The organism is Rhodococcus sp. IEGM 1354 (assembly GCF_030056855.1).
Classification (GTDB): domain Bacteria; phylum Actinomycetota; class Actinomycetes; order Mycobacteriales; family Mycobacteriaceae; genus Rhodococcoides.
In genome coordinates, this window is the sequence record NZ_JASHKT010000002.1 from 1 (window position 1) to 115,343 (window position 115,343).

Here is a 115,343-nt window from a genome sequence, read left to right on the forward strand (position 1 = left end):
TCTGGGTGAGGTAGCCGCCGGAGGTGTGGATGATGCCCTTGGGCTTACCCGTCGTACCGGAGGTGTAGAGGATGAACAGGGGGTGCTCGGCCGGGAAAGGCTGTGCCTCATGCTCTTTCGACGCCGTGGCGACGGTCTCGTGCCACCACAGGTCGCGTCCCTCGGTCCAGGCGACGTCGGAGTCGGTGCGCTTGACGACCAGCACGTGTTCGATCGAGGCTGCCCCGTCGACTGCTTCGTCGACGGTGTCCTTGATGGGAGCGGGCTTGCCGCGTCGCCACTGTCCGTCGGTGGTGATGACGAGTTTGGCTTCGGCGTCGTCGATGCGCGAGCGCAGTGCGGTGGCGGAGAAGCCGGCGAAGACGACCGAGTGGGTCAGGCCGAGGCGAGCGCACGCGAGGATCGAGACGATGGCCTCGGGGATCATGGGCATGTAGATCGCGACGCGGTCACCGGACACGAGACCGAGGTCGGTGAGGGTGTTGGCGGCCTGGCTGACGTCGGCGAGCAGATCGGAGTAGGTGATGTCGCGGCTGTCGCCGGGTTCGCCTTCCCAGTGGATGGCTACCTGGTCGCCGTGGCCGTCGAGGACGTGGCGGTCGACGCAGTTGTAGGCGACGTTGAGTTCGCCGTCGGCGAACCATTTGGCGACGGGGGCGTCGGACCAGTCGAGTACTTCGGTGAACGGGGTGTGCCAGTGCAGCCGGCGGGCCTGCTCGGCCCAGAAGCCGAGTCGGTCCTTCTCCGCGGCGGCGTAGAGATCCGCCTGAGCGTTCGCCTGAGCCGTGAACTCGGACGTCGGTGCGTAGGCAGCGACGGGTTCCACAGCAGCGTTCGTATTGCTACTCAACTTGACCTCGATCATATCGATATGGGAATTCAGGTTCGTCGATAAAGGGCTCGAAATGCCTGGACGACGTGCATGTTGTCGAAGCGGTTCGGGCGCAGGAGAATTCGGCTCAAGAATCGGTGTCGACGTCGGTCCAAACAACAGGGTGCCGACGATATCGGTACCAGTGAGACTGGCACGGTAATCGATTCACCTTTCTAAGATGGCAGTCAATGTGCAGCGGAACCAATTTCGATCAACAGCACGCCACCTACTATTACGGTAATGCCCAGCGCCATGATCCATGTCAATGGTTCCTTGAACAACAGACGCCCGGCGATCGCTGTCAGCGCTACGCCGCAGGCGGCCCATATTCCGTACGCGACACCGATCGTCAAGCCTGCGGACAGCGTCGCTGACAACAGTATGAACGCTACCAAGTAGCCAGTTATTACAGGAATGAGCCAGAGCTTCTTCCGTCCGCCTTCCGATGCGCGTAGCGCGAGCGTCGCGGCGACTTCGACGATGATCGCGCCGGACAGCAACCACCACATCAGTTGTCAGCCATCGTTTTCGCGCGTCCGGAGCCGAACTCGACAAGCAGTACGCCACCGATCACCAGGGCAATACCTGCGACCATCAGAACTGTCATAGGTTCGCCGAATATGACAGTTCCGAGCACCGCGGTCAGGGCGATTCCCGACGCAGCCCAGATACCGTAGATCTTGCCGATAGGAGCGCCCGCCCGGAGAATCATCGAGAGCAACACGAACGACGCGCTGTAGCCGATCACAACAACCGAGTACCAGAGCGGTGTGTCGAGCGCAGCCTTGAGCGATAGGGCCGCTGCCGCTTCCGACAGGACTGCCGCCAGCAGCAGCATCCATACCTTATTGAGCACTTGTTCTCCCCTGTGCACACGCGGCCAGCAACGAAGCGGCCGGTGAGAACCGGCCGCCTCGTTACTGTGTTGGCTTCACCCTTCAGGAGGTCAGTGCTCCGGGACGAGTGCGCTCGAGCCGCAGCTCGACGACGCGCTCACGGTGATATGGCAACGCAATCGCCGGGTTGGGCGAATCTATTTCACGGGCCAAGCGGTGGCCGTCGAAGACCGCCTCCGCAATGATTCTCGGAGCGACGCAATCGCCGATCTTGTAGACCGAATCGACCCCTTCTTCGAGCAATTGAACCGATCCGATTTCGTCTTGCATAGTGCGGTAGATGCCGGTGTTCGAGACTCGCTGCGTTACCAGTACGACTGCATCGGACGGATAGAACTGAAGGTCATCGGAATCGGCATATGCCGAGTGCGCATGTACACCGTCCTCGTTCAGACTGACCGGGATGGTCGACGTCACGATCTTCACGCCCTGCTTGTGCAACTTGCGGCGGATGAAACCGGCTTCCAACGTGTAGTTGGTGTACGGAGCCAACTCGGCCATGTGCGTCAGAAGCGTGACCTTCTTGCCGCGCGACGACAGCATGTCGGCGAGTCCAGCACCGACATGATATCCGTCGTTGTCGATGATGGTGACGTGTGTACCGGGAAGCTCGCGCCCGTCCCTGAGAATGTCCTCAGGTGTGAAAACATTTGCGCCCTTGGACGTGACAAGACCATTCCTGGTGACAGGTCCCAGCCCAACTTCTGACCAGTGCGATCCGGTCGCCACAATGACGATGCCAGCGCCGTAGTCTGCGGCCTCGGCGGCTGAAAGTCTTGTGTTGGCAATGAACTCGACGTTCTTCAGCTTCTCGAGCTGCACCATCCGGTAGTCGGTGACGCGATTCCACTCGTTCAGTCCCGGTAGCTGGGTCAACCATCGAAGGTGGCCGCCCATCTCGGGTTCGGAGTCGACGAGATGCACATTGCGCATACCCCGTTCGCCGAGAACTCGTGCACACTCCATACCTGCTGGGCCTGCACCGAGGATCAGCACATCGGATTCAGCGTTGGTAGCCCGATCGAATTTCTCGGGATGCCACCCACGTCGGTACTCCTCGCCAGCGGTCGCATTTTGAGTACAGATGATGGGAGGTCCGCCGTGCTCGAAACGAGAGATACAGATATTGCAGCCGATGCACTCCCGGATGTCCTCCGGTCGACCTTCTTTGATCTTGTTAGGCAGGTAGGGGTCGGCAATTGTGGGCCTGGCGGCACCTACAATGTCGACGACACCGTCCTTGATGATCTGCGCCATAGCGCCCGGGTCAGTGAACCTGCCTACGGCAACTACCGGTTTGCGCGTTGTTTCCTTGATGCGTTTGACGTAATCCAGCGCGCGGCCGGACCTGAAGAAGCGCGACGGTGTTGCGTCGTCACCCCAGTCGACACCGCCCAGGTAGACGTCCCACAGATCGACGATGTCGTCGCAGGCACGAATGAACGGAAGGACATCGCGCTCCAACAGAATTCCATCGTCTCCACGGAGTGAATCCGCGGAGATTCGAACAGAAATAGCCATGTCGGAGCCAACCGCCGCGCGGACCTTCTCGATCACCTCACGCCACATGCGAGCTCGGTTCTCTGGTGATCCACCGTAGTTATCCGTGCGCTTGTTGTAGTACGGCGAGAGGAACTGCTCGAGCAAGCCCTCATGGCCTCCGTACAGACAGATCACGTCGAAACCTGCGTCACGCGAACGCAACGCCGCGTCGACGTAGAAACCCTGCACGATCTCGATGTCGGAGATGTCCATCTCGAGACACGGTGCCATCGAAAAAGCGTCGCTGACGATCTGCGACGGCGCTCGGGATACACCGCGCGACTCCATGTTCAGGGGAAGCACTCCGCCGTACCACAACTCGATGCCGGCCAGCGCACCCTCCTCGTGGACCATGTCGCACATGAGGGCGAGGTTCGCCACATCGTCATCGTCCCAGAGCCTGGCGAGCACGAAAGGAAATTGGTCTGCTTCTGGGTGGATGGAGCACTCTTCTGTGAAGATGAGCCCCCATCCACCTTCAGCCTTCACCTTGCGATGGTGTGCCTGGGAGCGTGGTTTGGTGGTGCCGAAGCTCGTGCAGTGGGGAGTCTGCAGGAAGCGGTTCGGTATCGTCTTCGGACCGATTTCGATTGGCTCGAACAAAATCGAGTGGCGCGGATCCATATCAGTTCTCAACCTTTCTCGCGTAAGCGAGGCGTTCCGCCGCTAGGGGGCTGGGCGGATAGTGGTGCTGTGGTGAGTCTGCGCCCTCTGTTGGACGCGTCACCATTAAAAACTGCGATTAAGTCGTATTTCGGCGGACGGCGTGGGAGCAGTGTTCACGCTTAGATCCTCCGTTTTGGTGAGAACCCCTCCGGGCCTTCCGTCGGCGCGTGCGCACTCGGGCAAATCTCGGTCGGGCTCCAGAGGCACCTCTGCACGGTGGCCAACGGCCACCGTGCAGAGGTGTGGTGCAGTCGAACTAGCTGCGCGGTTGACCGACTCAGGCCAGGTTGATGTACGTGGCCTTGAGCTGAGTCCAATTGTCGAAAGCGTAGTGCGAGTAGTCACGCCCGATGCCGGACTCCTTGAACCCGCCGTGGGGGAGTGTCACGTCGAACAGCTCGTCACCATTGACCAAGACTGCACCCGCGCGCAGCTCTCGGGCCATGCGGTGTGCTTTACGAATGTCGTTGGTCCACACCGTTGCTGCGAGACCGTAATTGGTGTCGTTGGCGATCCGGAGACCCTCTTCGTCGTCACTGAAGGTGATGACGGAGAGCACCGGTCCGAAAATTTCTTCGCGCGCGACTCGCATGTCGTTGGTGACGTTTCGGAGAACGGTGGGCTCGATGTAGAAGCCTCCTGTCTCGACCATTGTGGCGTTGCCGCCAACGGTGACCTGCGCACCTTCCTGCCGACCGATGTCGAGGTATCCGAGCACTCGGTCGTACTGGCTCTTGTCGACGACCGGTCCCATGACCGCGCTCGGATCGAACGGGTCGAGCGGCTGCCAACGCCCTGCGACAATGTTGAGTTGTTCGATCACGGAATCCGCGATCGATTCGTGAACGACCATCCGCGAGCTCGAGTCGCACATCTGTCCGGTGTTTCCGAAGATCGCCTCGGCGGTCTTGCTGGCGACCATTTCGTGGTCGGCGGCGTCCGCCAGCACGAGAGCGGGGGACTTACCGCCCAGCTCGAGTGACACCTTCTTCAGGTTGGACTCGGCTGCGTACTTCATGATCAGGCGACCGACGGCCGTCGAACCGGTGAATCCGAGCGCGTCGACGTCCATGTGCAAAGCGAGAGCCTTGCCGGCCGTCTCACCGAGTCCTGTCACGACGTTGAGTACTCCGTCGGGCAGTCCGGCTTCCGTGGCGAGCTCGGCCAAGCGCAGCGCAGCCAGCGGCGACTGTTCTGCTGGCTTGAGAACCACCGTGTTACCGCTGGCGAGGGCCGGCGCCAACTTGACCGACGGCATCAGCAGCGGGAAGTTCCACGGGGTAACCGCTGCGGCGACGCCGATTGGCTCCCTGGTGATGGTTGCGTGGGCGTCGTAACCGAGGGGTGCCACGTCGCCGAAGAGATGATCGACGGATTCCCCGAACCATTCGAAAACTTCGGCGCTGAACTCGACTTCCCATGTAGCAGTCGCGATCGGCTTGCCCATGTCAGCGGTGATCAGTGCGCCGAGTTCGTCTTTGTGCTCGAGCATGAGAGCTGACAGTCGCTGAAGTACTCGCTTGCGTTCGCGCGGACTGCGGCGACGCCAGTCCGACGTCTCGAACGCGCGCCGTGCAGAAGCCACTGCGCGGTCGACATCGGCATCTCCACACGATGCGATGGATGGCAGAGCCTGCCCGTTGACCGGTGTGACACGTGCAAACGTGTCGTCGGTCTGCGGATCCACGAACGCGCCGTCGATGTACGGCCTGTTCAGTCGTGCGATCACTGGATAGCGCTGGACAACCGAATTTTCGACTGATTGGACTGACATTGAATCCCTCTCAATATGCATTTGGGCGATATCTGGAGATAACGGCCGAACTGATTTTCTAGACACCCAACGCGGCACGTGTGGCGACGATCGAATCCCCGACTCTTTCCACGATCGCGTCGATGTCTTCGGTCTGAATTGTCAGAGCCGGTAGGAAACCGATGGTCCTGTTGTTACGGTACGAGCGCACCAGGACACGGCGGCGAGCAAACTCCTCGTGGACGCGTACACCGAATTCGTCACCGTACTCATCCAGCTTGAGGTTGATGGCGACCATCATGCCGGTTGCCCGCGCGGAACTCTTATCGAGGATGTCCTGGCTGTCGGCAAGTTTCGCGAGCTGCTGTGCGAAGTAGTTACCACCTCGTACTGCCTGGCCGACGACATCCTCGTTCTCCATGATATCGATGGTCGCAAGGGCAACTGCACACGCAGCCGGGTGTCCACCGTAGGTGACGCCGTGCACAAACTTCTCGCCACTCGCTGCGAGGGCCTCACGCACATGACCAGCCACTCCGACGACCGACAACGGAAGGTAACCGGCCGTTATCGCCTTCGACATGGTGAGGATGTCCGGAGTGACATTCCAGCGATCGATCGCGAACTGGGCTCCCGCTCGGCCGAACCCGACCAAAACTTCGTCGGCGATCATCAAAATATTGTACTTGTCGCAGATCGCGCGGATCTGCGGCCAGTAGTCGTCTGGAGGGCAGTAGAGCCCGTTCGGGGTGGAGATCGGTTCCGCGAGGAATGCCGCAACCTTCTCCGGTCCGACGCGCAGGATCTCGTCCTCCAGCGCTTTGGCCGCACCGACGCTGCCGTTTTCGGGCTGAGCGATGTGCGAGAAACCTGATAGCAGTGGGCCGATGTTGTTCCACATGGCGTGGTCACCGGTCATGCTGGCACCGCCGTAGCTCACGCCGTGGTAGCTGTTCATTCGGCCGATGATGTGAATCTTTTCGGGCCGGCCATTCGTGATGTTGGTGAACCGGGCGATCTTGATGGCGGTCTCTACGGCGTCAGACCCTCCGACGCCGTAGAAGAACTGGTCGATACCAGCGGGTGTGATGTGTGCGAGCCGGTCGGCAAGTTGGGATGCCCACACATGGCTACGGTTGTGGTAAAAGTGCGTTCCGAAGGCCAGGGACTTGAGGGTAGCCGCTGCGACGTCGGCGAGCTCATCGCGCCCGTAGCCGAGGCTGACGTTGGCCTGGCCGGCACATCCGTCGAGCCATTCGTTGCCTTCGACGTCGATCAGACGGACGCCTTTACCCGACTGGAAGATTGGGCCAGGTGCGGCGTCGCGATCGAAGTTGGTAAAACCGTGCATCACGTGTTGACGGTCGAAGCCGATCAGCTGCGTCGGTGCTGCGGTAATACCAGTGGCAGCACCAACACCATTTGCGTGGTCTACGCCGGCGAGGCTAGGAGAGGTTGCTTGCATGCTGAAAAGCATGCTGCGTGGCCGTAGCCTGCAACCAGGGGCAAGGTGTAGGAACTCGGCAATACCGGCATGACAGATTGTCCACGTGCGGTTCGGTCGGGCTTTGTGTGGCACTGTCGTCCGTGGCGGCCGTACGACCGCGTAAATCGATCACAACACATGCAACGCAGAGTGAGCCTCGTCTGGTCGGCTGATCCACTCGTATTTTCAGGCGTTTACCGACCCACTAGGGCAGCGAAGCAAACGGATCCGCCCTCTGGTGGTTCGTGCCGATCGACCTCAGATCCAGGCTGAATGTTGTTTGTCGTTCGATGAACCGCGACGTTAGGGATTCGCCTGTCCGAATTCGAGAAACCACTGGAGTAAAGCCATGGAAATTGTTGGATACAGTGATCGGCTGAGCGTGCAAGGGGGCGAGTCGATCACGTTTCAGGTCAGTTCCAAAGGGGGCGTGCCATACGAAGCCGAGATCGTACGGCTGATCCACGGCGACACGCGGCCGGGCACGCCCGGGTTCAAGTCACAACCGGTGGAGAGCTCGATCGAGGGGCGCTATGCAGGTACCGAACAGCACATTCGACCGGGTTCGTACATAGAAATTCCCAAGCAGTTGGATCTCAGTGATGTCGATGACGTGACCGTGGACCTATGGTTCTGGCCGACTACTCCCAAACGCGGTCGACAGACGCTCCTGTCATGGTGCCCGAAATCCGACGATGGGCTGTGGATCGGACTCGAGAACGGTGCGGCTGTTGTACATGCCGCCGGTGCGACCGTCTCCATCGGTTCGATCGAAGAAAGGACTTGGCAGCGACTGACTTTGAGCTGTGCGCACGCTGGGATACTGAAACTACGCATCGAGTCCGTCCAGACCACCAACTCGTCGACAGTACGGACGGCGAGCACCGCCATCTCTTTCGCCAGCGACGCAACGGGCGAGATCTCGATCGGCGCGGACAGAAATGGAGAATTTCCATCGTGCTTTTACAACGGCAAAATCGAGGCTCCACGGCTTTATTCGGCAGCTTTTGCAGACAATCACACATTCGAGCACGAGACACCTGCCGGCTCTCCGAATGATTTGTTGGCGGCTTGGGATTTCGAGATCGGAATCGACGGTTGGTCCATTGCGGACACGTCCGGCCACGGGTACGACGGGCGCGCGGTCAACATGCCGATGCGGGCAGCCACGGGCCGCAAATTCGACGGATCCGAGACTGCGTGGCGGCACGCCAATTCGCATTACGGAGCCATCCACTTTCACGACGACGACCTGTTCGATGCTGGCTGGGATGCAGCCTTCTCATGGGTCGTACCTACCGACCTGAAAAGTGGGGTATACGCGGCGCACGTGTCCACTGGTTCCAGCGACGATTACATACCGTTCACAGTCCGACCTACGGCGGGACAGTCATCTGCCAAAGTCGTGCTCCTACTTCCCACGTTCACATACCTTGCATACGCGAACGAGCAACTCCTCAATCAGAGCGATGCCATGAGTCACATCGATTACCCAGTCCAGAAACAGGACAAGTACATCGTGGACAACAGGCTTCTCAGTCTCTACGACAAGCATAGTGACGGATCGGGGGTTTGCTACAGCTCGCGACTTCGCCCGATTGTGAACATGCGACCGCAATGCGTCATGGCCTGGCTCGATGAGGGTCGCGGTTCTCCGCATAACTTGAATGCTGATTTGTACATCGTGGATTGGCTGCACGAGCACGATATCGATTTCGACGTCATTACGGACGAGGACCTGCATCTCGAGGGTAGGGCAGTTGTGGACCCCTACAACGTGGTGTTGACCGGCACGCATCCCGAGTACTGGTCGGTTTCCATGATTCGCTCGATGCAGAATTATCTGAAAAGTGGCGGCCGGATGATGTACCTCGGTGGCAACGGCATGTACTGGGTCACACAGCTCGATCCTTCTACGGGGGCAAGTGTGGAAATTCGACGCCGTGGACCATCGACTCGAGCTTGGGAGACCGAACCGGGAGAGGCTCACTTGAGCTCTACCGGTGAACTTGGAGGGTTGTGGCGGCACCGAGGACTAGCACCGCAGTCATGGGTTGGCGTCGGGTTCACCGCAGAAACGCCGGGAGCAGGCCGACCCTACGAACGCCGGCCTGAATCGTTCGGTGAGGCAGGCGGGTTCGTGTTCCGTAACATCGACGATGAGGTGATCGGAGATATGCCCAATTTGATTCAAACGTATGGTGCGGCAGGCTACGAGTTCGATCGCGCCGACTCCATGCTTGGTACGCCGGGCAACACCACGATCCTCGCCACCGCCACAGGCTTTTCGGACCACGCACAAGCATGTTCCGAAGAGATATTGACGTCGGATTCGATGCAGAGCGGGTCGGTAAGCCCATTGGTCAAAACCGACATGGCCCTGGTCGAGTACCCGAACGGCGGTGCCGTGTTCAGTACCGGATCGATTACGTGGAGCGGTTGCCTTTCGCAGAATAATTATCGAAACAATGTTTCGGCTGTTACTCGAAATGTTCTCAGTGCCTTCGCGCGAGATGGGGAAGACTACCGGTCCTGAGAAGGAGATCGACCTACCGGTAATCAGGAGGAGCCTAAACTACCGGCGCGGCGGTGCTCATCTCACGATGAACACCGCCGCGCTGCTCGGTGTGGGGCTCGCGGCACGCATAGATGTAGCCGAACCGCGATCGGAGGGACAGCAATAGACGGTCGCTGTCACCGATCCATACAGCGATCGTGAAACGGCTACCAGGTGATCAATACGTCTTGGCCATCAAGCCATCGTCGACGATCATCGAAGTTCCTGTCATTCCACGAGCGTCGTCCGATGCAAGGAATACGATTGCGGCCGCGACATCTGCTGGTGCGAGAATTCGGTGGGTGGGGTACAGGTTCTCCATCGCATCGCGCGCAGCTGCTGGATTCGTGGCCGTCTCGAAGAAGTGCTCCAACATCGGTGATTCGAAATCGCCTGGACAGACTGCGTTACAACGAATTCCTTCGCTGGCATAGGCGATAGCCGTGTCTCGCGTCAGTCCAATCACCCCTGACTTGGTCGCCACGTAACTGGCCGTGTCCCCTGTTGCGGTGAAACCCGCCACCGATGCGGTGTTGATTACGGATCCCCCGTGTCCCTGCTCGCGCATCGCCAGAACCGCATACTTCGTACCCCAAAAAACTGATGTGAGATTAGCGGCAATCGACGACGACCATTGCTCGTTTGTCGTCTCATGAATTGCGGCGCTGACCAAATAGGCGGCATTGTTGTGCATGATGTCAATTTTTCCGTACTCTGAACGGCACCGATCGATCATGCTTTTCACATCGTCTTCGACGGTCACATCGCCTTGATGGAACACTGCATGTCCGCCGCGATCCTGGATCGCTTGTACTGCGCGATTCCCTCGCTCGGAATCACGGCCGACCGCGACAATTGATGCGCCCTCTCGTGTCATTGCTTCCAGGGTGGCGAGCCCCAGGCCACTCGTAGCACCGGTGATCACTCCGGCTTTGCCTGACAATCGCATTCCAGGCCTACCTTTCAGAGTGCCATCTGTCGATGACCACTCGTTTCGAAGTTTCTTGTACGGCGTGCTCAACCAGTTCGCGATCGATTATTTGACCCACACTGTTTTTGCATTGCAGAATTCGCGCAGGCCATGGTACGAGAGTTCGCGACCGTATCCGGACCGCTTCGTGCCTCCGAACGCAAGCTCCGGGTACGAGGTTGTCATCCCGTTGATGAATACTTGGCCAGCGGCGATCTCGGATATGAACCGCTCTTGTTCCTCTGGCGAGCTGGTCCACGCCGACGAACCGAGGCCAAACGGAGTCGCGTTCGCGAGGGCGATGGCATCGTCGATATCCGTGACGCGGTGGACCATGGCGACCGGACCGAACACCTCTTCGTCGTTGACGCGCATCTCGGGTGAAATGTCCGCGATCACGGTTGGCAAGAAGTACCATCCATCGCCATCCACGGTGCGGCCACCACACAGAATCGACGCGCCCTTTCCAATTGCGTCGTCGACGAGCTCTGCGACCTCAGCCCTTCCGTCAGCAGTGGCAAGTGGACCGACATCGGTTGTCTCCTCCACTGGATTACCGACGGTCAAAGCTGACATCGCTTCTACGAATCTCTTGGTGAACTGATCGTAAACGGCGTCGTGAATCAGAAAACGTTTCGCAGCGATGCACGACTGTCCGTTGTTCTGTGTCCGTGCCGTAACAGCAGTTGCCACAGCCGAGTCCAAGTCGGCCGAGGGCATCACAATAAAAGGGTCGTTGCCACCGAGCTCGAGTACCGATGGCTTGATCTCGTCGCCACATATCGATGCGACAGATCGGCCTGCCCACTCGCTGCCAGTGATGGTCGCCGCAGCCACTCGAGGATCCCTCAGTACGCCTTCGACCTGGGATGACGAGATCAGCAGCGTTTGAAAGCAGCCCTTCGGGAAGCCGCTGCGTTCGAACAGGTCTTGGATGTACATCGCGCACTGCGGGACATTCGATGCGTGCTTCAGCAATCCAACATTGCCGGTCATCAAAGCCGGTGCGGCGAAACGTAGAACCTGCCAGAACGGATAGTTCCACGGCATGACGGCCAACACCACACCCAAAGGCTCATATCTGGTGAAAGCACGTGAGGCACCCACTGCACCTGCTCCACCCGGCAAACCCTCGTCGGCCAGCATGGCCTCGGTATTCTGGGCATAGAAACGAAGCCCTTTCACACACTTCGCGGCCTCGCCTCGCGCGGACGCGAGCGTTTTGCCCATCTCCAAGGTCATCAACTGCGCAACGTCCTCGATATCGGCTTCCAGGAGATCGGCGGCCGCACGCATCCAGATTGCCTTTTGCTCGAAGCTGACCGTGCGGTACTGCTTCCAACGGTCGTGAGCCAGTCCAATGAGTCCTTGCACTTCTTCTTCGGACATCGGCTCGAACGACTTCACCGTCTCGCCCGTCGCTGGGTTGATAGTTGCGATCGCCACAGTTCATCTGCCCTCTCTCGGTGGCCGGTGCCTCGCACTCGCAGAAGTGCGAGTGACACCCGGCGTTATCACCGTGCAACATTTCCTGGTGTCAACCGTGAGGACAATGGACACAACGTCAATAAGTGCCTGCTGTCCCGGACAGCTTGAACCGAAACAGCAGGCCGTATGCCGGTCCTGGTCTCAAGCCCACAAGTCGTCGGCCACCTCGGGGAGTTGCCGCATGATGCGTAGAGCAAGATGAAGACCCAGCCTCGTGTCCGGGTCGTCCAGATCAACTCCTAGCAGCGCTTCGATACGCTCCACTCGGCTGTACAGAGACTGACGCTCCAGGTGCAGGGCACGTGCTGTTTCGGCTTTCCGACCGTTCAGGCGGAGAAGCTCTTGAAGCGTCTTGAACAGCTCACTGCGACGTTGCCGGTCGTGATCGAGCAGGGTATCGAGTCGGAGATGAGCAAATCGGGCAAGGTCCGGATTCTGTCGTAGGCTCCACAACAACCGGTCGAGGTCCAGGTCGATCGCATCGTGCCACGGTCTTGGCCGGCTCTGCATCGCACCGTCCATGGCCTCGACGCTCAAAATCAGCCCCTCACCAGCTGCCTGCCACGTGTGAACAGCCGAACCAGCGCAAATGATTGCGCCGTTCGGTACTCCGATGTGGCGGTCAGCGGCCTCTTGGACCACATTCGCGAAGCGATCGATCGCCGATTTCCTCTGAGTTACATCTTCCAAACCCAGCATGACCAAACTGATGTCGTTCGATGGTGCCTGATCGATCATCGCGGTCATTCGTCGACCCGTCATCTCCGAGTTGACGTCGTCCCAGATCTGCTTCCATAGGCGGTCCTCCAAGCTCAAAGGCCGCGAACGATGGTGGGCTGCGGCCCGAATGGCCAGAGGCAGCAGCACCGGGGCCACAAAACCCAGTGTCGCAGATCTGGCTTCGGCCCGATACGGCGGCATTTCGCCGTGCATCAACGCAGTGAGGAATCCCCGCTGATTGCGCGCAGCGACGCTGTCCTGGTGTTCGTCTCTCATAAGAACCAGGCTGACGATACCGGCGGTTCGCTCGAGTGCCAGCTCATCAGCCTCGGTGAACGGACTACTCATGGCCAGTGCGACGAGCCGCCCTGCCGAGCGTTCACCTACAGTAAGCGTGGTCTCCAAAGCTGTTGGGGCAGAGCTTATTCTGCGTGTGTGGGCCTCCCACGCGGCGGACACGTCTCTTTCCGTCATCGTGTGTAGTGCTTGATATACGAAACCCCCGTGCTGTCTCTCGTAGATCACCGGGTTGTTCACTGCGTCCGCGAGAATATCCAATACTTCGGGTATTTGGCCGTTGGATAGTGCGAGATGCGTGAGGCGGTCTTGCAGCTGATGAGCGCTATCGAGGAGGGTCATCTTGTAGGACACGATTTGACTGTGAATGGCTTCGGTGATGTCGATGAAGGCCACAGGTAAATGTAAAGCGATCAGTGTCAGGCCATGTTCCTGACAGGCGACAACAATGTTCTTCGGCAGAGTACGGTGTCGAGGCCCAAGCTCTATTACCAGTGCGGCCACCCCTCGCTCGGAGAGCTCGGCGATCAGCCGTCGATCCTCTACTGCGCTGCCGAACATCCGTCCCTCGGACAGTAACAATTCTCCACCTCGAAGCACCGATGCGATGTCTCTTACTTCGACGACGTGCACCCACCTGATCGGACGATCCAACGCGTCTGCGCCCACGACGACCTCGGGCGCGCCCCCACGCAGAATCGGCAAATCGAGCGCAGCACGAACGGTGAGTGCGGCACCTGCTGGCTTTGTCTGGCTGACACCGTTACTAGCTGAAGTCATGGATCAATCATCCTCTCTTCCGGCGTGGCGATCTACCCACCCCAGCGTCAGGTGGTGGCCGGGTCAGCCGCCTGCAGCTGTGATCGGAAGCCGACGGGAGCGGACAGGGATCCTCGCCCAAGTTCGATTTGGAGCGGTGCCTCTGCCGACATAAGTACGTGAGTCGGTTCTGAAGTGTGTCGGCGCGCCGACAGTCCCGACCGACGTCGGTTCGAGACAATGGCCGCTCGACCGCGTAACGCCACCCTCGAATCCCTTGCGGAGGGTGGCGTTACACGGTCGGCAGTCGAGTTTCCTGCGAAACGCAGGGTTTCAGGTGAGTAACACGTGATCGTCGAGGAACACGTCTTGCAACGGCTCCTGAGGTGGCTGGCTGCTACACAGCCTCACTCAACGAGGCGTTCGCCTCCTTCGGCTGATCGGAGATGGGCTTCAAGAAGAGCACCGAAATCACGCACAGAGCCGTGATCACGCCTATGGCGATGGCAAAACCCGCCGTGTAGTTGCCAGTCAAATCTCGAATCCATCCCAGCGTGTACGGGAACAATGTTCCTGCTGTGAGCCACGGGACACCCACTACGAGACCGGTCACAAGACCGATCGCGTTCTCACCGTCGACGGAATCTATCGCCATCGACAGTGCAAGGGGTTCGCCGAAATACAGACCTAGCCCGACAATCGGGGCAGCAACCACGACGACGATGTAGTTACCTAGTGCGAGCCCAGCGGTGAGCACGCACAGCGCGCCGACTATAACGATCCCAGATCGTAGGATCATCGCCTTGTGGTTGAGTGCTCGTCCCGTCAAGAACGCGGCGGAGAACGCAGCCGCCATTCCAATGACCGAGAACATCGATGAAAAGAACCCAGCCGTGCTTTCCGACCAACCGGCCTCGCCGACCAAGATCGCAGGCAGCCAACCTGTGATGAGAGTGAGAAGACCAACCCCGCCGCACCAGTAAATGGTTGCAACGAGCACGTTGCGGTGCTTGACGTCAGACCACGAACCGAACATCGACTTACCGGCTCGCCCGACGCTTCGTCGCCGCTCGGTTGCCTCCGTCCGGCTCTCTACGTTCCGGGCGAAAAGAAACACAATCGGAATCATGATCAACACGATGATTCCCTCGATGGCGAGGCCATTTCGCCATCCGAAAGCGCTCAAGACGAAAGCCAGCACGAAGATGGACAACAGGACACCGACTCCGTCACCGGACATCATGATTCCTGTTGCCCGCTTCGTCTGCTTGTCGTTTTGGAACCACTCCGCCGCGAGCGTGTAGGTGCTGACAAACAATAGGCCGACAGCAAATCCACTGATAACCCGACCGGTTACGGCGAGTAGATAACCGCCGGCAACCGAGAACAACATGATTCCTACGACCCCGCACGCCAATCCCGCAAGCACTACGTTCTTGGTTCCCCATCGTGAGGAGGCAACACCACCCAGCAGAATCATGATTCCGGCCGACAGGCCCGTCACCGCGGATAAACTGCCGACCTCCGAGAAGGTCAAGGACAAGTCGTCTTTGATGTCGTTGAGACTCGGAGCCCAACCGTTGTAGGCGAAGAATCCACCTACCAGTGCCATGTACGACACCGCCAGGTTGGTCCACTTGTTGGTCGAAAACTTCAACAAAATTATTCCCATCTCGCACAATGCCAGTTCTGAGAGCTGATCGACAAATACAACCCGGCGTCAACAGCTGAAACGCACACTGCGTGGCGTCGCCGCTCGGATTAGCCCCTCCGACACCAGTAATTCCCTGTGTGGAATCGGTCCACAGGGAATTACTGGTGTGCCTGGTCGGATCTACCTCTCGGACTCGTCCAGTTCACCCAGCATGTCCAAGTAGAGGCGAAGAGACGCACGAATGCCAGGCTCTTGGTCGAAACTGTTGGGACCTGGTGTGTACTTGCTTGAACTGAGGCCTTGCTGCTGACGCTCCTGGATGGCCAAGTCCTGGATGTTCGTGACGTCCCAGAGCTTGATCAGTTCGTCGACGTCATAATCGACGCCTTCGACTGCGTCTTCGTGAACGAACCACTGGCACAGCATTTTGGTTCGTGTAGCGGAGATTGGAATCGTGGTCGCGACCATTCCGTAGTCCGGATGGAAACCGCCCCATGCGTACCCGGGCTGAGTCATGAACCCAGCCCCGAACTCTCGGGGTATTTCCACGCCGTTGTCGAACTCACCGAGCAGTTTCTTGGACACAAAGCTGCCGTCCATCGACAAGGAGTCCAGCTCGGCTTTCACTGGAATGACGAGGCCTTGAACGACCTCGGGCACCATGTCGCGGTCGTAGTAGTCCGACATTTCTTCGGCGTTCAAAACCACGCAGAACTCAGGGTGCACGCTGGGGCAGTGGTAGCACTCGACACCATTCTCCAGAAGAAGCTTCCAGTTCGCCTGGGCGTCGTAGACGATTTCGTGGGCGACCTTCAGTCGTGTGGGCCCGATCAAGTCCATGTCTGCCGAGCTCTTCTCGTCGATCATCGACGCCACAGGCTTGGGTGCCTCGTCGGCGAGACAGATGAAGATGAAGCCCTTCCACACGTCCACGTGAATCTTGTACAAACCGAAGTCGGAGTAATTGAAGTTCTCGCCGTCGGTCTGACGTGTAGCCGTCTTCAACTCACCGTCCAGTGCGTAGCTCCACGAGTGGTACGGGCATACCAGGCGCTTCCGAACCGAGCCGGTCGGCTGGTCGCAGAGCCTAAGGGCACGGTGCCTGCAAACGTTGTGCACCGCGTTCACGGTGTCGCCTTCGTCCCGAATTAGAAGGATGCTTTCGTTCGCGAGCTCGAAGGTGAAGTAGTCGCCTCGCTTCGGGATCTGCGAGATGTGGCCTACGTACACCCACTGACGAGCCCAGACTTCGTCGAGCTCGGTGGCGAAGTGCTCAGGGGACACGTAGTACTCGCGCGGAAGGCTGGTGAAGTACGTCCCGTGGTCGAGAGTGGTCATTGGGCCTCCTAGGGCGATGTTGCGGCTGTGAGATAAGCCATTGTTCACCCCGGAAAGCGCACACTTGACCCGCACGGTGTCAGATCTTGGTTGCCGTAACAAGTCACCCTGTCGGCTAATTCGCGAAATATTCCAAACATGCAAACTTCTTGTTGCATCGAGGTTTCGGGACTTGTGCGATAGTCTCCCTCCTCTTCTGGTGTGGACGGTTTCGCAAGTGCACTGTCCGGAGCTCAGCTGGATGGCGGCGTCCAGTCGGGTCGTGCCCATCGAGTGACACTGTGTCTACATCCGCGGGATCAATGCCTGACAGCAGGAGTGTCGGCGACACCGCGCAGGTCTGGAACGCTGGTCTAAACCGAGGGGACGCTTCAGATGGGTCTCTGCGCCCGATGTCAACGACGTAGTGAACACCACGGTGTCGATCTGTTTGCACGAACCAATCGATGGTGAACACCTACGAGGATGGGATCTAATGTGACCGAGCCGGTCCAATTGCGGGTCGTGGATGTCATCGAAGAAACGAGCGACGCCAAATCGTTCGTATTCGAGGCGTCGTCGTTGCTTTCTTACAAGCCTGGGCAATTTTTGACCATCGAGGTGCCGTCCAACTCGGATTCAGGAAATACTGCACGATGCTACTCACTCTCGAGCGCACCGCATGAGTCGGACTTGCTGAAGATTACTGTCAAACGAGTTCGCGACGGCCACGGCTCCAATTGGTTGTGTGACAACCTGAAGGTCGGCCACACGGTCAAGGCCCTACCGCCCTCAGGTCTGTTCACCACTCGTCAAGCCTCCTCTGATCTGTTGCTATTCGCCGGGGGAAGCGGCATCACGCCGGTAATGTCGATTGCGAAATCAGCACTTGCTTCCGGGTCCGGTGACGTAGTGCTCTTCTACGCTAATCGGAACGAAGCTTCAGTCATTTTCGCCAGCGAATTGAACGATCTTTCGGCCAAGTATCCCGATAGGTTTGTGACTATCCATTGGCTCGAATCAGTTCAGGGAATTCCGACTGTCACACAGCTGAAGAACGTGGTACGCCACTTCTGTTCGTACGACGCCTACGTGTGCGGTCCTGCTCCTTTCATGGCTGCGGCCCTGACTGTATTGGATGAGCTGAAATTTCCTCGAGAGCGGAAGCATCACGAGCGCTTCATCTCACTCGAAGGAAACCCATTCGATGTCGATGTGACTACGGCAGAGCAAGACTCGCCGGTAGTTGGCGTCGACGGCGTCGCCTCTGTGGCTGCCAGTAAAGCAGCTCGATCCTTCCGTGTATCCGGCAAATTAGGTGACGTGTCGTTCGATCATGACGATTGGCCACCCGACCAGGTCCTGCTGGATTTCCTTCTGAAAAAGAAGCTGCCTGCGCCATTTTCTTGCAGGGCGGGTGAGTGCAGTTCGTGCATGTTCAAGGTCGTCGAGGGATCCGTGAAGATGACCAAGAACGATGTCCTGGACGAAGAAGACCTGGGTGACGGTTTTCGTCTGGCGTGTCAAGCCCTCCCGGAAACGGAAGAGATCTCCATTTCCTACGATTTTTGAACCAATCATGAAATACCCATTTGTTCTACATCAACATTTTTGGAGGCAGCAGTGAGAATCGGTATACCCCGTGAAATCAAGAACCACGAGTATCGTGTCGCGATCACACCCGCAGGTGTTCACGAGCTAGTCGGTCGTGGCCACGAAGTGAGCATCGAGACGCAGGCCGGCGTCGGGTCGACATTTTCTGACGCCGACTTCAAAGCCGCGGGTGCACAGATCTTGAACAGTGCGGATGAGGTGTGGGCGTCGGCCGACCTTCTGCTGAAGGTGAAGGAGCCCATAGCCGAGGAGTACTCACGGTTGCGTAGAGATCAGGTTCTGTTCACCTACCTCCACCTCGCCGCGTCCAAACCGTGCACCGATGCACTGCTCGAGTCGGGAACTACGTCTATCGCGTACGAGACCGTCACCGCCGCTGATGGTTCGCTTCCACTGCTAGCCCCGATGAGCGAGGTCGCGGGCCGTCTCGCGCCGCAGGTCGGTGCCTACCACATGATGGCCAGTGGTGGCGGCCGCGGCGTGCTCATGGGAGGGGTGCCGGGCGTACGGCCCGCGAACGTTGTGGTGATCGGCGCTGGCGTCTCGGGTAGAAACGCAATCGCTATCGCCCACGGTATGCACGCTGACGTCACAGTCCTCGATCTGAACATCCGGGCACTCCGTGCGATCGACGACCAGTATCAGGGCGCGGTGAAAACAGTGGTGTCCAATGCACTGGAGCTCGAGCAAGCGGTTCTCTCTGCAGACATGGTGATCGGCGCAGTTCTGGTTCCAGGCGCACGGGCACCAAAGCTGATCTCGAACGCCCTCGTTCAGCGGATGAAGCCGGGTTCGGTGTTGGTTGATATTGCGATCGACCAGGGTGGATGCTTCGAGGACTCAGTGCCCACGACGCACGCCGAGCCTACGTACAGTGTTCACGATTCGGTCTTCTACTGTGTCGCCAACATGCCAGGAGCCGTGCCTCGGACCTCGACCTACGCGCTGACGAATGCCACGCTTCCGTACGTCATCGCTCTCGCTGACAAAGGCTACGAGGCGGCATGTGAGGCAGATCCCGGCCTGAAGAATGGGCTCAGCACACACAACGGTGCTTTGCTGTCGGAAGCAGTCGCGTCGGCTTTCGTTGACCAAGAGTAATCAATAGCGCACCGTCCAGGGTTTACCTCACTGAGCATTAGCTCAGTGAGGTAAACCACGTGGGAGGCCGGGCCACGACCGGACGGGTTCGAGAATGGGCGAGAAGAATGCGTCGTTTATTCGACTGCGACAAAGATGCAACAACCTACCCTGACGCGGCGGTAGGTCTCTCGGGTTGGCAGGCCCACGCGAGGTGTCGCGACTACGACCCTGCGGCGTTCTTCGAGCCGGATGAGGAATGCGACTCGTTCAGCGAAACATCCATGTCTGCGAAGCGAATCTGTGAAGGATGTGTCGTCCGTGACGACTGCTTGAACTATGCGTTGGACGCAGGCGAGCAGTTCGGAGTGTGGGGCGGGCTTACCTTGAGAGAACGAAAGCAGTACAAATGGTTCCACTACCGACGGGATGCGAGTCGATTGCTCGGCAATGCGTCTACACCTTTTTGACGTCAGTAGTCGTCGCGAAGGAAGCCCAATCGAAGTCTGGTGCGGCGCTGAGTGATCTGCGCCCGAAAGCCGATCGAACCGACAGCTGCCTATCAGGGAAAGTGTTCCTTCCTAGCCTGCATAGCGCCTCGCAACCGTACGCGGTCGTAGTCTCGCTGTCGGTGCAGTCACGATAGTCGGTGCCAAATGGGCAAATCTCTCCAAGTGGTATCAGTGAAGGGACGACCAGCGCACACGCTGGGGCGTCAGGACTGCAGCGGCGAGGCCATCCCGGACAGTCATTTCGTGCTGTATGTTTCGCTCACGGGACCCTCTGCACGTCGCAGCAACGGAACCGGTAAGGGTGTTGGCTCGACTCTCGCTGCCGACAACCGACTTGATGGATCGCCCGCAGCCTTCGATGAACAACGTACCGGCCGTGACGACACCGTCAGCAGAGAAGTGCCGGCGGCCACCCGTCGGCAGTGCACGTTAAGCAAGGTCTAGCAGTCTCATCTGGGTCAATGGCAAGCGTTCTCGTCGCGGCCTCGGCCCGGTTTGCGACGGGCCCACCGAAATGCACGCCGCCGAACGTTGCTGATGCCCCCAGTATTGGGTTGGACGGCGGTGCAACTGACTCGAGGTAATCGCACTTTCTCCGGGTAGCCATGATCGGCACCGCGTGATGTCTCGGTGCCGACCATGATCTCTACTGAACTTCATGTCGTTGCCGTGCCCCCGGGGCCTGCATGATCTCCGATAGCGCCTTTGTACCGGACGCGTAGCGCTCTCGGCGTTTACTGCCGCTTGAAGTCATATGTGGCGGAGTTCGATTCGACCACCAAATCATCTTCGGGAAGGTTGACAGCGGCGAACGTGGGCGACGGTGTCAGGTTGACGTAAGGCACATCTTGAATGAACAGCGCGTCGATCTTGCCCAGCGTGCTCTCGAGTTGCTCACCGGACTGCTGGCCAGCCTGCCCGATCAGCTGTTCCATCTGTTGTGAGCTGTAAAAGGAGAAATTCGCCTGACTTCCGCCCTGTTGCAGCGCGTAGTTAAGCAGACCTGAGGGTTGATTCAGGTAATCCCAGGTCAGCGTGATGGCCATCGGTAGGTTGCCCTCTGCGAGACGGCTGTACAGCGTTGTGGCGTCGAGATCATGGATTTCAACCGCAATTCCGATGTCGGCCAAATTCTGCTTGAGTATTCTGGCCATCTCCGCTTCGCCCGAATACGCAGAGGTGAAGTACAAGTCGGAGCTGCATCCGGTTGCGCAGGGTGTGCCCCGAAGTGCCGCCTTCGCACCCGCAAGGTCTCGGCCGGTAGGAACGGTGTTGTCGTACCCGTCCATCGATGGAGGCCAAAACCCAGCCAACGGTTCGGATTTCCCGAAGAAGACCTCGGAATTGATCTGATCACGGTCTACCGCCAACGACATGGCTTTGCGAACCTCGTAGTTGTCGAACGGAGCCAGCGTGTTGTTCGGTACCAGCGAGTACATTCCGTTCAATTGACTGGTGTCCAGCTTCGCTGGTGCGGTCACCTGGTCGATCAAGGACGGTGCGATGTCCGGGGCAAAGTTGATCCGGCCAGACTTGACATCACTGAGCCGCGCACTGGAGTCCGGGTTGCCAGTCATTGTTACGCGCTCTACTACTGGCTTTGCGTCCCAATAGTTTTCGTTGCGTACGAATTTTGCCTCCGTGCCACCGCCCCATGATTCCAACGAGAACATTCCGGCAGAGATTGGCGAGCTGTAGTAGTCGCTGTCAGCAACGCGCGCGGCCGGTACTATCGTCGTGAACGGATACGACAACACGGAGTCCAGCTTAGGAGTCGGCACATTCAGGTCCATGCGGACCGTCTCCGGATCGAGTGCTGAAACAGACTTCCACGGACTGGTCAGTGCCGCATAGATATTGGTCTCGTCGGTACGCGCCCGTTCCAGACTGGCCGCAACGTCCGTCGCCGTCAGCGGTGAACCGTCGGAGAATTTCAGATCTGGACGCAGCTCGAAGGTCCAACTCAGCTCATCCGGCGATACGATGCTCGATTGCGCGAGCCCAGGACCAACGTTCCCAGCTTGGTCATACGAGAACAGTCTTCCTCCGAGCAGAGCTACGGCGCGGATGTCGGTAGCCTGATAAGCCAAAAGCGGATCCAAAGTGGTCACCGCCATGGGCTCTCCCAGTACCATCGCGTCGGCGCTTTCATCGGTCCCGCCACCGCCACCGCCGTTGCCCCCGCCGCAGCCCGAGGCAGCCAGGACAACCGCCAGCGCAAATGATGCTGAGACAGTGAACAACCTATTTCGTCGATGATCCATATGGTGGGTCTCCTCGTGCGTCGCCGTTCAGTGGGGTTCAGGCCCAGGGATTCTCTTCTGGTCCCCGACGGGGAACGGCGGTCACTGAAAGACCGCGCTCTGTCCGGGATGGATATACCGTTCCAACGCCGTGCATACGGAGCAACGCTCACTTCGTAATTCGAGCACTCGGGCACCATGACACACCGTCAGTAATCATGGCTTTCTTGGCCATTCGGTCTCATCAACTCGAGTCATCGGCAAGTATTGACCCTTTTGTTCATTCGAGCTGCCCTATAAAGCCCACGTCCGAATGCTCTGACCCCGAACGTCGGTACTAGCACGGTGACCGAAGGTGACAATTCATCTCGACGGTGACGGGTACACCAATCCGCCTTCGGCACCACCAGCCTCGTCGGCGCTGCTGTTCTGGGTCACGGCAGCCACGCTGTACTGCTGCACGACGTGCGCGGCTGCGTCAAGAATTGAGGAACTCCTACTCGGCTGCGTCTACCACTGCGATTCGCTCGGTGCCAGTAACTTCGCTGCCCGGTCCATGCCGTCGCAACAGCACACCAGTGGCAGCCGCAGCGAGCGCAAGAGTTGCCGCGACCACGACCATGACCGCGGTGTAACCGGAGTCGTAGGCCTGACCGGCTGCACGAGAGAGTTGGTCTGCGATGGCAGGATCTTGCGCGGCAATCGAGAGTGCGCTGTCTATGCTGTCGCGCGCGCCCTGATCAGTGCCGCTCGGTAGCTCGATGCGGGAGGTGAACACAAAAGAGACTAGTGATCCCAGCAACGCAACTGCCGCAAGGCTGCCGAATTCGTACGACACTTCCTCGATCGAGGACGCCATGCCCGCGCGGCTGACGGGAACGTTGCCGATGATGGCCGACGACGCGACCGCGATGGCCGCACCGACACCCATGCCGGTCACTACCAACGCAACCACGAACGCCGAGATGCGACCATCGAAAGTCAGTGTCGCTCCCACCACACCGAACACACTCAATGCCAGACCGCCGCTGATCAGGGGAAGGAGACCCGTCCTGTGCACGACAGCTCCTCCGAGTACGGCTGTTGGCAAGGAACCCAGCGCAATCGCCGAGACGAGAATGCCTGCTTCGAGTGGCGAGTATTGAGCGACCAGCTGGAATCGCTGCGTGGTTACCAGCTGTGTGCCTCCGATAGTGAACATGGCGAAGCCGGCAGCCATGACGCCCGAGAGGAAGGCGGGGTTCCGAAAGACGCCGAAGACCAGGAGCGGATACGGAAGACGTGCCTGTCGTCGCACGAACAAGGTCGCACTCAGCCCGACCACCGCGGCGGACAACAAGACTGTCCAGCCCGAGCCTCCGACTTTCACCAACTCCTTGATCCCGAAGACGAGGCCCGCCAGTGCTACCAAAGCCAGGATCGACGACAGTAGATCCCATCGTTTCGTTGGATCGGCGTCGTTGTGCGGTGCCAACACAAGTGTCGCAACGATCGCCGTCACCACGACCGGCACGTTGATCAAAAAGACTGAGCCCCACCAGAATTGCGTCAGCAGTAGTCCGCTGACGATGGGGCCGAGCGCGCCGCCGACGACGGCCAAGCTGCCCCACACTCCGATGGCGATGTTGCGTTCGCGTTCGTCCTCGAAGGTGACTCGGATCAACGCGAGCGTCGCAGGCATCATTGCTGCCGCACCGATCGCGAGTACTCCCCGTAACACGATGAGCATTTCCGGGTTGAGCGAAAATGCAGCCGCCGCCGACGCCACACCGAAAATCGACAGTCCGATCACGAACATTCGGCGATGTCCGATGCGGTCGCCGAGCGTGCCGGCCCCCAGAAGAAGTCCAGCCATCACTACCGGATAGGCATTGATGATCCAGAGGCTTTCAGATCCGCTGGCACCGAGTTCCTCCACGAGCGTCGGTAGTGCCGTGTAAAGAATCGAGTTGTCCAGCGTGATCAGCAGAAGTCCCGCCCCAACCGTCGCCAGAACTCCCCAGCGTTGTATCGCACTCATATGTCACTCCTGATTCCGCGGGCGTTCAACCTCGCGCATTACTGTACAAAAAGTATAGTAATCGAGTATGAACTTGTAATCGCACTCAAGGGCCGCGAGGAGATAGGCCGCCAAGAGCAACTGCTTCATGCTGCGTGACAGCTCAAAACCGTTATGTGCGTCGGGTACTGCGGTACCGCCAGCGATCGCAGAGTGTCACCGCCGGAAGGTGCGGCCGTCGTGCTCTCCCCGGCTTCGGTGAGTTTCCCGATGTGTCCAATGTCACCTTGTGGTCTTGTTCGAGTGTCGATCGTCGTCGAGGGGGGGATTCTCGGCCCCGAAATACTTTAAAACTGTACAGACGGTATAGTTTGAAGATTGAATGACGCCAGCAGTGTGTGCGGGTGTCTCGTTCCTGGGTGCCGAATCGGACGAGATGCAGGTCGGGCGGGGCCGACTGAGTGCGGAAGCACCGGGGTCTGCGGACCGATATGGCCTCTGCCTATGGAGGGATGCACCTCGTTCGTGATCGTTCTTACATGCATCTTCAGCGCGGCTTGCTCACGATTGGGAGACCTTGTCAATTCGTGAAATATGTTGCTGCACAAGCTTCCTCTGCATTTGACGAGAGTCGTTCATGCTGGTTCCATTAGTGGCGTTCCGCTTCTTTCACATCCAACTCACCATCTTTGGGGGTGGCGCGTGTCCGACGCGCTGGACGGTCGAACGTCCGCAATCAAAATTCAGAATTCCGTCCACGACAATCCGAATCATGCGCGACGCTGGCTCGTGCTGGTCATCATCGCGGCCACGCAGCTGATGATCGTGCTCGATGCCACGATCGTGAATATCGCTCTCCCGCAGGCTCAGACTGAACTGGGAATCTCCGACGGCAATCGAACTTGGGTGGTCACCGCTTATGCGCTCTCGTTCGGAGCACTGCTGCTGTTGGGTGGACGTATCTCCGACTATTGGGGAAGGCGTAGGTCGTTCCTCGTAGGAATGGCCGGGTTCGCAGTTGCGTCAGCCGTCGGGGGCATCGCTCAAGAGTCGTGGCAGCTGTTCGCTGCTCGCGCTGGGCAGGGGGTTTTTGCAGCACTCCTGGCTCCCGCCGCGTTGGCCATCTTGACCGTGACGTTCACCGAACCGAAGGAACGCGCACGAGCATTCGGTGTGTTCGGTGCCATCGCAGGTGGCGGTGCCGCAGTAGGTCTGCTTCTCGGTGGTGTCCTCACAGAGTATCTGAGCTGGCGGTGGTGCTTGCTGGTCAACGTTCCCGTTGCCGTCATAGCGGTAGTCGCCGCATATGCCGTGATCGAAGAGTCGAAGGCGGAAGGCGACACCAGGTACGACATTCCTGGTGCCATCGTCATCGCTCTGGGACTCGGATCGCTGGTCTACGGTTTCACGCGAGCAGAGAGCGGATGGGGTTCATTGTCGACGGTGGTGTTCATCGGTGCCGGTGTCCTGTTGATTGTCGTGTTCGGCTTTATGGAGAGCCGTTCTGGCAACCCCTTGCTGCCGCTACGGGTGCTGTTCCATCGTGACCGCGGGCCGGCGTTCTTCGCATCGATGATGGTAGGCACCGTGCTGGTGGGTGCCACTCTGTTCCTGACTTTCTACTTCCAGATCGTTCTTCAGTACAGTCCCGTGATTGCTGGACTTGCCTCGATGCCGATCACCGGAGGTATCTTCGTCACAGCAGGTGTCGCATCGTCGCTGATGCCGAAATTCGGTCCCAAGCCACTGATGTCGCTGGGGCCGCTGATGTCGGCGGTAGGCTTACTCATGCTTCTGAGGATCGACATCGACACCTCGTACTGGACCCACGTGTTCCCTGCGCTGGTCCTTGTCGGCCTCGGACTCGGTTTGCTCATCATTCCATTGCAGAATGTCGCGTTGATCGGTGTTCCCGATCACGATGCCGGTGCCGCGAGTGCGTTGGTCAACGCAACTCTTCAGGTCGGCGGCGCGCTCGGCGCAGCTATCTTCACCTCGGTGTATACATCGACAAAGCAGAACTACTTACTCGACAATCCTCTGGCGTCGAGCATGGAGCGCCTGTTCCATGAAGAGGTGGCCGGCTACCACAGCGTCTTCGCCATCGCCGCGGTGTTCGTGGCAGTGATCTCGCCGGTGGTGTTCTTCGTCGTCCGCGCCAAGAAGGATGACCTCCCTGACGGAGAGGTCCTCGTGCACGCTGGCTGACCGAAGCCGGCCGACACGCGAACGAACTGCGCCCCTCCACCTGCGAAGGCGGAGGGGCGCAGTCTATTTCACGCCCACTGGCTAGGCGAATCGTGGACCAGTTCTAAGCCAGGCCGGCGATAATGTGGTCCGCGATTGAGCGTCGAGCAGAAGGGCTCAACGGGGATTCGCTGAGAGCTTCGTACATCCACAAGCCATCGGCAGCGAGACGCGCCATGACCATGGCCGGCTCCGCCAATGCGTCGTCAGCGTTGATAGGAGGTGCCCACCGAGTCAGTACGTCGTTCCATGCTGTCGCCAGTTGCGGGTCGGTGGAACCTTCGAGCATCAACAACAGTTCCGTGCGCGTCGTACCGTGAGTGGTGACGTCGATGTATGCGATGAGCCGTTCGGTCGGCGTCAGAGTGTCCCAAGCCCCCCCGGCCACGGCAATCAAGTCCGCCTCCCAGGTGTCCGCGAGGTGCTGGTGAATTCCGCGGAGCATCTCTTCTCTGCTGTGAAAGTGATAGAGAATCCCGCCTTTGGTCAGGCCGGATTCCTCGGCGACGGACTCGAAGGTCATATCTCCGACGCCGCCGCGTTCCACTACCCGTGCAGCCGCATCCAAGATCTGGGTACGTTTACTGTCACGCACCATACTGCCGGACCAATGCGTAGAGAATCATTCCAGAACTTTACCTGACGGTCTTCTGCGGATACGGATAGTAAGTGGAGCGGACGTACCGGTCCTCGCCGACCGAGCCGGGCTGCGTCGGCGACGGCCGAGAACGTAGAGAACGCAGAATTCTGCTGTGCACTTGCAATTACAACTCCGACCGTTGGGCAGTCGAAAACTCTCTCGTACTCGAAGGTCACATCGCAACGTCGAGCTTCTCGTTGCGGAAATCGCCCTTGTAGTAAGGGAACTGAGCGACGATGGCACGGATTTCGATCTGCGGGTGGCCCACGTCGCCCCACAGAACCGTGACCTCGGTGCCCTCGACGGCGAGATCGCGGTCGAGATATGCGAGTGAGATCATCGTGTTCTCGATGAACGCGGGAGTGCGACCAGTCGCCAGACCCACCTTCCGGCCTTCTTTCAGAACGTAATCGATGCGCATCCTGCCTTGGTGATAGTCATCGACTGAGATGACCGGGTCGTTGCTCATGGGGTCGTAGACGACGGCGTCTCCGCCCCGGAACTGCGACGCGTACACCTTTCCGATGTCGTCGGCGTTCCATTCGAGGGTGACTGTGGTCCGCTTCGAGCCTTCCGTCTTGATCTTCTGCAGTGCGGCTTTGCCCGGGAACTCGTGGTCGAAGTTGACCAGGTAGCCCCAGCGAACGTCGAACGGAGTGACCCACGCATTCCTCGGGTCGTCCGACGCGCTGCCGTGCAGGCCGATGTCGAAAGGAATGATGTGCTGGATGTACTCGGTGAGTGCTGGCCAACTGTCCTTCACCGGGTCGAGAAAGTGGATGACCTGGTTCGGGTAACCAGCCACGGTGTGGTTTACGAGGGAGTAGTTCCAGAACCCCTGGGGCTTACCGCCGACGGCCTCGACCTCGGCGCGAAGCTGCCGATAGGCCTCGCGCGCGTGGGTGGAGGGTCCGTGAATCTCGTAGGCTAGGGCACCGGACATACCGAGCCGGTGCACAGTGGCATCGGCACCTGCAAGGGTGATCACCTTGTTCTGCGCAAACTTGAGGTCGCTCAGATCGCTTCCCGTCACCTTCTCGATGATCGACTTCGACTTCGGCCCGTCGACCTGGAAGAAGTACTCGTCCTGAACCCATGTGCCCGACACGTCGAGCTGGGAGCTGTCCAGGAAGAACGCCAATACCGGTGCCAGCCAATAGGTGCGGAAGTGATTGTCGGCAACCTTGAGCAAAACGCCGTCGGCGATCATGTAACCGTCGTCGTTGCAGATCACGACGTGCTTGGACGAGCCCATCTCCAAGAGGCCGAAGTCCTTGTTGACACACACGGAGTTGAGGAAAGTTGCAGCGTCCGGGCCGGAAACGTCATAGACGGGACTGTTGCTCAGTACGAAGCCTATGGACGCCGCTTCCCGCGAGGCAAGAAATTCCTCGCGCGTAGTGGAATATTCGGCAGGAACCAGGCCGAATCCGATGTCGGTGAAGACGTTCGCACCCTCGAAGATCGGGCTGTCCGGCGTGAACAGGACTTGGTGAATCGGAGTGCCGGGAGAAATTCCGTCGGGTGAATCCGACTGTGCAGTAGCAGGTTCCGTGATTGTCATTGGGTTCTCCATCTGTGGTTCGTGAGGTATGGGGGAGCCGGTCACTTAAGCACTCGTTCGTCGAGGTCGTCGTTGCGGGTTTCTGCACCGCCGATGGTCACACCGCCGTCGACGCTGAGGCTGTGCCCGACGACGTAGCTCGAGGCGTCCGATCCCAACCACAACACGGCCTGCGAGATCTCATCGGTACGCCCGAGCCGTCTGATCGGCACGCCACCCAGCAGGCGGTCCGTCCAACTGGTGGGGAACGAGGAGATGAACGGTGTCTCGATCGGTCCGGGACACAGCGCATTGATGCGGATTCCCCTCTCGGAGTACTCGTTCGCTGCTGCTTTTGTAAGCCCGATGACGCCGTGCTTGGCCGCGACGTAAGGCGTGAGTCCATACGCTCCGATCAAGCCGGCTGCCGAGGCCGTGTTGATGATGGAGCCGCCGCCCGAGGCGAGCATGTGTGGGATCTCGGCCTGCATGCAGTAGAAGACCGACGACAGGTTCACGTCGAGGGTCCGTCGCCACGAGGCCGGGTCCTGCTCGAGCATGAACCCGTGCTGACCTTCGGCACCCGCATTGTTGTGCGCGACATCGAGTCGACCGAACCGGTCGACGACGGTGTCGATGGCGCGGTGCACCGCACCATCTTCGGCCACGTCGACCTCGACGAAGATCGCCTCGCCGCCGGCTGTCTCGATTTGCTCGACGGTCTCGCGACCGGCAGCAGCGTTGATGTCCAGAACCGCGACGCGAGCGCCGGCGCCCGCGAATGCTGTTGCGCTGTCTCGGCCCATGCCGCTCCCGGCACCGGTCACGAGAACTGCTTTGCCCGTGTAGTCGAATGTGACGCTCACTCAATTCCTGCTTTCTCTGGTCTTAGCGAGAAGGTTCGTCGTCGGCACCCTGCGGTCGCATCCATGAGTCCACCGGTTGCTGTGATCCAGGTCATCTATTGTGGGTCGGTGAGCAACGACGTTCCTGCCTCGACCGGCCGCGAGACCGAAATCAGGCTGCTGAGCGAATTCGTCGGGGGAGTCCTCGACGGTACCGGGGGAGCGATCATCATCGTCGGCGAATTCGGCAGTGGGAAAACTACTGTCGGTCGGACTGCCGCTTCGCTGGACGGCCTGCGTACACGAAATGTGCGTGCACGAGCCGGGGAACATGCAGTACATCTCTTGGCGCGACTGATAGGAACGGCGTCGCATCCCGCCGAGGCCGATATCGTCACCGTGGTCGACATGGTCCTCGATGCACTGACAGAGCTCACGCGTACCGGACCGCTCTTGGCGGTCGTCGATGACGTGGACCTTGCCGACGCCTCCGCACGCAAGGTTCTCGGCACTCTTTCCCGGCGAATCAGGCATCTCCCCGTCGGATTGGTGTTGATCGGTTGGCGGCGTGGCGATCGGCTGCCCGCCGGCGCGTCGGTGCTCCGGCTACACCCCTTGTCCACACATGACACCGCTTCGATCGTGCGAGGACAGCTGGGCAAGTCGGCACCCGACTGGGTCGTCGACAGCATCGTCGTCGCCGCCCGTGGAAACCCGCAGGCGGCGAAAGAGATGTCGGCTGCACTGACAGCGGAGGAGACGGCCGGACGAGGGGCGCTCGCGGATCCGCCACGGCCAGGGCCCGGTTGGATCGAGAGATGGAGAGACTTGGCCGGCGTGCTCTCCGTCTCCCACCGCACCGCGATGCTCGTCGCCGCGGTGGGAGACGGGTTGCCTTCCAGTGTCCTCGACGATGCATGCGGGCGGCTCGGGGTCGGCGCAGATGCGCTCGAGTCGCTGGAGGCCATGAGGCTGGTGCGGGTCGACAATGCGAGTCGCGCGTGGTCGAGGCGTCCACACCGGAGCGCGGTATTCCACGCCGCGGACTCGGCTTCGATCAACGCCGTGCATGCAGCTTTGACCGGCGCGCTTAGCGATGCCGCAGACCCGGAGCAGCGACTCGCTCGAGTGATGCATCTGTCAGCTCCCGCCGACGTCTCCGCCGAAGCTGTCGGCAACACTCTCGAACGCATTCTGCGGACGGCGCACGCCTCCGCCGACACCCTGACCGGATGGTTGCGGGCGGCCGAATCAACCGACGACGATGCAATCCGTGCCCGTCGGCTCGTATCGGCAGGGCTGGTCAGCTGGTTGCTTGGCCGACCCGAGCAGGCAGAGTGGTTGATCGGTCGGGCCGGGCTCGCCGGATGGGACGATTTTGTCGCCGGAACCACGGCTCAAATTCGTGGAGCCCTCGCCCTGAGCCAGGGACTCCCTGCCGACGCGCTCCGCATCCTCACTGCCGGTGCGAACGCGGCAGCGTTGCGCGACCCGAAGTTGGCTGTCGACCTCGCGGCCCGCGTCACCGGACTGGCGTGGTGGGGTGGTCGCGCCGACTGGGCTGCACAGGCCGTCGATCTCGCCGCTTCGATCACAGACACCGGTGTCTACGCGACCCTTGTGCGCAATGCAGCACCCGCCGGCCTTGCCGTGATGTGCGACAAGTTCTCGCCCGCCGTCGATGATCTGGCCCGCTCGCTGCGCGCCGCGGAGCAGCTGACGCAGCCGCGGGAGCTGCTTTTCGCCGCCGAAATCGCGACGATGGTCGGTGACGACATCGGCACTCGACGCTTCTGCGAACGTGCGATAGGGGTGATGCGTGTGCAAGGCCATGCCACCGAACTGCCGTTCGCGCTGCAACTCGACGCACTCGTCCTGGCCGGCCAAGGACGATCGGAAGCTGCGCGCGACAGAGCTGAGGAGGGCATACGTCTGGCCGAGTACGCAGGCGAGGAAACGGACGGGGCGTTCCAGCACACCGTCCTCGCGCACCTCTCAGCTCTCGACGGTGACTCAGCGGCGTGCGGGAGACACCGTCGGGAGGTCGCCGGCCGCGGCGACGACCACCCGACGGCATCCATCGAGTGGGCAGAGGGTCGACTGGCAGTATCTCAGAGCCGGTTCGTCGAGGCCGTCGACCTTCTCGTGCCGACGGTGCTGCACGACGGACGTCACCCGGAGATCAGCTTGATGGCTACGCCCGATCTGGTGGAAGCAGCCGTCGCGGTCGGCAATATCGAACTGGCGCGGGAGGCGAGCGTCAGGTTCGAGCGTTGGTGCGCGGCGGGGTCGTCATGGGCTGGTGCGGTGGCTCCACGCCTCCGTGCACTCATGGCGGGAGCCTCGGCCGAAGCTTTGTTCGAGGAGGCGTGCCAGGCACCGGGCCTTGCTCATCGACCGCTCGAAGCAGCACGCACACGTCTCGCTTTCGGTACGTACTTGCGCGGAGAACGTCGACGGGCTGAGGCGCGCCAACAATTCCACCCGGCTCTGGCACTCTTCGAGAGCCTGCAGTTGCCCGCGTGGATCGACAGGACTAGATCGGCGTTGCGCGCCAGCGGGGAAGGACGCAGCCATGACATCGTCGTCGCGGATGTCCTCACCGACCAAGAATTGGCCATTGCCCGGATGGTGAGCATTGGGCGCTCGAACCGAGACGTGGCCGGCACCCTGCATCTGAGCTCGCGGACCGTGGAGTACCACCTGTCGAAGGTTTACGTGAAGCTCGGTCTCGACTCACGTGAGCAGCTGGCGGGCATTCTTTCGGACTGATGTTGCCGGTCGTCAGTTCACGGATGCCACAGTCATGTCGGACAAAGTCTGGAATCGGTGGAGGTTCTCCGCCTCGCCGAGTACACCTGCTGTCAGGCAAACGAATGTCAGATCACGCTCGGGGTCGACGAAGAACTGCGATGATCCGGCTCCGTATCCGCCGAAAGTGCCTGCGGAGGCCATGGTGCCGAAAAACGTCTGCCGCAGGCCGCTGCCACGCATCATGAAGCCCAAGCCGATGCTGGCGAGCCACGGCTGCCAAAGCTTCTCGGCAACGATGCGGTTGTAGCGTTCGTTCACCAGATCGGCGGTCTGGACAGTTGTCGCCATCGCGATCGACGCTGGGGACAGGATCCGCTCCCCGTCGATCTCACCGCCACGGCGCAGCATCTCAGCGAAGCGATACATGTCGGAGGCCGTCGAGACGCATCCGACCCAGGGCAACTCGGCACCCTCGTGCGCGGCGTCGGCCGTGTCGGTGATGTCCTCCGGTGAGAAGAACTGACCGGGCGGAAACTTTGCGACGACCGGAACCATCCTGTCCTTCCACGATGCCGGAGCGCCCATGCGGGTATCTGCCATCCCGAGTGGGTCAAGGAGCTCATCGTGCAGAGTCTGTGTGAATGTTCGCCCGCGGCCAAGTGTGCGGACGACGATCTCGCCCAGCAGCGCGTGTGCCAGACATGGCGAGTAGCTCACGCGATCACCGGGCGGGGCTACCAGATCCATCTCGCAGATCGCCGCAATGGTTCTGGATAGGTCGGCGCACTCCATCGGGGGCAGTGGCCATGGCGTCGGACTGGTCCCCGCGCGGTGTGTCAGTAGGTCGGCGACGCTCACACGGTCCTTCGCTCCGACCCGGAACCGGTCGCCGCCCCGAAACTCGGGGACGATGTCCACGACTTTTGTGATGGGGCTGAGCAAACCTTGCTCGAAGGCCTTCAGGATCAGAACGTTGGTGAACTGCTTGGTCGTGGAGAAGATCCAGAACACGTCGTCCAGAGCCGCACGGCGGCCGGTGGATCGATCGCTGTAGCCGACGGCCTGGTGCAGTCCGATCTCGCCGTGCCGGGCGACCAGGATGACGCCACCGTCATACAGGTTGTTGGCGACGTCGGCCTCCATTCGCTCGCAGATCCGGTTGAGCGCGTGGGTATCAAGGGAATCGCATCGTGTCGTGGATCGTGTCATGAGATCAAGGGTGCGTCCGGTGCCCGCCGGTCGCATCGGTGCATCCACCAGTCAGTTCTCTGGGGCCAGTGCCTCCGGGAGTTGCTTGCGTGAGCCGATTTGCAGCTTCGTGTAGACCTTGTGCAGGTGCGACTCGACGGTTTTCCGGCTGAGATACAGCTGTTCGGCTACCTGTTGATTGGTGGCTCCACCGGCTACGAGTCGCGCTACGGTCAGTTCCTGCGGGGTCAGTTCGGTCGCCGCTTCAGGCCCCCGCCGCGCGCGCTCGGCGGTGGCACCCAGTTCGGTCGCTGCACGCTGCTCCCACGCGGTGACATGTAGTTCTGCGAACGTGGCGAGCGCCTCTTGAAGAAGCACGCGGGCCCGGACGCGCTGGCGTCCGCGGCGAAGGTGTTCGCCATGAAGAAGCTGCGTTCGAGCTCGCTCGAATGGCCGATCTCGGTCCGTGCTGCCCGCGAGGAACCATCGTTCTGCGTCGTTCTCATCGCCCGCGGTGAGCGCGCGCAGTCGCGGCAGCACTGCCGCAGCCCATGGCGATCCGGCCGACGCCCACGCGGCGAAACGGGGGACCGCGGCTCGCGCTATGTCGGGATGCCCGGTTCGCACTGCCGCCTCCACCAGATCGGGCAGCGCGAACAATGCCGTCGGCGCGTGCGTCGCCGCCGAATCGGGGTCAGTGATCTCCTGGAGCAACTCCAGTGCGCTGGCCAGTTTTCCGGTCGCGAGGTCGGTGCGTCCCAGCGCCCAGAATGCTGCGGCCGCGAGATATCCGATGTCGCGCCCGGTCACAATACGCAGGGCTGCGTCTGCGGACTCACGCGTGGACTGCGTCGATCCTCGTAGTCCGTCGCCGTGGGCCGACATGGTCAGGCCGAAGGCCAGGCTTCGATCGTCCCCGACGCGGCTCGCCAACAGTCGCCCCTCGGCGATCAAGTCTTCCGCGTGATCGGGCCGGCCCCGCCACGTCTGCACCGATGCGAGGATCTGCAGGGTGAAGGACAGCTGGAACACGTTGCCCTCTTCGCGGAAAAGCCTCGCAGAATCGGCGAGGTGGCGGTAAGCCGCGAGGTCGTCTCCGAGCAGCATCGCTGCTTGTCCCGCGACGCGGTGGTCGTGGGCAGTCTTGGCGGCACTGGCGGCTGTGAGTGACGCGCGAAGTGCCTCGCCTGCGGTCTCCAGATCGCCGCAGAACAGTGCTGCGCAGCCGCGGATGGCGTCGAGCGTGATGCGGTGCCGTGGATCGTCGGTACCCAGCACCGCCGCGAGGGCAGCCGCGCGGCCGATCCAGTCGGTGCGACCCGACCACCACGACACCTCAGCGGCTGCTGCCAGCGCGTAGATCTCGAGATCGATGTCCAGCTCGTGGAGTAGCTCGGCAGCACGTACCGGTCGCTCGAAAGCTTCCTGCGGAGTGCGGGCGGCCGCGGCGACGAGACCCTCCACCAGGAGCATCCGAGCGCGCGCCTCGGTGGGAGCGCGGCCGGCATCGATGCTGTGCAGGGCACGCTCCGCTCCGTCGCGGTCACCGGCAGCGAGCCGGGCTTCGGCCACCCGTGCCCACCGCACGAACCGTCGGTCGGAGTCGACCGTGAGTGCTGCCGCGACGTCGAGACAGCGCGCGCGTTCCACCGGCGACAGTGAGGCACCGGCAGCTGTCACGGCGTCGTCGAGTCCGGTCGCAACCACATCGTCGGTCGACATCGCCGCGCGTGCACGATGCCAGGCACCGCGTAGACCGAATGGATCCGAGTCGTGGTGCTCGAGCGCGTTGGCGATCGACATCTGCGCCCGCCGTTGCTCTCCGGACGGCGCGAGCTCGAGCACGGCGGCGTGGAGAAGTGGGTGAACAGGCTCTATCCCTTGGGGCGTGTACACAAGCAGCCCGAGCTCGAGCAGCTCGTCGAGCCCGACAGGATCGATCAGCTGTTCGGGAACCGCCGGTGTGGGCACGGGACCCGGGCAGTCGCATGCGACGGCCCACATCAGGCCCAACCTGCGGGCATTCGCGGACAGATCCCGTCGAGGGAGCCACATCGTCGCCACCGCTGAGTGCGCCCGGCGATCTAGGTCGACGGTGCTGTCCGCGCGCAGCACCTCCGACGTCATGAGCGCACGGGTCGACAGCACGAGAACGCCAGGATTTCCTGCCGCCCGTTCCACGATGCTATCGACCACGCGAAACCGTTTCCGCTGCTCATCGTCAGTGCTGGTGACTGTGGCAGCGGGTGTGCACGATTCCACGAGCAGTCGGCTGTCCTTTTCGTTCAATGGTCCGAGAAGGATGTCGTCGGACGGGTCCGTCGATCCGGCGAGGCGACGACGTCCCGCTATCAGAACACCCCATGTTCCGGCGGCGCGAGTAAGTCGAACGAGGACATCGGCCGACAAAGAATCGACCCGATCGATGTCGTCGACGACGACGACGGTAGGCACATCGACTGCGAGGTGGTCGAGCACGCCCGCGACCGCGTCGGCGATGACCCTTGGAGCGACGGCGGAATCGGCGAGAGCGTCCCGGACCCTTCGGATAGGTGCGGGCTCACCGGCACCGGGGAATCCGCCCGGGCGGAGGAATCGTCCCAGCAGTTGGTGCAGGGTCGCTGCGCGGATGTCGGACTCGTCAGAGTCTCCCGACGCGGTGAGTACGAGAATGCCGGCGCGGAACGCGGATCCGGCCTCCACCTGTGAGAGCAGTGCAGATTTTCCCGAACCTGGTGGCCCCCACACACCGACAGAACGACCCCGCCGTGCCACTGCATCGTTCACGAACGTGACGAGCCTCGACGTCTCGATCGATCTGCCAACCAACAACGTCGTCGTTCCTCCTGGCGTTCCTGGCCGACTGGTGGCCACCCCGATGCGATACGTCGTCTACTTCGTGAGCATTGTGACGGTGAGCACGAATGATATCGCCGTCGTCGGCGCGGGCCCCGTAGGTGCCCTGACTGCATTGGGTTTGGCTCAACGAGGCCACCGGGTTGTACTGCTCGAGTCCGAGCAGGAACTCGCGACATCCCCGCGAGCAATTGTCTACTACTGGCATGTCCTCCATGGGCTCGATGCCCTCGGTGTGCTGGACGACATCGACGCCGAAGGCATCCGGAACACCGCGTTCTGTACCCGAGTCCTCGCGTCGGGTGACGAGGCGGTCGTGTCGCTGGCACCTCTGGCATCGATTACTTCCCGTCCGTGGAACATCCACCTCGGCCAGCACGAGGTGGTGCGCATCGTGCTCGACCACCTTTCGCGCCATCCCAACGCAGAACTTCGTCTCGGTGCCGCGGTGACCTCAGTGCGGCAAGACAGCGACGGTGTTGTGCTCGACGTGACCGGAGCCGATGCCGGAGAGGTCCGGGCGTCGTGGGTAGTCGCGGCCGACGGTGCCCGAAGCGCTGTGCGCAGCTCGCTCGGAATCTCTTTCGAGGGAACCACGTGGGACGACCGGTTCGTCGCCACCGATCTGAGCTACCCGTTCGACCGTGCCGGCCTAGGCAACGCCAACATGATCCTCGATGCCGAGAACGGTTGCGTCATTGCGCGGATCGACGACACGACCTGGCGTTGGACTTGGGGCGAATCTGCCGAGCTGCCTGCCGACACCGTCCTCGATCGTCTTCCCGGTCGCCTGGCAGCGCTCGGGTTTCCCGACGTGCCGTACGACATCGTCTCCGCGACGCCGTACCGGATGCATCAGAGGTCGGCCGATCGCATGCGAGAGGGTCGGGTACTGCTCGTCGGCGACGCCGCCCACGCAACCAATCCGACCGGCGGTCTCGGTCTTACCAGCGGAATGTACGACCTCTTCGCGCTTCTCGACCCGCTCGACGAGGCCGTGCGCGGCGGTGACGAGTCTCTGCTCGACGTGTGGGCAGCCGAGCGGCTGCGCATCTTCGACGAGTATGCGTCCCCCATGGCGACGGCGTCCAAGCACCGCGTTTACGACGAGACGGACAGCGCATCGCTGACCCGTTTCGTGAGGGGGGCCGCCGCGGCGGTAGACGAGGACGAAGCAATTCGCCGACTGTCCGCGATGACGCGTCTGCGCAGCGGTTTCCCACGGCACCACGCCTCGTTCGTCTGAGCGAGGCAACCCACCAGAGCAGGAGAGTTTCATGTCAGGAGTCACAATTGTCGCGGGTGGACGCCAGGGCGCACCGAGCGAACGGCGGACCAGTACGTTCGTCGGAGAGGTGTGGGGCGACCCGGTCCTCCCTGCCACCGAGGGGTGGCTGGTGAACAACGTGCACTTCGCCCCCGGCGGCCGCACGAACTGGCACACACACGGCGTCGGGCAGATCCTGATCGTCACCGCTGGTGAGGGATTCGTGTTCGACGAACACGGCAACGGCGGCCGCATCCGGATCGGCGACGTGGTGCACATACCTGGCGACAAGCAGCATTGGCACGGTGCCACCTCTACCGCCTTCATGACGCACACCGCGATCTCGGTGGGCGGCCACGATTGGGGCCGCGAGGTCACCGCTGACGAGTACGAACAGGCACATCGGTCATGACGGCGTCCGTAGGGGTAGTCGGACTCGGCCGCATGGGGTTGCCCATGGTCGCGGCGCTGAAACGAGCGGGTTTTACTGTCAGCTCCTACGACCGGTCTCCTGAGGCCCGTGCGGCGACGGCAGGCAGCGTCGATACGCTCGCCGACGTCACCGGCGACATCGTGATCCTGATGCTCCCCAACTCAGCGATCGTCGAAGCAGTGCTGACCGACCCTGAATTCACGGCTCTGCGCCGCGGCGTCGTCGTCGTCGACATGAGCTCCTCGGAACCCAGCAGCACCCGTGCGCTCGGGGAGCGGCTGGCCGAAGCCGGAATCGATTATCTCGATGCACCGGTCTCCGGTGGCGTCGCCCGCGCCGAGAGCGCGAGCCTGACCATCATGGCCGGCGGGTCGTCATCCACGCTCGAGCGCGCTCGACCGGTACTGGAGGCGATGGGAACCATCACCCACGTCGGTGACCTGGGTGCCGGGCACGCTGTCAAAGCGTGTAACAACGTGCTCGTTGGCGTGACGCTCCTGGCCGCCGTCGAAGTGCTCGAGATCGTGCGCTCGTTCGGCGTCGACCCGGCGGTCGCGTTCGACGTCATCAACAGCTCCACCGGCCGCAGTTGGTCGAGTGAACACAAGGTGCCGACGTTCGTTCTATCGGAAGAGTACCGCTCGGGTTTCGGCTTCGGTTTGCTCACCAAGGACATGGGCATCGCCGTCGGACTGGCGGACGAATTGGGCGTGGAGCATGCGTTGCTCGACTCCGCGACGACGATGTGGCGTCGCGCGGGGGAAGAGCTGCCTACAGACGCCGACCACACGTCGATCGCAGAATGGGTTGCTGGCCAGTCCCGTTCGCTCGCGGGCGGCGCGGCGTGAGCCCCGTGCGACAACACTGGGTACTCGATGCCGAGCCAACCGGTGCCGCAATGTTCGTCGAGACGCGCACACCCGCGTCGCCGCGCATGTTGCCTATCGTCCTCGTGCATGGCGGCGGTGGACAGGGAACCGACTGGGGTACCACCCCGGACGGCCGACCTGGCTGGGCCGATCTGCTCATCGAGCAAGGCTACGAGGTCCACGTCGTCGACCGACCCGGTCACGGACGTTCCCCGGGTCGTACTTCCACCCCGGCCGCTCTGGCGATGACGGCCCGGTTGTTCGCACCGGGCGACCGGCCGGAGCACAGTCAGTGGCCGGGCCCCGGAGGCATCGATGACCCCTTTGTCCGCACGCTCGCCGCGTCCGCCACTGGCTTGCCGTCCGACCTCGCTGCTGCGCAGGTGATCGAACGTCGGTTGCTCGAGGCCCTGCTCGAGGATGTAGGCCCGGCAGTGGTGGTAGCGCACTCGCTCGGAGCGTGCGCCGCGTGGCTAGTCGCCGAGTCTCGTCCCGATCTGGTGGCCGGAATAGTCGCGCTCGAACCCGCCGGTCCGCCCTACCTGGACGTGCCGGGCACACCACTCGGACTACCGGCCGGCATCACCGCCGCACCGTTGTGGCCCACGACCGGGGCGGTGGGTCTGACATCGGTACCCGTTGCGATCGTCGAGAGCGAGACATCGCAGATGCAGGCCGCATGCGCGCCGGTCGCCGACTTCCTTCGGCTGGCGGGCGTCGGTGTCGACCACCTCGTACTTGCCGACCGTGGGTTGCGGGGAAACGGCCACGGGCTAGCGATCGAACTCAACAACCGTGAGGTTCTCGGCATCGTTCTGGATTGGATCCAGGCGGCCGCGTACCCCCACGATCACTCAGCTTCATTTCTTGGAACAGGAGAACCCGCGTGACCAGCTCCCCACTCACCACCGCTCGAACCGAACCTGCGACCGCCGGCGGCGCGCGGCGCAACGACGCCGACCTCGCCAGGCTCGTCGTACGCTGCGCGGACCAGCCGGGCGTCGTCGCGACGGTAGGCGGGTTTCTTACCAGAGCCGGTGCCAACATCGAATCCCTTCAGCAACACACGACCGAGCCCGATGGCGGAATGTTCATCCAGCGCACAGAGTTTCGTCTTCCAGGACTTTCCGCGGCTCGGCACGACCTCGAAACCGCCTTCGCCTCCGAAGTCGCGGCCGATCTTGGAATGGAATTCACCATCACCGAGGCAGTCAAGCCCAAGCGCGTGGCGATCATGGTCTCCAAGACCGATCACTGTGTGCTCGATCTGCTGTGGCGGAACCGCCGCGGAGAACTCGACATGACAGTCGTGATGGTCATCTCGAACCACGCCGACCTGGCAGACGAAGTTCGGCCCTTCGGAGTGCCGTTCTTCCACATACCGGCGACGCGCGAGACGCGCAGCGCGGCAGAAGAACGTCAGCTCGAATTGCTGAGGGACAACGTCGATCTGGTAATTCTCGCGCGGTACATGCAGATCATCACGCCCCACTTCCTGAGGTCGGTCGGGGTGCCACTGATCAACATCCACCACTCGTTTCTGCCGGCCTTCATCGGGGCCGGGCCGTACCAGAAGGCCAAGGAGCGTGGCGTGAAGTTGGTGGGCGCGACTGCTCACTATGTGACCGAGGATCTCGATGAGGGCCCGATCATCGAGCAAGACGTAGTGCGCGTCGACCATCGCCACCACACGCTGGACCTCGTCCGGTTGGGCGCTGACGTAGAACGCGCAGTCCTCTCTCGCGCCGTGCGTTGGCACTGCGAAGACCGAGTTGTTCGGCTCGGCAATTCCACGATCGTGTTCTAGAAGGAGACCTGGCATGACTGCTCGTCTGATGGACGGTAAGGCCGTCGCTCATACGGTACGAAGCGAGGTGGCCGCCGAGGTGGCCGCGCTTGTTTCGTCCGGTCGACCGGCACCAGGTCTCGCGACTGTGCTGGTCGGCGACGACCCCGCGTCCGAGGTGTATGTGCGGAACAAGCGGCGGCAGTCCGTCGAGGCCGGAATGGTCGATCTGCACCGCCACCTGCCCGCTGACATCTCGCAACGCGAGCTCGAGTCGGTACTCGACGACCTCGCCGCCGACCCGGCGGTGTCGGGAATACTGCTCCAACTCCCGGTCCCGGGCCACCTCGACACCAGCGCGCTGCTGGCCCGAATCCCGGCGGGTAAGGACGTCGACGGCCTGACCGTCGACAACGCAGGTTTGCTGTCCCAGGGACATCCCGGCCTCGTGCCCTGTACGCCGAGCGGTGTGATGCGTCTTCTCGACGAATACCAGGTATCACTGTCCGGAGCCGACGTGGTGGTCGTCGGACGATCGGAACTAGTCGGTCGGCCTATGGCGCAACTACTGCTGCAGCGCGACGCAACAGTGACACAATGTCATTCGCGAACCAAGGATCTGGTGGGGGCATGCCGACGATCCGACGTGGTCGTGGTGGCCGCCGGCGTGCCGGGCATCCTGGGAGCCGACGCCGTGAAGCCCGGTGCGACCGTGATAGACGTCGGCATTCACCGCACCCCTCACGGCCTGACCGGTGACGTTCGATTTGCGGAGGTCGAGTCCGTGGCCGGGCTGCTCACTCCAGTGCCGGGAGGTGTCGGACCGATGACCATCGCAATGCTGCTCGCGAACACAGTCGCGGCAGCACGCGCTCTGAGCGAACGGTCAGTCGGTGTCTGACCCGATTCTGCGGTTCTCCGAGGAACGATCGGTCGAGATCGTCGCGGAATCGTTCCGTGCGTGCGGCAACGACCGACTGCGCACAGTGCTCGAGTCGCTGGTGTCGCATCTGCACGCCTTCGCCGAAGACGTCGAGCTCTCCCAGGCCGATCTCGATGTCGGTATCGACTTCTTGACGCGAACTGGTCAGGCGTGCACGGACACTCGGCAGGAGTTCGTACTTCTGTCCGACGTTCTTGGCCTGTCCATGCTCGTCGACTCGATCACGAACCGCGCGGTAGGAACGGGTGGAACAGAATCCACGGTGCTCGGCCCATTTCACATGGTCGATTCGCCCCCTCGCGAGCTGGGTGCCACCATCGCCATCGTAAGGGGAGGCGAACCGACTCTCGTGACCGGCCAGGTTCTCTCGGCCGACGGCTCGCCGGTTGCCGGTGCAGTCGTCGACGTTTGGCAGGCCGACGACGACGGCTTCTACGACGTTCAGCGTGACGATGTTCCGGTGGGGCATTTGCGCGGTCTCTTCGTTACGGACGGCAACGGACGTTTCGCGTTCCGCACGGTGCAGCCCTCTCCTTATCCGATTCCGGACGACGGCCCGGTGGGAGCTTTGCTGGAGGCGACCGGGCGTCACCCGTACCGTCCGGCGCACATCCATTTCATCGTCGGTGCCGCCGGTCATGCGCCGCTGACGACGCACATCTTCGTCGAAGGGTCGCCCTACCTCGACTCTGATGCGGTGTTCGGGGTCAAGGACAGTCTCGTTGTCGACTTCGTCCACGTGGAGGTCGAGACGGAGGTGCAGACAGCGATCGAGTTGGAGCACCAGTTGGTACCGCCGTACCGACACGCGCACGTCGAGATCACGCTGCGAGTCGCATCGTGATCGGCCCAGTGTCGTTCGTCCACGATCAGAGGCCGGTCCGCGTTGTCTTCGGGGCGGGTCGCATCGGGGCTCTCGCCGACGAATGCGATCACCTGAAGCTGACCCGCGTCCTACTGATCGCAACGCGCTATTCGACTGCAGCACACACCCTTTTGGGTGACCGCGTCGTCGCAACCGTCACCGATCCTCGTGCCCATGTACCTGTCGATCAAGTGCACGAGGCTCTGGACCTCGTGGAGAGATCCGGCGTCGACGGCGTCGTCGCCGTCGGCGGGGGTTCCAGCGTCGGGCTCGCTAAGGCAGTGGCTCTCGGGACGGGGGTGCCCATACTTGCGGTGCCCACGACGTATTCGGGATCGGAGATGACCCGGGTGTGGGGGCGCACCGAGGGCGGCCGGAAGCAGACCGGACGTGATCTCCGGGTGGCCCCGCGCACGGTGATCTACGACCCGGACCTGGTGGCCGGACTTCCCACCTGCATTGCGGCGGCGAGTGCGATCAATGCAGTCGCGCACGCCGCTGAAGCTCTGTATGCGCCGGACCGCACTGCTTTGTCGGATCTTGCTGCCGCAGAAGCGATTCGTGTCGTGACGGGGACTCTAGCCGGTACGCCGGACTCGACGGCGTTGCTACGCGGTGCGTATCTGGCCGGGGTAGTGCTCGACCAGACCACTATGGGGCTGCACCACAAGTTGTGCCACGTGCTCGGCGGGGCCTTCGACCTCCCTCACGCCTCGACTCACAGTGTCGTGCTTCCGCACGTTCTGGCGTTCAACCTTGGGGATCCTGTGGTCGCGGAGCGTTTCGCCGCGGCCGGGGTCCACGACCTGCCTGCCGTCGTACGGCAGCTGTGTTTCAAACACGGGGTGCCGACGTCGCTGCGCGAGCTTGGACTGTCGGCCTCGTCGCTCGACGACGTGACGAATACGGTTCTCGCAGGATCATTCGTCAATCCGCGACCTGTCGGTGCCGACGCGGTCCGCGGTGTTCTACAGGGCGCATTCTCGGGTGGTCACGGATGAGGGCGTGGACGGACCTGTCGCATCCGCTCGACCCCCGGGTGCCTCGCATCGCGATCTTCCCGGCACCGTCGTTTGCGACTGTCGCGGAAATGCCGGCCGACCCTATGACGGTCAGCCATATGGGCATGGTCGTGCACACGGGCACTCACGTGGACGCCCCGTGTCACTTCGTGGTCGGTGCCGAGAGCATCGATGAGATCGCTCTGTCGAGACTGACCGGTGAGGGTGTCGTGTGCCGGGTCGAGGCGGGGGAGGACGAGGTGTACGGCGTCGACGCGCTCGTGGACCGCGAGCTCGTACGAGAGGGAGACATAGTCGTACTCGAGACCGGTTGGTGGTGCCACGTCGGTACCCCGCTCTACGCGCGGCATCCATCGTTGTCGGTGGATCTCGCGCGGTGGCTGGTCGACCGAAGGGTGTCAATGATCGCGGTCGACACCGGTACCCCCGACGTGCCGGTGCAATTACGACCTGAGGGGTTCAACTGGCCCGTTCACCAGATTCTGCTCGGCGCAGGAGTGTTGATAGCCGAGCACGTCACAAACCTCACTGCCCTCTCCGGCCAGCGGGTGGAGCTGATGTTCGCACCGCTGAACATTCGGGGCTCCGACGGCGCACCGGTTCGCGCCGTCGGACGTCCCGTCTCTTGATCTGTCAGTTTTCCCGGAAACGCTGAGCCCAGACCCCGGACTTGCCGGGCTGAAGGATGCCGTTCGGGTCCAGTGCATCCTTGATCGTCTCGTTCAGCCGCATAAGTGCGTTGTCGTTGAAGTCCAAGGTCGACGCGACCTGATCCATATGGTGAAGGCTCGTGCGGTAGATCGGGTATCCGCGCTCGCTCATCACCGACACCATCCGCGTGTAGTTGTCGTACACCCGCTCAGTCTGCTCGGCGTTCGTCGAGTCGAAGAACATCGTGCTGATGTGGATCACCGAACGCGGAGACAGCATCAGCCCGGAGAAAAACTGCTCACCCGTTTCCTGGTAGAGCGAGCGCATCAGTTGCGAAGTCTGGACCACGTCTTTTCCGCGTAGTGGACCGACGGGTGAGAAATCCAGGTGCGCGGTCGTCTTGCCGTACATGGTCTCGAAGAGGGCGAGGATGTCCATGTCGGGTATGCCCGCCATCACGCGGTCTTCGTGCCCGGAGTGGGTGGTGCGGTCGGTTCCTGCGTAGTCACGGCGTCTGAGCGTCGCCGTGGGAATCGTGCCGAGGGTGCGCTCGACGCTGATCCAGTGGGCGTCGACGGCTTCGGACGTGCCGTACAGGGCGAACCGCGCCAACCAGCGGGAGGCGTCGGGATCGAAGGACGGGTTGCCGTCCTCGTCCAGTCGGACCCCGCGCATGATCGTCGGATAGTTGGTGATCGTGTTGCCGAGCATGAGCTCGCGCATCCCGTCGGCGACCGCTTCGAGCGCGTCGTCGCCGCTGAACTCGACCCAGCACGAGGCATAGGTCTCGGGACGTCGCTGCAGCCAGAAGCCCATCTTCGTGATGATGCCGAGGCCGGACGAGTGAAACAAACCCTGCAGCTGAGGACCGAAGGGGTGGCGATAGACGTGCGCGGCCTCGCTGTTCGGCATGGCCCACATGCCGGTGCGGACCAACTCCCCGTTCGGGAGGACGATCTCCATGCCGCAGACGTTCTCGGCGTGATCGCCGTACTGGGTGTAGCCGCGGCCGTACTCGGTGCAGTTGCCGATCACACTGCCCCAACCGAGGTCGGGAATGGATGTCCACAGCCGCCCGCCTGCTTCCTCGAGAGCGTCGTACAGGTCGAACCACCGCACGCCGGGCTCGACGACGACGAACGCAAGGTCCTCATCGATCTCGAGGACCTTGTTCATTTCACGGAGGTTGACGACGACAGAACCCTTCACTCGCGGCGCCGGGCCGCCATAGGTGTTGTTGCGGCCCTGGCTGAAAGTCCACAGCGGGACTCGAAACTCGTTTGCGATGCGGACGATCGCCTGGACATCCTCGGTCGATGCCGGGGAGACGACTGCGGACGCATCCCAGTCGGAGGATCCGCGGGCGATGTACGGATCCCGGAACTCCTCGATCGTGGCCTTGTCGGTGCGGACGCGGTCGGTGCCGATCACCGCCGCGATGTGGGTCAATGCCTGTTCGATATCGCCGAGGTCGACGGGTGGTGTGGACAAAGTAGTCATGCGATCAGCGTCGGTGACGCGCACCACAAGTCGCATCCATGAGATGACCAGTGGTGCAGCCAGTGATCACCGTCACCGGTGATCTCACCGATGCGACGGTGTCGTCACACGGACGAGTGTTGCCGAGCATGAAGTCATTGACAGGCAAAGTGGCGGTCGTCAGCGGTGCGGCCAGCGGAATAGGACGTGCGATCGTCGATCGCTTGGCGAGTGAGGGTATGAAGGTCGTTTTGGCAGACGTCGAATCCGAAGCATTGGACGCGGCCGTCGCCGAGGTCCGGGCCACCGGGGCCGACGCGATCGGGGTACGCACCGACGTCAGTAAGGTCGAGGACATCGAAGCGCTGGCGCATCGAACAGTCGAGGAATTCGGTGGTGTACACCTCCTCTGTAATATCGCCGGCGTCGAAGGCGGAGCGCCGTTCGGCGAGATCTCCCGCCGTACCTGGGAGTGGGTCATGGGCGTCAACTTCTGGGGCACACTCGACGCCTGCCGTATCTTCTTGCCGCTCCTTGCGGACCAGGACGAGGCGCACATCGTCAACTGCGCATCGATGGCGGGATTCGCCACCGGACTGCCCACGTTCCACCCGTACGTTTCGTCGAAGTTCGCCGTCGTCGGGATGACCGAGAATCTCGAGGTCGAGCTGCGAACTTCCACCGCCCCACACGTGGGCGTCTCACTCCTGTCTCCCGGTCTGGTCAAGACGAACATGAACAGGTCGGAGCGGAACCGGCCGACCGACGTACCGGCGACCGATACCCAGGATCTCCGGAGGCAGGTGCATGCGAACATAGAAGAGCAGACTGAGAAGTTCGGAGTGACCCCGGACCATGTCGCCGACCTCGTCGTAGAGGGCGTGAAAGAACGTCGGTTCCATATCCTTACCCACCCCGGTCCGACCATCGATGCGTTCCGTAGCCGATTGAATTGGATGGAGAACGGCGTGCCGCCTATCTCTCCTGCAGAATCTCAGCAGGCGGCGTCCTCAACGCAGCAGTGATCGACCAAGACGTCCCTCGACCGTCGCTCCTACCCGAACGACGAACGTCGGGACCGTGTCGGTTCATGGGAATCGTGAACGTGACACCGGACTCCTTCTCCGACGGCGGTATTCACGCAGATCCGGACAATGCCGTGGCGCGAGCGCTCCGATTGGTTGCTGACGGAGCGCATGTCGTCGACATAGGCGGTGAATCGACCCGGCCAGGCGCATGCAGGATCGATGCAGCCGAGGAGGTGCGCAGGGTCCTTCCAGTAGTGGAGACGCTCGCACGTGCTGGTGTCACGGTCAGCATCGACACGATGCGGGCTCGAACGGCGGCGGCGGCACTCGAGGCGGGTGCCCAGATGGTCAACGACGTCAGCGGGGGATTGGCGGATCCTGACATGGGTCGCGTAATCGCCGACTCGGGAACCCAATACGTCGTAATGCACTGGCGGGCGTTCAGCACTGATATGGCGTACCACTCTTCGTACGATGACGTGACCGCCGACGTCCGCCGTGAGCTGGCCGTACGTGTCGACAGCCTTCTGTCTCGAGGTGTCGATGCAGGGCAGCTAATCCTCGATCCAGGCCTGGGGTTCGCGAAACGACCTGAGCACAATTGGCAGCTTCTCGCCAGGCTCGACCGGATCGTCTCTCTGGGATTCCCGGTTCTCGTCGGTGCCTCCAGAAAGTCTTTCCTCGGCGAGTTGACACGAACTGCGGAGGGCGTGACACCGCCGGAAGAGCGGGACTCGCTCACGGCGACAGTCACGGCCTTCTCGGTCGCCGCGGGAGCCTCGTGGGTTCGGGTGCACGACGTGTCGGCCAGCCGGAATGCTGCTTTGGTAGCGCACGCTTTGTCGGATGCATATCGCGTTACCGGCGGTGGGTGACGACTGTTGCGCACGACGTCGAAGGCGTCGATGCGGCTGTTACGATCCCCCGGGATCTCGGTCTGCAGGAACACGCGTACACAACCCGCTATCGGCAGGGGATCTCAGGCTACTTCTGCCACAGTCGACAATCGAGATCAAGTGAAGCTGTAGCTCTCCGGCGCGGCTGGGTCACCGCCGATGTAGTTGCCGCTGAGGGGATACGGAGCAATCGGGCGGGTCATTACGACTTCGTCCGTACGAGGGTGGGCGCGAACAGCCGACAGAATGTCAGGTGCATCACCGCCTTCGACCCACGCGACGAGCGCCTGCATGCCGGCAGCGAGACTGAGTCCAGGTCCGTCGCCGTACAGGGTGGCATGGACGTCACCTGGGCAAAGATAGAGTCGAAAGTGCTCATCGGTCACCCCACCTCCGAGGTTTTCGCGGATGGCGTCGTAAAAGTTGACTGTCCCTTGGGCCGGAATCATCTCGTCGGCAGTTCCGTGACTGATGATCAACTTTCTACCGAGGGCGACAAATTCGCTGTAGTCGGGATCACTGGCGTCATAGGCAGCGAACTCGCGCACACTTCGCGCGAAGAGTTCCTCGTACTGCTCGAAGGTAAGGGTCGTCCAGTCCCAACTAGGATCACGCAGAATCCAGCTGCCAATCCAGTCGGTTGCAATGAGGAATGGAATTGGAGTGAGGACACCGTTGATCGACGCGGTATTTGCCAAACCGAGCGACAACGGCCCGCCGCCGGCACATTCCGAGTCGATGGGCGGTCCGTACCATAGCCAATCGCCCTGCAGTGTCCGCGGGCCCTCCCAGATGCGGTTCATCACTTCCGCATCGCGCTCCGTGATCGGGCCCGCGACGGTAGAGGAGCCGACTAACAGCCGGGCATCCCAGGACGGAAAATCGCTTCTTGCGATGGTTCCGTCAACAAGACCGTTCTGGGCATCGTGAGCGTTGATCGCCGCATGTCGGAAGGCTTCCATCTTGGCCAAAGGCACGGGGTTGGACAATTCTTTCATGACTAGAGGTGGCCACATCTGTGCCATGTGCAGTCTGGTCCAGTTGATCGCGGGGCAATCAGCCCAGTATCCATCGAAGTCTTCTGGGTGTTCTCGTGCCTGCACGAGCGTCTGTCGCCCGCCACCCGAAGCGCCCATCATGTACGCATACTGCGGCGGTGAGCCGTAGATTCGCTCCACAAGACGTTTGCCGACGACTGCCATTTCATGGGTACTCCGCACGTGCCAGTTGTCGGCGAGGTCGACATCGATCTCGCCGGTGTCGATGTTCAAGCCCCAAGCCGCAAATCTCTCGTCCCGATTGGCGCCATCAGTGCAAGCCACGGCGTACCCGTTGCGGATGCCGTCGCGGAGCGTCGGACTCGTCATAGCCTCTGATGCCAACCACTGTGGCAGCGTCCGGTTGCCTCCACCTCCTATCCCGAGAAACCGCTGGTTCCATTCCATCGGGCACCACAAAAAGACGTGTGCTTCGTGGCCCTGCTCGCTTGTAATCGAAACACGCACGTCTACGAAGTCGGGGAGTTCGGTGACAAACCCCTGCGGCGACTCGAACACCCCGCTGGTGTTCACATTCACCGACGTGACGACGACATTGCCGAGATCGGTAATAGATGCATTGAGGGCTTCGATCTCGAGATAACGCAGGTCGCTCAGCCTGTAGTAGGGGGTGTCGTGGTTGACCCAACGGCGAAGGTCTATGCGCACATTGTCGGCGGGTAAAGGCATGTGAACTCCTATGGTTCGGCACTGGGTTGCGACCGCGCCCGACCCGGAATCAGCTGGAAGCGTTGATGGTCGAGTGCAACTACATCAGATCGAACGCGGAAACGGCACCCTACAAAGCACGCCGAGCGGCTGATTCCGCCCGCCAATCGGCGGACCGGACCAATGCCGAGCGAGGAGGTCTGTTATCGATTCCGTGTAGAAGCATCCGGCGCGCAACCAGCGCGAGGTGAAGGCGAAGCTTTCCCTCGCCCGTGTTGAGTTCCCATCCGAGTCGGCCCTCCAGAATTGCAAGGCGTGACTGGATTGTCGAGTGGTGTGTGAATAGAATCGAGGCCACCGAACGGAGACTCGAATTTCGAGCAATCGCGTCGAGGGTTTTTGCCGCATAAGGAATTTCTTGACATAGGCTCACCACGGCACTGACATCGTGACTGTCGTGCAGCCCCTCTATCTGAGAAATTTGGGCGAGAAGAGCGACGTCACTATACCTCACTACCGTTGCTCCCGGGTCGAAATCGCTTCCTTCCGATGCCAGGGAAAGTGCTTCCAAAGCGGTTTTCCATGACTCTGCGAAATGTAAGGCCTGGAGGCGAATCCCAATTCCAGTTCGCAATTTTCCGAACCGATTGATACTTTGCGAAGAATCAGGATGGTAATTACCCGTGCCTTGTTCGGTGCTCAATTGAAGACCGACCGTAGGGCCGGGTTGGGCTATTGCGAAGCATTCGGCCGCTGGGTCTATACCCAATCGCTTCAGTAAGCGTTCAGCGAGTCCAAGATCTCGAGTGGTAGCCAATGTCGCGAGAGGATCGCCGTACGTATCTGGATCTTCAGCAGCTTTCCGTGCGCTGAGTTCGTGGAGGAGTTGTGCTGACGAATGGAGAATAACTGCCTCGGCCAGGGTTATCGGACCCATTCGCTCCAACCAGATACTGTCGTCGCCGCCCGCAGTGATTCGCTCAGCCGGCCACTGCTTATGGGGCGGTACCGTAACGTGCGACAACGCTCCGGTCTGGTCGGATCGGAGATAGACACCTTTCTCGAGGGCAATACGAGCTGGATGTCCTGAGTGCTGCGCCATCGCAATCACAATGTCCGTCTCATCCCATAGGTTCCGCTCGCTGATATGTTGAAGAGAGGCAACGATTGTCAGGGCGCTCTCGCCAGAATTGTCGAATCGAGCTAGTTCCCGGAGCACTCTTTCCATTTGCCCATGCTATGCGAAGTCTCGAGAAAGAACCCTAGGTCTGCGGTTTCCACCAGAAAATCGATGGCCTCGAGTTCCGCTGGTAACTCGAGATCACGCACTGGGTCGGTGTGCCGGTCAGACGAGGGGCGACACAATCGGTGCCCAGCTCAAAGGGCTGTATCGGTGTCGGGTTGGGCGATCGGGGTCGTCAGTCTGCGAGTGGCTTCCAGCAGGTTTTGCCGGAAGATGTTGCGAGAGAGGGTTGCCGTTTCGGATGCGGTCGTAGTGTCTGTATGGATTGACAGTGGTCGCACGCTATCCCATGCAGATGCCAGTCCGTACAACAAGATCGAGAGAGAGGCCGGGTCGAATGTGGCGTCGACCCGGCCGTCCCTCTGTGCTTGGAGCAGTGGTGTGGTCCAGCCCAGGTAATCGTCGTCCTCGGTGCCGTTGCGGACTGGCCTTTCCAGCCGCTTCCATGCCGCGAGACGCATGACTGTCGGGTTCTCGGTGATGTAGTCGAATAGTCGCCCGACGAACCCGACAACGTCGTCTGCGTCGAACGACACGGTCGCCAACACATCGGTGTGTCTTTTCGCGAGTACGGCATCGAACAGCCCGGTTTTGTCGCCGAAGTAGGCGTAGATTGCTTGTTTGTTGGCAGCCCCGGCGTCGGCGATCCGAGCTACTCGCGCGCCCGCTAGTCCGTACCGTGCGAACTCTTCTTCGGCGGCGTCCAACAATCGACGCTTCGTCGCTGCTGAATCACGTTCCATGGCGAAACTGTAGATTATGCCTTCTGCCCTCCGGCTATTGGCTGGCGGGAGCTCATGGGCAGCTCACAGGTTTTTGCCGAAGAACTCCGCAAGTCGGTCGGCGACTGGGGTGACGTACCGGTCCACGTCGTAGAGGTCGATGTGGCTCGCACCGTCGATCAGTGCAAGCTCCCTGGGTTCGCCGGCGGCTGCGTAGGCACGCTCGTTCTGATCGCGACTCGCTGATTCCGTTCCGACAACCAGGAGCAGCGGGCGGGGAGCGATCAGGTGGATTACATCGAGTGCATTGAAGGTCATCTGGCGTTCGAGCGACCACGCTAGAACCTTGTTCTCCCAACGAGGATGGCCACCGCGGGTGTCGTCGAAGTAGTAGTTGGGTGATTCCCTGAACACCTCTGGTGTGTATGGAGAGTCAGCGGGCAGGATGACGGGTCCGTACTGAGCTGGCTCGCCGCGTGAGAACGATTGCCGCGCTGCAGAACTGGCGTCGAGCATTGCCTGGGTGATGGACCGGTCGCCTCCGGCCATTTCCTCGAAGGATGCCCTGTTGTTCGTCATTCCACTGACGGTGGCCACTGCTTTGATTCGGCGATCGGTGGCGGCAGCGTACGGCGCGTACCCCCCGCCGCCGCAGATTCCCATCGCACCGATTCTGTCTGTACTCACCTCTGACTGGTTGCCCAGGAAACTGACCGCGTTCTTGATGTCTTCGGTCTTTGCATACGGGTTCTCGTCGAAGCGGGGAGAGCCTTCGCTCTCCCCGTACGTACGGTGGTCGAACGCCAGGGCGACGAGGCCGCGGCGGTGCAGTTCGTCGGCGTAGCGACCCGACGTTTGTTCCTTGATTCCGCTACCTGGAGACACGACTACGACCGCAGGTCGCTGTTCGCCTGCCTGCAGGTCCTCGGGGATGTAGAGGTGGCCCGCCAGAACCGCTCCGTCGCTGCGGAATTCCACGTTTTTCTTCATATTCTCTCCTCGTGTGTGAACGCGTCCCGTGTCGAGGACCTGCGTCTGCGGCGGGACGGGTCGTTGTCCGGCGTTCCGCTGAGGCCGACTGTACCCAGATTTCGAGGCTTTGCAACCAAACGGTTGGATGGATGAAGTAGTCGTTCGTCTTCAGAAAGCACATTGGGCCGGAAGCTCGACCGCGTACGGCAACCGAGTACTGTGGTTCCTCGTCGCATCCGACCGTGTCCGGCCCTCTTTCAGCAGTTTGCGACTGGTGCGTGAAGGCCAAGGTCGCGTTCAGCGAATGATGGACGTGGCTCTTCGAACGTGTGGATCACCGTGCAGAAGGCCAAGACTTCGTCAACGAATAGGAACTGACTCTTCTGCGTTCAGCGGCGTTGCTGGATCTGTGCGAACCGACTCAGCGAGGTGCGCTGTCCGTATCAGCGGCTGTGGTGCGCATCGGCGCGGTTCTGATCAATGGGTTGCCAGATTTGACCTCGACCAAGATTTGGTCCGAGCGCTCAGGGAGTGTCAGTGCAGCCCATCCGCTACCTGCCGCGACGATTACCCCAAAAAAGTGCGACGGGCCATGTGTTGGTGGCTCCGCCGGCTGCGGCGAGCAAAGAGGTGGCAATCAGCGGCGAAAATCCGGAGCCGACGGTCTGAGCGAGCTGGTAGCTGGTCGACACACCGTTGTAACGCGATTCGGTGGAGAACAGCTCTATGAGCATTACCGGCGCGACGCCTGTCACCGCGGGCATCACGAAACCGAGGTAGATCGCCAACGTGATCACCATTGTCGCTGTGTTTCCCGAGTTGACGAAGTAGAAAATGGGAAAGGCCAAGATCGCGGTTGCGGCTATGCCAGGGATGACGACCGGTCGACGTCCGATCCGATCTGAGATTGCGGCGTATACAGTGGGCATGAAGATGCTCGAGAGGGTGCCCAGCAACGTTGCCGACAGAGCCGCGGCGCGTGAGTATCCAACCGACGGGGCGTACGAAATGATGAAGATCCCGAAGGTTCCCAGGCCGCAGTAGGGACCAATTTGAAACAGAGCGGACTCGAACAGCATGACAGGCTCGGAGCGAACGAGCATCAGAATCGGCGTTCCCACGGCGGAAGTGCCCGCCGTTGCCTGGTTGTTCAAGAGCACAGGGTTTTCCGATATGCGTGCCCTGAACTCCCGGGGTAGGGGTGCCTGTGGTCAAGGCGTCCTACCTCGTCGAATGGCAACGGAAGGCCCGTACCCCAGCGTGCTGCTCAGCTCTTGGGGTGAGCGACTAGCGCACAATGTTTGCAGGTCATACGAGTTCGGGCGTGGGCGCAGTCGACGCTCCGTCATTCTTCCTGATGACCCGTCCCCGCTACTGTGGCCGCTAGTTTCATACCGGGGGCTGTGGGTCGTACTGAATGCCACGTCGTACCTGCCTAGCGCGTTCGGTGCCGGCAAGCTTCCCAACCAAATGCAATGCCATGTCGATACCTGCGGACACGCCGGCGGAGGTGATCGCGTCGCCGCAGTCGACGAACCGATCGTCGCGCCGGAGTTCGATGGTGGGATCGAGCTCGGAGAGTTGGTTCAGTGCGGCCCAGTGAGTTGTTGCCGGGCAGTCTCGCAAGATGCCTGCCGCAGCGAAGACCAGAGATCCCGTGCATACGCTCGTCATCAGCGTTCCGTCCTCCCTGCGGCGACGCACCCAGTCCAGTCGCGGCTGGTCGGCGAGATGGGCTCGCGTGCCCTGTCCGCCGGGATAAACGAGAACGTCAAGGTTCGGTCGGTCGGCTTCACTGTGCTCAGCGCGCACGGTCAAGCCTTTCGCGCACCTGACCTCGCCGCCGGCTTGGGAGAAGGTGAAAACCTTCCACCCGTCCTCCGGCCACTTGCTGGTCCAAAACGACAGGACCTCCCACGGGCCTACGGCATCGAGCTCCTCGACGTCGGCAAACAGGAAGATTCCGAGATGCTTGGTTTCGACGGTCATGCTTTCCATGATTACACGAGGGCAGGAACGGGTGCTGTCGGTATCACCTCTCAACACCCCTGCGTAACAGACAAATTCGACAACGAGATGTTCGCTGGAGTGCGACCGCTGGACGCTCCGGCCATCTCGGCCAGGGCGGGGACGAGATCCACGTAGAACACGCCGGAGAACCAGTCGACCGGCCTGTCTGAACCAGCCGGTTGGGGGATAGTCGCTGTTCCTGCTGGATGACAATCATGGAAGACGCTCATCCGGATCCCATCATCGACCGCCCCTGGCACACAGACTGTCTGCCGTTGGTACAGCCTCGGGCGACACGACCTCGACGGGAGAAAAACATGATCCATCATCGCAGTACCGATCTCTACCTGCGCGTGAGGTAGGAACATGATCGCGGTAACGGCACCAGCTGTACTTCACTTTGCCAGCGCTCTTCTGGGAACCGGAGTTCCCTCTGGTGCGGTCGATTCGACGAACTCTGTCGTATCGGGCGCGGAGACGCCATCGACGTCGTGTCGGCATACACGTTTGTCGACTCGGCCGCGCGGCCGGAATCCGCCGAATCGCGAATGGTTCGACAACGGACGGGTGATCCCGCAAAATGTTGAACTATGTACCCGAAGCAAGTGGAACACATTGTACAACAATGCAATTCGCTTCACTCTGTTCATCGGAACGGCAGTCGCCGCCCTGTCCGATTGCGCTGGCACCACCGCCAGCGTGGAACCCGACGCGAACCCGCAGCCCGTTCCGTTCGGCACCGATGCAGTTCCAGCGTCGCTGTTACCCGAAGCCGCCGCACCGGGTGGGAACATGTCCTTCTGCAAGCCCTCTGGTGCGGGCCTCAACACGGTGGTGCTGGTCAACCCGGCGATGACATCGCAGGGACCGGCGTGGCAAACCGAAGCATCGTTTCTCTTTAACGATGGATATTGCTTGTATACCTTCGACTTCGAGCAGATATCCGGGACACCGGAGGCATTGGCCTTGACCGCGGAGTACGTCGAATCGTTCGCACGTACTCTCGCTGAGACCGTAAATCGTTTCCTGGCCGACACTGGGGCGAGCAAGGTGGACCTTGTCGGTCACGCCGAGGTCGATGGGATCATTCCCGGCTACTACATCAACCGTCCCGACGGGGCGATTGAGATGGTAAAGGTGGTCGTTATTTCGCTGATCGACTACACCGCCGCCGTCGACAGTGGAGCACATCCCACACCGCCGACCGGATCAGACGACTACGAGTCCCTCGCCCCCGGTATCGGCTGCACCACGATCGTGACGACGTGCGACGCGATGATCATCCCGTTCAGCCTGCAATTCCTCGAGGGTCCGAGCGCCACCAACGTTGTGCTACCGAGTGATTGCGAGGTGGACAGGTCCGAACACTTTCAGACGCTGCACAACCGGAGGGTCCGGAACTTCGTTCTGAACGCACTCGATCCCGCTCACGCAACACCGGCACCGTGCGATGCTGTCGGACCCGCATCGACACAGTAGCCGGCACCGATCAACCGATATCTTCTCGGCTGTTCGGCCGAGCGGCGGCCACCAACTGATCGCGGGCGCGCGCGACACGCGATCTGATCGTGCCTACGGGGCAGCCCGCGACTTCGGCGGCCTCGTCATACGACATTCCCAACACTTGGGTCAGCACGAGAGCTTCTCGTCGATCGGGGCTGAGATCGGCCATCAGCATTCGGAGTTCGACCAGATCTTCGTAGCCGCCGGTGTTGTCCTCTGACGTTGTCGCGTCTGCGGCAGCTATCCAATCTGCGCCGGATGCTATGCGCGGGCGCACCATTGCCGTCCGGACCTGATCGACCACCACGCGTCTGGCGATCGACAACAGCCACGTTCGTGCGGTCGATTGCGCTGCGAAACGAGGAAGGGATTTGATCGCCCGGAGATACGTCTCTTGAGTGAGATCGTCAGCAGCGGAGACCGATGCCAGATGTGCCACGAAACGCCAAACATCACGCTGGGTTTCGCGCACGAAGGATTCCAGAGCTCGACGGTCACCCCGGCCCGCGGCCAGCGCCAGTGCAGTGGTGCGGGCGTCGTGGTCGTCTCGGGTGGTCACGCCGAAAATACTAACCTGTACGGGCCTCGGGAACTTTCGGGTCGTGGTGGACGACACTGTAGAGGTGGATTGCAGCATTGCCCGTGAGGCGCTTTCGGCCCGTATCGATGGTGAGCGTGAACCCGTGCCCGCAGCACGGGTCGACGAGCACCTCGAGGTCTGCGCAGACTGTCGTTCGTGGTACGCCTCGGCCTCGGCATTGACCAGGGCGATCCGGGTCAGACCGAGCCATCGCACCCCCGATCTCGCACCCGAGATTCTAGCTGCGGCAGGGGTCGACATCCCGGCCGGCGCGGCACGGCGCACCCTGCGATGGGTTCTGCGAGATCATCCGTGGCGTGCTGGGTTGGTGGTAGTAGCCCTGTGCCAGTTAGTGCTGGGATTCGGTCAGGTTCTGGGATGGGGCAGCGGACACGACCATGCGTCGATGTCGGACCCCGCGGCGATGTCGGGCCATTTGTTCAACGAGAGCACCGCATGGAACGTGGCAGTCGGAGTTGGATTCCTCGTCGCGGCCGCACGACCCCGCGCGACGACGGGCTTACTGCCTGTCCTCGTCGCATTCACCGCCATCCTGGGAATTTTCGTCGTCGCCGACATCATGGCCGGACAGGTGACCGTCGCTCGTGTGTCGACGCATGCCATCATTGCGGTCGGCGTCCTGGTGACGACGATGGTCCATCGCGCTCAGCGCCGAAGCGACACCCCACCTCCCGTCCGATCTGCAGTTGCGCGCCACGAGGATGAACAGCGGCCCTCGGGATTCGGTCGAGGACGCGGGTACGGGCATTTGAGAGACGCGAGCGGACCGGCCGCATGAGCGTGCTCTCACTGAAGGCAGACCCTTTACGACCAGCCCGCGAAAGTTACTGATGACTACAGATCCGATCGTGGCACCCCCTCGGGATGCCGCTACCGACCTCGATACCGTCCGTCTGTCACTGACCGTAGGTGGTATGACGTGCGGCGCATGCGCACAGCGTGTGGAGCGCAAATTGAACAAGCTCGACGGCGTGCGAGCACATGTGAACTACGCCACCACTATTGCGACCATCGACGCGTCCAGCCAGTACACCGAAGAAGAGCTGCGTCTCGTCGTGACAGCTGCAGGTTTCTCCGCTGAGCCGTTCGTCGATCACGCGCACATCGATACCTCGGCGGAGGACGCCCTCACGTCGGATCTGTTCCGCCGCTTGGTCGTTGCGCTCGTTCTGTTTGTCCCACTCGCGGATCTGTCCATCATGTTCTCAGCAATCCCGTCCACCAGAATCGCGGGATGGCAGTGGTTTCTGCTCGTGCTCGCTATGCCTGTCGTCTGCTGGTCGGCGTTACCTTTCCACCGCGCCGCACTCACCGCCTTGCGACACAGGACGACCACCATGGACAGTCTTGTGTCGACGGGCATCGCGGCGGCGACCCTTTGGTCGGTGTATTCGGTGTTCGGCCGTCCGAGTACCGCGACCAGCGACAAGGGAACTTGGACCGCCATTACCTCGGGTGACTCCATCTATCTGGAGGTAGCAGCGGGCGTCACCGTCTTCGTCCTTGCCGGTCGCTACTTCGAAGCAAAGGCCAAGCGGCGCGCGGGAGGTGCGCTGCGTGCGCTCGCCAACCTGCGGGCACGCGACGTCAGTGTTTTGTTGAGAGATGGTGCGGAGTTACGAGTACCGGCGGGCGAGTTGGCCGTCGGTCAGCGATTCGTCGTCCGGCCCGGTGAGATCATCGCAGCCGACGGAGTGGTGACCGAGGGACGAAGTGCCGTCGACACCAGTGCCATGACGGGCGAAGCATTACCGCTGGATGTCTCAGCCGGGGACACCGTCACCGGCGGCATTGTGGTGCTGGACGGCCGACTCGTGGTCGAAGCTGCTGCCGTGGGACGTGAGACCGCGCTGTCCGGCATGATCCGCTTGGTCGAAACGGCTCAAACAGGAAAGGCAGACCTGCAGCGGCTGGCCGATCGCATTTCGGGAGTATTTGTTCCCGTCGTGTTCGCACTCGCGGCGCTGACGTTCGCCGGATGGTCGATGGTGGTCGGAGATGTAGACCGTGCGGTAGGCGCGGGTCTCGCCGTACTGATCATCGCGTGCCCGTGCGCTCTGGGCCTGGCAACGCCGACTGCATTGATGGTCGCATCCGGTCGTGGTGCCCAGCTCGGAATTTTCATCAAAGGCCATCAGGCACTCGAGGCGACGCGATCGGTCGACACCGTCGTACTGGACAAGACAGGCACCGTGACGACCGGAAAACTCACGTTTCGGTCGATAGCTACTGACGAAGAAGGTGCTGAGGCCGAGGTTCTAGCGCTTGCTGGAGCGGTGGAACACGCATCTGAACACGCGATCGGAGCTTCGATTGCCGCCGTGGCGGCCGATCGGACCGGTGAGCTCTCGCAGGTCACTGATTTCGTGGCGCTGGCGGGACTCGGTGTGCGTGGAACCGTGCGCGGCCACCATGTCGAAGTGGGACGACCCGCGTGGTTCAGCGAACGCGGCTTCGTCATCGGTGCTCGGATGAGTGCCGCGCAGTCGAGCAGTGAACGGCTCGGTGCCACACCGGTATTGGTGGCGGTGGACGGTGCGGTCGCGGCGGTGATCACAGTATCCGACACCGTGAAGCCGTCGGCTGCCATAGCAGTGGCACGCCTGAAGAGCTACGGCGTGCGCACATTGATGGTGACCGGAGACAACGCTCACGTCGCACGGAGCGTGGCAGACCAGGTGGGCGTCGACGAGGTGGTCGCAGAGGTATTGCCCGAAGGGAAAGTCGACGTGGTGAAGTCGCTCCAAAATGCGGGCCGTGTTGTCGCCGTGGTGGGTGATGGAATCAACGATGGGCCCGCGTTGGCGACCGCAGATCTCGGCCTCGCTATCGGCGCAGGAACGGACGTCGCGATCGGTGCCGCCGATATCATCCTCGTCCGCGACGACCTGGAGGCCGTGGTCGACTCGCTGGCTCTCGCTCGGGCGACCTTGTCGACCATCAGAGGAAATATGGTGTGGGCGTTCGGATACAACGTGGCGGCAATCCCGTTCGCTGCAGCAGGTCTCTTGACGCCGTTGATAGCAGGGGCCGCGATGGCATTCTCGTCCTTCTTCGTCGTGTCGAACAGCCTTCGCCTGCGGCGGTTCGACCCCATGACCGAGCGGTGACACCGGAGGTAGGTGTCGCCGCTCGGTCATGCGTGTTTCACCGTCGTTGCCTAGACAACTCGGACAGCATGGCGTTGTACGCGTCGAGTTCTTCGTCGTGAAGGTCGGTGGCTCTGTCGCGGCGAACCTCGGTGCGACGATCTTGGCGGGCCCATTGGGTCAGCAGCGCAGCGACCACCATCAGCAGTGGGACCTCGCTCGTCGCCCACGCCAAGCCGCCGCCGACGCGCTGATCCGCCGCTAGGTCGTGCATCCACGGAAAGGAGAGGTATCTGTAGAAGGAATCTCCGATGATGCGGTTCATGGTCATCACTGCGATTCCGAAGAACGCGTGAAAAGGCATGGCAGCGAACAGCAATGCAAGGCGACCGAGGTGCGGTAGCCGCTTGGGGCCCGGGTCGATACCGATGATGACCCAGTAGTACAGGTATCCGGTCACGACGAAGTGGATGTTCATGAGCTCGTGTCCCCAGTGGTATCGCACGAGAGTGTCGAACAGGGGCGTGAAGTACACGGCGAAGGGCGACAGCACGAACAGTGTTGTTGCCACCGCGGGTGTCGAGGCCCAGCGCATCGGCACCGAGTGCACGACGCAGAGAATCCATTCCCGCGTTCCGGGCATCGCCCCGTGTCGTGCGGGAGCCAGCGCACGTAGTGCCAGGGTCACCGGGCCGCCCAGAACGAGCAGTACCGGTACGAACATGTTGAGCGTCATGTGCACTGCCATGTGCACGCTGAACATTGCCGATCCGTAAGCGCTGAACCCGGAACTGGTTGCGCAGAGGAGGGCTACGCACCCCGTCATCCATGCGACGGTTCGTCCCAATGGCCAATCATCGCCGCGCCGTCGGAGCCGGACCGCAGCTGCTCCGTACGCGAATCCGAGCACAATGGCGGCCCCTCCGATGAGGAAGTCGAAACGCCAGAACGTCAGGAAGTCGCTCGCTGAAGGTGGGCCGGGCGGCTCGTAACCGAGAAATACGTCGTAGATCGTGCTGTCCGTGGTGTAGAACGTCGGAGCCGGGCGGATTGCCATGTTGGACAGAAAGACCCATACCGCAATCGAGGAACACCCGCCTGCAGTGGCAAGCCATCCGGCTCTGCCTGACCGAGATGACGATCCTCGCGATGGGAAGCACGCGAGCAGTGCGCTACAGCACATAGCGAAGGACATTGCCGCGCAAAGGAAAAGGAGTCCGTAGACGGTCTTCGTGATAGCCGAGTCTTTCAGCAGCGTCCATGCCAGAACCGGAGTCGTGACTGCCATTGCGGCCAGGCAAGCAGCGGAGACGGCGCGGAAGCGACGCAGCATCGACGACGTGTCCGATGCAGCAGTGCTCGAAGGTCGACCTCGATCCCGCTCCAAATGTAGTGCGACACTGAAGGTCAGGCCCGTCAATGTTGCCAACGCAATGACGGCGACGATCGCAGCACTCGTCATGACGTCGTGATGTCGACCTTGCCCTGCATTGCCTATCACGACTACCGGCAGAATGCCCACTGCCGCAACTGCGCCCGATAACGCTACGGAGACCCAGGTGAAGGTCCACCGAGTTGCAACGGTGACGATCAGAGCCAGGATGGTGGTGACGATCCACGCTTTGGGTGCTTCGTTCGGTTCGATGACGTCGAACAGCGCACCCCTGCGCAGCACGTCGAACACCGATACGCCGGTCGCATCCGAAGCAGAGAACACGATCAGGAGCCCAGAGGCGACGGCCCAGAACCCACTGGCGCGCAATGCCGTTGTCACACCCGCGAAGCCGTCCGGACCCAAACGCCCATCTTTCGTGAAACGCGTACAGACGGTGGAATACACCAACGCGCCGATCGTAACGGCGCCAGCGAGCGTTGCGGTCAGCCGTAACAGCGGGTACCCGACGGCAGTGACGGTGCCGGGATACGTATCTCCGGTCGCGGCATACTTGGACGGACCCAGATACAGGGCCAGCGCAATCGTCGCCAGCGCACCGAGGACAAACATCGCCGCGCTCGCGATCGTCACCTTACGCACGGCCTTCTCCGAACGTCACCAAGAACGAGTCGTCCATCGTGTGAATAGCAGAGTTGGTCGCGATGCTTTGCAGTGCAACGTTGTCGATCAAGGTTTTCCTTTCGCGAAGTCGATGCCCTGTACTCGGTAAGATTCGGGCGCACCCTGCTAAAGGTCGCGTTACGAGCGAAAAAGTTCCTCGACTTCGGTCGTGCGGGAACTCAACGGTGGAACGGCACGACCAACGAGATATGAACCTTCGTTCCCGCATGATCGCAGGACTCACGATCGCATTGGTGCCGCTGCTCGCGACGGCCTGCGTACGCACTGCCGCTACCGACCGCGGCGACGTCGACGCAGCGGAGACTACGGGTGCATCGTTCCCTATCACAGTCCAGGACTGCGGCGGCCGACCGACGACATTCGACGCCGCCCCTGAGAAAGTTGTGACGGCGAACCTTGCGGCACTCGAGCTGGTAATCAGGCTCGGCAAGTCCGATCGCGTTGCTGGAACAGGCTGGGCGACAGGAATAGCCACTCTTCCCGACGATGTGCGGGAGATCGCGCAGTCGACACCGGTTCTCTCCGCCGGCGCAATCCCGAAAGAAGTGCTACTCACCGCCGGAGCGGACGCCTACATCGACGCCTTCGGCTCCATGCAAATGATGGGCGGGGACGGCATGAGCGAGCAGGACTTCGCCGATGCAGGAATGTCCCATGTGTTCCTCGCATCCAGCGCATGCGCATCGACTCTGCCGGCCGCCCGGGCGAACCTGGACGAGGTGTACCGAGACATCGAGAACATCGGTGCGGTTCTCGATGCTTCGGGCGCGGCGGCAGACCTGATCGAACAGATGAGGTCAACGGTGTCGGCCGCTACGGCGGGTGCTTCGGCACCGAGTGAGCGACCATCCGTGTTCTACTACTCGCCCGACGCCACGAGCCAGGGGATGACCACCGTCGGCGGTAAGCAGATAGCGAACGCCGTGTACGAATTAGCCGGTGCGCGAAACGCATTCGCCGACGACACCACCAGTATGAAACCAGTGTCCTGGGAAGACGTCATTGCGGCAGACCCCGACTACATTCAGATCGCGACTCGGCACAAGGCGTCCCCAGAGGAGAGGGCGGCTGCATTCGCCGCTGCCGTCGACACGCTGCGCAATGACCCCCGCGCGCGCGATCTGCGCGCAGTTCGTGAGGGGCGCTTCATCGATCTCGGTGCGGAGGAAACAACGCTTCCCGGAATCGAGAATGCGGACGCGGTCGCCACTATCGCCGAGGCGATCGGTGGTCGGTAGGCGCGGTGGCGCAGTGCTTGCGTCTGCCACAGTGCTGGTTCTACTACTGGGATTCACCCTCGCAGTGAGTTACGGATCGACAGCAGTGCCCTTCGGGCAGGTCTGGTCGACAGTGCGAGATGGAATGAGTGGAAGGGTGTTTCAAGCCGGCAGCATCGATGTCATCGTCTGGCAGGTTCGAGTTCCCCGCCCGATCTTGGCCATGATCGTCGGTGCCGGACTCGGCGTCGTCGGAGTCGCAGTCCAGGCTCTGGTGCGCAACGATCTGGCCGACCCGTACCTGCTCGGGGTGTCGTCGGGAGCATCGGTCGGGGCAGTGTGGGTTCTGGTCTTCGGCGGTGGAGTCGTCGGAGCGGTATCTACGGCGATCGGAGTTCACACGGTGCTCCCGATGGCCGCGTTCCTCGGTGCCATGGTTGCTCTCGGGGCGGTCTGGTCGGTCACCGGTGTCGCTGGCGGAATCAGCGGTGCCCTGGGGCCGACTCGACTGGTCCTGGTCGGTGTCACCGTCGGTCAGATACTCTCAGCAGGAACAAGTTTCATGGTTCTGCAGACCGACGATCAAGCGCAGACCCGCAGTGTGTTGTTCTGGCTGATGGGTTCGCTTGGAGGAGCAACCTGGTCTCAAATTCCGATCACTGCCCTCGTCGTCGTACTCGGCTCGATCGTGCTCTACGGCAGAGCACGTCAACTCAATGCTCTCGCTTTCGGTGACGAAAGCGCTTCTGCACTTGGTATTTCGGTCCACCGGGTGCGCCGTGAGGTGTTCGTCGTCGTCAGTCTGATGACCGGCGCGGTGGTCGCAGTCTCAGGCGCGATCGGTTTCATCGGTCTGTTGGTGCCGCATCTGTGCCGACTGGTCGTGGGAACGGATCACCGAAAGTTGCTTCCTACTGCAGTATTGGTGGGGGCGACGCTAATGATTTTCGTCGACCTGGTGTGCCGGGTCGCCACTCGCGTCGTGCACCAAGAACTCCCCGTGAACGTCGTGACAGCGGCACTCGGAGGACCGATGCTGCTGGCGATGCTGATCGTTCGAGGGAGAAGAGCATGAATGCGGCAGGCACGGATGCCGGAACGCTCTCGGTCGACCAGCTGACCGTGCGGTTGTCCGGTCGCGACATCGTGTCCGGGGTATCTCTGACGGCTGCTGCTGGGCAGATCACCGGCGTGATCGGGCCCAACGGGAGTGGCAAGTCCACCTTGCTGCGGGCGGTGTATCGGCATTTGAAGCCGGCTGCCGGTCGTATCGTCGTCGGAGATTTCGACCTGTGGGATATCTCGCCCGCCGCTCATGCACGGGTCGTCGCATCGGTTCCGCAGGAGCGCGACAGTGTCAATGGAATTACTGTCCGCGAGGTGGTCGGTCTGGGACGGGTTCCGCACCAGGGGAGCTTTCGCCGTGAATCCTCGGAGGATCGCGACGCCATCGAGCAGTCCCTGACCGAGGTCGGCCTGAGCGACAAGGCGAGTCGACGTTTCCATTCGCTGTCCGGTGGCGAGAAACAGCGGGTGCTGCTGGCCCGTTGCTTTGCGCAACGAGCGCATGTGTTCGTACTCGACGAGCCCACCAACCATCTCGACGTCGCCCACCAAGTTCAGCTGTTGACACTGTTGAAGGATCGGCGTGACACCTGCCTGATGACCCTGCACGATCTCGGCGTCGCTGCTGCAGTGTGCGACGAACTATTCGTGTTGTCCGAGGGGGTCATCGTCGCGTCAGGCCCACCGCGCTCGGTACTGACACCGGAGTTGCTCCGTTCTGTGTTCGGCATCCGCGCCAGCGTCGGTACACACCCGCTGACCGGGGGACTGCAGATTTCGATCGACTACCTCGCGAATCCGGGGTACTCGCCGAACGCGTCGTGCGGCGGCCCGTTGACGCAGACTCTGATCGACTGAGTCTCCATTCGTAGGTGCTTCGCTTTCGTCTTCCCCGATTCCAGGGCAAGCCACCCGCCGACCGAGGTACCGCGAACTAACGAGTGCCCCTGAACAGTGTAATTGCTGGTCAGGGGAACTTTTTGTTGTCAGGGTATGTCTGGGCATCCGCCAGCGCCGCAGAAATGAACAACTTTTGACCTGGGGGTTCGTAGGTGGCTTAGGGCGTTTCGGAGACTTGACTCTTGATCGCTTTGTTCGGGGAGTCAAGTTCGAGCTGCCTGCTGCTGACCTCCGTAATCAGGCGCTCGAATCTACGATCGGTTCGCCGACGGACGCCTGTGGACGCTCAACTCATCACTTACTCATCTTTTTGCGCCGAAAGCGTTGGTTGTCGGTGGGTTCCCGGGCTGAGCAGCGCGCCGTTCGGAGCACTTGTATTCGTTGGTGCCTATGGTGAGAACGTGCTCGAAGCATTCGACGTCATCGACCTGGCGACATGGACCCGGGGTGAGAATGAGCCTGGTGGTGACGAGGAGAAGCGCTGGTTCCGCGCCCCAGAGGGTGCAGACCGTGACGGGCACTGGCTGTTCAAACCCCGGAGGATCAAGACGCTAGAGCTCTCGAAAGAGCGACGTCGGCGAGGAGATGCACCGGATCGATTGATTCGCGGTGAGGATTGGGCCGAGAAGATTTCCTACGAGCTCGCGCGGCTTATCGACTTGCCTGCGGCTCGAACCGAGTTGGCTACAGTCGTTCGACTGGAGACATCCGAGCGTGTATTCGGCTCGATGAGCCAGGATATGAGACCAGTCCGATGGTCATGGACTCCAGGCGCAGCTCTGCTGGCGGAGCTTGACGACAACTTCGACGCGGCATCATGCGAAGGTCACACTCTCGCTGCGATCCATCGCGCTCTCGACGGCCTTGATGGACCCGTTGCCACTCCATACGAAGCCTGGCCCGCCTTTGATGTATTCGCCGGATACATGGTCCTCGACGCGCTGATCGCCAACACCGACCGACACGCACACAACTGGGGAGTACTGCAGAACCCAACGACCGGCGCTATCTGCTTGGGACCCAGCTTCGATCACGGCTCTGCGCTAGCCAGTGGCAACGGCGACCCCGATCGCGAACGGCTTGTCACTACGAACCAGGTGCGGCGGTGGTGCGAACGGGGAAGGACCAAACGATTCGACGGTGGCACTCCCACTGGGCTGATCGATGTTGCTCAGCACGCATTAGCGCAGGCCAGCGTGCATGCTCGGCACCACTGGATCGACAAATTAACCGACATCGACGCACGCCTATGCGACGATGTTGTCAAGGCCACGCCAAACTTGTCAGACCCAACCCGTACCTTTCTGATAGAAGCGTTAGCAACCAACCGAAAGCGACTCTGTGATGCTCTCCACTGACCTAGCCCCGTCGTCGGCAGTCGCCGATCCGGGCTTGCGAGTGTCGAGGCTTATTGTGACGCGTCGAGGGGTCGACGACAGCATCTATCGGGCGCTCGGGTACCTCGACAAGGTTGCGCACTCGGACGATGCACCGAGCTTTGAATTTACCTACCTCGCTAAAGCCGCTGCCGACCCGAAGTTCGTTCCAGTTGTGGGATTTCGGGACGCCAAGCGGCGCTATCGATCGACGCGGCTCTTTCCGTCCTTCGCGGACCGGGTGATGAGTGCGAAACGGCCTGACCGCCCTCAGTATCTCGAAGCGCTCGATCTCGAATCCGATGCTGACGCGTGGGAGATACTGTCCGCATCCGGCGGCCACCGCGAAGGCGACCCTATCGAACTGATCTCGTTGCCCGAGTACGACGGAACCTCCGGGTCTACAACTGCTCACTTTCTAGCGCACGGCGTTCGTCACCGCAGCGACGAAGCGAGCGAACGCATTTCGGCATTGGTCCCCGGTCAGCGGCTCACCTTGGAACCGGAACCAATGAACAAGCACAACCCGAAAGCCATCCGTGTCAGCGACGGTGCGCTGCATCTCGGATTCGTACCCGACCCGCTACTCGACTACGTACATGCTGTAATCGATTGCGGTGGACACAAACTGCGCGTCGTGCGTGCAAACTCTGCTGAGGCGCACCCGCACTTGAGGCTTCTGCTCAGGCTCGACGGCAGCTGCGAACGATTCGTGTTCGACGGTCCGGACTGGATCGCCGCGGCGTAATCTACAAGCGCCTGCATCATGTCGTCGAGACCTATTAAGCACATGGCACTCATCGACGCGGGCTGGTTAGATGAGTGCCGGTCTAAACCGCTGCTGACGGCTTTGGAGTCCGGAGCAATCTAAAAACTCTGAGCTAGTCGGTTTCGCGGCGAAGTCTGACTTCAAACTTGTAACTACGAAATTCTATGTTGCCGGATCGAATACTAATTGCGTGAATTCCTGGTCCGTGGAAGGTGAGGGGGATTGCCGCCGACTGGGCTGTTGCGTTGATCAACCCCGATGTCGACGGAACCTCGACATTGTGCGTTGCTAAGGCCTGCGGGGAACCTTCCGGGGTAATCATGGCGAATCTAAAATTGAATAGAGCGTTCGCGCCGATTGATCCAAATTCGACTGTGAATGCCACATTTATTACCGTCTCACAAGGAAAGCTGGGCACCCAGAAGAAGTCCCAGCCAGCCCCCAGCACGTACAGTAAACCGTCGGCGACGGTGGCGCTGTTCGCCGGAAAGAATAGCGGAACCGACAGTCCAGCTGCCACGTCGCCGTCGTCTGCACATCTTCCCTCGAATACGAGCACGCCCCCTCCTCCGCCCCCTCCACCGGGCGCAGTTCCGTTGCCTCCCGCGAGATCTATGTGTACTTGATCTTCAACCTCTCGGGGGAGTCGAGAGATGCCCACAATTGTCAATACGCCGCCTTGGCCACCGCCGCCGAGCGGTCCACCGCCTGCTCCGCCCACCTTGAACACGGCATCTCGAAAATCCATGTGCGTCGAACCTGCTTCGTAAGACACGGTTGATAACGTCAGAGCAGTCACAACATCTGTTGGGGCGTTGATCGGCCCGGACGCACGCGCTCGATCTTCGTGATTGGTCTTCGCGTTGTGGAGCCATTCGACGGTATATATATCCAAGTTCGAGAGGGTGTCGATCTCTTTGTGATGGTTACGGCACATCAGGATAAGGTTGTTGAAGCCGTGGCGCTCTTCATCATTTTGATTAGTAGAGTATCGTGGCCCTCCCGTGCTTTTTGCTTTGATATGGCACACTTCGCCGACGACGGTCCCGGTCTCGGGCGTGACCAGCGGAGTCGGGCATTCGGGGAAGGCGCACCTGTTCATCGACAGGGCATAGAGTTGCCGGATAACAAATTCGCGTGGACGATCCGACTGTGCCATAGCCAGACCTTAACTGGTGCAGGACTGGAGTGTACGTGCTCTGAGGTTGGCACGTCCGATGTGTCGGGCGTGCCAACCCGCAAGGCGTTCAGCGTTCCGTGAAGTTGAGCACTAGTAATGAATTTCGATGAGCGCCGTCAGTAGCTGTGTTCGATTAGTACCGAACACCGAACAGTCCGCAATTTTGTGAGCGAGACGTTAGTGCGCGAGAGTCGGTCAACCTTTTGGGCTGTGTGGGGTGGAGTGACCATGTGGACTGTTCTGGTCGGCAGGCGCTGGGTGCGTGGTGCCGGACCGACGAAAGCTTCGTGCAGACTAGCGAGCTCTGAAGTTCCAGGTCGTTCTTGTTCTGGAGCCTGCGCACCCTGAGGATGGGCAGGCTCCAAGCGGCTCGCCGATGGGGGACAAAGAAGCTGTGCTGCATATACTGCAGGTAAAGGCTCCTGGTATTCTTTTGGTCGCCTCCGGAACGGCTCCGGCGACTCTACCTAAAAGGGTGTCAAGGTCGGGATTTGACTCACTAAGTGCCGCGGCCATGCTTTGGAATGTAGTCAAAATTACTTTAAGATTTGAGGTTGGTGCGCTAAACTCTGTCGAATCGCTTATTAGCCACGCGCCTGGTCGTTTAAAGCCCTGTTGTCGTTCGGCTATGTTAATCCAATAGTTAGTTTCAGCCTTTTCTCCGGAGTGGGAAATACGGTCACGAACAATCTTCGAACTTTCCAAGCGATCGGCGAAATTTTTTCGCCATTTTAGACGCAGGAAGGGGTGACCATTGGAAAAAATCTGGGTTGCTCGAGGTTCGACAGTTCCGCCTGGAGGCATCCAGTCCAACTTGTCGCTTGACAGATAGATGAGTTTTTGCGTGAGCTCCGAGCCTAGGACGGTTAATGGCGACGTAAACTCGGTGGCTAGGGTAGTTCCATTAACAAGTTCGAAGAATAGCTCTCGAATAAATTGTTCGGCTGAGGTATACGCGCTTAGGAGCAAACCTTCGGCTGCCGCCTGCGCTAGTGATCTGCTAGTCCCCCCGTGGGCGGCCAACGATACAACCTGAGCCTCGACAGTCAATGCTAAGCTAAGATTCGTATTGAACTCAGTTGTAGCCGTCACGACTCTAAGGTGCCAATCAGAAACTCTAGGCGTCTTAGCCTTGAACTCTTGTCGGAAGCACCTCCGGACACCGCTCGCGCGAGCGCCGCATCGCTTTTGCGGGCGTCCTTGTATGCGCCTAGCGCTGTATCGACCCACGCGGAAGCTAGCGAAGGGGCTAACGTCTCCGTGGAGTCAAAAGACTGCGCACTGGACGTTGCGTTTCCGTCCTGGTCCAGTGCGCCAATCCGGAATAACTGCATCGAGAAGAGCGAATAAAGCCATGCCTTTGTTCGGAACGGTCGAACCGCATCAGGACTCCGAGAAGAGTCGTAAAGATATCCCAGGGTTTCGAAGACGGAGTTAAATGTCTTTATAACGTATTCTTCCTCGTTTTCTGCTAATGACCTCTTCTCGTACGCTACGTCTATCTCAGGCTTACCGGTCTTTTGGATACCATCCAGAATGAGTAAGATGAGCTCACTTGTGAGTTCCACATCGCCCATTTGTGAAATTGATTGGTTGGTGATTATACCCCAGTCATGCCATCGCGTCTGGTTGTCGCGGGTGATTCGATAGCAAAGTTCAGAGAAGCCGCCGCGATATTTCGCCCAGCGAAGTTCCTGTGCTGACAGCTTCGTTCCGGTGCGGTTCAGGCGATCGTAGACCTCAAGGATGGACGGTTCGCTTGTTCTTGAATTAAGAATGACTGCTGAAATCCGGGTTTCCATAATCTGTAATTGTTGGTCGCGATCCAGATCGGCAAATTTAAAACCTGGATGTCTTTGCTTCACATGCTGAGGTCGGTACGTAAACATGTCCGTATCTTCGATCTCATCGCCGAGGAGTTTGATATCAATAAAGCCAATCAAAGTTCGAAGGCGCTGCTGTCCGTCGACTACGCGGCGTATAGCTCTCGCCCCGATCTCCGGGTATTCATCTTGCAGGATGAGTAAAGGTATTGGGAAACCTTTTAGTAAGCTATCAATCAGTAAGCTCTTGTCTGAAGCTCGCCAAACCGACCCGCGTTGAAACTTCGGGCGGAGTTGCAGGCTTCCGTCTTTTTGCCAGCCTACATAGTCGCTTACTCGGAACCAGCTATGCTCGGAAGATATTGCTGGTCCAGCAAGGTCTGTCTCTCGGTTCATTTCTCTCCAGCCGCGATGATGTAAGAAGAGTATAGCCATTGCGGAGTAACGGGAGGACTAGGTCGCTCGGTGTAAAACGCGTGTCGACTGTGGCTCTAAGTCGCTCGCTGACTGGGTCGGAAAGCCCTGAGACTCCGACGTGCACTACAACGAGCGAACCACATGCGGTGCTGGTGCGGAATCGAAGTTCGGCAGATTCCGCAATGTTCACCGGGCTACGTCCCCGCCGAGGCGCTGCGTCTCTGCACACACCTGCGTGAACGAAATCGAGCGCAGTCTGGGCGCCGAAAGCGTCGTCGACTCTCTCACCGGGCGGCGAATGATTTGCGAGTCCATGCTCGATGCATGCAACCACCTCGCCGCAGCGACGCACTAGAGACCATGCACCAAGGAACCACGACCTCCTCGACACGTTGACGGTGACCGCACTGATGCAGTGGTACTCCGGCGACGTCGCAGTGCGCGGCCCGCGCGTTGTTGATTTAGGCGGATAGGGCCGGCAGCTCTGACGAACACTGTTTCAGAACGTGTTCGAACTCATCACTTTGAATCATGGTGGAGTCGAGTGGCCATAGCGGTCCGTTTAGACGATTGCGGACTGTACGGGGCGTAGGTGGACTGGGAGGCGGTCGGATGTGCTCATCGTTTACTCATCACTTTGGGCCGGATGCGGATGAATTCACGCGGACGCCGATGGTCACTCGATTCGCCGAACACCCAGCTCAACGGGCCGATGATGGACGCGAGTGCATCCACTTGAATTGTTATCTCTCGTACAGCGGGTCCGGGGTTCGAATCCCTGATGGCGCACACCGAGTGCCCCTGAACAGCATATTTGCTGCTCAGGGGCACTTTTTGTTGTCCGGGTACGTGTGGGCGACCGCAATCTTGGCAAGAATGGACAACTCTGTGACCTGCGGGTTCGCAAGCGCCGGAGGGCGTTTCGGAGACTTGACTCTTAATCGCGAATACCGGGAGTCAGGTTCCGGCTGCTATGCCGCTGACCTGCGAGTTGTGTGCCGGATTCGCACCGCCGGGTAGCTGATGGACGCCTGTGGACGCTCCAGTCATCACTTACTCATCTTTTTGAGCATCTACAACCGAACGCGGCCAGTATCCGTAGGCATTCCGCGGGAGGTGCTCGAGCAGTATCGGCATTGAGACGACGGACGAGCATGAGACGAAATTGGCAGTTCCTGCGGTGTCGAGACGGTTCTGGTGTTCGGTGGTGCCCACCTCGGGAAGTTCGAGGGTGTTGTTCAGTCCGCAGTCACCACGTGGAAATGATGGCTGCACCGACGGCTCGACGAGCTACATGTCGACAGGTGCCGCCGCGAGAACCGACTCCAGGCACCGGGCTTCGAAGATCGAGTGGCGAGGTAGCTGCCGGCGTCCGGGGTCAGTGCCCAGGTCAGGAGGAGGTCCGGAGCTCAGCGAGGCCGACCGCCGGGATCGAATCGTGCGTATCGGATCGGATCGGATCGGATCGGACTGGCAAGAGGTGCCCTGCTGGTGCACCCCTCGACAGTGACTCCCCGACACGGGGTTTTGGCGATTGACTAGTCGATGTGAGTCGCGCTGAGCGCGAACGATCCGACGCGAGAATAGGACTGTGTGATGACCGATCAACCCAGGCAGGTAGGAGGTGGGCGGTCGATGTTCGGAGATTTCGCTCCGAAGCTCGCTGAGCTCACCGACGACGTACTTTTCGCGGACGTGTGGAACAGGCCCGAGCTCGCCGCCCGTGACAGGAGTCTGGTCACCGTGGCCGTACTCGCGGCGGGAGGCGACACCGCGCAGCTCGAGTTCCACCTCGGCCGCGCGATCGAGAACGGCGTGACGCAGAGCGAACTGATCGAGACGTTGACGCACGTGACGCTGTACGCGGGCTGGCCCAAGGGTATGGCGGCAATGGGCGTCGCCAAGAAACTCTTCGATGAGAGTGCCAGCTCGGACGCATCCTGAGGTACAGCCGCTCCCTGGTAGGTATACGACAGAAAGTAGGCCCTCGATGAACATCGAACCCGCAGTTCCCACCACCAAGAACCCCGCCGAGCAGTTCGCCGGCGATGTGTGGCTGGACCCGATCGCGGTGCCGCACGAAGCGAATCAGACGATGGTCGTTGCGACGGTTCGATTTGCACCCGGCGCTCGCACGGCCTGGCATTCACACGAGAACGGACAGTACCTGCGCGTCACGCAGGGAATCGCGCGATTCGGAAGCCGCGACGGCACGATCATCGAGGTGCATCCAGGCCAAACCCTCTACACCCCTCCCGGCGAAGAGCATTGGCACGCACCAGCTCCCGGCGTGTACATGGAGCACATCGCGATGCTTCAGAACGGTGAGGATCCGACCACCACGACGACGTGGGCCGAGCACATCACCGACGCGCAGTACGAGGGCCGCTCATCGCAGCGGGGCCCGAACGATCGAGTCGGTCCCGTCGGGGACGTGGAAGGTGTTCCCTGCCAGGGGATCCCACTGTCCGGTTCGTGCGAATATCTCATGTCTCATCCAACCGAAAACGTAAAGAGGTAAGCATGGTGCAGAAACTCTTGATCTCTGGGGTCGCAGCAGTCGGACTGTTGCTCACGACCGCGGCCTGCTCGCAAGCATCGGACGAGGCAGGTAGTGACGGTCTGACCGGCGAGTGGCGGATGACCTCGCTCGAGGTCGGAGCAGAGGGTGATCTGACGCCCACACCGTATTCGGGGCAGGTCATCTTCACGGACGAGACGATGTCGGTACAGGCAATGAACCCGGACATGTCCGCACCGGACACCCCCTTGACGGTCCAGGGATACGAGGCGTACTTCGGTGACCTCACCACCGACGCTGATGCCGGAACCCTCACCGTCACAGTGGAATCGGCGGCAGTGCGCGATTTGATCGGGCAGACGTTCGAGCGGAACTACGAGGTCGACGGTGACACCCTGGTGCTGACACCGCGCGATCCCGCCGAAGGGTTTCGGGTGACCTACGAACGACAGTCCGCGTCGTGACGGCATCGGCCGTGCGGAGCCGAGCCTTTTCCGGTCTGGTCGCGGCGTCCTCGGTTCTCGCGCTGGCGGCCTGTTCCGCCGGGATCGCCTCGGAGTCGACGGCTGAAAGGTCCAGCTCCACCAGCGCGAGCGTCACGAGCCCAAACGTCACCAGTGCGAATGTCCCCGCCACGGTCGACGCTGCGAACGAGCAGGTCGAGAACGGAGAAGCCATGCAGATCGACATCCAAGTCGGCGAACGGATCGTCGTCGGAACGTTGAACGACACCGCGGCCAGCCGTGACCTCGTAGCCCAACTTCCGCTGACGCTCAATCTGTCCGACCACGGTTCGGTCGAAAAGACCGGGCCGCTTCCGGGAGAGTTGTCGACCGACGGAGCGCCGGGCAGTGCAGATCCGAACCCGGGCGACATCGGCTACTACGCACCGGGTAACGACTTCGTCCTCTACTACGGCGATCAGAGCGAGTTCCCAGGCATAGTCATTCTCGGCAACATGGACGAAACAGGTTCGGACACTGTCGGTTCCATCGACGGTGATGTGACGGTGACCGTTTCCCGTTCGGAGTAGCTCACTGCTGTGCAATCGGCACACATATCCCACCGGTTGAACGGCTCCGTCGGCCCGATGGGATAAGACGCGTCGGGTAGGGTGCCCGGATCTTCGGATTTCCGGAGTATCAAGGCGGTATTCAGCTCCAGTCGAGCAGGAACCGAGCGTTGATTTGGCAGCCCGTTATCCACAGACGGTGCGCTCATATTCGCGAATACCGAGGAAGAGTTGCGAAACAAAACCATTCGCGGACTGTTGATCTGGGGGATGTCGATGATCGTCATCGCCCCGGTAGCGGACTGGCTTCTCTTCGTTCTGCCCGCTGATCACGGACGGGGCCCGAGTCCATCGCAACAGGGCCGGAACGGCGAGACCACGGCGCACGTACTCGCAGGGCCTTCCTCGCACGCTGACGACGCTCTACCGTCGAGGGTGTGGACCTGGCGCGGTATCGACGAGATGACGTGAGCTGTGATCGCGTGCCGTAGTTGTAACGGTAGGACAGAGAGAAGGAATTCGTGTCGCGTGTATTGATCACCGGATCGACCGACGGCATCGGCCGTGCCGCTGCCGAATCGCTGCTCGATGCCGGGCATGAGGTGGTTGTTCACGCCCGCACACGGCAACGGTTGTCGGCGGTGGAGGACCTGACCGCCCGCGGTGCGTTCGGCGTTGTCGGCGACCTCGCTCACTTGGATCAAGTCCAGGACGTCGCTGAGCAAGCGCACCGTATCGGTTCCATCAGCGCTGTCATCCACAACGCCGGTGTCATCGACGGGGCCTCGCTTCTGCCGGTCAATGTCGTGGCACCGTACGTGCTCACCGCTCTGCTTCGGGATCCGGGGCGGCTGGTCTACCTCAGTAGCAGCATGCACCGGAGCGGGCATGCAGACCTCGCGGGCGCGGACTGGTCCGGATCGAAGGAATCGGCCTCGTATTCGGACAGCAAGCTGCTGATCACCACGCTCATGGCCGCGGTGGCCAGGCTGTGGCCCTCGGTGCTGGCGAATGCGGTCGATCCCGGTTGGGTGCCGACCAAGATGGGCGGACCGTCTGCCAGCGATGATCTCGAGCTCGGCCACGTGACCCAGGCATGGCTTGCAACCACCGACGATCCGCAGGCTCATGTCTCGGGGCGCTACTGGCACCACCAGCGCACCGAAAAGCCCCACCCCGCGAGGCACGACGAACGATTACAGAACGAACTGCTCGCTGCTCTGGCGCAGCACACCGGACTCGACCTGCAGCACAGCTAAATCGACCTGAAGGAGAACACCCTCATGACCGTCACCTATGACTTCACCGGCAAGACCGCGTTCGTCACCGGTGCCAGCGCCGGAATGGGCGCGGCAACGGCCCGCGCGTTCGCCGAAGCCGGTGCCGAAGTCGCCATTGTCGACCTCGACGGGGACGCTGCCCAGCACCTCGCAGACGAGTTGAACGCCAATGGTTTCACGGCGATTGCGGTGCAGTGCAACGTCTCCGACGAGGATCAGGTTGCCGCGGCAGTCCAGGCCACCGTCGAGGCTTTCGGCACCCTGGACATGGCGTTCAACAATGCCGGAATCATGCTTCCGCCCGTCGATTCCGCAGACGAAACCGCCGACGCATTCGACAAGATCGTTGCCGTGAACCTTCGGGGTGTGTGGGCGTCGATGAAGCACGAACTCGTACAGATGCGTGAGCAGGGGTCCGGTGCGATCGTGAACTGCTCCTCGCTCGGTGGCCTGGTCGGTGGAGCTGGTCGCGCCACGTATCACGCAACCAAGCACGGCGTCATCGGTTCCACCAAAAGCGTTGCGCTGCAATACGGGCAGCATGGAGTACGAGTCAACGCGGTGTGTCCCGGAACCATCAGTACACCCATGGTCGAACGAATGATCGCGGGCGGAGAGCTCGATTCCGACTCCGCCGCGAGCGGCGTGCCGTTGGGGCGGCTCGGGCGGCCGGAGGAGATTGCGGCGGCGGTGCTGTGGCTGTGTAGCGATGCCGCGAGCTACGTCACCGGCGTGGCTCTCCCCGTCGATGCGGGGTACACCGCGCAGTAGAGCTCGACCATGGTCGACGACTCGTGGGGTGGTCCAGCAGACCACTGTTCAGCTCGACCTTTCGTAACCTTTATAAGTCGACCAACCCCGAACGTATCGCGCAGGATTTCGACGTGTTTGATTTCGAGCTCGACGACGACGAGCTGGCCGCCGTAGATGCTCTTGACCGAGGTGTATGCGGGGGACCCGACGACGTGGACCCGACCACATTCGACGTCGAGATCACCGAACCCTGACCGGCATGCGTTGGGGGGGCTACGGTCGAGCCTCTGCGTGTTGCGCCGCCCAGGATCCGAGTAGATGCAAACGATCGGCGCTCGGCGAGCCTGGCTCCGCGGTGTAGACCATGAGGATGGATCCGGGATCAGCGGTGACGACGAGCTCCTCGTAGGCGAGGTGAATTTCGCCGACGACCGGGTGGTTGAAACGCTTCTTGCCGGCCCCATGCGTCCGAACGTTGTGGGCACCCCACAGCTTTCGGAATGTCTCGTCCCGCGTGGAGAGTTCACCGACGAGATCCTGAAGGCCCTTGTCGTGGGGGTCGCGGCCGGCTTCGGCGCGCATGATGGATACACACATCTCGGCAAAGGTGTCCCAGTCGGGATAGAACTCCCGGGACAACGGATCCAGGAACTGGAATCGAGCAAGGTTCGGCGTTCGTCCACCGTCTCCGATGATCGGGGCGTAGAACGCCCTACCGAGTTCGTTGGTCGCCAGCAGATCTTGACGCTGATTGCGAACGAAAGCCACGCCTTCCGTTATCGAGTCCAGCGCCCACTGCAGACTGATTCTCTGGTTGGTCGGGCGCGAGGCCTTGCGACGCGGCCGTCCGGAGGTCGGAATTCCGTCAGCGGCTCGTGCGAGGTCGAGTAGATGTGCGTGTTCGGTGTCGTCGAGCTGCAGGGCGCGTGAGAGTGCATCAAGCACGGACGCCGACGCACCGCCGATCGCGCCGCGCTCGATGCGTGCGTAGTACTCGACGGAGAGGCCGGCCAAGGACGCGACCTCGCTCCGTCGCAGCCCGGCGACCCGGCGGTTTATTCCGCCTACGATGCCGGCCGCGTCGGGCGTCAGCCGGGCCCGGCGCGTCATGAGGAACTCGCGTACCTCGGCTTTGTTGTTCATACATCCAAGGTTATGGCTGATCGTGACCTCGCGCGAGGCCCTGTCGGGGCACCCTTCGCGACGACGCCGGAAGTGAAGCCAAGGGGAATGAGGCTCCTGGCGTTCATCGGTGCGCTGGGTTCACGGCGTACTCACCGCGATCGTGTCGAAAGACTCCATGCTGCAGGGATTTCCGCGCAGGCAATCCAGCGACTGCAGTCACCTCTCGGCCTCGATCTGGATGCGCAGTCGCCGGAAGAAACCGCGGTATCCATTTCGGCGCAGAAAGCCGCCTGTGCACGCACATCGTGTGCGCGCACAGGCGGTATTTCGTTCTATCGTTGTCCCGGGCTGATCAGGCCAGTGTCGCCGTGTCGATGACAAATCGGTATCGGACGTCGGAGGCGAGCACGCGCTCCCAGGCGTCGTTGATCTTGTCGGCGGAGATGACCTCGATCTCGGCACCGAGATGGTGCTCGGCACAGAAGTCGAGCATTTCCTGGGTCTCGGCGATGGAGCCGATAGCGGATCCTGCGAACGTCCTGCGAGAAGGAATGAGCGAGAAGATCTGCAGCGGAAGTGGTTCCGCAGGAGCCCCCACGTTGACCATCGCGCCGTCGACGGCGAGCAGCGACAGGTGTGCGTTCAGATCGATTGGGGCGCTGACGGTGTTGATGATCAGGTCGAACGTGGACGCAAGCGTCTCGAAGGTGCCGGGGTCGCTGGTGGCGTAGTAGTGGTCTGCTCCCAGACGGAGTCCGTCTTGCTGCTTCTTCAGCGACTGCGAGAGCACGGTGACCTCGGCACCCATGGCACGGGCGATCTTGACGGCCATGTGGCCCAATCCGCCCATACCGACCACGGCGACCTTCCTGCCGGGTCCGGCACCCCAGTGGCGGAGGGGGGAATAGGTGGTGATGCCGGCACACAGGAGCGGCGCGGCAGCGTCGAGCTCGATGCCCTCGGGAATGCGGACGACGAAGTGCTCTGTGACGACCACCTGCTGGGAGTAGCCACCCTGCGTGGTGGTGCCGTCGCGGTCCGTGCTGCCGTAGGTCTGGATGTTGCCGACGAGGCAGTACTGCTCGAGTCCTTTGACGCACTGGGCGCACTCGCCGCAGGAGTTGACCATGCAGCCGACTCCGACGCGATCGCCGACGGCGTGTTTGGTGATCTCGGAGCCGATCTCGGTAACGATGCCGGCGATTTCGTGTCCGACGACCTGGGGGTAGCTGATCGGTCCCCATTCACCGCGTGCGGTGTGGATGTCGGAGTGGCAGATGCCGGCAAATTTGATGTCGATGCGGACGTCGTGAGGTCCGACGTCACGGCGCTCGATTGTGTTGGGGGAAAGTGGCTTGTCGGCTGCGGTGGCGGCGTAGGCCTTTACGGAAGTTGTCATACTTCGATACAACAACAGCGGATCCGATCGAACCAGTGTCTGATGAGAGGTGTACCGAAAGGGCACCCCTCGGTTGTCTCAGTCCGGGAGCCGAAAGGTCTATGCCCCCCGGTGCCGCCATGACGTTGGAGACCGCGGCGAGCGACAGGTCCGAGGTGGTCCGCGGCATCGTCGGTCACCGACAGCTTCTAGTGTGGTGGAACCATTGATAAGGGAGCACAGTTCGTGGGCTAGCTGACGTGCGTCGGGCAGTGAGATTCGTTCGGAGTCGTCACTTCCACAGAAGTCATCGATGGCCGGGGATGCTTGTCGCTGCTACCCACGCCACGCCACGCCACGTCACGGAAATCCAGCGTATGAAAACTCGGAAGCCCTGGCCATTGCTGGTTCGACACCGATCTCGAACCACGTCCAACCATGCTGAGCAGCAGATCGTCGTCGGCATTTTCACAGTCCAGACGATCGCCGCATCGCGACGCGTTCGGTCAGCGAACTTCGACTTCGTGGCCGGCGACCGACTGCGGCGGTGCAGACGCAGCATCGCTATCGCGACGTGCCCGGTCAATGATCACGAGCGCGGCCAGCGGAACCACAAGCAACACTGCGAACAGTGCACCCACTACGGGAATCGCAGCGGGTCCGTATCGGCTGATCGCTCGCGCTGTGACCCATGTGCCGACGGCGGTGCCGAGGTTGAACATCGACGTGCACAGCGATGTGGCCAGAGTCGGCGCGCCCTCTGCGAATCGGACGGCCATCGACATGAGCACTGGGTTCGTACCCAAGCCGGCCATTCCCGCGACAGCGAGAAGGGCGATCGATGGCGCAGCGTACGACGAGAAGACGCTCAGCAACCCGAGTGCGATCACGACTATGCCGCCACCGGTCAGCGCGGTGAGGTAGGGCGCGCGGTCTGCGAACCGACCGCTGTTGAGAGTGCCGGTGACGGCACCGACACCGAAGACGGCGAGACCTACGGGAAGAAGCCCGGCGGACAGGCCGGAGCGTTCTGTGAGCAGAGGTGCGATGAACGAATAGGTGGACATGACGGCCGTCGAGATCAGCACGCACGCTGTCATGACCACCCAGAGTCGTGCGGTGGCGATCGATGCGAGTTGTGAGCGCAGAGGGATGACCGTCGACGACGAACGACCACCGGGAACGACGCGGGCAATCGGCACTGATGCGAGTACGGCAAGTACCGCGAGGATCCAGAACGGACCGCGCCAACCCACCAGCTGGCCGGCGACAGAGCCGAGGGGCACCCCGATCACCGTCGCGAGAATACCGCCACTGAGGACCAGGCCGATGGCGCGCACACTGGCGTCCGGTCCCGCAACGCGGGACGCGACAGATGCGGCGATCGACCAGAATGCGCCCGTTGCGAGTGCGGTCACGAAGCGAGCCACGAGGATGATGGACAGGTCGTCTGTGAGTGCGACCACGATGTGTCCGGCGGAATAGACGGCGAGCGCGAGCAGAAGAGCCGTCCGTTCGGGCATCTCGAGTGCCGCCACCGCGATCAACGGGGTGGCGATCATGCCGATCGCGAACGCAGTGACCAGCAGCCCGGCTTCGGAGATGCCGATCGCGAGGTCGGAGGCGATGTCGGGCAGGAGTCCGGCAACGACGAATTCCGACGTGCCCATGAGGAACGTACCCATTGCGAGGACGTAGACGAGGAACGGCAAGGACTTTCGTTCATTGGTGGAATGAGACACAGCTGAGTTCTTTCGGGTGGGGTCGTATTGTGTCGAGCTCGGACCGAGTGCAGGCGAGATCGGCGGCCTACTCTGGGTGCGATGCCTACTTACCCCTCTGGAGGCGCAAACGTCGCGGCTCGATTCGTCTTCGACACTATTGCCCACGAAGCGCTGCTAGAAGGCACGGACAGGGAACCCCACGTCTGTCGATCGAGTAGATGGAGCGTGGCGGGGATGCCGAGATTCGAGTTCACTTCATCGGCTCGCGATCATGAGAGCGCAATCTGTTCGCAATCAACAGTTTTGACCGGATAGTGCTTACGATCTCTCTGACTTTTTCACTCGGTGCGGGGCGAACTTGCGAAAATTTTTTGCGCGACTGCATGCTCGATGTCGAACGTGAGTGACCTGATTCTCGATGCGGGTGGCAAGTTACGTCGCCCGCAACCAAGTAGCTGATACGAGCCGCAGCTGGGAAGGCAACGGCGTGCGTTCTGCACACCGAGGTGATGACCGGGAGCAGGTCGACGGAAGTCATCTTTTACTCATCACTTTGGAGCGCACCCAAGTGGATTCACGCGGACGCCGATGGTCACTCGAATCGCCGAACACGCAGCTCAATTAGCCGATGACGGACGCGAGTGCATCCACTTGAATTGTTATCTCTTGTACAGCGGGTCCGGGGTTCGAATCCCTGATGGCGCACAACGAAATGCCCGTTCACCAGAAGTTGGTGAACGGGCATTTTTGTTCGGTAGCCCGCGTCGTCAACCCACTCGACCGTCTACGCCGCTAAGCGCTCGAATCCAGTCGAGCGGCAGGGAGAAACCGTCAGCAACTCGGCCGGCCACCACACCCCTTCGAGTCGCTCATCCCTCGGCATCTCGCAACAGCCGGCTGTACTCGGCTGAGCCCTCCACTATTCGAGGGAGTCGCCGACCTGAAACTGTCCGCTGCGCAACAGCTCTTGCGTGGAATCGATTCCAGTGTGGTTGACGATCATTGCTATGTAGACCTCCAGTGTGTGAAACAGGCCGTCGGGCATCGGACCCTCGCCGTCGGGGTCATCGCCGGCTTCACGCATGCGATCTCGCCAGGGGCTGTCAGGTTCGTCGAAACCCGGCCCGTCCTTCAGGAGCGCATCGAACATAGCGGTTCGAGCACCGTCGACCCACTGGGCGACATTGCTGTGGCCGACCTGAGTGGCGAACGTGAGGGCCTCGCCACCGATCGACAGCGGTGCCATCAGTTCATCGGCCAACCCTGCCACCGACCTGCAAAGCTGTGCCCATGGCGTTCACCATCAGGCTCACGACTTCGATCGCGGCCAACCCCGCTGACGTGTTCGATCTGGAGTCGGATGCAATCGTTCACGCCGAGTCTCAGGGAGCGTACGGAGAGAGCGTGCGAGTCGATTCGAAGCGGAGTGCTCTTCGTTTGGGCGATGAAATCGACATCCGCTCGAGGCATCTCGGTGTGTGGTTCACCTTGACCAGCCGCATCACCGAGTACGAGCCCGCGAGATATTTCGTGGACGAGCAGGTCACCGGACCCTTTGCCTCGATGCGCCACGAGCACTTCTTTCTCGCACGCCGGGGTCACACGCAGATGGTCGACATCATGTCCGTCGAGTTCCGTGGCGGACGACTCGGCGCTGCGATCCTGGATATTCCAGGCAAGTTGTATCTCCGGCGCGTCCTGTGTGTTCGGAATGCGTACATCAAGAAGCGCGCCGAAGCGAAGCGTTGAAGCGACGGCCGGCAGGGGTCTGCAAACTTACACCGACACAACGGTTCTCGACCCTGTTTCTCGCCCCGTTCGGCTGCAATCGGTTCGAAAGATGCTGATCGGTATTTTTTGATGCAGACTGACAACCCGGACATAGTTCACGCGAACCAGGAGGATTGCCATGCGATCGACCAGTCGGATTCTGATCGGAGTGCTGCTCTGTGCGCCAGCACTAGCGGCGTTCCCAGCGACGGCATCAGCGGCGCAATCGACAGACGTGACCTATGCGTTCGAGGTCGACGGATCGACGGTGACCAACACGATCACCAACAACTCCGGTAGCGACCTGGCCTGCGGCACATCGTTGGCTCCGGCACCGGGCGGAGTGCTGCCGCCGGTGTGGGAGGTCGTCGGCATCGGACAGTCGCTGTATTCGACCGACGACGGGGGCCAGATCGGAATCAGCACCCAACACGTCACCAATATCCCGGCCGGCACCTATGTCGCGCTCGCATCGTGCGGTACCGAAGGCGTCGATCCGACAACAGCGTGGGTCTCCGACTATCCCGGGCTGTCCGACGTCCTCGCGACCCTGCCGTGGAACTCTTATACGGTGCAGCAGGCTTCTCCGATCGTGACGATCGAAGACTGAGCGCCTGCACAGGATTCGAGCCTCGGAAGCCGCAACCTCCGAGGTGTCGCTGCCCCGTTCTTGTGGACGGTCAGCGGCCCTTGGATCGGAGGAAGTCCGCCACCGTGGTGACAGCGGCGGGGTTGCGTGGTCCTTCTACGAGCGCTGCGTAGGGGAGGGCGATGATGTTGTTCTCGCGTACAGCGGTGGTGCCGGACATCAGGGGTTGTGCGCGTAGTTGTGCGATCTTGGCGTCCACCGAATTCGACGGTCCGGCACCGTAATCGACGATGACGATGAACTCGGGGTCGCGTTGGGCTGCGGCTTCCCAGGACGCGGTGGTCCAGGAATCGTCGAGGTCGTCGAAGATGTTGCTGCCACCGGCTTCTCGGATGATCTGCGACGGAGCTGCGGTGCGGCCGGAGGTGAAGGGCTCGGGATCGGCGCTGTCGAACAGGAACACCCGCGCCGGGTCTCGGCCGTCCGGAGCCCCGGCGTTCGCGGCACCGATCTGGTTCTCGTAGTCGGTGACGAGTCGGTCGGCCCGGTCACGAACTCCGAAGAGGTCGCCGAGGTTTCGTAGGTCGGTGTAGAGCGCGTCGAGGGGCTCCATGACTCCGCGTGCAGTACTGCCGGGTTGCCGGCATGCTTCGGTGAGTTGGTAGGGAACTGCGCCTATGCTGCGAATCCAATCGGGAGTCACACCGGTCGACTCCTTGTAGCCGTAATTCCAGCCGGCGAAAACGAAGTCCGGGTTCGCCGACTGAATCACCTCACGGGTGAAGGCGTCGGCCAGTTCCGGTGCCGCGTCGAAGGCGCTCTTCCACGGCGAGGAGTCGATGTCTCGCTCCTTGCCCGGGTAGCTGGTGTATCCGACGAGGCGGTCGGCGAGGCCGAGGGCGAACATCATCTCGGTGATGCCGGTGTCGTTGGTCAGTACCCGCTGTGGGGTACCGGTCACGGTCAGCGGCTCGCCGCAGTTGGTGACCGTCACCTGATCGCCACCCTGCTCGGTGGCTGTGTCGACCTGGGCTCCGCACGAACTGACCAGTGCTGCAACAGCGGTCGCGGCAATGGCGATCGTGCGAGGCCGGCGAAAGAGGTGGGTCATCGAGTGTCCTTGTCGTCGAAGAGAACCTGGGGAACTCCCAGGCGTGGGTGGGTGACGATGTGTCCGCCGATCCCGAACCAGGTCGAGAGCACCTTCTCGGTCACGACTTCATCGGGTGAACCCGCACAGACGATGCGGCCGGCGTGAAGTACGACCAAGCGGTCGCAGAATTGGGCGGCGATGTTCAGATCGTGAAGCGCGGCGATCACGGTGATCTGCAGGCTCGCAGCGGCGCTCAGCACTGCGTATTGGTGTCGTATATCGAGGTGATTGGTGGGTTCGTCGAGCACGAGCACGTTCGGTTGCTGGGCGAAAGCCCGTGCGATCAGGACGCGTTGGCGTTCGCCTCCGGACAATGACAGGAACGATCGGTCCAACAGATGTTCCACATCGGCGACGGTCGCGGCACGAGCGCACGCGGCGTCGTCGCGGGTGCGGTCGCGTCCGAAAGCGCCGTTGTGTGGAAGACGTCCGGTGGCGACGACCTCGCGTGCGGTGAAGTCGAAGTGCATCGAGGAGTCCTGGGTGAGTGCTGCAACCTGACGTGCGTTCTCTCGCATGGTGATTGCGGTGATGTCGCGGCCATCTACCTCGATGCGTCCGGTCGAGGGCTCGGTTGCTCGATACAGACACCGCAGCAGTGTCGACTTGCCGCTCCCGTTCGCGCCGACGATGCCGACGATGCTGCCGGCGTCCAGGCTCATGGTGATGTCGTCGATGATGCGGGTGCCGCCGATATCGACTGCGACGTCGTCGTAGTCGACGCGCATCAACGGTCGCCGATCATCGCGCCGCGGCGACGCATCAGCAGTACGAACGCCGGAACTCCGACTGCCGCGGTGATCGCCCCCAGGGGGAGCTCTTGCGGCGGTAGAATCGTTCGGGACACCAGATCCGCGGTGACGAGGAAAGCCGCACCCAGGACCGGGGTGATCACGACAAGCCTGCTGTGGTCGGCCCCGACCAGTAACCGTGCTAAGTGAGGGACGACCAGACCGACGAATCCCACTGCGCCACAGATGGATACGTAGCACCCTGTCATCGCCGCGGATGTCACGAAGAGAGTCAGCCGTAGCCGTGCTGCGTTCAAGCCCAGTGCCGCGCTGACTTCGTCTCCCATCGACAGTGCGTTGAGTCTGCGGGCCGTCAGAGCGGTCGCGGCTACTCCGGCCACGGTGACTGTGGCGGCCAGCGGGACGCTGGCCCAGGTAGCACCGGCGAGGCTGCCGAGCAACCAGAACATCACGCTGCGAGCGCCGTCGCCCTGAGGTGCCAGGAAGATCAGCACGGTCGTCATTGCAGAGAACCCGTAACCCAACGCGGTACCTGTCAGGACCAGGCGCAGTGGCACCAGCCCTACCGGGGAGCGTGCCATCACATACACCAGGGCGGTTGCGGCGAGTGCGCCGAGGAACGCTGCACTCGAGAGGGCGTAGATGCCGAGGGCGCCGAACGTGCCGAGCAGGACCACCGACGTCGCGCCTACCGATGCACCCGACGAGATTCCGAGAACGTAGGGGTCTGCGAGCGCGTTGCGCACCATCGCCTGCACCACCAGTCCGACCACTGCGAGACCTGCTCCGATGAGCGTCGCCAGCAACACCCGCGGCAGCCGAGAATCGACGACGATGCGGTAGTCGGGAACGTCACCGACGGCGATCGTGCCGCCGGACAGCTGGGCCCACAGATAGCCCATGGCGTCGGTTGCCGGGATGTGCGCGGCCCCGAACATCAGTGCCGACAGGGCTGACACTGCCCAGATCGCGGCGGCGAGCACAGTGAGGGGCAGGACCGATCTGGACTGCATGCGCAACTTTCTCCGCTGATCCCTGACCTGGCGACCTGCGAAAAGCACGGTATCCGAGGCGAATCCGCGCAGCGCGAACGACGACCTCGTCGACCGTGTCCCTCGGGATCGACAGGCGACCACGCCGGCGGCGCAGCCGCGGTGGCAGGTCTTCGGACTCGCGGACACGCCGTCCGACGACGTTCTCGGACGACTCCTACTGGCGGTCGCTTCCCGGGACCAATCCCAGTGCTCGATGACCGCGGTCGTTTCCACTCACCGCTGCGGGGCAGTTCCGGGTTCTCACCGGATTCCCTCTTACGATCCGATGACCAGCACGGCCATCGAAAACCAACGCACACGCACGATAACAGCTCATGCGTGACGCGTTGTGTCGGTCCGCTTCGCTGCAAGTCAGCGGATGTACTTCGCGGCGGATGAGTCGAAGCGTTGGGAAGAGTAGTAGTTTTCTGCCCACCCTCCACTGGAATAATCGAACCTTCATCGACGCTGATGGGTTCGTCCATCCCGAACCGAGAGGTACCTAATGCATCTGGGCGTAGACAGCTTCGTCTCTTCCGTGACCGATCCGACCGATGGCCGCGTCATCGCGCCGGAGGAGAGGATGGGGCACCTACTCGAGGAGATCGCCCTCGCGGATCAGGTCGGTCTCTACTCGTTCGGCATCGGCGAGCATCACCGCAGCGAGTACTACGATTCCGCTCCGTCGATCATTCTGGCCGCAGCTGCCGCGCGCACCGAGAACATCCGGCTCGGCAGCGCGGTCAAGGTACTCAGTGCCGACGATCCGGTGCGAGTGTTCCAGGAGTTCGCCACCCTCGACCTGATCTCGAAGGGCCGGATCGATTTGGTGGTCGGACGAGGCTCGTTCACCGAGTCTTTCCCGCTGTTCGGACTCGACTTGGCCGATTACGATTCCTTGTTCGCCGAGAAGCTGGATCTCCTGCTGCAGATTCGCGACAACGAAGAGATCACGTGGTCCGGCCGGCACCGGCCGGCGCTGAACCGTCAGGGGATCTATCCTCGTCCGCTGCAGGATCCGCTACCCATCTGGGTCGGTGTCGGCGGAACCCCCGAATCGTTCGCTCGTGCAGGGCTTTTGGGCCTACCCCTGATGATCGCCATCATCGGTGGAGAACCGCGCCAGTTCGCGCCGCTCGTCGACCTGTATCGGCGCGCCGGCGCGCAAGCGGGTCACTCGCCGGAGAAGCTGAAAGTCGGATTGCACGTGTTCGGATTCGTCGCCGACACCACCGAGGCGGCAGCCGACACCATCTACCCGGGCTGGAACGAGATGTTCACCAAGATCTCACGCGAGCGCGGGTTTGCTCGACCGAGCCGACAGCAGTTCGACGCCACGTCGGGACCCAACGGCGCGTTCTTCATGGGAGACCCGAAAACCGTGGCCGACAAGATCGTTCGAGTGAGCGAGCAACTCGGCGGTGTGGATCGACTGTCGCTGCAGATGACCAATCCGCGTCTCGCCCACGGTGATCTGTTGCGCGGCATCGAGCTACTCGGTACCGAAGTCGCTCCGCTGGTAGCCGACGCGTAAGCGGCAGCGAGCGAGAATCAGTTTGCGACCCATTCCATTTCGTCCACACCGGCGACCGGGGTCGACAGCGAACGTATCTCATTCGCATACATCGTGCGCTTGATCTCGCCGAGCACAGGGCCGCGGGTTCCGATCAAATCCGTTGCCCGCGAGAGTGCGTCGTCACGCAGCCGATCCTCGGTGGACACTGCGTCCACCAAGCCGAGGGCGGCTGCGTCCACTCCGCCGTAGCGTCGGCCCGTGGTCAGTGCTTCGTGAAACGTGTGCGGTGCGAGCTTGGCTCGGACCATGTCGACTGTTCCCGGGCTGTACGTTGCGCCGATGTTGACGCCAGGAAAGCACAGGAAGCCGCGGTCGGAGCGCATGACGCGGTAATCGTGTGCCATGACGAAGAATGCGGCGCCGCCGTAGGTGTGCCCCTGCATGGCCGCCACCGTCTGCATCGGGAGGGTCAAGAACCGCACCAACAATTCCTGCACCGTTCCGATGAATCGGTTGATCTGGTCGAGGTTCTCGGCACCCCAGGACAGGTCGACCCCGGTCGAGAAGTACTTGCCGGTCGCCGTCGTGACCAATGCAGTCGGGCCACTACTGGCTTCTACCTCGTCGAGCAGAGTGTTGACCTCGGTCACCCAATCCGGCCCCATCCGGTTCTCGGTGTCCTCGACATCGCGAGTGCCGAGATTCAACACGAACACGTCCGCGACACGATCCAGGTATGGCATGTCCCGAAGGTACCCAGCTTTCGTTGTTCTATCCCACAGCGAGGGAAGGTGGACGTGTTTGCCGGCGGAAACACCGGGTAGCTGTATCGACACAGACGATCGAACGGAGGACCGGCATGCCGACCAACGATGACCAGCCACAGCTCAAGGATCAGGATCTGTACGAGAAGCTCCGCGACGAAGGAAACTCGAAGGAGAAGTCGGCGCGCATCTCGAATGCCGCGGCCAACGAGGGCAGAAAGAACGTCGGTAAGAAGGGCGGCGAGTCCGGATCGTACGAGGATTGGACCGTCGACGAATTGACCGATCGAGCGAAGGAGATCGGCCTGGAGGGCTACTCCAAGCTGAACAAGAAAGAGCTGATCGAGGCGCTACGCAATCACTGACGTCATTCCGGCCGCAGAGACGAGTAGTACTCCTGCTGTGCGGGGTAGTAGTCGTCGAAGCTCGGCAGCGGTGCGGCGTCCCTGGATGCGATCAGCATGTCCAGGTAGTACTCCCAGCCCGGACCTATGTCGCCGACGCCGTCCGTGCTGTCGAGGCCGTGGGTCAGCACGACGAGTGTGCCGCGGCCCTTCTCGGTAAGCCTGACCTCGAGCGGCCAGCCGCCCTCGTCCGACATACTGACGGCCAGTCGTTGGGGCGGCTCGCAGGCGTCGATCGACATGTCGGCGACGGGTTCGCCGTCCTCGAAGACCATGGTGACGCGGATGCTGTCGTCGGTCACCCGTTCCCAGGGTCCGAACCACAACGCGGTCCGAGAGGATTCCGTGAGGCTGGACCACACATCCTCTCGTGACGCGGCGATGGTTCTGCTGAGCTCGAGGGCGTAGCCGGTCTCCGTCTCGCGCAGCGTGCCGGTGGGTATCGGTGCCATCGGGTCATTATGCGTCGTGCGACGATCCACCGTCGAGCACAATCATCTTGTCAATCGGTGAATTCGATCCGCACAGATATCGGGTCGGTCTGGAGGGCGCGAAAACCTGCGCCGATGAGCCGCCCGAACAGTGGGTTCGCGGAAAAAGAGCGCGCTCGCGCACTGACGTCGTCGTCGGGAACGAACGTAGCTGTGCCCGCTCGCCAGCGATCGCCGACACGGATCCTGATACGCGGGTCGTCGCCGATGTTGGCTCCCCAACCGGACCTGGTTCCGTGCTGGGAGATCACCCACGCTCCCGCCCGGTCGAACGATGCAGAGACCGGTACCTGTCGGCGCAGACCGGATCGACGGCCCACGGTCTCGATGTCGGTGACCAACGATGTTCTGACTCCGACGGATGCCAGCCCGTTCACGAGCGGGTTGGCGACGTGCTTTCCGATCCACCGCTCCCGGCGGAACTTCGCAGCTGCGGCGGACGCTGTCGTGGTGCCCCCGGCGCGCCGACTACGAAACGCGTCCCAGCCGTTGCGCTGCACCATTGCTATCGCTGTTCGCCAGGCGGGGCGTCCCGAATCGGGTTGCCCTCCATCGCCGATCAGCTGCAGTTGGTCGGTGTGCCACTGCAAGTCCAGAGCGCCGTTGATCTGTTTGAAAGCACCAGCTTTCGACGGAACTCGCAACGCGACGCGCGGGGTCTCGACCTGATCCAGTGAGCCGTCGACCAGTGAACGGGCTACTGCCGGGGCAAGAGCAGTCGGGCGACCGAGACCGACGACGTCGCACTCTCCCGATCGTACGGCCGCACTCATCACCGAACGGGTGCGGAAACCACCGGTCACCGCAAGCGGAACGCTCCCGGCTGCGTCGCGCACCGTGTGGGCGTATTCCAGGAAGTAGGCTTCGCGATCGCGAGTGCTGGAGTTGCCCATCATCGCGGGCGATTCGTAACTGCCGCCACTGATTTCGATCAGATCGATCGCTTCCTCGGCGAGATGCTCGACGGTGATGCGAGATTCCTCTTCGCTGAATCCGCCGCGCTGGAAGTCTGCAGAGTTCAGTTTGATTCCCACTGCAAAGCCGGGGGACACGGCCGCTCTGATGGCGCGCACGACGTGAAGAACGAATCGCATTCTGCCGTCGAGGTCTCCGCCCCACGCGTCCTCGCGTCGGTTCGACAGGGGTGAGAGAAACTGTGACACCAGGTATCCGTGGGCACCGTGGAGTTGCACTCCATCGAAGCCGGCCGCCTCCGCTACCGACGCGGCCAGGGCGAACCTGTCGATGATGCCTCGAATCTCGTTCTCGCTCAACGCGCGAGGTGTCGGTAGTCCGGGAACGCCGGACGCGATTGCAGACGGGGCGACGGGCGTGGCACGGGTGACGATCGGATTGGCCTGTCTTCCAGGGTGATTGAGCTGCACCCAGATGGGGACGCCACCGTCGGAGGTCGACTTCGCCCAGCGCGCGAGCGCATCGTGGTCGCGGTCGTCTTCGATGACGACGTTGCCTGGTTCGCCCAGATGAGATCGGTCGACCATCACGTTTCCGGTGACCACCAGACCGTAGCCACCCGCGCCCCAACGGCGGTACAGCGTTTCGAGCCGGGTATCGGGTGCGTGCTCGGCAGTCCCCAAGCCCTCGCTCAAGGCCGCTTTCATCACACGGTTCGGGAGGGTCAGCCCACAGGGGAGTGGGAGTGGGGTGCTCAGTTCGACGACGTCGGTCTCGGTGGGCATGGCTCGACTCCGGTTCAGGGATAGCGTGACGGGATATGATTGCCGTCATAGTCGTATGTGACTGTAAATGTCACTCGGTGTCACGTCAATGATCGTGTTCGGGAAGGTGATGGATGGCAAATCGAAGCAGTGCCCGCGAGGACATGCTGCGCAGTGCGGCGCAATTGTTTCGGCAGCGTGGAGTCGAAGCGACGTCGTTGGCCGACGTCATCGAGCACGCAGGTGCCCCGAGGGGCTCGATCTATCACCACTTTCCTCGGGGCAAGCCTCAACTGGTCGAGGAGGCAACGCGAACGGCCGGCGCGGTGATGGGGGCCATGATCTCCGAGGGGTTGGCCCAAATCGGGCCGGCGGCGACGGTGCGCGCGATCATCGAGGGCTTTCGCAGTGAACTGTCGAGCACCGATTTCGTGTCCGGTTGCCCCATTGCTCCTGCCGCACTCGAGGGGGCGAATGCCCCCGGTGCCGTCACCGCGGCCGGGGAGTCGTTCTCGTCGTGGGAAGACACGATCGCCGCATCGCTCTGGCAGCACGGGTTGACGAGAGAGCGGGCCCAGGCGCTCGCGACGTTCTCCATATCGGCGATCGAGGGTGCGCTGATCGTGGCGAAAGCGCAGCGATCGACCACCGCGCTGGATCGGACGGAGGGGGAGTTGTTGGCTCTGCTCGACGCGGTCCTGGACGCAGCGGGTGGGCAGAGTTCCCGATAGCGACTATTGCTATAACGCCGAGTTACAGTTACTTTCCCTTCAGGAACTATGTTGACTGTCATAGCCGGAAGGGATCTCATGCCGTCACTCACCACTTCTCGACACCGCGTAGAGGGTACGAAGCTTCGCGGCCGATATCTGGCTCTACTCGTGATCTGCGCAGCGGAGCTGCTCGTCGTACTGGACAACACCGTCGTCAACGTCGCCCTGCCGTCGATGGGGCTACAGCTACGCGCCGACATCAGCGGCTTGCAGTGGGTGGTCGACGCCTACACGCTGACGTTCGCGGGATTGCTGCTCGCTTTCGGCCACCTCGGAGACCGATACGGGCGCAAGAAGGTGATGATCATCGGCCTGGCGGGCATTGCGCTGATGTCGGTGGGCGGCGCGGTCGCCGCCGACCTCGGGCAGGTCGTTGCCGCCCGCGCCGCGATGGGAGTCTGTGCGGCGGCGGTCTTTCCGGCCACGTTGGCTCTCATCATCAATATCTTCACCGACGCCAAAGAGCGAGCCCTGGCCATCGCTGCGTGGACGGCGATGGCAGGTTTCGCCATCGCCATCGGTCCGACAGCGGGCGGCTTTCTGCTCGAGCACTTCTCGTGGCATTCGGTGTTCTGGATCAATGTTCCGGTTGCCCTGCTCGTTCTGGTGGCCGCACTGGCCTGCGTTCCGGAGTCGAGAGCCGAACATGTGGGCAAGTACGACCCTGTCGGAATCGTGCTGTCGTTGACGGGCATCACAGTCGTGGTGTGGGCGATCATCGAAGCGCCGCACAACGGTTGGTTGTCACCGGCGAGCATCGGAGCCTACACCGCGGGATGCGTCGCGCTTGCCGCGTTCGTGTGGTGGGAGTTGCGAACACCGTCTCCGGTACTGGACCTGAATCTGTTCCGAATCAGACGATTCTCGCTGCCCGCCTTGGCCATTGCTGTGGGGTACTTCAGTATGTTCGGCTTCCTGTTCATGATCACCCAGTATTTTCAGGGTGTCATGGAGTTGACGCCGTTGCAGTTCGGCGTTCATTCACTGCCGTTCGCGGTATCCATCGCGGTCGGAGCACCACTGGCCACACTGATCGCGCAGCGAATAGGAACGACAGCCGTCATCGTCTTCGGACTCGTCGTGATGAGCATCGGCATGTTCATTGCGGGCCAGGTCGAGGTCGAAACCCCGTACCTGGGACCGGTCGTCGTCTCGATGATCTTGATGGGCCTCGGGTTGGCGATCGTGCAAGGCCCGGCCACCGAATCCATCATGTCGTCGGTGACGCTCGACGAAGCAGGTGCGGGCTCGGCGGTGAACGACACCACCCGTGAGGTGGGTGGAACACTCGGCGTCGCGGTGCTGGGCTCGATCGTCGCGTCGATCTACACCACGAAAGTGGGCCCCCGAATCGACGCCATTCCCGACGCAATCATGGAGCCCTACCAGAAGGCCTTTGCCCGTGAGACCGTCGTCAGCGTCCTCGAAATCGTCGAAGCGCCGACCAACCCGATCTTCGCGACACAGAAGGCGGAGCTCGTGTATGCGATGAAAGCCGCGTCTCTGGAGGGATTTCAGCTCGCGTCGTTCGTCACCGTCGGGGCCGCCATGGCATGCGCGATCGCTGTGGCGTTCTTCCTGCCATGGCGGCGACCCGAAGGAGACGGGGTGCTGTTGGCGTGGCGGGCACCGAAGTCCGAAGACACCGAGATCAGTTGAACGGGGTGCCCCCGGTGACCGCAATGGTCTCGCCCGTGATGTAGCTAGACTCGTTCGAGGCCAAGAAGACGTAGGCCGGAGCCAACTCCGCGGGCTGGCCCGGGCGGCCCAACGGAACCGTCTCGCCGAACTCGCCGTACTTCTCTGCAGGCATGGTCGCCGGAATCAAGGGAGTCCAAATGGGTCCGGGCGCAACGGCGTTGACTCGAATGCCACGGCCGGCGAGGTCGCCGGCCAGGCCCTTGGTGAATGCGACAATGCCTGCCTTGGTGGTGGCGTAGTCCAGCAACTCCGGCGACGGATTCGATGCCTGAATCGAGGTGGTGTTGATGATGGTGGAGCCCGCACTCATGACGGCAGCGGCGCGCTTCGATATCCAGAACAAGGCATACAAGTTGGTCTTGAGCACACGGTCGAACTGGTCGGTGGTGATATCGGCGATGCCGCCCATCTGGGCCATCTGGAACGCGGCGTTGTTGACGACGATGTCGAGGCCTCCGAGAACCTCCACGGCAGTGTCGACCAATGTGGTGCACTGCGTTTCGTCGGTGAGGTCGCAGGCGATCGCTCGGCCCGACCGTCCAGCGGCTTCGATCAGGTCGACGGTCGTTTGGGCATCGGGGCCCTCGGATTCGAGATGAGCAATGACGACATCGGCACCTTCTCGCGCGAATGCCAGCGCCACAGCTCGTCCGATCCCGGAATCACCACCGGTGATCAACGCTTTTCGGCCGTGCAACCGATCCGAACCCCGGTACGACTTCTCGCCGTGATCCGGTGCGGTGACCATGTCGCGAGTCAATCCCGGATGCTCGAGCTCGGGCTGTTCGTCCCGCTCGGGCACGGAGAAAGCAGTGGTGGGGTCGCTCTTGGTGAACTGGTCGGACATTGTCGATCCTTGCCTCGTGTGAAAAGGACTCATTGCGGCAAAACGAAAGCCGCCCCAGTTCTCGAGACGATTCACGGTCGTTACCGACTGGAGTCGCTGTCCGTCCGAGGTTTGCCGGTTGTATCGGCACGCAAACCTCGAGACTCAGCGCGCGGAGGGATCTTCCCCGATGAAGCTCGCACCCACCGCATCGAGCACCCGGCGCGCCGGCCGGGTAGGAGCGAAGACCTCGACGCGTCCGTCGGAACGTTCGACAGCATCGACGATCACGCTCGCGGCACCCGAGTACATGAAGTCCACCGCCGACAAGTCCAGCAGCACAACCGCATTGCCCCGTAGGGCGCCGTCGAGAGCGTCCACCAGATCTGCTCGTGCACTCATGTCCAGCTCGCCGACGGCGCGAACAACGGTCAGATCGGGGGAGTAGGACTCGATACCGATCGAGTGGCGTCGATGGGGGACGGTGGAGCGAACATCGGTGAAATCGGAAACAGTCACGGTGCGAACCTCTCAGTTCGGGTGGCCTATCGAACCGGCGTGCGGGGAGTGGAACCCGAGGGCTGCAGGTTCCGGTGCGCGCTGTCCCGTAATCCTGGCAGCGGAACATCACCGAACCGAGCCCGCATCATCACGGATTCATCGCTACTTGGTAACGAAAAGGTAACGCAGTTCGATGCCCGACGTCAAGGCAGTGTGTGACCCGCTGCGCGGAACAAGCCGTACCATTCCGCCCTGGTCAGGCGGATATCCGACCCCGCAGCAGCTTCTACTATCCGATCCGGCGTGGTGGTCCCCAGGACCACCTGAATGTCGGCCGGGTGGCGTGTTATCCACGCGAGCGCTATCGCAGCCGGTGTCGTGTCGTATCGGCCGGCAATGTCGTCGAGCGCATCGTTGAGGGCCGGGTAGTTCTCGCGATCTCCGACGAACACACCCGACGAGGTCCCGCTCTGCAGTGGCGACCACGCTTGCACGGTGATGCCGCGTGCCCTCGCGTAGTCGAGCAACCCGTTGTCACGATCCACCGACTGGTCCAGCGCGCCGATATTGGCGGTCAGGCCCGCAGCGATCAGCGGCGAATGGACGACGCTCAACTGCACTTGATCGAACAGAAGTGGTTGTGTGACTGCCGTTTCGAGCAATTCGATCTGACCGGGAGTGTGATTGGAGACGCCGAAACCGAGCACCTTGCCCGACGTGTGCAGTGTGTCGAATGCCGCCGCGACCTCGTCGGGCTCGACCAGGCTGTCCGGTCGATGCAGCAGCAGGGTGTCGAGATGGTCGACGCCGAGAGCCGAGAGCGATCCCTCGACGGTCGACACGATGTGGTCTTCGGAGAAGTCGAAATAGCCGTCGCGAATGCCGACCTTGCTCTGAATGCTGACGCGCTCACGCTGCGACGGAGTGAGTGTCACCGCTTGTCCGAAGCGCTCCTCGCACCCGTGGGGTCTGCCGCCGTAGATGTCGGCGTGATCGAAGACGGTGACTCCCACGTCCAGGGCGGTGTCGACCAACCTGCGGATCCGATCGTCGTCCAGATCGAGAATGCGCATGAACCCGAGGACGATGCTCGACACGGTTGTGCCGGTCTGGGGGTGCGAAAAGGTGCGCAAGGTGAGTCTCCCTCTGTGTGGACGTGATCGCAGTCGAGTGTGTCAAACCCGGTCCCGGTGCGGACGAGGCCGCTATTGCGCAAGGCGTTGACAATATTGCGCAACTTCCGCCATCGTTGTGCTCGGCATCACAACGAACCCAGGAGGTGAACCGTGGCACCCACGCTCACGCAGGTTGCGCAACGTGCAGGTGTGTCGCTGTCGACGGCATCGCGCGCCTTCAGCAACCCCGATCGGATCGGGGCGGACACGTTGGCTCGGATCATCGCCGTCGCCGACCAGATCGGCTACGTCGCGGCCTCGGGTCGGTCCTCCGACACCAGGGTCGCGGCAACGACGGTCGCAGTCGTGGTACCCGACATCGGCCACACTGTCTTCGCGAGCTTCGTCAAGTCTGCGCAAGCGCAGGGCTGGCATCGCAGGCAGACCATCGTCCTCACCGACACCGACGGAAGCGCAGACCGTGAGCGTGAAGTGATCGGTGACCTGCAGGGCCGAGTCGACGCTCTGATCGTCTGTGCTCCACGACTACCGGCCGAGGACATCGTGCAGCTGGCGGGCGACACACCGCTGGTGCTGGTCAACCGATCCTCCAGCGAATGCGATTGTGTCGTGGCCGATTCCGAGGACGGTATCCGGCAGGCCGTCGATTACCTGGCAGCTCTCGGTCACACGCATCTCGCGTACGTCCAGGGATCACCGCAATCGTGGTCCAACGAGCGACGCGTCGACGCCGTCGAACAGTTCTGTGCAGCACGAGGAATCGTGCTCGATGTACTGGGGTGGCAGCAGGAGACCTTGGCCGGCGGCCACGCTGCGGCTGCCAGCGTCGTCGCCACGGGTGCTACCGCCGTCATGACCCACAACGACCCCATGGCCATCGGCGTCATGAACGGGGTTCGGTCGATGGGCCTGGCAGTACCGGAAGACCTCAGCGTCATCGGCATCGACGATTCGCCCCTGGCCGAACTCGCGCATCCCGCTCTGACGAGTATCAACGTTCCGATGGGCCGTGCAGGCCTGGTGTCGTCCGATCTGGTGTTCCAGCGGGCAGTCGAACCGGAGTCGTCGCCCAGAACCATCCATCTCCCTACCCAACTCGTGGTCCGCGGCTCATCGGGGCCCGCTCGGATCCGCACTCTCGCACCAGGAAAGGACGACACGAAATGAAGGTCGTCATCGCAGATTCCAACCTCCTACCGCATCGTAACCGCTTCGAGAGCCGAGTCGCCTCCGATATCGAGCTGTCGTGGCACGAGAAGTTCGACGTCGATGCACTCGTCGCGGACATCGCCGATGCGACCGTGTATGTCGGCGGAAAGTTCCCGGCCGCACTGGCCGAGGCGGCACCCGACCTGCGGCTGGTTCACGTTGCCGGGGCAGGCACGGACGGCGTTTCCTTCGACGACCTGACCGCTCGGACATTGGTGGCCAACACTTTTCACCACGAACGCTCGATCGCCGAATACGTCGTAGCCACCGCCGTCGTGCTCCGGCGCGGGTTTCTCGGCCAGGACCGCCTCATGCGGGAGGATCGGTGGGCGTCACCGGTGTACGACCGCACGCTTCGGCAGTCGACTTCGCTGGGTTCGGCAACGGTGGGATTCGTGGGCTTCGGTCATATCGGTGCGCAGACGTGGCGGTTGCTGCGGGCCTTCGGTTGCCGGGGCATCGCGGTCACAGGAAGCGGATCGGTGAACGCAGCCGAGAACGGATTGGTCTGGGCCGCATCGACCGATCGTCTGTCCGACCTGATGACCGAAGCGGATGTCGTCGTGGTGTCCGCACCACTGAACGAGCGCACCACCGGCATGATCGGCGACACCGAACTTGCAGCTCTCGGACCGGACGGCGTGCTGATCAACGTCGGGCGTGGCCCCCTCGTGCAGCAGGATGCACTGTTCGACGCGCTGTCCGCCGGATCGCTCGGTAGCGCCGCCATCGACGTCTGGTACGACTACCCGTCGGCCGACGGCATCGGTGCCCCCTCGCGACATCCGTTCCACACGTTGCACAACGTCCTGATGACACCCCATTCTTCCGGCATCACACGCGAAACCTTCGAGGGCCGGGTCGACGACATCACCGCCAACATCGGTCGACTCGCCGCGCGTGAACCGTTGACCGATGTCGTTGCCGGAGAGAACTTCACGGAGAAAGCAGAGCACTCGTGACCGACACGATCGTCGCTGCGGACGTCATCGTCTGCAGCCCCACGCGCAACTACGTCACGCTCAAAGTGACCACCGCAGACGGCGTCGTCGGTTACGGCGACGCAACGTTGAATGGCAGGGAACTCGCGGTGGCGTCGTACCTACGAGATCATGTCGCGCCGCTCCTCATCGGCCGAGATCCCGCACGCATCGAGGACACCTGGCAATACCTCTACCGCGGTGTCTACTGGCGCCGTGGGCCGGTGACGATGGCCGCGATCGGTGCCGTCGACCTCGCCTTGTGGGACATCAAGGGCAAAACCCTCGGGCAACCCGTCTACCAGCTGCTCGGTGGAGCCGTCCGCGACCGCATTCTCTCGTACACCCACGCCACCGGCTGGGACACGTCGGAATTGATCGATTCCGTCGATCGACGTCGAGCACAGGGTTTTCGCGCCGTGCGGGCCCAATCGGGTGTTCCCGGCCTGGAGTCCGTGTACGGAGTGCACCGAGGCGCGCAGGGATACGAACCCGCAGGGCGTGGTGCCGTTCCCTTCGAGGAGGTCTGGGATACCGATGCCTACCTCAATCACGTTCCCGGGGTGCTCGCAGAGGTGCGCGAACACGTGGGATTCGAGCTCAAGTTGCTGCACGACGCGCACCACCGACTGACACCGCAACAGGCTGCGCGACTGGGCAAGTCGCTCGAGGACGTCGATCTGTACTGGCTCGAGGACGTCACCACCGCCGAGGATCAGAGCGCCCTGCGGCTGGTGCGTCACCACACCACGACCCCGCTCGCGATCGGTGAAGTGTTCAACACCATCTGGGACTGCCAGCAATTGATCTCCGAGAAGCTGATCGATTTCATTCGGGTGGCCATCGCGCATGCCGGCGGTATCAGTCATGTCCGAAAGATCTTCTCGCTGGCCGAGGTACACCAGGTTCGCTGCGGACCGCACGGGCCCTCGGACGTCTCGCCGATCACCCTCGCGGCGAGCGTGCACCTCGGAATGGCCACCCCGAATTTCGGCATTCAGGAGTTCATGGGCTATGACCCACTGGTCGACGAGGTGTTCCCGCACGCATGGTCGTTCGCGGACGGCTACCTGACCCCCGGTGACGCCCCCGGCCTGGGCGTCGACATGGACGAGTCGTTGGCCGCGCGGTACCCGTACGAGCCCGCGTATCTCCCGGTCGCTCGTCGCCTCGACGGCTCGATGACGGACTGGTGACGAGATGAGCGAATCCAGACTGTCTCGTTCGGCACTCGCTCGCTCGGGGGCCGTCCCAGCACGACCTGACGGCACCGGAATCGTCCATCTGGGGCTGGGCAACTTCCATCGCGCGCATCAGGCCGTGTACACCGCTGCGGCACTGGCACAGGACGGCGGCTCGTGGGGAATTCTGGGTGTAGCGAACAGATCTCGCACGATTGTCGATGCCATGCTCGCTCAGGAACTGCTCTACGGCGTCGTCGAGATCTCGCCGTCGGGTTCGAGGGTGAGCGTGCCCGGAGCGCACACGGGAGTCATGGTCGCCGCCGACGACCCCGCCGCCGTCGTACGGGCCATTGCGGACGAGGACGTCCGAATCGTGACGATCACCGTCACCGAGTTGGGCTACACGCTGTCGTCCCGGACGGGCTCCCTCGACCTCGAATCGACTGCAGTGCAACAGGACCTGCAGCGGCCGGAAACGCCGACGACCACGGTGGGGCAGCTCGCGAGGGCCCTGGCGATGCGGGCGCGAACGCACGGGGCTCCGATCACCGTGGCCAGCTGCGACAACCTGCTGGGGAACGGTGATCGCACCGCAGCACTCGTGCGTGACTTCCTCACCCGATGCGGTGCGGACGACGTGCTCGAGTGGCTGGCCGCGGCAGTGACGTTCCCCAACTCCATGGTCGATCGCATCGTTCCGTCCAGCAGTGCGTTGTACGACGCCGAGTCCACCGCCGAGCTGGGCGCTGTGGACACCATTGCCGTGCCGGCGGAGCCGTTCACGATGTGGGTGATGGAGGACGAGTTCGCCGCAGGACGTCCCCGCTGGGAAGCCGGTGGTGCCTTGTTCACCGAGGACGTCGAACCGTACGAATTGATGAAGGTTCGACTGCTCAACGGAACTCACTCTCTCATTGCCTATCTCGGCGCACTCGATGGTCGCGCGACAATCCCGGACTCGATCGGTCGCCCGTTCGTGGAGGCCGCAGCTCGAGCGGTGTTGGTCGACGAATACCTCCCGACCGTGCCCGTTCCGGACGGGGTGGATATCGACGACTACATTGCCCAGCTGTTCGTGCGGTGGTCCAACTCCGCTCTGGGGCACAAGACCGCGCAGGTCGGTTCGGACGGCTCGGCGAAGCTCGCGCAGAGGATCCCGGACCCAGCGCTCCACCACCTACGAAACGGTGTTGTACCGCAACACCTTTCCTTGACCATCGCCGCCTATCTCTGCTGCGTGTGCCCGCACGACGGTTTCGACCCGGGCCCGCATGCGCATGCGATGGCCGACCCTGCACGTGCGCGTTTGGCAGGACTTGCCGCTTCGGCAGCGTCCAGTGAGGATTTCGTCCGCTCGGTTCTCGAACGCGGCGACATACTCCCCATCGAGTTGGCGCAGTTTCCCGAATTCATCACACGCACAGCGGAATTGATGGATACTGTTGTTCGTCACGGTCCGATGGCCGCAGCCGTCGAAGCGGCGAGTTCTTCGCTCCGCCCCGTCGTCACGGCATCCCGGACCACACTCGACTGACTCATTCTCCTTCCTTCGTTCGGCCGAGGCCGAAACTCACCCGAGGACAACCATGGACACGACCACAGAACCGTCGGATTCTCCCAGAATCGCTCCGGCCCAGCATGATCCTTCCGCCGTACGACGCGCAGCGTGGGCCGGCCTCATCGGAACCACACTCGAACAGTACGACTTCGTCATCTACGGCACGGCGTCCGCGCTGATCTTCAACAAGTTGTTCTTTCCCAACATCTCTCCGGCGGCCGGCATCATCGCCAGCTTCAGCGCGTACGCCGTCGGATTCCTCGCCCGGCCACTGGGTGGACTGTTCTTCTCACGCTACGGTGACCGGCTCGGTCGCAAGTGGGTTCTGGTCGCCACGCTGATGCTGATGGGCGGCGCGACCATGGCCATCGGTCTGCTGCCGACGTTCGAGCAGGTGGGACTACTGGCCCCGGTGTTGCTGGTCCTGTGCCGATTCTTCCAGGGCTTCGGCGCTGGTGCCGAACAATCAGGTGGCGCAACGCTTCTGACGGAAACGGCCGCGATCGGAAAGCGTGGCAGATTGGCCGCTCTTGTCATGACCGGCGCGGCGCTCGGCACCGCTCTCGGAGCCATCGCCTGGATCCTCGCCCAGTTGCTTCCCGACGACCAGCTCATGTCCTGGGGCTGGCGGATGGTGTTTCTGAGCAGCATCCTGGTCACAGTGGCCGCGTTCATCATCAGACGCAAGCTCAACGAGTCACCGGTGTTCCAGGAACTGAAGGCGGCACAGGAGCGACCCAAGGCGCCGGTGAAAGAGGTGTTCACCAACGGCAAGCGACCGCTGTTCATCGTCATGTTCATGACCGTCGGCATCAGCGCTCAGTCCTACACGTACCAGGTGTTCATGGCCTCCTACATGAAGAACGACATCGGCGTCGATCCCACGTTCATACCCAAGGTTCTGCTCATCGGCGCAATCTGCGGCGGCATCGCGGCCTGGGGCTTCGGATGGCTGTCGGACAAGGTGGGTCGTAAGCCCGTGTACATCGGTATCGTCAGCCTGCTCGTCGTTCTTCCGGTTCCCACGTTCATGGCTCTGAGCACCGGTTCGCACGTACTGATCACCCTGGTGATGATCATCGGATTCATCCTGGCGTGCCAGGGGGCCGTCGGTGTCACGATGAGCTACTTCCCGGAGATCTTCGGGGCTCGATACCGGTACGCCGGAGTCACTCTCGGCCGCGAGTTCGCGTCCGTCTTCGGCGGCGGAATCGCCCCGTTGCTGTGTGCGGCACTGATCACCGCGTTCTCCGGATCCTGGGTGCCGGTCGCGGTCTACATGATGATCATGGCCGTTTCGGTGCTCGTCGCCGCAACCTTCGCACCGGAAACTCGGGATCGCGATCTGACCGATCCGGCCAACGCAACCGATCCGGTGCTCGACCGGGTCTGACCTGCCCACCTCGAACGGAACGGACGACACGATGACCACCGAACCGAATCCGGTGCCCGACAGAACGATTGCCTTGATCGCGTACGGCACCGATGACATCCGCGTCGAAACAGTGGCGGTGGCCGACCCCTCGCCGGACGAGGCCATCGTCGCAATAGCCTACGGCGGAATCTGCGGATCCGATCTGCACTACTGGAAGCACGGGGCGGCAGGACAATCGGTACTGAAGGCACCTATGCGGTTGGGACACGAGGCTTCGGGCACCGTGGTTCGGCGCGCAGGAGACGGCAGTGGCCCCGGTGAAGGCACCCCGGTCACCGTCCATCCGGCGACTCCCGCCGCCACCGGAGCGAAGTATCCGGTCGATCGTCCGAACCTGTCTCCCGGATGCCGCTACATGGGAAGCGCCGCGCAGGTACCGCACGATGACGGACTGTTCATCGGTCACATCGCCGTCCCGACCCGAATGCTCAGAGTGTTGCCCGACGGCCTGGATCTGAGAATTGCTGCGTTGGCCGAGCCGGCGAGCGTCGCGTGGCATGCCGTCGAGCGCGCCGGGACGGTGTTCGGCAAGACGGTTCTCGTCGTCGGGACAGGTCCGATCGGTGCCCTCATCGTGGCGGTCGCTCGTCGAGCCGGTGCAGCGCGGATCGTCGCGGTCGACCTCGAGGACTACGCCCTGGAAGTGACGCGTCGACTCGGAGCACATCGAACGATCGACGCCCGCGACGAGGCGGCAGTCGCCGCGGTCGAGGCCGATGTGACGTTCGAGTGCTCGGGCAATCACCGCGGTCTGGCGTCGGCAATCGACGGCACGGCTCGTGGCGGCCGTGTCGTCATGGTCGGGTTGCCGGCGGCGGGGCCCCAGCCGGTGCCACTGTCTGTGGCGATCACCCGGGAGATCGACCTGATCGGCTCGTTCCGGTTCAACAGCGAGATGGACGATGTGATCCAAGCACTGGCCGACGGTTCACTCGATGTGGCACCGGTCGTCACTGCGGAGTATCCGGTGGCGGACGCCCTCGACGCGTTCGCACTCGCTGCCGATGCATCCCGGTCGAGCAAAGTCCTGTTGACGTTCTGACGGGCTACTACTCGAATTCGGTTCGTATCGACTGTGTCGTGAGCTGCAGCATCAGCACGAAGCCGGTCAGCGTCACGACGATCGGGGCCCACAGCACCACCGCCACGAATGTGTCCACATCGCGTTCCAGCACTATGTACACCGCGACGATCGATGTTCCCAACAGGCACAGGGCGATGTGCGCAGCCAGCCGCCATTTGTCGAAGAAGAACCCGGCCAACATTCCCATCGGGATCAAGAAGGTGCATTTGCCGAGGGTGACTTCAGGAGCGAAATTCGCGGTGATGGTGGCTCCGAAGATCGACAGATCGGCGATGACGACGAAGGCGAAGGCTTGCCCGAGCGTCGGCCACGGACCGAACCACCAGAACGCGCCCATGACGTACGCGGCGATCATGCACGTCCATTGCACGATCGAGGGGATGGGAGTGGTCGCGCCGTACCCGAACGCCAGCTCGAGGGTGACGACGACGGCCATCGCAAGGGCGGCGGCGGACACGATCCGCTTGACGAGCGTCGTGACAGCGAGCGACGTCATCACGCCCATGCCCCATTGGTAATGCTCGTTGGACCTCGTCAGTGCGCGAGTCACAGTGCCCCCTCGTTCCAATCGGGAGTCGATTGAAACACAGTCGCACCGGTCGACGTTCGGCTTTCACCGAGTTCCGGCCGACGGTGGGGCTCGATCAGCTGGTCAACTGGTGTAACAGCTCTGGCAGTGTCTCGCTGATGTCGTGCCGGCTGGCCACCCGATAGCGGGCGGCCTCACCGAGCAGCCGCCGTCGATCGTCGTCGTCGACGACCGCCGAGACGGCGGCAGCGAGAGCATCGGAGTTGCCGGGCTCGACCAGAATTCCAGCACCGTCGGCGAGAAATTCGTGCGTGCCACCGTGGTCGGTTCCGATCACCGGCAACCCGTGCGACATCGCTTCCAACACCGACAACGGACCTGCCTCGGGAGAAGTACTGGCCGACACGACGACATCCCACCTGCGGAGAGCGGACTCGGCGTCGGTGTGTCCGAGGAACTCGACACGTCCGGCAAGGTCCGGTTTCGCGGCGCGCGCGCGAAGTTCGTCGACGTATTCGCGGTCTCCGGGGAAGCTTCCCCCGGCCAATTCGACTCGGACGTCGGGGAGCATGGCGACGGCGTCGAGCAGCACGCGGTGCCCTTTCCACGGCGTCAACAACGCCAGCATTCCGATCACCGGCGGAGAGTGCAGCGCACCGCCGAACCGCGGGACCGGCCACGGCACGCCATTGTGTGACACCACCACGGGGAGGCCGGCCTTACGCAGAGGTTCTGCGGTGGCCTCGGACACCGATACCGCAACGCGAACGGCAGGCCGGGCGAACCGGACCACCACGCGCTGCTTCAGGGAGGTCATCGTGTCGTGGACGAGCCACGACGCCCCGCGAGCGGGCCGCGCAAACCGCGCCACCGGAAGCGCGAACAACGAGTTGACGACCGTGGCGGTGCCCGGTGCGCGGGCGATCGTGCGCACGGCGCGCGCCGCCCCGACCCATCGTGCGACCATCCTGATCGCCGCGACACCGCGCGCGGCACCACGTTGCCCACCCAGTCCGAGCTCGTCGATGCGGACGTGCCGCGTTGTGTCGGGTAGACGATCTGCCAATGGGCCTGCGGGGCAGGCGATCACGGTGGCATGGCCGCGACGCGTGGCCTCGTCGATCAAATCCAGCAGCACCTTCTCGGCACCGGACACCTGGCCGGTGTGCGCGAGGAAGAGAACTGTCGATTCGTCGGTCATGTATCGGCCCGTCTGTGCGGCGAAGGTGGTTCTGGCGGATCAGTACGCATCGCGGAGCAGTGCCACTGGGTCTTCACACATTCTGCGTAGCGCTGCATCCATGACGGCCACATCGACCATCTTGTTGCAGAACGAGGCCGTATAGGTTCGCCCACCGGCGATTTCGGCGATGAGCATCGTGCAGCCGTCCGGGCCGTCCGGTTCGAGCGACGCGGCCATTTGCGGAGGCCTGCCGTCGTCGGCCCAGTCGAGGTGGTCGAACACCCGGACTTTCCCGAGGTCGCTCACGGCCAGCCGCAAGGTCTCGGGTACCTCGACGACCGAATTCTTGTCCTGCGACGGTGCAGACGGCCGAATGCGTGACGCCACATCGCGAAGATGTGACATGCCCAGTACGGCAATGGGCCAGCCGGATTCGATCACCTCGCGCATCGATGCGGTGATTCGGACGGGTGTCGTGTCGGCAGGAAGATGCAGTGGGATGCCGACGGCAAAGTTCCCGTGCGCGCCCTGCTGGGCCGGATCGAGGTAGCGGCGGCTGTTGAACAACACCATGATGTGATCGTCGACGTCGACGGATTCTGCCCGCAGCGCCGCGCTCCACAGGGCAATCGAGATCGACGCAGCGGTCGCTCCGGGCAGGTTGTCGGCCGTCCAGTGCTTGAGCTCGTCGACGTGGGCTTTGCTCATGTACCCGGCTCGGCTGACCTTTCCGGCTTCCCAATTCTCGATCCGACGACGGGGACCGGACCCGCCGTTCGGTGCCTGGCGGTGTCGAGCACGCAGCGACCAGAAGTCCGCCAGCGTCTTCGGATGTCGAGAGTAGTGACGCCACAGAGCTTTCCATGTCGTGCTCGGTGGCAAGCCTACGGCGAGCCCGGGAACCAGTGATCCGTCGGCATCGTCGCAGAATGCCGCCAGCATCAGGACGCCGATCTGGCCGTCCCCGATTCCGTGCGAATAGTCGAGGGCGAGGTGGTCGTCGAACACGATTACCTCGAGTGGACCGCGAGCACCCTGTCGCGACCGAATGTCGGTGAGCATCTGCCCCAGGTCTTGGGTGTCGCTACTGCTCGAGGTGACGTTGTCGCCGGCGATGTTGCTGCGGTATCGCCACCGTCGCGCATCGGAGCGTGGTTCCAGCGCGATGTGCGGCTCCGCGTCGACGTGTTCGGCGGCGGTGAGCGTTCGACGCGTCCGTTCGATGTCCAGGCCGCGGACGGGGCCGACTGCGGTGACTATCCGGGTGTCGGCGAAGACGCGATCAAGTGCGGTCGAGCGATAACTGCGCTCAGCGGACGGCATCGACGACCTCCTGCATTCGACTGCGAAAGTTGGCTCGCGAGAAGCCTTCCGCCCATGTCCGAATCGCGGCGCGATCGTAGTCGGCGGGATCGAACGAGCGCATGGCCTCGGCGAACCCGGCGATCACGGCCTCGTCGGAGCCAGGCTGTACATGCAGGCCGGTCTCGCCGGGGATCACCGAGTCCACGGCACCGCCGTCTCCCAGTGCGATGACCGGTGTTCCGGTTGCCATGGACTCGACCGGGACTATGCCGAAATCCTCCACTCCGGGCATCAGCAGGGCGCGCGTCGTTCGGTGCAGTTCGAGGAGCTTCTCGTGCGAAACCCGGCCCAGGAAGATCGTTTTGGGTCCGGCCAGTTCGCGGCAGGCGTTCATCGCACGGCCGTCGCCCGCCACCACGAGGGGAACGTCGGCCTCGGCGGCGGCGCGCACCGCGATGTCCGGCCGCTTGTAGGGAACCAGGCGGCCGGCAAGCAGGAAAAAGTTCTCACGCTCGATCGACGGATCCGGAGTGAAGCCCTCGGTGTCGACCGGAGGGTGGACCACCACGGCGTCGTCTCTGCCCCACCAGTCTTCGATGCGCCGAGCGACCGCTGTCGAATTGGCCACCACGGTCGTCAGTTTCGGCGCGGCTGCGATCTCGCATCGACGGGCAACGGCCGACAGCGCCGTCAGTATCGCCGCTCCGGCTCTGCCGCCGCCTTCACCTGCGCGAAGTTCGGGGTCCCAGGCCCAGCGTGCCGGGCTGTGCACATAGGCGATCACCGGGGAGTCGGTGGCGAACACTGCCTGAGTCGCGAAGGCGTGATGGCTCACCACGACGGCGTCGAATCCGCTCAGCGGCATGCGACGAAAGGCCAACGGCATCATCGGAAGAACGGGTGCGTACGACCGTTGGCCCAATGCGTTGTACACCCGATTGAGGGCGGACGTGTGCGGCGCGCGGCTGATTCCGGAGGGAACTCCGGACGGGCGCGAAATGGGCGCGAACACTTCGGCTGCAGGCCAGTGCAAGGCCAGTTGTTCGATGACGTGTTCGGATCCTGCGATCTCGGTGAATCTTTCGTGTACGACGGCAATTCTGTCAGCTGGCATGGCGTTGGCCTTCCGGCGCGATCGTCTGCGCGGTCTGTTCTGCTCGTCGGGTCGAGTTCTTGTTCTGCAATACCAGGTGTACGGGGATGTCGAAGTCGTCGAGCCGTCGCAGCGCCGCAGTTGCTGCCTTCTTGTCCCGTCCACGTTTCGACACCAGCACGACGACGGTCTCGACGTCACCTACGTCGGTGTACTGCCACCACTGTTCCGACAAGCCGAATTCGGCGGTGGCTCGATGGTGGCCGGTGGTCGGTCCGTGGCCGTGCGTCGACTCGAAGACTGCACCTTCGCCGACCAGGACGAGAATCACGCTGTCGCCCTTCGGAGCTGCGTGTCGCGCACTTCTCGATGCCGGTCGGTCGCCACGCTCGAGGGCAGTGATCCGGGAAGCCACGACGGGCGGTACCGTGTCGCCGGTTGCCGGGTCGAAGTGTGCACCGTATTTTCGGGACACCCGACGAGCCCAGGAGCGAGAGGGCTTGCGGCCGAGTCTTCCTCGAAGCAACACGATCAGTTCGGCCGCGACGATGAGTGCAGCCAGAGCTGCGACAAGTGCCTCCGAGACCGGTTTCGGTGAGACCGGAGTTGTGCTCTGCTCTGGTTTCGACAACACGACCAGTCGATCTCCGCTGGCAGCTGCTTCGAGTTCGCTCTGCTGGGTGCGCAGTTGGGCCAGTTCGGACAGTGCCGCAGGTCGACTCGGATCGTCGGCAGGCAGGGCGTCCACCCGAGCCTGTTGCGCGTCGACGGTGGACTGTCCCTCTGCCGTTCGTTCCTGCGAGTCGCGGATCGCGTTGGCGGAGGACGTACTTGCCATCGTCGACACCATCGCCTCGGCCAGTTCCGCGGCGAGTTCGGGAGATCGGGTCGTCACCGTCACTGTCAGCAGCGCGGGTGAGGTGCCAGGAGACAGTTCGACGCTCGAGGCCAGTTGCGACGCGTCCATATCGGCGTCGACCTGTTCCAGGACCTGATCGAGAACGCCGCGATCGGTGGCCAATTCGATGAACGGTGCGCGCATCTGCTCGATGAACGCGTCACCGGGAACGAGCGTTTGGGCAGGTTCGATCTCCGCGACGATCGATGCGGCGTACTGCTTGTCGGTGAGTTCGCTCCTGAGATAGAACACGCCTGCACCGACCAACACAGCAATGACCACGGCGGGCAGCAATGCCCGGCCGAGTTCGCGCATGTGTCCTGCGAGGTCGATCGGTGGGGGCACGTCGCCCCGGTGTACGGCATCGTGGACGGACATCAACCGCGTACCCTTCCGTCGTCGATGCGAGCGGATGGACCGCTTCGGTGGTTCGTGGAGCCGACAGGCTCGATGATAGCTGGGTGTGGATACAGTCCGCGTAGCCGTGCCGACTGCGAATGAAACTGCATCTCAACGACATTGGAATAGCAGGGGAGGTGGTCGGAAAAGATCGTGAAACCGAACTTCGGCTCCGAAGGCTGCCGCCGGAATCGGGCGATTCGTCTGTTGTGTGTCCGCTTCTCACTGCGAGTGCGCACGATGTCGTCCTTTCTCGGCTGATCCCGGCATCGGTGACTCGACGATCCCGATGGCAACGAACGCGCCGAGCGAGGCCGCGACCAGTATTGCCGCCCCGGCGGACACGAGCAGCCACAGGCCGGGGTAGTGCTGTACCAGGAACCAGCCGCCGACGGTGGCGGCCGCGGTGACCACGATGACGACCGAAAGAGACTGCACCGGAAGTAGTCCGGGGATGGGCATGCTTCGCGCGATCACGATCCACAGCAGGACGAGGGTGGTTCCGATCGTTGCGACCGTGGAGATGGCAGCTCCGTCGTACGACATCCGTGGGATCAGCACGAGGTTCAACCCGATGTTCAGGGCCAGGCCGACCAACGCAACCACGGGGTAGTGACGCTGCATCCCGGCCGAGGCCAGCAGAAAGATTCCCAGCATCACCAACGACATCAGTGCCGCGCCGATGACGAGCAGCCGGGCCGCGTGCGCTCCGTCCACGAATCTGTCGCCGTACAGCAGGCCGATCAACGGCTCGGCGGACGGTACGAATGCCGCCACGGCCATTGCACCGAAGACTGCGAACAGCAGTGCGGCCGAACGGGTACGCGCTCGAAATGCCGCGGTGTCGTGGGGCCACGACGCCACGAGCAGGGTGCTGATCGGTGCCACTGCCGCCAACACGAAGGTGTCGATCATGTCGGAGAATTTGTAGCCGATCGAGTACAGACCGACGGCCTCGAACGTGTCGAGGAGGCTGAGCATCAGCATGTCGATCTTGAGCATGGCAATGGTGAGGGCGAAGCCGATGGCGAGGGGCACGGCCTCTCTCAGGTACGGGCCCCAGCGGCGCACCTCGATGTGCCTCGACGGTCGCAACCCCATGGAACGGTTGCCTATGCCGAACCCCTTGGTGATCAGTTTGAACACTTCGTTGACCACAGCGGGCAGTACGAAGATCAGCAGGGTGGGAGCAAGCACGGCAGCCAACACGGTCAGGGCCAACTGGATTGCCTGACCGGCACTTTCGGCGACGGCCACCAGAATCAGCCGGTGACGACTCTGGAAGAGGACGCTCAGAGCGTGGCCCGGTGTGGCGAAGACGACCACCAGTCCACCCAGCACCGTGGCGAGGACCACCTCGCTCGGATACTGCAGCAGGAGAACGTATGCCACGGCCAGTACGTAACCCACCAATCCGAGGACGGTACGCAGTGCCAGAAACGACGACGCGGTTCGACCGATTTCCTCGGGATCGTCGTCCATCAATTTCGCCAGCACGACGCGTCCGACTCCCAGGTCGGTGACGACGGACATCAGGCCCAGCAGTGCGAAGACGAAGCTGAACTGGCCCCACTCGTCCGCGCCGAGGGACCTCGCGACGACGACACTGCCGACCCAGCCCAGCGCCGCGATGATCACTCTGCTGATCAGAACGGCAATCGTCGCCTTGGCTGCGGCCTTCGGATCCGCTGCTATCGCGCGGTAGTCCGGGGGCTGCTCGGTGCCGTCGAGCGCGAGCTCGTCCGACATCAGACCACGCCCGCGGCTCGATACGCGTCGGCAGTGAGCTCAGCCGTTCGACGCCAACTGATCTCGCGGGAAGCAACCGCTGCCGCGCCGACGAGGGCTGCGCGTGCGTCCGCGTCGAAAGCGATGGGTTTCATCGCGTCTACCCAGTCGTCCACGTTCTCCGATGCGACGAGCACGGCACCGTCGCCGACGACGTCGGGGAGGGCACCGACTGCACTGGCGACGACCGCGCCGCCCGAGGCCATGGCCTCGACCGGTGGGAGCCCGTAGCCCTCGTACCGAGAGGCGTACGCGGTGACGGTCGCAGCTGCATAGAGGGCAGGCAGGTCCTCGACATCGACGTACCCGAGCCCGCGGGAATTGCGGGGAGCGTGGGGACCGGTCGAGCCGGCTCCGGCCAGCAAACACGGGATGCCCAGACTCTCCGCTGCGTCGGCTACCAGCTGGACGTTCTTGCGAGGCTCCACCGTTCCGACCTGCATCACGAAACGGTCCGGAAGGTCGTACTTGGACCGAACAGCGTCCACTCGGCTGTCGGTGGGAACTCCGGCCCAGGCTGCGGGTGCCAGGCCGACGACGGTGGCGTCGCGGCCGCTGACGGCCTTGATCCGGTCGGCGGTGAACTGCGAGACAGCGATGAGCAGATCGGCACGGCGCAGAGCTCGCCGCACCAGTCTCTGTTCACCGAGCGCGCGAAATCTACTGGAGGCCGACGGCATGTCGATGACCGAAAGATCGTGCACCGTGGCGACTGTGAAGGCCTTCGTCAGAAACGGAAGGTCGACGTCCAGGCCGTGTACGACATCGCACCGGCCGACGGGGAGTGCGCCGAGCACCGCCCGAGCCGCACCGCTGGTGACAGGCCGTTCCATCGCCCGAACCGAGGGTGGCAGCTCGCTGACGGCGTCGCGCTGCACGACCGCGGTGAGATCGGCGTCGGGCAGACGATGCGGTAGCTCGTTCAGGAGCTCGCGAATGTAGGTCTGTACTCCACTTCCGCCCGGCCTGAGGGCGAGCGCCCCGAAGACGATTCGTGTTGCGCTGCTGCGCATCCCACCACTCCTAACAAGAGCCAGAAATAGACATCGATCGGAAAGATCTCGAAATACGTGGAGACCAGACTGGCGAACATGGCGGCGACGATCGAAGCGCCGACGCCGAGAGCGAGCGCGCCGTCGTCGCCCCGTAGTGCCCGGGACAGGCGTGTGCACCACAGCAACGATGTGACCAACAGTGCCACCACCGCCCAGAGGCCGATCGGCCCCAGTTCGAGCAGGGCCTTCACGTAGTAATTGTCGGGTTGGTAATTGGTCGAGAGTCCAGATCGAGTGAACGCTCGGCCCTCGGCGGTGGAAATGCGGTCTGCTGCAGATCCACTCGATCCCAGACCCGTGCCGAAGGGATGAATCAGGATGCTGGCGATGATGTTGGCCCAACCGTCACCGCGTTGACCCAGACTGCTGGACGAGAAGAAGACCGACGTGATCTTGGGTACGAAGGGGACCGTGACGGCGACGGCCAGTGCCGCCAGAGCAAACGGCGCGGCGAGGTATCGAAAACGCACGGCGATCAAGTAGATGACCCCGACCGCGAGCCCGAGAATCGCTCCACGGACGATCGAACTGGACATCGCGACCACCATCATCGGAGACGCGCAGAGAAACAACAGGTTTCGACGACGGCGCGGATCGGCCAGTGCGACCGCACCGCCGACGAGTAACGCCAACATCACGTACAGCCCGAACGGGAACGGCAGGTTGAACGTGCTGAACGTGCGCAGTAGCCCGCCTGATGTTCGGACCTGCGTGCCGTATTCGTAACCCAGCGACACCAGTGCGGCGGGCCCGGCCACCAGTTGAGCGATGCCGACGGCAGACGTGAACACACCCATGCCCATGAGAACCGAGACGAGGTGGTCACGGTCTTTGGCGTCGAACGGCGCGAGCCACATGACGACCACCAGCAGAACGTAGAAGAAGGTGACCTTGATGCCGAACAGACCGACTATTCCGAACGTGGCGAATGCAGACACGCTGCCGAACACGACGAAGACCGCGGCCGCCGGCCACCACGGCACGAACACCCGAGCAGGCGAGCCGGGGACATGTCGTGGTCGGCGTAACCACGCACACAGAACCGTGAAGACGACAAGGCCTTCCTTCCAGCCCGACACGACCCCGGGAAGGGGAACGAGAACCAGAAGTCCGTGCAGTGGAACCAATCCCGCCAACAGCAACACTCCACGCTGCGGCCGGCGGTAGATGGCCGATGCCACCGCGCAGCCGAGCACGAGGACCACCGCTGCGCCGAAAGCAAGCGCAACGTACGTGATCACGAGGTGACCCGAACGTGGCGGTGTTCGGCGTAGACCACGATCAGTCCTCGGCGCGTTTCAGAACGGCCAACACGGTGAGAAACAGGATCTTGACATCGAGCCAGATGGACCAGTTCTCGATGTAGTAATTGTCCCACTCCGCGCGGTCGGCAATGGAGGTCTGGCCCCGAAGACCGTGCACCTGCGCCCATCCCGTCACGCCGGCCTTGACCCGGTGCCGTTCGCCGTACCGACGGATCTGCATCTCGAACAGGTCCACGTATTCGGGCCGCTCGGGCCTGGGGCCGACCAAGCTCATGTCGCCACGAAGGACGTTGAGAAGCTGGGGCAGCTCGTCCAACGAGGTCTGTCGCATGATCTTTCCGATACGGGTTCTCCGGTCGACACCCTCGACGCCGCCGGGCGCGTCCCCGGCCTTCCGCTCGAACGCCGCGTCGGATGCCCGCGGGGGCCGCATGGACCGAAACTTCAGGCAGTCGAACGGCAACCCATCGCGGCCGATTCGCTCCTGGGCGAAGAAGATCGGGCCGGGGGAGCTCAGGCGCACGAGCAGCATCAGCGTCAGGAAGACGGGGGAGAGCAGCAGGAGTCCGAATGCCGTCAGGACTCGATCGAGTACACCCTTGAGGGCGAACTGCCACCCCTTGGGATTGACGTGCGGCAGCACCATCAGCGGCAGGCCGCCGATGTGTTCGACACGAGTGTTGACGCCGACGGCGTCGTACAGCCTGGGCACCACCCACACCCGCATTCCGAGTCGGTGCGCAGTCCTGATCGCGCCGACCAATACTCGGTCTTCTGTCGGAGCGAACGCCACTATCAGCTCTTCCGCACCGGTCCTGCGCGCAATTGCTTCGAAATCACTCGGGAGTCCGAGGTGCGGCAGATCGGGGAGCTCGCCCCCCGGCGAGACGTCGGCGATCGGGGCTTCGCCGACGTAGCCCACCGGAGCGAGACCGTACTCGGGGAATTGTCTTGTGCGCGAAACGAGTTGATGTGCGATCGGATCGTTGCCGAGGACGATGGTCGGCGCTGCCGATCCGAACCGGGTGCGAAGCATGCGCTGGACGACGATGCGTACGAGACGGGCGATTGCGATCGTGAATGCGCTGAGCAGCCACAGTCGCAACACGACCGCGCTGGGCCGGTAGTCGGTGTCGGCCAGGAACATCACCACCGTCAACGCGAGGACGGCGAACGCAACAGCCGTTTCGGCCGGCCCGATCTCGTCGAGGAAGTTACGACGAAGGCTGCGCCTGTACAGCGACTTGCCGGCCATGATTCCGATGAGCAGCGGCAGGAAGAGCCATGGCAGCCAGCCGGTCTCGACGAGACTGCCCGAGTACCACAGCAGTGCTCCGGCCACCGCGACCGCGGCACCGAGCACGTCGACCGCGACGTTGATCGCGGTGTTCAACGGATCGGCCCGTAGTCGGTCCGCGAGTGCGCGACGGGCTACGACGACGTCGGGCTCGGCAGCCCGCGGGCGAGTGTGCGGTGATTCCAGTGTTTCGGGCACGGCTTCTTCCGGTGGTCAGTTTCGAATGAGGTCGGTCCTGAATATCCCAATTAATGTATACCGCCAGGAAAGAGGACACCCGGTCGACTTCATGAAAAAAACTCGAAGTCGGTTGTAGGTCGAAAATGCTAATTCCCGTCGGGGAAATCGTCCTTTATTCGAAAACTCGCTCGCGAATAATCCAGGCCAAATCCTGAAGAATCTGGATGTGACCTGTCGTCCACTGCCGCGGCTGTCGATCCCACACACAGAGGGTGCCCACGGAATGGCCGTCGTCGTCGACGAGCGGAACTCCGAGATAGGACACGAGCAGATTGCCCTGGACCGACGGATGGTCCTTGAGGACGTCGTTGAGCCGCGCATCCTCCACCACCAGTGGTTGGCCGAGGTCGATCGCGTAGCGGCAGATGGATCCGTCGAGAGGAACCTCCTGCGCGCCACCGAGTTCCGACGGAAGTCCGAGGGCACTCTTGAAGTACTGACGTCGGTCGTCGAGCAGAGAGAATGCGGCCGACGGGGCGCTCAAGGCATCGGCGACCATCGCGACGATCCGGTCGTAGCCGGCGTCGGAACCGGTGTCCATCAAACCCGTTCGAGCCACTGCGGCCAGCCTGTCGGGGTCGTCGATCGGGGTACCGAACGCCCGGGTCACCTCGGCGGGGCCGACGCCCTTCTCCGCGCCGGCCTGGAGAGCCCGGAGCAAAGCACCTACCTCGGAATCCTGATCGTCGGACAGTTCGCGAACGAGTCGATCGACCACGGCCCGCCGAATGAATTCTTCGGTCCCGAGGCCGGATTTCTCCGCCTGCCGGGCGAGTAACTCGTTGAGACGCTCGTCGAAACCGGGAAATCCTGTTGTCATTGGGCATATGGTAGTACAGGCAATGTCGTCCTACCGATGACTGCGGGGTCGAATTCTGCGTCAATCCGAATCGTTGCCGTAATTGCCACAAAGCGTATGACAATCCGTTTCGGCGAAGATCGCCTATCGGTGTTGCTATCATCCCGCAGATGAAAGCAAATGCTCCTCTGCGGGTGATGGCCGTTCTTGCGGCTCTGGTGTTGCCGTTCGCTGCGACGCCGGCAGTGGGTGCAGCTCCCGTCGTGCGGGCTCAGGCCGGTCCGGTGAACTGTGGCGGGCAGTCCGACGCCATCCGGATCGGAGTCTCGCCGGGCGCGTCGATAGGTAGCCTCTCCCCAGCAGATCTGGATCGCGAACTGACGCTTGCCAAAGCCGCAGGAGCCTTCGCAGTTCGTCTCGACATCGATTGGTCCGCAATCGAATCGACACGGGGCGCTTTCGATTGGAGTCGAACGGACCGAGTGATCGATGCCGTCGTGGCCCACGGGATGTGCCCGCACGGCATCATCGCCTACACCCCCAGATGGGCGCGAGTAGCTGCCGCGGTCAACGATTCTCACTCCCGTCCTGCAAACCCGTCCACTTACGCGGCTTTCGCCAAGACGGTGGTTCAGCGGTACCAGAACCGCATCAAGATCTGGGAAGTATGGAACGAGCCGAACATCGTGACGTTCTTCAAGCCCGTTCCCGACGTCACGGCGTACTCGGCGCTGCTTCGAGCGGCCTACAC

At 62.0% G+C, this 115,343-nt stretch carries 98 protein-coding genes, 1 pseudogene and 1 riboswitch (1 of these 100 running past the window's edge); of the genes and pseudogenes, 47 read left to right on the forward strand and 52 right to left on the reverse strand.

Annotated elements, in window-relative coordinates:
• The 6 genes from QM588_RS04510 to QM588_RS04535 form a co-directional block, all read right to left on the reverse strand.
• Positions 1–865: AMP-binding protein (locus QM588_RS04510; RefSeq protein ID WP_283311859.1), on the reverse strand; the 865-nt coding region annotated here is incomplete at its 3' end.
• A gap of 194 nt (positions 866–1,059) precedes the next feature.
• Positions 1,060–1,383 carry a DMT family transporter gene (locus tag QM588_RS04515; protein WP_283311861.1) on the reverse strand — a complete coding sequence of 108 codons (324 nt, stop codon included), beginning with the start codon at positions 1,381–1,383 and terminating at the stop codon, positions 1,060–1,062.
• Complete coding sequence (locus QM588_RS04520) at positions 1,383–1,712, reverse strand: DMT family transporter (protein WP_167329770.1); 330 nt, start codon at positions 1,710–1,712, stop codon at positions 1,383–1,385. Before QM588_RS04520 ends, QM588_RS04515 begins: the two co-directional genes overlap by 1 nt.
• A gap of 100 nt (positions 1,713–1,812) precedes the next feature.
• A complete protein-coding gene (locus QM588_RS04525) occupies positions 1,813–3,936 on the reverse strand; it encodes an oxidoreductase (RefSeq protein WP_283311862.1) in 2,124 nt (707 codons plus the stop codon).
• A gap of 319 nt (positions 3,937–4,255) precedes the next feature.
• Positions 4,256–5,707: an aldehyde dehydrogenase family protein gene (locus QM588_RS04530; RefSeq protein ID WP_283311864.1), complete on the reverse strand. Its 1,452-nt coding sequence runs from the start codon at positions 5,705–5,707 to the stop codon at positions 4,256–4,258.
• Positions 5,708–5,810: 103 nt separating this feature from the next.
• Entirely contained in the window at positions 5,811–7,196 is a 1,386-nt protein-coding gene (locus QM588_RS04535; protein WP_283311865.1) for an aminotransferase family protein, read from the reverse strand.
• A gap of 370 nt (positions 7,197–7,566) precedes the next feature.
• Here QM588_RS04535 and QM588_RS04540 point away from each other — a divergent pair, with 370 nt between their 5' ends.
• Positions 7,567–9,753, forward strand: a complete 2,187-nt coding sequence (locus QM588_RS04540; RefSeq protein WP_283311867.1) for a N,N-dimethylformamidase beta subunit family domain-containing protein — start codon at positions 7,567–7,569, stop codon at positions 9,751–9,753.
• Positions 9,754–9,952: 199 nt separating this feature from the next.
• Here QM588_RS04540 and QM588_RS04545 read toward each other — a convergent pair whose 3' ends face one another.
• The 5 genes from QM588_RS04545 to QM588_RS04565 all read right to left on the reverse strand — a co-directional run bounded on the left by QM588_RS04545 (position 9,953) and on the right by QM588_RS04565 (position 17,075).
• Positions 9,953–10,723: an SDR family NAD(P)-dependent oxidoreductase gene (locus tag QM588_RS04545; protein WP_283311869.1), complete on the reverse strand. Its 771-nt coding sequence runs from the start codon at positions 10,721–10,723 to the stop codon at positions 9,953–9,955.
• 87 nt (positions 10,724–10,810) lie between these two features.
• Positions 10,811–12,190: an NADP-dependent succinic semialdehyde dehydrogenase gene (locus tag QM588_RS04550; protein ID WP_283311871.1), complete on the reverse strand. Its 1,380-nt coding sequence runs from the start codon at positions 12,188–12,190 to the stop codon at positions 10,811–10,813.
• A gap of 183 nt (positions 12,191–12,373) precedes the next feature.
• Complete coding sequence (locus QM588_RS04555) at positions 12,374–14,029, reverse strand: PucR family transcriptional regulator (RefSeq protein ID WP_283311873.1); 1,656 nt, start codon at positions 14,027–14,029, stop codon at positions 12,374–12,376.
• 376 nt (positions 14,030–14,405) lie between these two features.
• Positions 14,406–15,665, reverse strand: a complete 1,260-nt coding sequence (locus QM588_RS04560) for an MFS transporter (RefSeq protein ID WP_283311875.1) — start codon at positions 15,663–15,665, stop codon at positions 14,406–14,408.
• Positions 15,666–15,842: 177 nt separating this feature from the next.
• Positions 15,843–17,075: an aromatic ring-hydroxylating oxygenase subunit alpha gene (locus QM588_RS04565; RefSeq protein WP_283311877.1), complete on the reverse strand. Its 1,233-nt coding sequence runs from the start codon at positions 17,073–17,075 to the stop codon at positions 15,843–15,845.
• Positions 17,076–17,465: 390 nt separating this feature from the next.
• Between QM588_RS04565 and QM588_RS04570 the strand changes: the two genes are divergently transcribed.
• The 3 genes from QM588_RS04570 (at position 17,466) to QM588_RS04580 (ending at position 20,143) form a co-directional block, all read left to right on the forward strand.
• Entirely contained in the window at positions 17,466–18,551 is a 1,086-nt protein-coding gene (locus QM588_RS04570; protein ID WP_283311880.1) for a ferredoxin--NADP reductase, read from the forward strand.
• 51 nt (positions 18,552–18,602) lie between these two features.
• Entirely contained in the window at positions 18,603–19,694 is a 1,092-nt protein-coding gene (gene ald, locus QM588_RS04575) for an alanine dehydrogenase (RefSeq protein WP_283311883.1), read from the forward strand.
• Between the two features lie 107 nt (positions 19,695–19,801).
• Positions 19,802–20,143: a WhiB family transcriptional regulator gene (locus tag QM588_RS04580; protein WP_283311885.1), complete on the forward strand. Its 342-nt coding sequence runs from the start codon at positions 19,802–19,804 to the stop codon at positions 20,141–20,143.
• A 776-nt stretch (positions 20,144–20,919) separates the two neighbouring features.
• Here the strand turns inward: QM588_RS04580 and QM588_RS04585 are convergent.
• Both QM588_RS04585 and QM588_RS04590 read right to left on the reverse strand, forming a co-directional pair.
• Positions 20,920–22,449: an ABC transporter substrate-binding protein gene (locus tag QM588_RS04585; RefSeq protein WP_283311888.1), complete on the reverse strand. Its 1,530-nt coding sequence runs from the start codon at positions 22,447–22,449 to the stop codon at positions 20,920–20,922.
• Positions 22,450–22,924: 475 nt separating this feature from the next.
• The gene (locus QM588_RS04590) at positions 22,925–24,448 is read right to left on the reverse strand and encodes an MFS transporter (RefSeq protein ID WP_283311890.1); all 1,524 of its coding nucleotides are present in this window, start codon (positions 24,446–24,448) and stop codon (positions 22,925–22,927) included.
• A gap of 681 nt (positions 24,449–25,129) precedes the next feature.
• Between QM588_RS04590 and QM588_RS04595 the strand changes: the two genes are divergently transcribed.
• Positions 25,130–26,635, forward strand: a complete 1,506-nt coding sequence (locus tag QM588_RS04595) for an MFS transporter (protein WP_283311892.1) — start codon at positions 25,130–25,132, stop codon at positions 26,633–26,635.
• 103 nt (positions 26,636–26,738) lie between these two features.
• Here the strand turns inward: QM588_RS04595 and QM588_RS04600 are convergent, their stop codons facing one another.
• From QM588_RS04600 to QM588_RS04610, 3 genes are all read right to left on the reverse strand, one after another.
• Positions 26,739–27,272 carry a TetR/AcrR family transcriptional regulator gene (locus QM588_RS04600; RefSeq protein WP_283311895.1) on the reverse strand — a complete coding sequence of 178 codons (534 nt, stop codon included), beginning with the start codon at positions 27,270–27,272 and terminating at the stop codon, positions 26,739–26,741.
• A 214-nt stretch (positions 27,273–27,486) separates the two neighbouring features.
• Positions 27,487–28,878, reverse strand: a complete 1,392-nt coding sequence (locus tag QM588_RS04605) for a hypothetical protein (protein ID WP_283311897.1) — start codon at positions 28,876–28,878, stop codon at positions 27,487–27,489.
• A 41-nt stretch (positions 28,879–28,919) separates the two neighbouring features.
• The gene (locus QM588_RS04610; RefSeq protein ID WP_283311899.1) at positions 28,920–29,723 is read right to left on the reverse strand and encodes an SDR family NAD(P)-dependent oxidoreductase; all 804 of its coding nucleotides are present in this window, start codon (positions 29,721–29,723) and stop codon (positions 28,920–28,922) included.
• Between the two features lie 108 nt (positions 29,724–29,831).
• On the opposite strand from QM588_RS04610, the gene QM588_RS04615 reads away from it, so the two are divergent.
• Complete coding sequence (locus QM588_RS04615; protein ID WP_283311901.1) at positions 29,832–32,474, forward strand: helix-turn-helix transcriptional regulator; 2,643 nt, start codon at positions 29,832–29,834, stop codon at positions 32,472–32,474.
• Positions 32,475–32,486: 12 nt separating this feature from the next.
• Here QM588_RS04615 and QM588_RS04620 read toward each other — a convergent pair whose 3' ends face one another.
• Complete coding sequence (locus QM588_RS04620; RefSeq protein ID WP_283311902.1) at positions 32,487–33,665, reverse strand: serine hydrolase domain-containing protein; 1,179 nt, start codon at positions 33,663–33,665, stop codon at positions 32,487–32,489.
• 51 nt (positions 33,666–33,716) lie between these two features.
• A complete protein-coding gene (locus QM588_RS04625; protein ID WP_283311903.1) occupies positions 33,717–36,431 on the reverse strand; it encodes a LuxR C-terminal-related transcriptional regulator in 2,715 nt (904 codons plus the stop codon).
• A gap of 4 nt (positions 36,432–36,435) precedes the next feature.
• Between QM588_RS04625 and QM588_RS04630 the strand changes: the two genes are divergently transcribed.
• The 9 genes from QM588_RS04630 to QM588_RS04670 are packed head-to-tail and all read left to right on the forward strand — an operon-like array spanning position 36,436 to position 44,314.
• On the forward strand, positions 36,436–37,746 hold the full coding sequence (locus QM588_RS04630; RefSeq protein WP_283311905.1) for an FAD-dependent oxidoreductase: 1,311 nt from the start codon (positions 36,436–36,438) through the stop codon (positions 37,744–37,746).
• A 31-nt stretch (positions 37,747–37,777) separates the two neighbouring features.
• On the forward strand, positions 37,778–38,179 hold the full coding sequence (locus QM588_RS04635) for a cupin domain-containing protein (protein ID WP_283311906.1): 402 nt from the start codon (positions 37,778–37,780) through the stop codon (positions 38,177–38,179).
• Complete coding sequence (locus QM588_RS04640; RefSeq protein WP_283311907.1) at positions 38,176–39,048, forward strand: NAD(P)-dependent oxidoreductase; 873 nt, start codon at positions 38,176–38,178, stop codon at positions 39,046–39,048. The genes QM588_RS04635 and QM588_RS04640 overlap by 4 nt, the downstream gene beginning before the upstream one ends.
• Positions 39,049–39,098: 50 nt before the next feature.
• A complete protein-coding gene (locus tag QM588_RS04645) occupies positions 39,099–39,959 on the forward strand; it encodes an alpha/beta fold hydrolase (RefSeq protein WP_283311908.1) in 861 nt (286 codons plus the stop codon).
• Positions 39,956–40,876, forward strand: a complete 921-nt coding sequence (gene purU / locus QM588_RS04650; RefSeq protein WP_167329558.1) for a formyltetrahydrofolate deformylase — start codon at positions 39,956–39,958, stop codon at positions 40,874–40,876. Before QM588_RS04645 ends, purU begins: the two co-directional genes overlap by 4 nt.
• A 13-nt stretch (positions 40,877–40,889) precedes the next feature.
• On the forward strand, positions 40,890–41,756 hold the full coding sequence (locus QM588_RS04655; RefSeq protein ID WP_283311910.1) for a bifunctional 5,10-methylenetetrahydrofolate dehydrogenase/5,10-methenyltetrahydrofolate cyclohydrolase: 867 nt from the start codon (positions 40,890–40,892) through the stop codon (positions 41,754–41,756).
• Positions 41,749–42,642, forward strand: a complete 894-nt coding sequence (locus tag QM588_RS04660) for a dioxygenase family protein (protein WP_283311911.1) — start codon at positions 41,749–41,751, stop codon at positions 42,640–42,642. Before QM588_RS04655 ends, QM588_RS04660 begins: the two co-directional genes overlap by 8 nt.
• Positions 42,639–43,664 carry an iron-containing alcohol dehydrogenase gene (locus QM588_RS04665; protein WP_283311912.1) on the forward strand — a complete coding sequence of 342 codons (1,026 nt, stop codon included), beginning with the start codon at positions 42,639–42,641 and terminating at the stop codon, positions 43,662–43,664. The genes QM588_RS04660 and QM588_RS04665 overlap by 4 nt, the downstream gene beginning before the upstream one ends.
• A complete protein-coding gene (locus QM588_RS04670; RefSeq protein WP_283311914.1) occupies positions 43,661–44,314 on the forward strand; it encodes a cyclase family protein in 654 nt (217 codons plus the stop codon). Before QM588_RS04665 ends, QM588_RS04670 begins: the two co-directional genes overlap by 4 nt.
• A 4-nt stretch (positions 44,315–44,318) precedes the next feature.
• Here the strand turns inward: QM588_RS04670 and QM588_RS04675 are convergent, their stop codons facing one another.
• The gene (locus tag QM588_RS04675; RefSeq protein ID WP_283311915.1) at positions 44,319–45,836 is read right to left on the reverse strand and encodes an FAD-binding oxidoreductase; all 1,518 of its coding nucleotides are present in this window, start codon (positions 45,834–45,836) and stop codon (positions 44,319–44,321) included.
• A gap of 50 nt (positions 45,837–45,886) precedes the next feature.
• On the opposite strand from QM588_RS04675, the gene QM588_RS04680 reads away from it, so the two are divergent.
• Both QM588_RS04680 and folP read left to right on the forward strand, forming a co-directional pair.
• On the forward strand, positions 45,887–46,840 hold the full coding sequence (locus QM588_RS04680; protein ID WP_167326172.1) for an SDR family NAD(P)-dependent oxidoreductase: 954 nt from the start codon (positions 45,887–45,889) through the stop codon (positions 46,838–46,840).
• Positions 46,841–46,905: 65 nt separating this feature from the next.
• Positions 46,906–47,718 carry a dihydropteroate synthase gene (gene folP, locus QM588_RS04685; RefSeq protein WP_283311916.1) on the forward strand — a complete coding sequence of 271 codons (813 nt, stop codon included), beginning with the start codon at positions 46,906–46,908 and terminating at the stop codon, positions 47,716–47,718.
• Positions 47,719–47,855: 137 nt separating this feature from the next.
• Here the strand turns inward: folP and QM588_RS04690 are convergent, their stop codons facing one another.
• The 6 genes from QM588_RS04690 to QM588_RS04710 all read right to left on the reverse strand — a co-directional run bounded on the left by QM588_RS04690 (position 47,856) and on the right by QM588_RS04710 (position 54,371).
• Complete coding sequence (locus QM588_RS04690) at positions 47,856–49,466, reverse strand: tannase/feruloyl esterase family alpha/beta hydrolase (protein WP_283311918.1); 1,611 nt, start codon at positions 49,464–49,466, stop codon at positions 47,856–47,858.
• A 109-nt stretch (positions 49,467–49,575) separates the two neighbouring features.
• Positions 49,576–50,673, reverse strand: a complete 1,098-nt coding sequence (locus QM588_RS25785; RefSeq protein ID WP_442972868.1) for a helix-turn-helix domain-containing protein — start codon at positions 50,671–50,673, stop codon at positions 49,576–49,578.
• Positions 50,674–50,822: 149 nt separating this feature from the next.
• Entirely contained in the window at positions 50,823–51,431 is a 609-nt protein-coding gene (locus QM588_RS04695; protein WP_283311919.1) for a TetR/AcrR family transcriptional regulator, read from the reverse strand.
• A 63-nt stretch (positions 51,432–51,494) separates the two neighbouring features.
• Complete coding sequence (locus QM588_RS04700; protein ID WP_283311921.1) at positions 51,495–52,400, reverse strand: alpha/beta hydrolase; 906 nt, start codon at positions 52,398–52,400, stop codon at positions 51,495–51,497.
• 533 nt (positions 52,401–52,933) lie between these two features.
• Positions 52,934–53,536, reverse strand: a complete 603-nt coding sequence (locus tag QM588_RS04705; RefSeq protein WP_283311923.1) for an MFS transporter — start codon at positions 53,534–53,536, stop codon at positions 52,934–52,936.
• Positions 53,537–53,771: 235 nt separating this feature from the next.
• Complete coding sequence (locus QM588_RS04710) at positions 53,772–54,371, reverse strand: DJ-1/PfpI family protein (protein ID WP_283311924.1); 600 nt, start codon at positions 54,369–54,371, stop codon at positions 53,772–53,774.
• Positions 54,372–54,758: 387 nt separating this feature from the next.
• Here QM588_RS04710 and QM588_RS04715 point away from each other — a divergent pair, with 387 nt between their 5' ends.
• Positions 54,759–55,871, forward strand: coding sequence for an esterase/lipase family protein (locus QM588_RS04715; protein ID WP_283311925.1), 1,113 nt, complete (start codon positions 54,759–54,761; stop codon positions 55,869–55,871).
• A gap of 10 nt (positions 55,872–55,881) precedes the next feature.
• Here QM588_RS04715 and sigC read toward each other — a convergent pair whose 3' ends face one another.
• On the reverse strand, positions 55,882–56,454 hold the full coding sequence (gene sigC, locus QM588_RS04720) for an RNA polymerase sigma factor SigC (RefSeq protein WP_283311926.1): 573 nt from the start codon (positions 56,452–56,454) through the stop codon (positions 55,882–55,884).
• Positions 56,455–56,518: 64 nt separating this feature from the next.
• On the opposite strand from sigC, the gene QM588_RS04725 reads away from it, so the two are divergent.
• Positions 56,519–57,274 carry a zf-HC2 domain-containing protein gene (locus QM588_RS04725; RefSeq protein ID WP_283312349.1) on the forward strand — a complete coding sequence of 252 codons (756 nt, stop codon included), beginning with the start codon at positions 56,519–56,521 and terminating at the stop codon, positions 57,272–57,274.
• Positions 57,275–57,326: 52 nt separating this feature from the next.
• Entirely contained in the window at positions 57,327–59,606 is a 2,280-nt protein-coding gene (locus QM588_RS04730; protein ID WP_283311927.1) for a heavy metal translocating P-type ATPase, read from the forward strand.
• Positions 59,607–59,643: 37 nt separating this feature from the next.
• Here QM588_RS04730 and QM588_RS04735 read toward each other — a convergent pair whose 3' ends face one another.
• Positions 59,644–61,620: a cytochrome c oxidase assembly protein gene (locus tag QM588_RS04735; RefSeq protein WP_283311929.1), complete on the reverse strand. Its 1,977-nt coding sequence runs from the start codon at positions 61,618–61,620 to the stop codon at positions 59,644–59,646.
• 230 nt (positions 61,621–61,850) lie between these two features.
• Here QM588_RS04735 and QM588_RS04740 point away from each other — a divergent pair, with 230 nt between their 5' ends.
• The 5 genes from QM588_RS04740 to QM588_RS04760 all read left to right on the forward strand — a co-directional run bounded on the left by QM588_RS04740 (position 61,851) and on the right by QM588_RS04760 (position 66,968).
• Positions 61,851–62,900 carry an ABC transporter substrate-binding protein gene (locus QM588_RS04740; protein ID WP_283311930.1) on the forward strand — a complete coding sequence of 350 codons (1,050 nt, stop codon included), beginning with the start codon at positions 61,851–61,853 and terminating at the stop codon, positions 62,898–62,900.
• Between the two features lie 13 nt (positions 62,901–62,913).
• Positions 62,914–63,954 (forward strand): FecCD family ABC transporter permease, encoded by a 1,041-nt coding sequence (locus QM588_RS04745; protein WP_283311931.1) that lies wholly within the window; start codon positions 62,914–62,916, stop codon positions 63,952–63,954.
• Positions 63,951–64,802 carry an ABC transporter ATP-binding protein gene (locus QM588_RS04750; RefSeq protein ID WP_283311932.1) on the forward strand — a complete coding sequence of 284 codons (852 nt, stop codon included), beginning with the start codon at positions 63,951–63,953 and terminating at the stop codon, positions 64,800–64,802. Before QM588_RS04745 ends, QM588_RS04750 begins: the two co-directional genes overlap by 4 nt.
• Before the next feature lie 443 nt (positions 64,803–65,245).
• On the forward strand, positions 65,246–66,202 hold the full coding sequence (locus tag QM588_RS04755; protein WP_283311934.1) for a HipA domain-containing protein: 957 nt from the start codon (positions 65,246–65,248) through the stop codon (positions 66,200–66,202).
• A gap of 262 nt (positions 66,203–66,464) precedes the next feature.
• Positions 66,465–66,968, forward strand: coding sequence for an HIRAN domain-containing protein (locus tag QM588_RS04760; RefSeq protein ID WP_283311935.1), 504 nt, complete (start codon positions 66,465–66,467; stop codon positions 66,966–66,968).
• Between the two features lie 133 nt (positions 66,969–67,101).
• Here QM588_RS04760 and QM588_RS04765 read toward each other — a convergent pair whose 3' ends face one another.
• Together QM588_RS04765 and QM588_RS04770 are read right to left on the reverse strand one after the other, a co-directional pair.
• Positions 67,102–68,148 carry an HNH endonuclease signature motif containing protein gene (locus tag QM588_RS04765; RefSeq protein WP_283311937.1) on the reverse strand — a complete coding sequence of 349 codons (1,047 nt, stop codon included), beginning with the start codon at positions 68,146–68,148 and terminating at the stop codon, positions 67,102–67,104.
• 1,109 nt (positions 68,149–69,257) lie between these two features.
• Positions 69,258–70,388: a DUF262 domain-containing protein gene (locus QM588_RS04770; RefSeq protein WP_283311938.1), complete on the reverse strand. Its 1,131-nt coding sequence runs from the start codon at positions 70,386–70,388 to the stop codon at positions 69,258–69,260.
• 1,617 nt (positions 70,389–72,005) lie between these two features.
• On the opposite strand from QM588_RS04770, the gene QM588_RS04775 reads away from it, so the two are divergent.
• The 8 genes from QM588_RS04775 to QM588_RS04810 all read left to right on the forward strand — a co-directional run bounded on the left by QM588_RS04775 (position 72,006) and on the right by QM588_RS04810 (position 76,229).
• Positions 72,006–72,353, forward strand: a complete 348-nt coding sequence (locus tag QM588_RS04775; RefSeq protein WP_283311939.1) for a carboxymuconolactone decarboxylase family protein — start codon at positions 72,006–72,008, stop codon at positions 72,351–72,353.
• 46 nt (positions 72,354–72,399) lie between these two features.
• Complete coding sequence (locus tag QM588_RS04780) at positions 72,400–72,930, forward strand: cupin domain-containing protein (protein WP_283311940.1); 531 nt, start codon at positions 72,400–72,402, stop codon at positions 72,928–72,930.
• Between the two features lie 2 nt (positions 72,931–72,932).
• Complete coding sequence (locus QM588_RS04785) at positions 72,933–73,394, forward strand: lipocalin-like domain-containing protein (protein ID WP_283311941.1); 462 nt, start codon at positions 72,933–72,935, stop codon at positions 73,392–73,394.
• Positions 73,391–73,963 carry a cyclophilin-like fold protein gene (locus tag QM588_RS04790; protein ID WP_283311942.1) on the forward strand — a complete coding sequence of 191 codons (573 nt, stop codon included), beginning with the start codon at positions 73,391–73,393 and terminating at the stop codon, positions 73,961–73,963. Before QM588_RS04785 ends, QM588_RS04790 begins: the two co-directional genes overlap by 4 nt.
• A gap of 210 nt (positions 73,964–74,173) precedes the next feature.
• Positions 74,174–74,413: a hypothetical protein gene (locus QM588_RS04795; RefSeq protein ID WP_283311943.1), complete on the forward strand. Its 240-nt coding sequence runs from the start codon at positions 74,174–74,176 to the stop codon at positions 74,411–74,413.
• 50 nt (positions 74,414–74,463) lie between these two features.
• Positions 74,464–75,201 (forward strand): SDR family NAD(P)-dependent oxidoreductase, encoded by a 738-nt coding sequence (locus tag QM588_RS04800; protein ID WP_283311944.1) that lies wholly within the window; start codon positions 74,464–74,466, stop codon positions 75,199–75,201.
• Positions 75,202–75,225: 24 nt separating this feature from the next.
• Positions 75,226–75,993 carry an SDR family NAD(P)-dependent oxidoreductase gene (locus QM588_RS04805; RefSeq protein WP_283311945.1) on the forward strand — a complete coding sequence of 256 codons (768 nt, stop codon included), beginning with the start codon at positions 75,226–75,228 and terminating at the stop codon, positions 75,991–75,993.
• Between the two features lie 113 nt (positions 75,994–76,106).
• Positions 76,107–76,229 carry a hypothetical protein gene (locus QM588_RS04810; RefSeq protein WP_336620059.1) on the forward strand — a complete coding sequence of 41 codons (123 nt, stop codon included), beginning with the start codon at positions 76,107–76,109 and terminating at the stop codon, positions 76,227–76,229.
• 19 nt (positions 76,230–76,248) lie between these two features.
• Here QM588_RS04810 and QM588_RS04815 read toward each other — a convergent pair whose 3' ends face one another.
• On the reverse strand, positions 76,249–77,118 hold the full coding sequence (locus QM588_RS04815; protein ID WP_283311946.1) for a helix-turn-helix transcriptional regulator: 870 nt from the start codon (positions 77,116–77,118) through the stop codon (positions 76,249–76,251).
• Positions 77,119–77,214: 96 nt separating this feature from the next.
• Between QM588_RS04815 and QM588_RS04820 the strand changes: the two are divergent.
• Positions 77,215–77,478: pseudogene (locus tag QM588_RS04820) on the forward strand (XdhC family protein); the annotation flags it as partial.
• Here QM588_RS04820 and QM588_RS04825 read toward each other — a convergent pair.
• The 3 genes from QM588_RS04825 to QM588_RS04835 all read right to left on the reverse strand — a co-directional run bounded on the left by QM588_RS04825 (position 77,453) and on the right by QM588_RS04835 (position 81,463).
• Positions 77,453–78,499, reverse strand: a complete 1,047-nt coding sequence (locus QM588_RS04825) for an NAD(P)-dependent alcohol dehydrogenase (RefSeq protein ID WP_283311947.1) — start codon at positions 78,497–78,499, stop codon at positions 77,453–77,455. The pseudogene QM588_RS04820 and the gene QM588_RS04825 sit on opposite strands and share 26 nt — an antisense overlap.
• 485 nt (positions 78,500–78,984) lie before the next feature.
• Positions 78,985–80,220, reverse strand: coding sequence for an MFS transporter (locus QM588_RS04830; protein ID WP_283311948.1), 1,236 nt, complete (start codon positions 80,218–80,220; stop codon positions 78,985–78,987).
• A 901-nt stretch (positions 80,221–81,121) separates the two neighbouring features.
• On the reverse strand, positions 81,122–81,463 hold the full coding sequence (locus tag QM588_RS04835) for a DUF6461 domain-containing protein (protein ID WP_283311949.1): 342 nt from the start codon (positions 81,461–81,463) through the stop codon (positions 81,122–81,124).
• 29 nt (positions 81,464–81,492) lie between these two features.
• Between QM588_RS04835 and QM588_RS04840 the strand changes: the two genes are divergently transcribed.
• Positions 81,493–81,951, forward strand: coding sequence for an SRPBCC family protein (locus QM588_RS04840; protein WP_094652471.1), 459 nt, complete (start codon positions 81,493–81,495; stop codon positions 81,949–81,951).
• A 160-nt stretch (positions 81,952–82,111) separates the two neighbouring features.
• Positions 82,112–82,582 carry a hypothetical protein gene (locus QM588_RS04845; RefSeq protein WP_283311950.1) on the forward strand — a complete coding sequence of 157 codons (471 nt, stop codon included), beginning with the start codon at positions 82,112–82,114 and terminating at the stop codon, positions 82,580–82,582.
• A gap of 70 nt (positions 82,583–82,652) precedes the next feature.
• On the opposite strand, the gene QM588_RS04850 is transcribed toward QM588_RS04845, so the two are convergent.
• From QM588_RS04850 to QM588_RS04860, 3 genes are read right to left on the reverse strand one after another with little or no spacing between them, the layout of a single operon-like run.
• Positions 82,653–83,672: an ABC transporter substrate-binding protein gene (locus QM588_RS04850; RefSeq protein ID WP_283311951.1), complete on the reverse strand. Its 1,020-nt coding sequence runs from the start codon at positions 83,670–83,672 to the stop codon at positions 82,653–82,655.
• A complete protein-coding gene (locus QM588_RS04855; RefSeq protein ID WP_283311952.1) occupies positions 83,669–84,442 on the reverse strand; it encodes an ABC transporter ATP-binding protein in 774 nt (257 codons plus the stop codon). Before QM588_RS04855 ends, QM588_RS04850 begins: the two co-directional genes overlap by 4 nt.
• Positions 84,442–85,479 (reverse strand): FecCD family ABC transporter permease, encoded by a 1,038-nt coding sequence (locus QM588_RS04860; protein ID WP_336620060.1) that lies wholly within the window; start codon positions 85,477–85,479, stop codon positions 84,442–84,444. The genes QM588_RS04855 and QM588_RS04860 overlap by 1 nt, the downstream gene beginning before the upstream one ends.
• A gap of 126 nt (positions 85,480–85,605) precedes the next feature.
• Positions 85,606–85,829: riboswitch (cobalamin riboswitch) on the reverse strand.
• A 176-nt stretch (positions 85,830–86,005) separates the two neighbouring features.
• On the opposite strand from QM588_RS04860, the gene QM588_RS04865 reads away from it, so the two are divergent.
• Positions 86,006–87,034, forward strand: a complete 1,029-nt coding sequence (locus tag QM588_RS04865) for an LLM class flavin-dependent oxidoreductase (RefSeq protein WP_032370179.1) — start codon at positions 86,006–86,008, stop codon at positions 87,032–87,034.
• A 17-nt stretch (positions 87,035–87,051) separates the two neighbouring features.
• On the opposite strand, the gene QM588_RS04870 is transcribed toward QM588_RS04865, so the two are convergent.
• Positions 87,052–87,759: an enoyl-CoA hydratase-related protein gene (locus QM588_RS04870; protein ID WP_283311953.1), complete on the reverse strand. Its 708-nt coding sequence runs from the start codon at positions 87,757–87,759 to the stop codon at positions 87,052–87,054.
• A gap of 116 nt (positions 87,760–87,875) precedes the next feature.
• On the opposite strand from QM588_RS04870, the gene QM588_RS04875 reads away from it, so the two are divergent.
• Positions 87,876–88,145, forward strand: a complete 270-nt coding sequence (locus tag QM588_RS04875; RefSeq protein ID WP_027497643.1) for a DUF7218 family protein — start codon at positions 87,876–87,878, stop codon at positions 88,143–88,145.
• A gap of 2 nt (positions 88,146–88,147) precedes the next feature.
• Here QM588_RS04875 and QM588_RS04880 read toward each other — a convergent pair whose 3' ends face one another.
• The gene (locus QM588_RS04880; protein ID WP_283311954.1) at positions 88,148–88,636 is read right to left on the reverse strand and encodes an SRPBCC family protein; all 489 of its coding nucleotides are present in this window, start codon (positions 88,634–88,636) and stop codon (positions 88,148–88,150) included.
• Positions 88,637–88,686: 50 nt separating this feature from the next.
• The gene (locus tag QM588_RS04885) at positions 88,687–90,375 is read right to left on the reverse strand and encodes a nitroreductase family deazaflavin-dependent oxidoreductase (RefSeq protein ID WP_283311955.1); all 1,689 of its coding nucleotides are present in this window, start codon (positions 90,373–90,375) and stop codon (positions 88,687–88,689) included.
• Positions 90,376–90,488: 113 nt separating this feature from the next.
• Here QM588_RS04885 and QM588_RS04890 point away from each other — a divergent pair, with 113 nt between their 5' ends.
• Together QM588_RS04890 and QM588_RS04895 are read left to right on the forward strand one after the other, a co-directional pair.
• Complete coding sequence (locus tag QM588_RS04890; protein ID WP_283311956.1) at positions 90,489–91,085, forward strand: TetR/AcrR family transcriptional regulator; 597 nt, start codon at positions 90,489–90,491, stop codon at positions 91,083–91,085.
• Between the two features lie 78 nt (positions 91,086–91,163).
• Positions 91,164–92,786 (forward strand): MFS transporter, encoded by a 1,623-nt coding sequence (locus QM588_RS04895; protein ID WP_283311957.1) that lies wholly within the window; start codon positions 91,164–91,166, stop codon positions 92,784–92,786.
• Here the strand turns inward: QM588_RS04895 and QM588_RS04900 are convergent.
• From QM588_RS04900 to QM588_RS04910, 3 genes are all read right to left on the reverse strand, one after another.
• Positions 92,779–93,675 (reverse strand): SDR family oxidoreductase, encoded by an 897-nt coding sequence (locus QM588_RS04900; protein ID WP_283311958.1) that lies wholly within the window; start codon positions 93,673–93,675, stop codon positions 92,779–92,781. The two genes, QM588_RS04895 and QM588_RS04900, sit on opposite strands and share 8 nt — an antisense overlap.
• Positions 93,676–93,819: 144 nt before the next feature.
• A complete protein-coding gene (locus QM588_RS04905) occupies positions 93,820–94,173 on the reverse strand; it encodes an STAS domain-containing protein (RefSeq protein WP_283311959.1) in 354 nt (117 codons plus the stop codon).
• 185 nt (positions 94,174–94,358) lie between these two features.
• A complete protein-coding gene (locus QM588_RS04910) occupies positions 94,359–95,288 on the reverse strand; it encodes an aldo/keto reductase (protein WP_283311960.1) in 930 nt (309 codons plus the stop codon).
• A gap of 153 nt (positions 95,289–95,441) precedes the next feature.
• On the opposite strand from QM588_RS04910, the gene QM588_RS04915 reads away from it, so the two are divergent.
• From QM588_RS04915 to QM588_RS04940, 6 genes are read left to right on the forward strand one after another with little or no spacing between them, the layout of a single operon-like run.
• Positions 95,442–96,458: a LacI family DNA-binding transcriptional regulator gene (locus QM588_RS04915; protein ID WP_094664701.1), complete on the forward strand. Its 1,017-nt coding sequence runs from the start codon at positions 95,442–95,444 to the stop codon at positions 96,456–96,458.
• A complete protein-coding gene (locus tag QM588_RS04920) occupies positions 96,455–97,462 on the forward strand; it encodes a 2-hydroxyacid dehydrogenase (protein ID WP_283311962.1) in 1,008 nt (335 codons plus the stop codon). The genes QM588_RS04915 and QM588_RS04920 overlap by 4 nt, the downstream gene beginning before the upstream one ends.
• Positions 97,459–98,676 carry a D-mannonate dehydratase ManD gene (manD, locus tag QM588_RS04925; RefSeq protein ID WP_283311963.1) on the forward strand — a complete coding sequence of 406 codons (1,218 nt, stop codon included), beginning with the start codon at positions 97,459–97,461 and terminating at the stop codon, positions 98,674–98,676. Before QM588_RS04920 ends, manD begins: the two co-directional genes overlap by 4 nt.
• Before the next feature lie 4 nt (positions 98,677–98,680).
• A complete protein-coding gene (locus QM588_RS04930; RefSeq protein ID WP_283311965.1) occupies positions 98,681–100,198 on the forward strand; it encodes a mannitol dehydrogenase family protein in 1,518 nt (505 codons plus the stop codon).
• A 52-nt stretch (positions 100,199–100,250) separates the two neighbouring features.
• Complete coding sequence (locus QM588_RS04935; RefSeq protein ID WP_057473266.1) at positions 100,251–101,615, forward strand: MFS transporter; 1,365 nt, start codon at positions 100,251–100,253, stop codon at positions 101,613–101,615.
• A 31-nt stretch (positions 101,616–101,646) separates the two neighbouring features.
• The gene (locus tag QM588_RS04940; protein WP_283311966.1) at positions 101,647–102,699 is read left to right on the forward strand and encodes a zinc-binding dehydrogenase; all 1,053 of its coding nucleotides are present in this window, start codon (positions 101,647–101,649) and stop codon (positions 102,697–102,699) included.
• 7 nt (positions 102,700–102,706) lie between these two features.
• Here the strand turns inward: QM588_RS04940 and QM588_RS04945 are convergent, their stop codons facing one another.
• From QM588_RS04945 to QM588_RS04990, 10 genes are all read right to left on the reverse strand, one after another.
• A complete protein-coding gene (locus tag QM588_RS04945) occupies positions 102,707–103,291 on the reverse strand; it encodes a giguanylate cyclase (RefSeq protein WP_094664689.1) in 585 nt (194 codons plus the stop codon).
• Positions 103,292–103,385: 94 nt separating this feature from the next.
• Entirely contained in the window at positions 103,386–104,471 is a 1,086-nt protein-coding gene (locus tag QM588_RS04950; RefSeq protein WP_283311968.1) for a glycosyltransferase family 4 protein, read from the reverse strand.
• A gap of 39 nt (positions 104,472–104,510) precedes the next feature.
• A complete protein-coding gene (locus QM588_RS04955; RefSeq protein ID WP_283311969.1) occupies positions 104,511–105,776 on the reverse strand; it encodes a hypothetical protein in 1,266 nt (421 codons plus the stop codon).
• Positions 105,763–106,872, reverse strand: a complete 1,110-nt coding sequence (locus QM588_RS04960; protein ID WP_283311970.1) for a glycosyltransferase — start codon at positions 106,870–106,872, stop codon at positions 105,763–105,765. The genes QM588_RS04955 and QM588_RS04960 overlap by 14 nt, the downstream gene beginning before the upstream one ends.
• The gene (locus tag QM588_RS04965; protein WP_283311971.1) at positions 106,862–108,127 is read right to left on the reverse strand and encodes a hypothetical protein; all 1,266 of its coding nucleotides are present in this window, start codon (positions 108,125–108,127) and stop codon (positions 106,862–106,864) included. Before QM588_RS04965 ends, QM588_RS04960 begins: the two co-directional genes overlap by 11 nt.
• 243 nt (positions 108,128–108,370) lie before the next feature.
• Positions 108,371–109,897, reverse strand: coding sequence for a flippase (locus QM588_RS04970; RefSeq protein WP_283311972.1), 1,527 nt, complete (start codon positions 109,895–109,897; stop codon positions 108,371–108,373).
• Positions 109,897–110,949 (reverse strand): glycosyltransferase family 4 protein, encoded by a 1,053-nt coding sequence (locus QM588_RS04975; protein WP_283311973.1) that lies wholly within the window; start codon positions 110,947–110,949, stop codon positions 109,897–109,899. The genes QM588_RS04970 and QM588_RS04975 overlap by 1 nt, the downstream gene beginning before the upstream one ends.
• Entirely contained in the window at positions 110,859–112,232 is a 1,374-nt protein-coding gene (locus QM588_RS04980; RefSeq protein WP_283311976.1) for an O-antigen ligase family protein, read from the reverse strand. The genes QM588_RS04975 and QM588_RS04980 overlap by 91 nt, the downstream gene beginning before the upstream one ends.
• Positions 112,233–112,272: 40 nt before the next feature.
• A complete protein-coding gene (locus QM588_RS04985; RefSeq protein WP_283311978.1) occupies positions 112,273–113,751 on the reverse strand; it encodes a sugar transferase in 1,479 nt (492 codons plus the stop codon).
• A gap of 154 nt (positions 113,752–113,905) precedes the next feature.
• Complete coding sequence (locus QM588_RS04990) at positions 113,906–114,613, reverse strand: GAF domain-containing protein (RefSeq protein ID WP_048318572.1); 708 nt, start codon at positions 114,611–114,613, stop codon at positions 113,906–113,908.
• A 149-nt stretch (positions 114,614–114,762) separates the two neighbouring features.
• On the opposite strand from QM588_RS04990, the gene QM588_RS04995 reads away from it, so the two are divergent.
• On the forward strand, positions 114,763–115,343 hold the 5' portion of the coding sequence (locus QM588_RS04995) for a cellulase family glycosylhydrolase (protein WP_283311981.1). It continues 529 nt past the right edge of the window; only the first 581 of its 1,110 coding nucleotides appear in the window; its start codon is at positions 114,763–114,765; its stop codon lies beyond the right edge, outside the window.

Coding starts and splice junctions, on each gene's coding strand:
- QM588_RS04515 (WP_283311861.1), bottom strand. CDS start 1,383: ATGTGGTGGTTGCTGTCCGGCGCGATCATCGTCGAAGTCGCCGCGACG.
- QM588_RS04520 (WP_167329770.1), bottom strand. CDS start 1,712: ATGCTGCTGCTGGCGGCAGTCCTGTCGGAAGCGGCAGCGGCCCTATCG.
- QM588_RS04525 (WP_283311862.1), bottom strand. CDS start 3,936: ATGGATCCGCGCCACTCGATTTTGTTCGAGCCAATCGAAATCGGTCCG.
- QM588_RS04535 (WP_283311865.1), bottom strand. CDS start 7,196: ATGCAAGCAACCTCTCCTAGCCTCGCCGGCGTAGACCACGCAAATGGT.
- QM588_RS04540 (WP_283311867.1), top strand. CDS start 7,567: ATGGAAATTGTTGGATACAGTGATCGGCTGAGCGTGCAAGGGGGCGAG.
- QM588_RS04545 (WP_283311869.1), bottom strand. CDS start 10,723: ATGCGATTGTCAGGCAAAGCCGGAGTGATCACCGGTGCTACGAGTGGC.
- QM588_RS04555 (WP_283311873.1), bottom strand. CDS start 14,029: ATGACTTCAGCTAGTAACGGTGTCAGCCAGACAAAGCCAGCAGGTGCC.
- QM588_RS04570 (WP_283311880.1), top strand. CDS start 17,466: ATGGGATCTAATGTGACCGAGCCGGTCCAATTGCGGGTCGTGGATGTC.
- QM588_RS04580 (WP_283311885.1), top strand. CDS start 19,802: ATGCGTCGTTTATTCGACTGCGACAAAGATGCAACAACCTACCCTGAC.
- QM588_RS04585 (WP_283311888.1), bottom strand. CDS start 22,449: ATGGATCATCGACGAAATAGGTTGTTCACTGTCTCAGCATCATTTGCG.
- QM588_RS04590 (WP_283311890.1), bottom strand. CDS start 24,448: ATGAGTGCGATACAACGCTGGGGAGTTCTGGCGACGGTTGGGGCGGGA.
- QM588_RS04600 (WP_283311895.1), bottom strand. CDS start 27,272: ATGGTGCGTGACAGTAAACGTACCCAGATCTTGGATGCGGCTGCACGG.
- QM588_RS04605 (WP_283311897.1), bottom strand. CDS start 28,878: ATGACAATCACGGAACCTGCTACTGCACAGTCGGATTCACCCGACGGA.
- QM588_RS04620 (WP_283311902.1), bottom strand. CDS start 33,665: ATGACACGATCCACGACACGATGCGATTCCCTTGATACCCACGCGCTC.
- QM588_RS04635 (WP_283311906.1), top strand. CDS start 37,778: ATGTCAGGAGTCACAATTGTCGCGGGTGGACGCCAGGGCGCACCGAGC.
- QM588_RS04640 (WP_283311907.1), top strand. CDS start 38,176: ATGACGGCGTCCGTAGGGGTAGTCGGACTCGGCCGCATGGGGTTGCCC.
- QM588_RS04645 (WP_283311908.1), top strand. CDS start 39,099: ATGTTCGTCGAGACGCGCACACCCGCGTCGCCGCGCATGTTGCCTATC.
- QM588_RS04655 (WP_283311910.1), top strand. CDS start 40,890: ATGACTGCTCGTCTGATGGACGGTAAGGCCGTCGCTCATACGGTACGA.
- QM588_RS04670 (WP_283311914.1), top strand. CDS start 43,661: ATGAGGGCGTGGACGGACCTGTCGCATCCGCTCGACCCCCGGGTGCCT.
- QM588_RS04675 (WP_283311915.1), bottom strand. CDS start 45,836: ATGACTACTTTGTCCACACCACCCGTCGACCTCGGCGATATCGAACAG.
- folP (WP_283311916.1), top strand. CDS start 46,906: ATGGGAATCGTGAACGTGACACCGGACTCCTTCTCCGACGGCGGTATT.
- QM588_RS04690 (WP_283311918.1), bottom strand. CDS start 49,466: ATGCCTTTACCCGCCGACAATGTGCGCATAGACCTTCGCCGTTGGGTC.
- QM588_RS25785 (WP_442972868.1), bottom strand. CDS start 50,673: ATGGAAAGAGTGCTCCGGGAACTAGCTCGATTCGACAATTCTGGCGAG.
- QM588_RS04695 (WP_283311919.1), bottom strand. CDS start 51,431: ATGGAACGTGATTCAGCAGCGACGAAGCGTCGATTGTTGGACGCCGCC.
- QM588_RS04700 (WP_283311921.1), bottom strand. CDS start 52,400: ATGAAGAAAAACGTGGAATTCCGCAGCGACGGAGCGGTTCTGGCGGGC.
- QM588_RS04710 (WP_283311924.1), bottom strand. CDS start 54,371: ATGACCGTCGAAACCAAGCATCTCGGAATCTTCCTGTTTGCCGACGTC.
- QM588_RS04715 (WP_283311925.1), top strand. CDS start 54,759: ATGATCGCGGTAACGGCACCAGCTGTACTTCACTTTGCCAGCGCTCTT.
- QM588_RS04730 (WP_283311927.1), top strand. CDS start 57,327: ATGACTACAGATCCGATCGTGGCACCCCCTCGGGATGCCGCTACCGAC.
- QM588_RS04740 (WP_283311930.1), top strand. CDS start 61,851: ATGAACCTTCGTTCCCGCATGATCGCAGGACTCACGATCGCATTGGTG.
- QM588_RS04750 (WP_283311932.1), top strand. CDS start 63,951: ATGAATGCGGCAGGCACGGATGCCGGAACGCTCTCGGTCGACCAGCTG.
- QM588_RS04760 (WP_283311935.1), top strand. CDS start 66,465: ATGAGTGCGAAACGGCCTGACCGCCCTCAGTATCTCGAAGCGCTCGAT.
- QM588_RS04765 (WP_283311937.1), bottom strand. CDS start 68,148: ATGGCACAGTCGGATCGTCCACGCGAATTTGTTATCCGGCAACTCTAT.
- QM588_RS04770 (WP_283311938.1), bottom strand. CDS start 70,388: ATGAACCGAGAGACAGACCTTGCTGGACCAGCAATATCTTCCGAGCAT.
- QM588_RS04775 (WP_283311939.1), top strand. CDS start 72,006: ATGACCGATCAACCCAGGCAGGTAGGAGGTGGGCGGTCGATGTTCGGA.
- QM588_RS04780 (WP_283311940.1), top strand. CDS start 72,400: ATGAACATCGAACCCGCAGTTCCCACCACCAAGAACCCCGCCGAGCAG.
- QM588_RS04785 (WP_283311941.1), top strand. CDS start 72,933: ATGGTGCAGAAACTCTTGATCTCTGGGGTCGCAGCAGTCGGACTGTTG.
- QM588_RS04805 (WP_283311945.1), top strand. CDS start 75,226: ATGACCGTCACCTATGACTTCACCGGCAAGACCGCGTTCGTCACCGGT.
- QM588_RS04815 (WP_283311946.1), bottom strand. CDS start 77,118: ATGAACAACAAAGCCGAGGTACGCGAGTTCCTCATGACGCGCCGGGCC.
- QM588_RS04825 (WP_283311947.1), bottom strand. CDS start 78,499: ATGACAACTTCCGTAAAGGCCTACGCCGCCACCGCAGCCGACAAGCCA.
- QM588_RS04840 (WP_094652471.1), top strand. CDS start 81,493: ATGGCGTTCACCATCAGGCTCACGACTTCGATCGCGGCCAACCCCGCT.
- QM588_RS04845 (WP_283311950.1), top strand. CDS start 82,112: ATGCGATCGACCAGTCGGATTCTGATCGGAGTGCTGCTCTGTGCGCCA.
- QM588_RS04850 (WP_283311951.1), bottom strand. CDS start 83,672: ATGACCCACCTCTTTCGCCGGCCTCGCACGATCGCCATTGCCGCGACC.
- QM588_RS04855 (WP_283311952.1), bottom strand. CDS start 84,442: ATGCGCGTCGACTACGACGACGTCGCAGTCGATATCGGCGGCACCCGC.
- QM588_RS04860 (WP_336620060.1), bottom strand. CDS start 85,479: ATGCAGTCCAGATCGGTCCTGCCCCTCACTGTGCTCGCCGCCGCGATC.
- QM588_RS04865 (WP_032370179.1), top strand. CDS start 86,006: ATGCATCTGGGCGTAGACAGCTTCGTCTCTTCCGTGACCGATCCGACC.
- QM588_RS04870 (WP_283311953.1), bottom strand. CDS start 87,759: ATGCCATACCTGGATCGTGTCGCGGACGTGTTCGTGTTGAATCTCGGC.
- QM588_RS04875 (WP_027497643.1), top strand. CDS start 87,876: ATGCCGACCAACGATGACCAGCCACAGCTCAAGGATCAGGATCTGTAC.
- QM588_RS04880 (WP_283311954.1), bottom strand. CDS start 88,636: ATGGCACCGATACCCACCGGCACGCTGCGCGAGACGGAGACCGGCTAC.
- QM588_RS04885 (WP_283311955.1), bottom strand. CDS start 90,375: ATGCCCACCGAGACCGACGTCGTCGAACTGAGCACCCCACTCCCACTC.
- QM588_RS04890 (WP_283311956.1), top strand. CDS start 90,489: ATGGCAAATCGAAGCAGTGCCCGCGAGGACATGCTGCGCAGTGCGGCG.
- QM588_RS04895 (WP_283311957.1), top strand. CDS start 91,164: ATGCCGTCACTCACCACTTCTCGACACCGCGTAGAGGGTACGAAGCTT.
- QM588_RS04900 (WP_283311958.1), bottom strand. CDS start 93,675: ATGTCCGACCAGTTCACCAAGAGCGACCCCACCACTGCTTTCTCCGTG.
- QM588_RS04920 (WP_283311962.1), top strand. CDS start 96,455: ATGAAGGTCGTCATCGCAGATTCCAACCTCCTACCGCATCGTAACCGC.
- QM588_RS04930 (WP_283311965.1), top strand. CDS start 98,681: ATGAGCGAATCCAGACTGTCTCGTTCGGCACTCGCTCGCTCGGGGGCC.
- QM588_RS04935 (WP_057473266.1), top strand. CDS start 100,251: ATGGACACGACCACAGAACCGTCGGATTCTCCCAGAATCGCTCCGGCC.
- QM588_RS04940 (WP_283311966.1), top strand. CDS start 101,647: ATGACCACCGAACCGAATCCGGTGCCCGACAGAACGATTGCCTTGATC.
- QM588_RS04950 (WP_283311968.1), bottom strand. CDS start 104,471: ATGACCGACGAATCGACAGTTCTCTTCCTCGCGCACACCGGCCAGGTG.
- QM588_RS04955 (WP_283311969.1), bottom strand. CDS start 105,776: ATGCCGTCCGCTGAGCGCAGTTATCGCTCGACCGCACTTGATCGCGTC.
- QM588_RS04960 (WP_283311970.1), bottom strand. CDS start 106,872: ATGCCAGCTGACAGAATTGCCGTCGTACACGAAAGATTCACCGAGATC.
- QM588_RS04965 (WP_283311971.1), bottom strand. CDS start 108,127: ATGTCCGTCCACGATGCCGTACACCGGGGCGACGTGCCCCCACCGATC.
- QM588_RS04970 (WP_283311972.1), bottom strand. CDS start 109,897: ATGTCGGACGAGCTCGCGCTCGACGGCACCGAGCAGCCCCCGGACTAC.
- QM588_RS04975 (WP_283311973.1), bottom strand. CDS start 110,949: ATGCGCAGCAGCGCAACACGAATCGTCTTCGGGGCGCTCGCCCTCAGG.
- QM588_RS04990 (WP_048318572.1), bottom strand. CDS start 114,613: ATGACAACAGGATTTCCCGGTTTCGACGAGCGTCTCAACGAGTTACTC.